The sequence below is a fragment of the Paracoccus amoyensis genome, from assembly GCF_014490725.1.
In the GTDB taxonomy this organism is placed as follows: domain Bacteria; phylum Pseudomonadota; class Alphaproteobacteria; order Rhodobacterales; family Rhodobacteraceae; genus Paracoccus; species Paracoccus amoyensis.
This window is the reverse complement of the sequence record NZ_JACOQL010000002.1, coordinates 737,028-850,992: the sequence shown is the minus strand read 5'-3', so window position 1 is coordinate 850,992 and position 113,965 is coordinate 737,028. Positions and strand designations below refer to the sequence as shown.

104 protein-coding genes and 1 pseudogene (1 of these 105 running past the window's edge) are annotated in these 113,965 nt (G+C 58.9%); 39 read left to right on the top strand and 66 right to left on the bottom strand.

Translation table 11 applies throughout. The annotated features are described in order from the left end of the window. A partial coding sequence (locus tag H4P12_RS09070; RefSeq protein ID WP_187793303.1) for a GTP-binding protein occupies positions 1-535 on the bottom strand: 535 nt, incomplete at its 3' end. A 229-nt stretch (positions 536-764) separates the two neighbouring features. On the opposite strand from H4P12_RS09070, the gene H4P12_RS09065 reads away from it, so the two are divergent. The 3 genes from H4P12_RS09065 (at position 765) to H4P12_RS09055 (ending at position 2,948) form a co-directional block, all read left to right on the top strand. Next, entirely contained in the window at positions 765-1,724 is a 960-nt protein-coding gene (locus H4P12_RS09065) for a tellurite resistance TerB family protein (RefSeq protein WP_187793302.1), read from the top strand. Between the two features lie 179 nt (positions 1,725-1,903). Beyond that, entirely contained in the window at positions 1,904-2,362 is a 459-nt protein-coding gene (locus tag H4P12_RS09060) for a c-type cytochrome (RefSeq protein ID WP_187793301.1), read from the top strand. Then, the gene (locus H4P12_RS09055; RefSeq protein WP_246449076.1) at positions 2,337-2,948 is read left to right on the top strand and encodes a cytochrome b/b6 domain-containing protein; all 612 of its coding nucleotides are present in this window, start codon (positions 2,337-2,339) and stop codon (positions 2,946-2,948) included. Before H4P12_RS09060 ends, H4P12_RS09055 begins: the two co-directional genes overlap by 26 nt. A gap of 175 nt (positions 2,949-3,123) precedes the next feature. On the opposite strand, the gene parC is transcribed toward H4P12_RS09055, so the two are convergent. Further along, on the bottom strand, positions 3,124-5,367 hold the full coding sequence (parC, locus tag H4P12_RS09050; RefSeq protein WP_187793300.1) for a DNA topoisomerase IV subunit A: 2,244 nt from the start codon (positions 5,365-5,367) through the stop codon (positions 3,124-3,126). A gap of 147 nt (positions 5,368-5,514) precedes the next feature. Here parC and H4P12_RS09045 point away from each other — a divergent pair, with 147 nt between their 5' ends. The 9 genes from H4P12_RS09045 (at position 5,515) to betC (ending at position 13,051) form a co-directional block, all read left to right on the top strand. Further along, positions 5,515-6,066, top strand: a complete 552-nt coding sequence (locus H4P12_RS09045) for an SH3 domain-containing protein (protein WP_187793299.1) — start codon at positions 5,515-5,517, stop codon at positions 6,064-6,066. Beyond that, on the top strand, positions 6,063-6,881 hold the full coding sequence (locus tag H4P12_RS09040; RefSeq protein WP_187793298.1) for an SDR family NAD(P)-dependent oxidoreductase: 819 nt from the start codon (positions 6,063-6,065) through the stop codon (positions 6,879-6,881). Before H4P12_RS09045 ends, H4P12_RS09040 begins: the two co-directional genes overlap by 4 nt. Before the next feature lie 24 nt (positions 6,882-6,905). Then, entirely contained in the window at positions 6,906-7,106 is a 201-nt protein-coding gene (locus tag H4P12_RS09035; RefSeq protein ID WP_187793297.1) for a twin transmembrane helix small protein, read from the top strand. Continuing rightward, the gene (locus tag H4P12_RS09030; RefSeq protein ID WP_187793296.1) at positions 7,106-7,678 is read left to right on the top strand and encodes a cob(I)yrinic acid a,c-diamide adenosyltransferase; all 573 of its coding nucleotides are present in this window, start codon (positions 7,106-7,108) and stop codon (positions 7,676-7,678) included. The genes H4P12_RS09035 and H4P12_RS09030 overlap by 1 nt, the downstream gene beginning before the upstream one ends. A 136-nt stretch (positions 7,679-7,814) precedes the next feature. Beyond that, entirely contained in the window at positions 7,815-8,573 is a 759-nt protein-coding gene (locus H4P12_RS09025) for an electron transfer flavoprotein subunit beta/FixA family protein (protein ID WP_187793295.1), read from the top strand. Beyond that, positions 8,573-9,499 (top strand): electron transfer flavoprotein subunit alpha/FixB family protein, encoded by a 927-nt coding sequence (locus tag H4P12_RS09020; protein WP_187793294.1) that lies wholly within the window; start codon positions 8,573-8,575, stop codon positions 9,497-9,499. Before H4P12_RS09025 ends, H4P12_RS09020 begins: the two co-directional genes overlap by 1 nt. A 155-nt stretch (positions 9,500-9,654) precedes the next feature. Beyond that, complete coding sequence (locus H4P12_RS09015) at positions 9,655-10,530, top strand: 3-hydroxybutyryl-CoA dehydrogenase (RefSeq protein ID WP_187793293.1); 876 nt, start codon at positions 9,655-9,657, stop codon at positions 10,528-10,530. Between the two features lie 81 nt (positions 10,531-10,611). Continuing rightward, on the top strand, positions 10,612-11,553 hold the full coding sequence (gene choX / locus H4P12_RS09010) for a choline ABC transporter substrate-binding protein (protein WP_187793292.1): 942 nt from the start codon (positions 10,612-10,614) through the stop codon (positions 11,551-11,553). Continuing rightward, positions 11,507-13,051, top strand: coding sequence for a choline-sulfatase (gene betC, locus H4P12_RS09005; RefSeq protein ID WP_187793291.1), 1,545 nt, complete (start codon positions 11,507-11,509; stop codon positions 13,049-13,051). Before choX ends, betC begins: the two co-directional genes overlap by 47 nt. A 43-nt stretch (positions 13,052-13,094) precedes the next feature. On the opposite strand, the gene H4P12_RS09000 is transcribed toward betC, so the two are convergent. The 6 genes from H4P12_RS09000 to H4P12_RS08975 all read right to left on the bottom strand — a co-directional run bounded on the left by H4P12_RS09000 (position 13,095) and on the right by H4P12_RS08975 (position 16,363). Next, complete coding sequence (locus H4P12_RS09000) at positions 13,095-13,505, bottom strand: DUF2852 domain-containing protein (protein ID WP_187793290.1); 411 nt, start codon at positions 13,503-13,505, stop codon at positions 13,095-13,097. Positions 13,506-13,587: 82 nt separating this feature from the next. Continuing rightward, entirely contained in the window at positions 13,588-14,202 is a 615-nt protein-coding gene (locus H4P12_RS08995) for a TetR/AcrR family transcriptional regulator (protein ID WP_343069791.1), read from the bottom strand. A gap of 5 nt (positions 14,203-14,207) precedes the next feature. Continuing rightward, positions 14,208-14,486, bottom strand: a complete 279-nt coding sequence (locus H4P12_RS08990; RefSeq protein WP_187793289.1) for an HPr family phosphocarrier protein — start codon at positions 14,484-14,486, stop codon at positions 14,208-14,210. Further along, on the bottom strand, positions 14,483-14,905 hold the full coding sequence (locus H4P12_RS08985) for a PTS sugar transporter subunit IIA (protein ID WP_187793288.1): 423 nt from the start codon (positions 14,903-14,905) through the stop codon (positions 14,483-14,485). Before H4P12_RS08985 ends, H4P12_RS08990 begins: the two co-directional genes overlap by 4 nt. Beyond that, positions 14,902-15,906, bottom strand: coding sequence for an RNase adapter RapZ (gene rapZ, locus H4P12_RS08980; RefSeq protein ID WP_187793377.1), 1,005 nt, complete (start codon positions 15,904-15,906; stop codon positions 14,902-14,904). Before rapZ ends, H4P12_RS08985 begins: the two co-directional genes overlap by 4 nt. 40 nt (positions 15,907-15,946) lie before the next feature. Beyond that, the gene (locus H4P12_RS08975; RefSeq protein WP_187793287.1) at positions 15,947-16,363 is read right to left on the bottom strand and encodes an HPr kinase/phosphorylase; all 417 of its coding nucleotides are present in this window, start codon (positions 16,361-16,363) and stop codon (positions 15,947-15,949) included. Positions 16,364-16,569: 206 nt separating this feature from the next. Between H4P12_RS08975 and H4P12_RS08970 the strand changes: the two genes are divergently transcribed. Further along, positions 16,570-18,162, top strand: a complete 1,593-nt coding sequence (locus tag H4P12_RS08970) for a phosphoenolpyruvate carboxykinase (RefSeq protein WP_187793286.1) — start codon at positions 16,570-16,572, stop codon at positions 18,160-18,162. Between the two features lie 52 nt (positions 18,163-18,214). On the opposite strand, the gene H4P12_RS08965 is transcribed toward H4P12_RS08970, so the two are convergent. Continuing rightward, positions 18,215-18,676, bottom strand: coding sequence for an Lrp/AsnC family transcriptional regulator (locus tag H4P12_RS08965; RefSeq protein WP_223115743.1), 462 nt, complete (start codon positions 18,674-18,676; stop codon positions 18,215-18,217). A gap of 115 nt (positions 18,677-18,791) precedes the next feature. On the opposite strand from H4P12_RS08965, the gene H4P12_RS08960 reads away from it, so the two are divergent. Then, positions 18,792-19,733: a nucleoside recognition domain-containing protein gene (locus H4P12_RS08960; protein ID WP_187793285.1), complete on the top strand. Its 942-nt coding sequence runs from the start codon at positions 18,792-18,794 to the stop codon at positions 19,731-19,733. 12 nt (positions 19,734-19,745) lie between these two features. Here the strand turns inward: H4P12_RS08960 and argF are convergent, their stop codons facing one another. From argF to H4P12_RS08945, 3 genes are all read right to left on the bottom strand, one after another. After that, on the bottom strand, positions 19,746-20,672 hold the full coding sequence (gene argF / locus H4P12_RS08955) for an ornithine carbamoyltransferase (RefSeq protein WP_187793284.1): 927 nt from the start codon (positions 20,670-20,672) through the stop codon (positions 19,746-19,748). Between the two features lie 167 nt (positions 20,673-20,839). Continuing rightward, on the bottom strand, positions 20,840-22,015 hold the full coding sequence (locus tag H4P12_RS08950; RefSeq protein WP_187793283.1) for an aspartate aminotransferase family protein: 1,176 nt from the start codon (positions 22,013-22,015) through the stop codon (positions 20,840-20,842). A gap of 142 nt (positions 22,016-22,157) precedes the next feature. Then, positions 22,158-22,976: an ABC transporter permease gene (locus H4P12_RS08945; RefSeq protein ID WP_246449070.1), complete on the bottom strand. Its 819-nt coding sequence runs from the start codon at positions 22,974-22,976 to the stop codon at positions 22,158-22,160. 116 nt (positions 22,977-23,092) lie between these two features. Between H4P12_RS08945 and H4P12_RS08940 the strand changes: the two genes are divergently transcribed. Then, positions 23,093-23,710: a GcrA family cell cycle regulator gene (locus tag H4P12_RS08940; RefSeq protein ID WP_187793282.1), complete on the top strand. Its 618-nt coding sequence runs from the start codon at positions 23,093-23,095 to the stop codon at positions 23,708-23,710. 264 nt (positions 23,711-23,974) lie between these two features. Here the strand turns inward: H4P12_RS08940 and H4P12_RS19270 are convergent, their stop codons facing one another. The 15 genes from H4P12_RS19270 to H4P12_RS08865 all read right to left on the bottom strand — a co-directional run bounded on the left by H4P12_RS19270 (position 23,975) and on the right by H4P12_RS08865 (position 52,598). Further along, complete coding sequence (locus H4P12_RS19270; protein WP_187793374.1) at positions 23,975-24,217, bottom strand: CPCC family cysteine-rich protein; 243 nt, start codon at positions 24,215-24,217, stop codon at positions 23,975-23,977. Further along, positions 24,214-28,701, bottom strand: coding sequence for an RHS repeat-associated core domain-containing protein (locus H4P12_RS08930; RefSeq protein ID WP_187793281.1), 4,488 nt, complete (start codon positions 28,699-28,701; stop codon positions 24,214-24,216). Before H4P12_RS08930 ends, H4P12_RS19270 begins: the two co-directional genes overlap by 4 nt. A gap of 4 nt (positions 28,702-28,705) precedes the next feature. Further along, a complete protein-coding gene (locus H4P12_RS08925) occupies positions 28,706-29,128 on the bottom strand; it encodes a DcrB-related protein (protein ID WP_187793280.1) in 423 nt (140 codons plus the stop codon). Next, positions 29,128-31,119 carry a type VI secretion system Vgr family protein gene (locus H4P12_RS08920; RefSeq protein ID WP_187793279.1) on the bottom strand — a complete coding sequence of 664 codons (1,992 nt, stop codon included), beginning with the start codon at positions 31,117-31,119 and terminating at the stop codon, positions 29,128-29,130. Before H4P12_RS08920 ends, H4P12_RS08925 begins: the two co-directional genes overlap by 1 nt. An 86-nt stretch (positions 31,120-31,205) precedes the next feature. Then, positions 31,206-31,976, bottom strand: coding sequence for a hypothetical protein (locus H4P12_RS08915; protein ID WP_187793278.1), 771 nt, complete (start codon positions 31,974-31,976; stop codon positions 31,206-31,208). Next, positions 31,973-33,334, bottom strand: coding sequence for a serine/threonine-protein kinase (locus H4P12_RS08910; RefSeq protein ID WP_187793277.1), 1,362 nt, complete (start codon positions 33,332-33,334; stop codon positions 31,973-31,975). Before H4P12_RS08910 ends, H4P12_RS08915 begins: the two co-directional genes overlap by 4 nt. Then, on the bottom strand, positions 33,331-34,092 hold the full coding sequence (locus H4P12_RS08905) for a PP2C family protein-serine/threonine phosphatase (protein WP_187793276.1): 762 nt from the start codon (positions 34,090-34,092) through the stop codon (positions 33,331-33,333). The genes H4P12_RS08910 and H4P12_RS08905 overlap by 4 nt, the downstream gene beginning before the upstream one ends. Beyond that, positions 34,079-34,771 (bottom strand): type VI secretion system-associated protein TagF, encoded by a 693-nt coding sequence (gene tagF, locus H4P12_RS08900; RefSeq protein ID WP_187793275.1) that lies wholly within the window; start codon positions 34,769-34,771, stop codon positions 34,079-34,081. Before tagF ends, H4P12_RS08905 begins: the two co-directional genes overlap by 14 nt. Further along, entirely contained in the window at positions 34,771-38,421 is a 3,651-nt protein-coding gene (gene tssM / locus H4P12_RS08895; protein ID WP_187793274.1) for a type VI secretion system membrane subunit TssM, read from the bottom strand. Before tssM ends, tagF begins: the two co-directional genes overlap by 1 nt. Next, positions 38,418-40,235 (bottom strand): type IVB secretion system protein IcmH/DotU, encoded by a 1,818-nt coding sequence (gene icmH / locus H4P12_RS08890; RefSeq protein WP_187793273.1) that lies wholly within the window; start codon positions 40,233-40,235, stop codon positions 38,418-38,420. Before icmH ends, tssM begins: the two co-directional genes overlap by 4 nt. Next, positions 40,235-41,569: a type VI secretion system baseplate subunit TssK gene (tssK, locus tag H4P12_RS08885; protein WP_187793272.1), complete on the bottom strand. Its 1,335-nt coding sequence runs from the start codon at positions 41,567-41,569 to the stop codon at positions 40,235-40,237. The genes icmH and tssK overlap by 1 nt, the downstream gene beginning before the upstream one ends. 135 nt (positions 41,570-41,704) lie before the next feature. Next, positions 41,705-48,655: a hypothetical protein gene (locus H4P12_RS08880; RefSeq protein ID WP_187793271.1), complete on the bottom strand. Its 6,951-nt coding sequence runs from the start codon at positions 48,653-48,655 to the stop codon at positions 41,705-41,707. A gap of 138 nt (positions 48,656-48,793) precedes the next feature. Beyond that, complete coding sequence (locus H4P12_RS08875) at positions 48,794-50,989, bottom strand: peptidoglycan DD-metalloendopeptidase family protein (protein WP_187793270.1); 2,196 nt, start codon at positions 50,987-50,989, stop codon at positions 48,794-48,796. After that, entirely contained in the window at positions 50,989-52,236 is a 1,248-nt protein-coding gene (locus H4P12_RS08870; protein WP_187793269.1) for a hypothetical protein, read from the bottom strand. Before H4P12_RS08870 ends, H4P12_RS08875 begins: the two co-directional genes overlap by 1 nt. Next, positions 52,233-52,598, bottom strand: a complete 366-nt coding sequence (locus H4P12_RS08865; RefSeq protein ID WP_343069790.1) for a DUF1036 domain-containing protein — start codon at positions 52,596-52,598, stop codon at positions 52,233-52,235. The genes H4P12_RS08870 and H4P12_RS08865 overlap by 4 nt, the downstream gene beginning before the upstream one ends. Positions 52,599-52,732: 134 nt before the next feature. Between H4P12_RS08865 and H4P12_RS08860 the strand changes: the two genes are divergently transcribed. The 6 genes from H4P12_RS08860 to H4P12_RS08835 are packed head-to-tail and all read left to right on the top strand — an operon-like array spanning position 52,733 to position 56,180. Continuing rightward, positions 52,733-53,170, top strand: a complete 438-nt coding sequence (locus tag H4P12_RS08860; protein WP_187793267.1) for a hypothetical protein — start codon at positions 52,733-52,735, stop codon at positions 53,168-53,170. Between the two features lie 18 nt (positions 53,171-53,188). Beyond that, the gene (locus tag H4P12_RS08855) at positions 53,189-53,641 is read left to right on the top strand and encodes a hypothetical protein (protein ID WP_246449061.1); all 453 of its coding nucleotides are present in this window, start codon (positions 53,189-53,191) and stop codon (positions 53,639-53,641) included. A 3-nt stretch (positions 53,642-53,644) separates the two neighbouring features. Then, positions 53,645-54,286 (top strand): MotA/TolQ/ExbB proton channel family protein, encoded by a 642-nt coding sequence (locus tag H4P12_RS08850; RefSeq protein ID WP_187793266.1) that lies wholly within the window; start codon positions 53,645-53,647, stop codon positions 54,284-54,286. A 3-nt stretch (positions 54,287-54,289) separates the two neighbouring features. Further along, a complete protein-coding gene (locus H4P12_RS08845; protein ID WP_343069789.1) occupies positions 54,290-54,766 on the top strand; it encodes an ExbD/TolR family protein in 477 nt (158 codons plus the stop codon). Then, positions 54,763-55,158, top strand: coding sequence for an ExbD/TolR family protein (locus H4P12_RS08840; protein WP_187793264.1), 396 nt, complete (start codon positions 54,763-54,765; stop codon positions 55,156-55,158). The genes H4P12_RS08845 and H4P12_RS08840 overlap by 4 nt, the downstream gene beginning before the upstream one ends. Further along, positions 55,155-56,180 (top strand): hypothetical protein, encoded by a 1,026-nt coding sequence (locus tag H4P12_RS08835; protein WP_187793263.1) that lies wholly within the window; start codon positions 55,155-55,157, stop codon positions 56,178-56,180. Before H4P12_RS08840 ends, H4P12_RS08835 begins: the two co-directional genes overlap by 4 nt. Before the next feature lie 12 nt (positions 56,181-56,192). Here the strand turns inward: H4P12_RS08835 and tssH are convergent, their stop codons facing one another. The 10 genes and pseudogenes from tssH to H4P12_RS08785 all read right to left on the bottom strand — a co-directional run bounded on the left by tssH (position 56,193) and on the right by H4P12_RS08785 (position 68,223). After that, a complete protein-coding gene (gene tssH, locus H4P12_RS08830) occupies positions 56,193-58,826 on the bottom strand; it encodes a type VI secretion system ATPase TssH (RefSeq protein WP_187793262.1) in 2,634 nt (877 codons plus the stop codon). Then, positions 58,823-59,797 carry a type VI secretion system baseplate subunit TssG gene (tssG, locus tag H4P12_RS08825; protein ID WP_187793261.1) on the bottom strand — a complete coding sequence of 325 codons (975 nt, stop codon included), beginning with the start codon at positions 59,795-59,797 and terminating at the stop codon, positions 58,823-58,825. The genes tssH and tssG overlap by 4 nt, the downstream gene beginning before the upstream one ends. Next, positions 59,794-61,704, bottom strand: a complete 1,911-nt coding sequence (gene tssF / locus H4P12_RS08820; RefSeq protein ID WP_187793260.1) for a type VI secretion system baseplate subunit TssF — start codon at positions 61,702-61,704, stop codon at positions 59,794-59,796. Before tssF ends, tssG begins: the two co-directional genes overlap by 4 nt. After that, positions 61,701-62,225 carry a GPW/gp25 family protein gene (locus H4P12_RS08815; protein ID WP_187793259.1) on the bottom strand — a complete coding sequence of 175 codons (525 nt, stop codon included), beginning with the start codon at positions 62,223-62,225 and terminating at the stop codon, positions 61,701-61,703. The genes tssF and H4P12_RS08815 overlap by 4 nt, the downstream gene beginning before the upstream one ends. A 201-nt stretch (positions 62,226-62,426) precedes the next feature. Continuing rightward, positions 62,427-62,924 (bottom strand): Hcp family type VI secretion system effector, encoded by a 498-nt coding sequence (locus H4P12_RS08810; RefSeq protein WP_187793258.1) that lies wholly within the window; start codon positions 62,922-62,924, stop codon positions 62,427-62,429. A 35-nt stretch (positions 62,925-62,959) separates the two neighbouring features. Continuing rightward, positions 62,960-64,450 carry a type VI secretion system contractile sheath large subunit gene (gene tssC, locus H4P12_RS08805; protein ID WP_187793257.1) on the bottom strand — a complete coding sequence of 497 codons (1,491 nt, stop codon included), beginning with the start codon at positions 64,448-64,450 and terminating at the stop codon, positions 62,960-62,962. Between the two features lie 2 nt (positions 64,451-64,452). Further along, a pseudogene (gene tssB, locus H4P12_RS08800) lies at positions 64,453-64,880 on the bottom strand (type VI secretion system contractile sheath small subunit). 164 nt (positions 64,881-65,044) lie between these two features. Next, complete coding sequence (locus tag H4P12_RS08795) at positions 65,045-66,391, bottom strand: type VI secretion system protein TssA (protein WP_187793256.1); 1,347 nt, start codon at positions 66,389-66,391, stop codon at positions 65,045-65,047. Next, a complete protein-coding gene (gene tagH / locus H4P12_RS08790) occupies positions 66,391-67,632 on the bottom strand; it encodes a type VI secretion system-associated FHA domain protein TagH (RefSeq protein ID WP_187793255.1) in 1,242 nt (413 codons plus the stop codon). The genes H4P12_RS08795 and tagH overlap by 1 nt, the downstream gene beginning before the upstream one ends. A 9-nt stretch (positions 67,633-67,641) precedes the next feature. Then, positions 67,642-68,223: a DUF6931 family protein gene (locus tag H4P12_RS08785; RefSeq protein ID WP_246449059.1), complete on the bottom strand. Its 582-nt coding sequence runs from the start codon at positions 68,221-68,223 to the stop codon at positions 67,642-67,644. Between the two features lie 173 nt (positions 68,224-68,396). On the opposite strand from H4P12_RS08785, the gene H4P12_RS08780 reads away from it, so the two are divergent. The 3 genes from H4P12_RS08780 to H4P12_RS08770 all read left to right on the top strand — a co-directional run bounded on the left by H4P12_RS08780 (position 68,397) and on the right by H4P12_RS08770 (position 71,593). Next, the gene (locus tag H4P12_RS08780; RefSeq protein WP_187793254.1) at positions 68,397-69,260 is read left to right on the top strand and encodes a hypothetical protein; all 864 of its coding nucleotides are present in this window, start codon (positions 68,397-68,399) and stop codon (positions 69,258-69,260) included. Between the two features lie 162 nt (positions 69,261-69,422). After that, a complete protein-coding gene (locus tag H4P12_RS08775) occupies positions 69,423-71,219 on the top strand; it encodes a monovalent cation:proton antiporter-2 (CPA2) family protein (RefSeq protein WP_187793253.1) in 1,797 nt (598 codons plus the stop codon). A 98-nt stretch (positions 71,220-71,317) separates the two neighbouring features. Then, positions 71,318-71,593, top strand: a complete 276-nt coding sequence (locus tag H4P12_RS08770; protein ID WP_187793252.1) for a hypothetical protein — start codon at positions 71,318-71,320, stop codon at positions 71,591-71,593. A gap of 47 nt (positions 71,594-71,640) precedes the next feature. Here the strand turns inward: H4P12_RS08770 and H4P12_RS08765 are convergent, their stop codons facing one another. Further along, the gene (locus H4P12_RS08765; RefSeq protein WP_187793251.1) at positions 71,641-71,997 is read right to left on the bottom strand and encodes a DCC1-like thiol-disulfide oxidoreductase family protein; all 357 of its coding nucleotides are present in this window, start codon (positions 71,995-71,997) and stop codon (positions 71,641-71,643) included. Positions 71,998-72,089: 92 nt separating this feature from the next. Between H4P12_RS08765 and H4P12_RS08760 the strand changes: the two genes are divergently transcribed. Continuing rightward, entirely contained in the window at positions 72,090-73,442 is a 1,353-nt protein-coding gene (locus H4P12_RS08760) for an HTTM domain-containing protein (protein WP_187793250.1), read from the top strand. A gap of 2 nt (positions 73,443-73,444) precedes the next feature. Here H4P12_RS08760 and H4P12_RS08755 read toward each other — a convergent pair whose 3' ends face one another. Together H4P12_RS08755 and ggt (H4P12_RS08750) are read right to left on the bottom strand one after the other, a co-directional pair. Further along, positions 73,445-74,404, bottom strand: coding sequence for a 2-hydroxyacid dehydrogenase (locus H4P12_RS08755; RefSeq protein ID WP_223115741.1), 960 nt, complete (start codon positions 74,402-74,404; stop codon positions 73,445-73,447). Between the two features lie 10 nt (positions 74,405-74,414). Beyond that, positions 74,415-76,070, bottom strand: coding sequence for a gamma-glutamyltransferase (gene ggt / locus H4P12_RS08750; protein ID WP_187793249.1), 1,656 nt, complete (start codon positions 76,068-76,070; stop codon positions 74,415-74,417). Between the two features lie 143 nt (positions 76,071-76,213). Between ggt (H4P12_RS08750) and ggt (H4P12_RS08745) the strand changes: the two genes are divergently transcribed. Beyond that, the gene (gene ggt / locus H4P12_RS08745) at positions 76,214-77,791 is read left to right on the top strand and encodes a gamma-glutamyltransferase (protein ID WP_187793248.1); all 1,578 of its coding nucleotides are present in this window, start codon (positions 76,214-76,216) and stop codon (positions 77,789-77,791) included. 29 nt (positions 77,792-77,820) lie between these two features. Continuing rightward, positions 77,821-78,795 carry a bile acid:sodium symporter family protein gene (locus tag H4P12_RS08740; protein WP_187793247.1) on the top strand — a complete coding sequence of 325 codons (975 nt, stop codon included), beginning with the start codon at positions 77,821-77,823 and terminating at the stop codon, positions 78,793-78,795. A 51-nt stretch (positions 78,796-78,846) separates the two neighbouring features. On the opposite strand, the gene H4P12_RS08735 is transcribed toward H4P12_RS08740, so the two are convergent. From H4P12_RS08735 to kynU, 4 genes are all read right to left on the bottom strand, one after another. Next, positions 78,847-81,927, bottom strand: coding sequence for an efflux RND transporter permease subunit (locus tag H4P12_RS08735; protein ID WP_187793246.1), 3,081 nt, complete (start codon positions 81,925-81,927; stop codon positions 78,847-78,849). Then, complete coding sequence (locus tag H4P12_RS08730; protein WP_187793245.1) at positions 81,924-83,030, bottom strand: efflux RND transporter periplasmic adaptor subunit; 1,107 nt, start codon at positions 83,028-83,030, stop codon at positions 81,924-81,926. The genes H4P12_RS08735 and H4P12_RS08730 overlap by 4 nt, the downstream gene beginning before the upstream one ends. Next, complete coding sequence (locus tag H4P12_RS08725) at positions 83,027-84,109, bottom strand: efflux RND transporter periplasmic adaptor subunit (protein ID WP_187793244.1); 1,083 nt, start codon at positions 84,107-84,109, stop codon at positions 83,027-83,029. The genes H4P12_RS08730 and H4P12_RS08725 overlap by 4 nt, the downstream gene beginning before the upstream one ends. 63 nt (positions 84,110-84,172) lie before the next feature. After that, positions 84,173-85,363, bottom strand: coding sequence for a kynureninase (kynU, locus tag H4P12_RS08720; RefSeq protein ID WP_187793243.1), 1,191 nt, complete (start codon positions 85,361-85,363; stop codon positions 84,173-84,175). A 59-nt stretch (positions 85,364-85,422) separates the two neighbouring features. Here kynU and H4P12_RS08715 point away from each other — a divergent pair, with 59 nt between their 5' ends. Continuing rightward, positions 85,423-86,208, top strand: coding sequence for an alpha/beta hydrolase (locus H4P12_RS08715; protein ID WP_187793242.1), 786 nt, complete (start codon positions 85,423-85,425; stop codon positions 86,206-86,208). On the opposite strand, the gene H4P12_RS08710 is transcribed toward H4P12_RS08715, so the two are convergent. Both H4P12_RS08710 and wrbA read right to left on the bottom strand, forming a co-directional pair. Then, positions 86,209-86,679, bottom strand: a complete 471-nt coding sequence (locus tag H4P12_RS08710; RefSeq protein WP_187793241.1) for a YbaK/EbsC family protein — start codon at positions 86,677-86,679, stop codon at positions 86,209-86,211. 128 nt (positions 86,680-86,807) lie between these two features. Next, complete coding sequence (gene wrbA / locus H4P12_RS08705; protein WP_187793240.1) at positions 86,808-87,407, bottom strand: NAD(P)H:quinone oxidoreductase; 600 nt, start codon at positions 87,405-87,407, stop codon at positions 86,808-86,810. A gap of 601 nt (positions 87,408-88,008) precedes the next feature. On the opposite strand from wrbA, the gene H4P12_RS08700 reads away from it, so the two are divergent. The 4 genes from H4P12_RS08700 to H4P12_RS08685 all read left to right on the top strand — a co-directional run bounded on the left by H4P12_RS08700 (position 88,009) and on the right by H4P12_RS08685 (position 90,166). Beyond that, on the top strand, positions 88,009-88,350 hold the full coding sequence (locus H4P12_RS08700) for a hypothetical protein (protein WP_187793239.1): 342 nt from the start codon (positions 88,009-88,011) through the stop codon (positions 88,348-88,350). Further along, positions 88,347-88,496, top strand: coding sequence for a hypothetical protein (locus H4P12_RS08695; RefSeq protein ID WP_187793238.1), 150 nt, complete (start codon positions 88,347-88,349; stop codon positions 88,494-88,496). Before H4P12_RS08700 ends, H4P12_RS08695 begins: the two co-directional genes overlap by 4 nt. A 30-nt stretch (positions 88,497-88,526) precedes the next feature. Beyond that, complete coding sequence (locus H4P12_RS08690) at positions 88,527-89,789, top strand: lytic murein transglycosylase (protein WP_187793237.1); 1,263 nt, start codon at positions 88,527-88,529, stop codon at positions 89,787-89,789. Between the two features lie 140 nt (positions 89,790-89,929). Beyond that, complete coding sequence (locus H4P12_RS08685) at positions 89,930-90,166, top strand: hypothetical protein (RefSeq protein WP_187793236.1); 237 nt, start codon at positions 89,930-89,932, stop codon at positions 90,164-90,166. Positions 90,167-90,211: 45 nt separating this feature from the next. Here H4P12_RS08685 and H4P12_RS08680 read toward each other — a convergent pair whose 3' ends face one another. From H4P12_RS08680 to H4P12_RS08650, 7 genes are all read right to left on the bottom strand, one after another. Further along, on the bottom strand, positions 90,212-90,709 hold the full coding sequence (locus H4P12_RS08680; protein ID WP_187793235.1) for an RNA pyrophosphohydrolase: 498 nt from the start codon (positions 90,707-90,709) through the stop codon (positions 90,212-90,214). After that, complete coding sequence (locus H4P12_RS08675; RefSeq protein ID WP_187793234.1) at positions 90,702-92,156, bottom strand: S41 family peptidase; 1,455 nt, start codon at positions 92,154-92,156, stop codon at positions 90,702-90,704. Before H4P12_RS08675 ends, H4P12_RS08680 begins: the two co-directional genes overlap by 8 nt. A gap of 17 nt (positions 92,157-92,173) precedes the next feature. Next, complete coding sequence (locus tag H4P12_RS08670) at positions 92,174-93,367, bottom strand: murein hydrolase activator EnvC family protein (protein WP_187793233.1); 1,194 nt, start codon at positions 93,365-93,367, stop codon at positions 92,174-92,176. Then, complete coding sequence (gpmI, locus tag H4P12_RS08665; RefSeq protein ID WP_187793232.1) at positions 93,364-94,881, bottom strand: 2,3-bisphosphoglycerate-independent phosphoglycerate mutase; 1,518 nt, start codon at positions 94,879-94,881, stop codon at positions 93,364-93,366. Before gpmI ends, H4P12_RS08670 begins: the two co-directional genes overlap by 4 nt. A gap of 114 nt (positions 94,882-94,995) precedes the next feature. Further along, positions 94,996-95,463 (bottom strand): 23S rRNA (pseudouridine(1915)-N(3))-methyltransferase RlmH, encoded by a 468-nt coding sequence (rlmH, locus tag H4P12_RS08660; protein WP_187793231.1) that lies wholly within the window; start codon positions 95,461-95,463, stop codon positions 94,996-94,998. A gap of 16 nt (positions 95,464-95,479) precedes the next feature. Then, complete coding sequence (gene rsfS, locus H4P12_RS08655; protein ID WP_187793370.1) at positions 95,480-95,905, bottom strand: ribosome silencing factor; 426 nt, start codon at positions 95,903-95,905, stop codon at positions 95,480-95,482. A gap of 76 nt (positions 95,906-95,981) precedes the next feature. Beyond that, a complete protein-coding gene (locus H4P12_RS08650; protein WP_187793230.1) occupies positions 95,982-97,349 on the bottom strand; it encodes a mechanosensitive ion channel family protein in 1,368 nt (455 codons plus the stop codon). Between the two features lie 259 nt (positions 97,350-97,608). Here H4P12_RS08650 and leuC point away from each other — a divergent pair, with 259 nt between their 5' ends. From leuC to H4P12_RS08635, 3 genes are read left to right on the top strand one after another with little or no spacing between them, the layout of a single operon-like run. Beyond that, positions 97,609-99,036: a 3-isopropylmalate dehydratase large subunit gene (gene leuC / locus H4P12_RS08645; RefSeq protein WP_187793229.1), complete on the top strand. Its 1,428-nt coding sequence runs from the start codon at positions 97,609-97,611 to the stop codon at positions 99,034-99,036. A 12-nt stretch (positions 99,037-99,048) separates the two neighbouring features. Continuing rightward, a complete protein-coding gene (gene leuD / locus H4P12_RS08640) occupies positions 99,049-99,654 on the top strand; it encodes a 3-isopropylmalate dehydratase small subunit (protein WP_187793228.1) in 606 nt (201 codons plus the stop codon). Positions 99,655-99,674: 20 nt separating this feature from the next. Beyond that, a complete protein-coding gene (locus tag H4P12_RS08635; RefSeq protein WP_246449058.1) occupies positions 99,675-100,691 on the top strand; it encodes an endonuclease/exonuclease/phosphatase family protein in 1,017 nt (338 codons plus the stop codon). Positions 100,692-100,715: 24 nt separating this feature from the next. Here H4P12_RS08635 and H4P12_RS08630 read toward each other — a convergent pair whose 3' ends face one another. The 9 genes from H4P12_RS08630 to H4P12_RS08590 are packed head-to-tail and all read right to left on the bottom strand — an operon-like array spanning position 100,716 to position 107,451. Next, positions 100,716-101,084: a hypothetical protein gene (locus H4P12_RS08630; protein WP_187793227.1), complete on the bottom strand. Its 369-nt coding sequence runs from the start codon at positions 101,082-101,084 to the stop codon at positions 100,716-100,718. Then, positions 101,081-102,142: a flagellar type III secretion system protein FlhB gene (gene flhB, locus H4P12_RS08625; protein WP_187793226.1), complete on the bottom strand. Its 1,062-nt coding sequence runs from the start codon at positions 102,140-102,142 to the stop codon at positions 101,081-101,083. Before flhB ends, H4P12_RS08630 begins: the two co-directional genes overlap by 4 nt. Next, positions 102,139-102,897, bottom strand: a complete 759-nt coding sequence (locus H4P12_RS08620; RefSeq protein WP_187793225.1) for a flagellar biosynthetic protein FliR — start codon at positions 102,895-102,897, stop codon at positions 102,139-102,141. Before H4P12_RS08620 ends, flhB begins: the two co-directional genes overlap by 4 nt. After that, positions 102,894-104,993, bottom strand: a complete 2,100-nt coding sequence (locus H4P12_RS08615) for a flagellar biosynthesis protein FlhA (RefSeq protein ID WP_187793224.1) — start codon at positions 104,991-104,993, stop codon at positions 102,894-102,896. Before H4P12_RS08615 ends, H4P12_RS08620 begins: the two co-directional genes overlap by 4 nt. Continuing rightward, positions 104,990-105,271, bottom strand: coding sequence for a hypothetical protein (locus H4P12_RS08610; protein WP_187793223.1), 282 nt, complete (start codon positions 105,269-105,271; stop codon positions 104,990-104,992). The genes H4P12_RS08615 and H4P12_RS08610 overlap by 4 nt, the downstream gene beginning before the upstream one ends. Further along, the gene (gene motA, locus H4P12_RS08605; protein WP_187793222.1) at positions 105,268-106,134 is read right to left on the bottom strand and encodes a flagellar motor stator protein MotA; all 867 of its coding nucleotides are present in this window, start codon (positions 106,132-106,134) and stop codon (positions 105,268-105,270) included. Before motA ends, H4P12_RS08610 begins: the two co-directional genes overlap by 4 nt. A 12-nt stretch (positions 106,135-106,146) precedes the next feature. Next, positions 106,147-106,689 (bottom strand): MotE family protein, encoded by a 543-nt coding sequence (locus H4P12_RS08600; protein WP_187793221.1) that lies wholly within the window; start codon positions 106,687-106,689, stop codon positions 106,147-106,149. Continuing rightward, the gene (locus H4P12_RS08595) at positions 106,682-107,032 is read right to left on the bottom strand and encodes a hypothetical protein (protein ID WP_187793220.1); all 351 of its coding nucleotides are present in this window, start codon (positions 107,030-107,032) and stop codon (positions 106,682-106,684) included. Before H4P12_RS08595 ends, H4P12_RS08600 begins: the two co-directional genes overlap by 8 nt. Beyond that, positions 107,029-107,451, bottom strand: coding sequence for a flagellar basal body-associated FliL family protein (locus tag H4P12_RS08590; protein ID WP_187793219.1), 423 nt, complete (start codon positions 107,449-107,451; stop codon positions 107,029-107,031). The genes H4P12_RS08595 and H4P12_RS08590 overlap by 4 nt, the downstream gene beginning before the upstream one ends. Positions 107,452-107,613: 162 nt before the next feature. Between H4P12_RS08590 and fliF the strand changes: the two genes are divergently transcribed. The 4 genes from fliF to fliP are packed head-to-tail and all read left to right on the top strand — an operon-like array spanning position 107,614 to position 110,709. Further along, positions 107,614-109,185 carry a flagellar basal-body MS-ring/collar protein FliF gene (gene fliF, locus H4P12_RS08585; RefSeq protein ID WP_187793218.1) on the top strand — a complete coding sequence of 524 codons (1,572 nt, stop codon included), beginning with the start codon at positions 107,614-107,616 and terminating at the stop codon, positions 109,183-109,185. 8 nt (positions 109,186-109,193) lie between these two features. Further along, positions 109,194-109,757, top strand: coding sequence for a hypothetical protein (locus H4P12_RS08580; RefSeq protein ID WP_187793217.1), 564 nt, complete (start codon positions 109,194-109,196; stop codon positions 109,755-109,757). Next, entirely contained in the window at positions 109,745-110,002 is a 258-nt protein-coding gene (locus tag H4P12_RS08575; RefSeq protein WP_187793216.1) for a FliM/FliN family flagellar motor switch protein, read from the top strand. Before H4P12_RS08580 ends, H4P12_RS08575 begins: the two co-directional genes overlap by 13 nt. Next, positions 109,999-110,709: a flagellar type III secretion system pore protein FliP gene (gene fliP / locus H4P12_RS08570; protein WP_187793215.1), complete on the top strand. Its 711-nt coding sequence runs from the start codon at positions 109,999-110,001 to the stop codon at positions 110,707-110,709. Before H4P12_RS08575 ends, fliP begins: the two co-directional genes overlap by 4 nt. 44 nt (positions 110,710-110,753) lie before the next feature. Here fliP and dxs read toward each other — a convergent pair whose 3' ends face one another. From dxs to mtaB, 4 genes are all read right to left on the bottom strand, one after another. Next, positions 110,754-112,670: a 1-deoxy-D-xylulose-5-phosphate synthase gene (dxs, locus tag H4P12_RS08565; RefSeq protein ID WP_187793214.1), complete on the bottom strand. Its 1,917-nt coding sequence runs from the start codon at positions 112,668-112,670 to the stop codon at positions 110,754-110,756. Positions 112,671-112,696: 26 nt separating this feature from the next. Then, a complete protein-coding gene (locus H4P12_RS08560) occupies positions 112,697-113,560 on the bottom strand; it encodes a polyprenyl synthetase family protein (protein WP_187793213.1) in 864 nt (287 codons plus the stop codon). Further along, a complete protein-coding gene (locus H4P12_RS08555; RefSeq protein ID WP_187793212.1) occupies positions 113,560-113,796 on the bottom strand; it encodes an exodeoxyribonuclease VII small subunit in 237 nt (78 codons plus the stop codon). The genes H4P12_RS08560 and H4P12_RS08555 overlap by 1 nt, the downstream gene beginning before the upstream one ends. Before the next feature lie 69 nt (positions 113,797-113,865). Then, positions 113,866-113,965, bottom strand: partial view of a tRNA (N(6)-L-threonylcarbamoyladenosine(37)-C(2))-methylthiotransferase MtaB gene (gene mtaB / locus H4P12_RS08550; protein WP_187793211.1) — the final stretch only. The gene runs 1,154 nt beyond the window's last position; only the last 100 of its 1,254 coding nucleotides appear in the window; its start codon lies beyond the right edge, outside the window; it ends in the stop codon at positions 113,866-113,868.

The following is a 113,965-nucleotide window of genomic DNA, read 5'->3' as shown; positions in this document are numbered from 1 at the left end:
GATCACGGCCTTCCATCGCGGCCAGAGCCGAACCCTTGATGATCGGAATGTCATCGCCCGGGTAGTCGTAGGACGACAGCAATTCGCGGACTTCCATCTCGACCAGTTCCAGCAGCTCTTCGTCATCCACCTGGTCGACCTTGTTCAGGTAGACGACCATGTAGGGAATGCCGACCTGACGGCCCAGCAGGATGTGCTCGCGCGTCTGCGGCATCGGGCCGTCAGCGGCGTTCACAACCAGGATCGCGCCGTCCATCTGCGCCGCACCGGTGATCATGTTCTTCACATAGTCAGCGTGGCCGGGGCAATCGACGTGGGCATAGTGACGGTCGGCCGACTCGTATTCAACGTGAGCGGTCGAGATCGTGATGCCACGGGCTTTCTCTTCCGGTGCGCCGTCAATCTGGTCGTAAGCCTTGAAGTCACCGAAATACTTCGTGATCGCAGCCGTCAGCGTCGTCTTGCCATGGTCAACGTGACCAATCGTGCCGATGTTGACGTGCGGTTTCGTACGTTCAAACTTTGCCTTTGCCATCTGGGCCTCCTGATCGCGGGGCGGCGTGAAGGCCCCGATGAATGTGGGCGCGATTTATAAGCGGATTGGGAAAAAATCAAGGGCAGCAAACACCAATTGCAACAGGCTCTTGGCGGTTCACGTATAATGAAGTCATGGTTTTGTCACGGAACCCTGCGGCAGGCCGAGTCGTTCAACATCGAATGCAGGGACCGCGCCGGAATTTCGGCGTCCCAACGGAGGAAGAATTATGAGTTTGATGAAAAGCCTGGCCCGAGTTGCCGCGGGTGTAATGCTGGCCAAAGGTGTCGGCGCAGTCATGAAGCAGCATCAGCAAAAATCCGGCCAGCCCACCACGGGGACCACACAGTCACGCAGTGGCGGCGGCGGATTGCTGAACGACCTGTTGGGCAACAATACCAGCGGCACCTCGGGCGGCAGCCTGTCGGACATGCTGGGTCAGGTGCTGGGCGGCAAGACCGGCCGATCCGGCTCCGGCGCTGGCACGGGCCGCCCCTATGGCGGCCCGAATTCGACTGGGGCATCCGGCGGTCTGGGCGGCATTCTGGACAGCCTGACCAACAGCGCACGTAGCAAGGGCGGCAGTGGCGGCCTGGGCGATCTGTTGGGTCAACTGTCCGGCGGAGCCAAGCAATCGCGCACCGGCTCGGCGTCGGGATCGGGTGGATTGGGCGACCTTTTGGGCGGTCTTCTGGGCGGCGCAGCTGGAGGCGCAGCGGCCGGCGGTCTGGCGCGCAAAGGGTCGCAAGACAGCAATGACGCCAGCTTTGGTGAGCTGTTCAACGACGCCGTATCGAACAATGGAGAGCCGGAAATCGCGCCGACGCCGGAACAGAACGCCGTTGCCGGTCTTATGCTGAAGGCGATGATCCAGGCTGCAAAATCGGACGGCAAGATTGACGATGCTGAAAAACAACGCCTGCTGGGTCATCTGGGCGACGAGCTGGATGAGGACGAGCGGAATTTCATCCGCGAACAAATGGCCGCACCGGTCGACGCGCAGGCCCTCGCACGCGAAGTTCCAAGCGGTCTGGAAGCTCAGGTCTATCTCATGTCGCTGCTGGCCATTGATCTGGATAGTCAGGCCGAGGCGCAATACCTGAACGATCTGGCCAAGGCGCTTGGCGTTGATCAGGGCACGGTCAATCAGATCCACAACGAGGCGGGCGTAAAGCCACTTTACTCGTAAATTGACCGCTCCTGCCCGGCTAACCTTCTGCCGGGCAGGACTGTTTATCGCAACGACGTGACAATCTGCCGATTTGATTGATCTGATTGACGCTCTCTGGCAATGTTTTGAAGCTGCCAAACGGATTTGAGGCGGCGCCGCAGTATCGAATGACACAGCCAGCCCGACAGGAGTCAGCAATGCAAGTTTTGAAATACGCAGCCCTTGCCGCCGCCATCGCCATGCCAGCAACGATCTTTGCCCAGGACGCCGAAGATGTAATCGAGGCGCGTCAGGGCTATATGGAATTGATTTCGATTGAAATGGGCAAGCTGGCTGGAATGGCCAAGGGCGAGATTGCCTATGACGAAGCCGTCGCCTCTGCTGCCGCTAGCAATCTGGTTGCGCTGACGGAATATAACGCAGCACCCTTGTTCGCGGTCGAAGGAACATCTTCGGACGATGTGGACGATTCTTCTCTGCTGCCCGCAGCCTTTGAAAATAGCGCGGATTTGGGAACCAAGCTGGCCGCGCTGAAAGAAGCCGCCGCAGGCTCGCCCGAAGCGGTGATGGGCGGTCAACAAAATGTTGGCGCTGTCGTCCAGAAACTTGGCGGGGCCTGCAAGGCCTGTCATGACGATTACCGCAAACCGCGTTGACATGGTTCAGGACAGCACAAAGCGGGTCAGGGTCTGGGACCTTGCCCTGCGTATTTATCACTGGTCGCTGGCAACGCTGGTCATCGCAAACTGGCTACTGGGCAAATTTGGCCCGGATGTGATGACGCTGCACTTCTGGTTCGGCTATGCGATCATCGCGCTTCTGGCGTTCAGGTTGGTCTGGGGGTTTATCGGGCCGGAATCGGCGCGTTTTTCCAGCTTCCTGCCCAGTCCTTCGGCAATCGCGACCTATCTGAAAACCATGTTCCGACGAGAGCCAAGCCATTGGCCCGGGCATAATCCGATCGGGGCGCTGGCAGTTTTCGCGATGCTGGCTGCGCTGATCTGGCAGACCTGGACCGGCATGATTTCTGACCCCGACGATTTCATCAATGTCGGCCCCCTGGCAGACAAGGTCAGCAGCGCGACAGCCGGGAAAGCGGTTGGTTGGCACGAACTGGGCGCGAATATCATCCTGATCCTTGTGATCCCGCACATTTCTGCAATCGCGTTCTATCGATTGTGGAAGCGTGAAGATCTTATCCAGCCGATGATCACGGGCTGGAAATGGGTGCGGCGGCGTTAATCGCGCCGTCTGATTTTCAGAATTTTCTTGCCTCCGGCGGGGATATTTTAACCAAGCTGAAAGCAATTCGCGTTACGCAGGCCTTGCGGGACAGGCGGGGACGCCGATGACCGTCCAAGGTGAAAGCGCCCTGTCCGATGTCCTTGGATCATCTGGGCAGGGCGTGACCGTTCAATCAGCCAAACTTGTTGTCGCGCGGAAAACCACGCGGCGCCATTCTGCCAGCGCTGGCGCGTTTTCCCATCCATTCGGTCAGGTCGCTTTGGGTGCGGGTTTTGCCGCCACCCATAGGCCAGCTTAAACCGTCGGCCAGCGTGACAAAGGTTGCATCTGTCAGCGTATCGGCCTCCACCAATCCGCCGCCGCTGCCGAATTTCTGCAGCCGGACGCCCTTGCCCCGCGCCATTTCGGGCAATTCGGTGAGCGGGAAGACCAGCATCTTGCGATTGGATCCGACCAGCGCGACATGATCGCCGCTGACGGGTCGGCACAGCAGCGCTTCACCATTCAACACCTGCTTGCCGGATTTCGTCTGCGCAAGGATATCATTGGCCGCAACGATGAACCCATCACCTGCCTTGGACGCAACAAGGTATTTGTCACCATCACGCCAAGGGAACATGGCGATCACCTTTGCCTCGTTTGGCAGGTCGACCATCAGACGCAGCGGTTCGCCCATTCCACGACCACCCGGCAGATTATTGGCGGGCAGCGTATAGAAGCGGCCGTTTGACGCGAAGACCATCAGCTTGTCGGTCGTCTCGGCATGCAGGGCCATGAATGGACCATCGCCGTCCTTGAATTTCAGTTCGGTATCCAGCGGCTGAAGACCCTTCATCGCCCTGATCCAACCCATTTTGGACAGGATCACGGTTAGCGGCTCACGCTCGATCATGGCGTCCATGTCGATGGGCGCGACCTCTTGTGCTTCGGCGATATCGGTGCGGCGCTTGCCATCGGCCCAGGATTTGCCAAACTGGTTACGCACTTCTTTCAACTGATCCGAAATGCGTGCCCACTGCTGACCATCGTCAGCCAACATGGCCAGCAAGCCTTCGCGTTCTTCCAAAAGCTTGTCGCGTTCTGTGCGAAGCTCGATCTCCTCGAGCTTGCGCAACGCACGCAGGCGCATGTTCAGGATAGCTTCGACCTGAACATCAGACAGGTTGAATTCGGCGATCATGACCGCTTTCGGATCATCCTCGTAGCGGATGATTTCGATCACGCGGTCAAGGTTGAGATAGGCGATCAAATAGCCTTCCAGAACCTCTAGCCGGGCAGCGATCTTTTCCAACCGATAGTTGGTGCGGCGCAGCAGAACGTCACGGCGGTGGTCGAGAAACGCACGCAAGACCTCTTTCAGGCTGCAAACCTTGGGGACGCGACCGTCGATCAGCACATTCATGTTCATGCTGAAACGCAGTTCCAGATCGCTGACCCGGAACAGCGCGGCCATCATTTGTTCGGGATCGACGGCGCGGGTTTTCGGTTCAAGCACGATGCGGATATCTTCGGCGGATTCGTCGCGCACATCGGCAAGAATTGGGATTCTTTTTGTCTGGATCAGCTCAGCCAGACGTTCGATCAATTTGGATTTCTGAACCTGATACGGGATCTCGGTCACCACGATCTGCCATTGGCTGCGCCCCAGATCCTCGATCGCCCAGCGTGCACGGACACGGAAAGCGCCGCGACCGGTGCGATAGTTTTCGGCAATGGTTTCGCGGTTTTCAACGATCACCCCGCCCGTGGGGAAATCCGGTCCCTGAATGATCCCCGCCAGCGTGTCATCACGCGCATCGGGTGTTTTGATCAGATGCAGACAGGCGTCGATCACCTCATGCAGGTTATGGGGCGGCACATTCGTCGCCATACCAACCGCAATCCCCGATGCGCCATTCGCCAACAGATTCGGAAACGCAGCGGGCAGAACGACAGGCTCGGTCAGGGTGCCGTCATAGTTCGGGCGAAAGTCAACCGAATCCTCGGCCAGACCGTCCATCAACGCCTCGGAGGTGCCCGCCAGACGCGCTTCGGTATAGCGGGCCGCAGCGGGGTTGTCGCCGTCGATATTGCCAAAGTTCCCCTGCCCGTCCACCAGCGGATAGCGCATGGCGAAATCCTGGGCCAAACGCGCCATCGCGTCATAGATCGCGGCATCGCCATGCGGGTGATAGTTGCCCATCACATCGCCGGTGATCTTGGCGGATTTGCGGAACGGCCCGGTGGGCGACAGCCGCAATTCGCGCATCGCAAACAGAATACGGCGATGCACGGGCTTTAACCCGTCGCGCGCATCAGGCAGCGCACGATTCATGATCGTGGACAGCGCATAGGTCAGATATCGTTCGCCGATGGCGCGGCTTAGCGGCTCGGGAACGGTGTTATCTTCGGGATCAATAGGCAAATCATCAGACATGCCGCCTTGGATAGGCTTCGGCGCGGCGTCGGTCCAGACGGAAATTGCGTCAAGCACGGAACCTTGCGGCAAGCCGCAGGCTTGGTGTTCACGGTTAAGATCGGTTAAAGAGCGCGCCAAGATGACAAAAACAACGGGAATGACAGCATGATTCGACTGGGCGCTTTGGTGCTGGCTTTGTTGGCTGTCATTGGGGTGGCGCTGATCGCCCTTGGCTCGGGCGGCGAACGTTCGGAGCGTGCGGCTCGGGCGGATGATGTGCGTCCCACATCAGAAGACCCGGAGGCTGCAAAGCTGATCGAACAGATCAAAACCACGATCGCGCCGAATGAGGATGTTACCGAACAGGCAGAGGTGCCGGCCTCTGCCCTTGTGCAGGCAGAAACGCAGACCCCTCAACGGGTTGAGAAATTTCCCGGCCCGCCTTTGCGCCCATCGCCTGAACATGAAGGCCGCGACAGTGCTGCCGATCAGGCCAGTGATCTGCGCGCCAATGCCCAAGGCCCGATTCTGTATGTCACCGGCAATCGGGTGAACTTTCGCTCTGGTCCGACGACAAACGATCGTGTCGTTGGTGCGCTGACAGAGGGCGCGCCGGTTGAGGCGCTTGGCCCGACCGATGGTGAGTGGGTGCATATCCGCGACGGGGATGGCCGTGAAGGTTACATGTCGGGACAGTTTCTTTCAGCCGCGCAATGAGTGGGCGGGTTCTGATCACGGGTTGCTCGTCGGGTATCGGGCTTGACGCCGCACGCCGCCTGCAGGCCGAAGGCTGGCAAGTCGTAGCGACCTGTCGAAAGCCAGAAGATATCGCAGCACGTCAGGCCGAGGGCATGTCGTGCCTGCACCTTGAATTGTCCGATCCCGCCAGCGTGGCAGAGTTGTCGGAACAGGTGCTGGCCGATGGTCCGCTGGATGCGCTTATCAACAACGCCGCCTTCGCCCTGCCCGGCGCGGTCGAGGATATTCCTCGCGGCGCGTTGCGCGAGATATTCGAGGCGAACCTGTTCGGCACGCATGACCTGACCGTCCGCCTGATCCCGCATTTCCGCCAGCGCGGCGGCCGAATCATCAACATCAGTTCGGTCCTTGGTCTGGTGGGCATTCCGTGGCGCGGTCCCTATGTCGCGACGAAATTTGCGCTTGAGGGCTTGACCGATGTTCTGCGGATCGAGATGCAGGACAGCCCCGTCAAAGTCATTCTGATCGAACCGGGGCCGATCACCAGCCGCATTCGCGCAAATTCCATTCCCCATTTCGAAAAATGGGTGAACTGGCAAATCAGCCCAAGGATCGACCAGTATCGCAACAGCTTGCTGAAACGGCTTTATGAGCCGACGGGCAATGACCGTTTCGAACTGTCGCCGTCAGCCGTCAGTGACAAGATCATCCACGCGCTGACAGCAAAGCAGCCCAAGGCGCGCTATTATGTCACGACGCCGACCTATATCTCGGGGTTCGGGCGGCGCATTCTGTCGACCCGTGCACTGGACTGGTTCGCGCGCCGCAATTAATCTGCCCGCGAAAGGCGGTTCCGAATGCAAGATAACTCTATGTTCTATCTGACCGCTCTGGCCGTCTTGGTAGTGTTTGCCATTCTGCTGACGGGGATCGGCGGATTCGCCAAAGGCGGCGAGTTCAATCGCCGCAACGCAAATCGGCTTATGCGCTGGCGGATCATCGCACAGGCAGTTGCGGTCGCGCTGATGATGTTACTGCTTTGGCTAAGAGGGCGCTGATGGTTGTTCTGAACAAAATTTACACCCGCACAGGCGACAAGGGCGATACCGCGCTGTCGGACGGCAGCCGGGTTGCGAAACATGATGCCCGCGTCGAAGCCTATGGCACCGTGGATGAATTGAATGCGACGCTTGGACTGTGCCGTCTGCATGCCGCCGGCATCTTGTCGGATCGCATCTCGGTTATTCAGAACGATCTGTTCGATCTGGGGGCCGACCTGTCACGACCGAATATGACCGACGACGACAAGGCTGGCTATCCGGTGCTGCGCATCATCGACGATCAGGTGGCGCGGCTAGAAACCGAAATTGACGAAATGAACGCCGACCTGAAGCCGCTGCGCAGCTTTATCCTGCCGGGGGGAACGGCGCTTGCCTCTTACCTGCACCTGTCGCGCACCGTTGCACGCCGTGCCGAACGTCGGGCGACGGAACTTGCCGTGAACGGCGATGTGAACGGGGCTGCAATCCGCTATCTGAATCGGCTGTCCGATTGGCTGTTTGTCGCGGCCCGGCAGGCCAATGGCAGTGGCACAGAAGATATTCTATGGGTTCCAGGGGCCAGCCGTTAGCGCCAGCACCTTTCGCGCGGCGCAGAAACCACGCCGCAAACGCTACGTCGTGGGGCGTTTTTATGTTGCACATGCAGAAAATCAGCCAGTAACACTGTCCCTCGACAGATGACGCAAACCAAGGGGAGAGAGGCCAATGAAGGTTCTCGTGCCAGTCAAGCGCGTGATCGACTACAACGTGAAGGCCCGCGTGAAGGCGGACGGATCGGGTGTTGATCTTGCCAATGTGAAGATGTCGATGAACCCGTTCGATGAGATCGCGGTGGAAGAGGCGATCCGGCTGAAGGAAGCGGGCAAAGCCGAAGAAGTCGTGGCCGTGTCGATCGGCGTCAAGCAGGCACAGGAAACGCTGCGCACGGCGCTGGCCATGGGGGCCGACCGCGCGATTCTGGTGGTTGCCGCCGATGATGTCGGCACCGATATCGAGCCGCTGGCCGTCGCCAAGATTCTCAAGGCTGTGGTCGATGCCGAGCAGCCCGGGCTGGTCATCGCGGGCAAGCAGGCGATCGACAACGACATGAACGCGACCGGCCAGATGCTGGCCGCGCTGCTGGGCTGGAGCCAGGCGACCTTTGCCAGCAAGCTGGACATCGACGGCGACACGGCCAAGGTCACGCGCGAAGTCGATGGCGGTCTGCAGACCATCGAGGTGAAGCTGCCGACCATCGTCACCGCAGATTTGCGCTTGAACGAGCCGCGCTATGCGTCGCTGCCCAATATCATGAAGGCCAAGAAAAAGCCGCTGGAGGAAAAAACCGCTGCCGATTACGGCGTCGATGTCAGCCCGCGCCTTGAAGTCGTGAAAACCCGCGAACCCGAGGGCCGCAAGGCCGGGATCAAGGTCGGCTCGGTCGATGAGCTGGTGTCGAAACTGAAAGAAGCGGGGGTAATCTGATGGCTGTTCTTCTGCTGGGTGAAGTCACCAATGGCGAGTTGAGCGTGGACGCGACGGCCAAGGCCGTGAACGCGGTCAAGGGTTTGGGCGATGTGACGGTGCTGTGCGCCGGCTCCTCGGCCAAAGCTGCCGCCGAGGACGCCGCCAAGATCGCAGGCGTGGCCAAGGTTCTGGTCGCCGAGGATGCGCGCTATGGCCACCGTCTGGCCGAACCTGCCGCCGCGCTGCTGGTCAGCCTGGCTGGTGACTATGACCACATCGCCGCCCCCGCCACGACGGACGCCAAAAACATCATGCCGCGCGTCGCCGCGCTTCTGGATGTCATGGTGATTTCGGACGTGTCGGCGGTGATCGACGCGGAGACGTTTGAACGCCCGGTCTATGCCGGCAACGCCATCCAGACGGTGAAATCGAAGGACGCCAAGAAGGTCTTTACCGTCCGCACCGCCAGCTTCGATGCTGCGGGCGATGGCGGATCGGCCCCGGTCGCGGATGCAACCCTGGCTGACGATCCGGGCTTGTCGACCTGGGTGTCCGATCAGGTTGCCGAAAGCGACCGCCCCGAGCTGACCTCGGCCGGTCGCGTCGTGTCAGGCGGTCGCGGCGTCGGCTCGAAAGAGCAGTTCGAAATCATCGAGGCGCTGGCCGACAAGCTGGGTGCCGCCGTCGGCGCATCCCGCGCAGCGGTCGATAGCGGCTATGCGCCGAACGACTGGCAGGTTGGCCAGACCGGTAAGGTCGTGGCCCCCGAGCTTTACGTCGCCGTCGGCATCTCGGGCGCGATCCAGCACCTTGCAGGCATGAAGGATTCGAAGGTCATCGTCGCCATCAACAAGGACGAAGAGGCCCCGATCTTCCAGATCGCCGATTACGGGCTGGTCGCAGACTTGTTCCAGGCCGTCCCGGAACTGACACAGAAGCTGTGATTTGGCATATTGCGAATTGAAAACGCCCCGGCATCGTCCGGGGCGTTTTTGTGTGCGGCCGCGCCTGCCTGCCCATCCCCCCACGTCGTTTTCGCATTGAAACCCCCCCCTTTCGCGCCCTATCGTCGCCGCAACTCAGGATAGGATGCGGACAGATGGCGATAGAAACGGTTGGTGTGATCGGTGCAGGTCAGATGGGCAACGGCATTGCCCATGTCTTTGCATTGGCTGGCTATGATGTCCTGATGACCGACATCAGTCAGGACGCGCTGGATAAGGCACTGGTTCTGATCGACAAGAATCTGGAACGTCAGGTCAGCCGCGAGAAAATCAGCGAAGCCGAAAAAAAGGCCGCGATGGGCCGGATCAAAACCACGCTGCAACTGGCAGATCTGGGCAAGACCGACCTTGTGATCGAGGCCGCGACCGAGCGTGAGACGGTCAAGCAAGCCATCTTTGAAGATCTGGTTCCGCATCTGAAGCCTGACACGATCCTGACCTCCAACACCTCGTCCATCTCGATCACGCGCCTTGCCAGCCGCACCGACCGTCCCGAGAAATTCATGGGATTCCACTTCATGAACCCCGTTCCGGTCATGCAACTGGTCGAATTGATCCGTGGCATCGCCACCGATCAGGCGACCTATGACCTGATGCATGACGTCGTCGACAGGCTGGGCAAAACCGCCGCCAGCGCCGAGGATTTCCCGGCTTTCATCGTGAACCGCATTCTGATGCCGATGATCAACGAAGCGGTCTATACGCTTTATGAAGGGGTCGGATCCGTCAACTCCATCGACCAGTCGATGAAGCTGGGGGCGAACTGGCCCATGGGTCCGCTGGAACTGGCTGATTTCATCGGCTTGGATACCTGTCTGGCGATCATGAACGTGCTGCATGAAGGGCTGGCCGATACCAAATACCGCCCTTGCCCTCTGTTGACGAAATATGTCGAGGCTGGATGGCTGGGCCGCAAGACCGGTCGTGGTTTCTATGACTATCGTGGCGAAACACCGGTTCCGACACGCTGATTGCGACGAATGTCGCTGTCAGACGTGACCAAAACCCGAAAAATCGCTGGGCTGCAGAAAAACATGAACAGGGAAAAACGCATGAACCGCATCCAAATTTCCACCGCTGCATTGCTGCTGTCAGCGATATCTTTGCCCGCTTTTGCGCAGGACGCCGAAACTTGCGCCACTGTCCGCTATTCCGATCCCGGCTGGTCTGACATCACGGCAACCAACGGTGTGGCTGCGGTCCTGCTGGAGGGGCTGGGCTACACACCGGACATCGCAACGCTGTCCGTCCCGGTCGGATATGAGGCCCTGAAAAACAGCCAGACCGACCTGTTTCTTGGGAACTGGATGCCCGCTCAGCAGAAGTTTCGTGACGATCTGGACGCGGCAGGCACGATCGAAGAACTGGTTCAGAACCTTGAAGGCGCCAAATTCACTTTGGCAGTCAACAAGGCCGGTGCCGATGCCGGTGTCGTAGATTTCTCCGATCTGGACGCTCGGAAGGACGCCTTTGGGGGCAAGATTTATGGGATCGAGCCGGGCGCGCCCGCAAACCAATCCATTCAGGCGATGATCGAGGCTGATGAATTCGGACTGGGTGATTGGGAACTGGTCGAAAGCGGCGAACAGGCCATGCTGGCGCAGGTCAGCCGCAATCAGGCAGCGGGCACCCCGACCGTGTTCCTTGCATGGGCCCCGCACCCCATGAACGAAGCCATCGAGATCACCTATCTGTCGGGCGGCGATGCGCAGTTCGGACCGGATTATGGCGGGGCGACGGTGCATACTCTGGCCCGCAAGGAATGGGTCGAGGGTTGTCCGAACGTGGCAAAGCTATTCAGCCAGTTGACCTTTGATGTGCCGACGGAAAACGTTCTGATGGGCAAGATTCTGGATGACGGAATGACGGGCCCGGAAGCGGCAAAGGAATGGCTGTCGGAAAATCCCGATGTACTGACGAAATGGCTGGACGGCGTGACGACCCTTGATGGGCAGCCCGGTCTTGCGGCTGTGGAGGCCGCTGTCAAAGGATAACAAGTTGCGGCCCAATATTCTGATCTTGATGGCAGACCAGTTGACCGGGACATTGTTCCCCGACGGCCCGGCCGATTTTCTGCATGCGCCCAACCTGAAACGTCTGGCTGAACGGTCCACCCGTTTTGCCAATGCCTATACCGGCAGCCCGCTTTGTGCGCCCGGCCGGGCCAGTTTCATGTCCGGTCAACTTCCGCGCCGCACGCGCGTCTATGACAACGCGGCGGAATTCGCGTCGGACATCCCGACCTATGCGCATCACCTGCGTCGGGCGGGTTATCAGACCTGCCTGTCCGGCAAGATGCATTTCGTCGGCCCCGATCAGATGCACGGGTTCGAGGAACGGCTGACCACCGACATCTATCCTGCCGATTTCGGCTGGACCCCGGATTACCGCAAACCCGGTGAGCGGATTGATTGGTGGTATCACAATCTGGGTTCGGTGACAGGCGCTGGCGTGGCCGAGATCACCAACCAGTATGAATATGATGATGAGGTTGCCTATAACGCCTGTCGCAAGCTTTACGATCTTGCGCGCGGCGGTGATGAACGCCCGTGGTGCCTGACCGTCAGCTTCACCCATCCCCACGATCCCTTCGTCGCACGGCGCAAATACTGGGATCTTTATAACGACGCAGCCCAACTAGAGCCGCCAGCGGCGATTGCCCATGACGACCAGGACCCCCATTCCAAGCGATTGATGGATGCCTGCGACTGGCGGAATTTTGATATCACGGATCGCGATATCCGCCGCTCTCGTCAGGGCTATTTCGCCAATATCAGCTATATCGACGACAAGGTTGGCGAAATCCTGCAAGTGCTGGAGGACACCAGGCAAGAGGCGATCATCCTGTTCCTGTCGGATCACGGCGAAATGCTGGGCCGTCGCGGATTGTGGTTCAAGATGAGCTTCTTTGAGGGTTCGGCGCGGGTGCCTCTGATGATCGCGGCACCGTCGATGCCAGCGGGACGTGTCGATACCCCCGTCAGCACCATCGATGTGCTGCCGACGCTATGCGATCTGGCCGGCCTTTCCATGGATGATATCGCGCCGTGGACCGATGGTCGCTCGCTTGCGAACGGCGCAGCTGGCCGTGGCCCGGTCGCCATGGAATACGCCGCTGAAGGTAGCATTGCCCCGATGGTCGCCCTTTGCGATGGGCCGTGGAAATACATCGCTTGCGAGGCGGACCCCGAAATCCTGTTCAACCTGGAGATCGATCCGGATGAACTGACCAATCTGGCAGGCGACGCCCAATATGCCACACAATTGGCCTTGATGCGGGCAATGGCGGCTGACCGGTGGGACCTTGCCGCCTATGATGCCGAAGTGCGCCAATCACAGGCGCGCCGCTGGATCGTTTATGAAGCCCTGAGGAACGGTGCCTATTTCCCCTGGGATTATCAGCCGCTGATGCGGGCGTCGGAACGCTATATGCGCAATCACATGGACCTGAACGTGCTGGAAGAAAACAAACGCTTCCCACGCGCAGAATAATTCAATGCGCGAGGGCCGGTTTCCCGGCCCTCGGTCGTTCTGATCAGCCTTCGACTTTTTCCTTGTCGCGCTGATTCATGAATTGATCGAACTCTGCCTTGTCCTTGGCTTCGCGCAGTTTCTGCAAGAAGCTCATGAATTCGGTATGTTCATCCTCAAGACGCTTCAGCGTTTCATCGCGATAGGCGTCAAAGGCTGTGTTGCCCGTAGGGGCGGCGTATTGGTGCGCGCGGTAGCTGCGCATCTTGCGGCATCCAACCATTCGTTTGCTCCAGATCATATATCCAAGAATGCCCAGGCCGACCGGCCAGAAGGCGATGAAGCCAAGGATCATTGCAGCGATCCATGCGGCGCGCCCCCTTTCATCCAGCCAGTCACGCACGCGGCCCAAAGGTCCAGAGACACGCGAAGCGGTCGGTAGATAGGCGGGCATTCGATACGATGCGCTTTGCATCTTGGTGATCCCTTCATGTTAATGTTAATCACATTTACATAGATAAGAATTACCAGACGTCCGTCAAGTATTTGGTTGAAATTTATTCGGGGATCAGGCCCAGACCACGCATATAGATGATGGCGGCGCTTTCCAGCATCTCGGACGGGCCGACCGGGCTGCGCCCGCCCGGCTTGCCCCGCGAGAACAGTTCAACCACGCCATGGCTAAGCGCCCAGACGTGATTTGCCACCATTCGCGCGGGCGGGCGCTTTTCCGGGGGCAGCGGCGCCGTCAGCGCCTCGGCGGCGCGAAGCATCACGCCGATGGCACGATCACCCGCAGCCGAAAGTTCGGCATTGCCCGTGATCGAGATGCCGGATTCAAACATTGCCATGTAATAGCCGGGGCGTTCGCGGGCGAAATCCAGATAGGCCTGCCCTAGCCGCTGAAATGCCGCGATGGCGTTGGGTCGTCCGTCGTCGAAGGCCCTTTCCAGACGTCCTGCAAATTCCAGAAAGCCTTGTCGGGCAACCTCTTCGACCAGTTCTTCGCGGCCTTTGAAATGACGATAGGGTGCGGCGGGGCTGACGCCAGCGCGGCGAGCGGCTTCGGTCAAGGTAAAGGCCAGCGGTCCCATTTCTTCGATCAGGGCAGCCGTCGCCTCAACCAGCGCCTCACGCAGGTTGCCGTGGTGATAGGATTTACGACCCTCCACGGCCTTTACATGCCTTCGCCGAAATAATCTCCGACCAACGCCTCCAGCGCATCCGCCAGTTCGGCTGCTTGTGTGCCGGACGTTGTCACCGTGATGCTGCTGCCCCGCGGTGCGGTCAGCATCAGCAAACCCATGATGGAATCGCCCGAAACACGCATTCCGTCTTTCTCGACCTGCACCTGGGCATCAAAACGCTCGACCACGTCAACGAACTTGGCGCTGGCGCGGGCATGAAGGCCTTTGACGTTGATGATTGCCAGCTGGCGCGTAATTCCGTCACTCATCCAGCGTGAGACCTGACGTTTACGGCGACTTCTTCCGGAACGTTGTAAGAGTTGATGTATTTCCGGCCCGCTTCTTTGGCAAAGGCCACAGCGTCGGAGACGGGTAAGTGGCGCGACTTGGCCAGCTTGACCAGCATCGGCAGGTTTGCGCCATATAGAATAGTTCGGTTCCGCATGGCGCAAGCAGGTAGCGACAGATTGGATGGCGAACCGCCAAACAAATCCGTCACGACCACGACACCGTCGCCGCTATCAACCGCATTTGCTGCGGTTTGTATTTCAGCCGTTTTGGCAGCCCGGTCGTGATCATCCTCGATCGCGACGGCAGCGATGCCTTTTTGCGGACCCACTACATGTTCAACAGCCGCAAGATACTCTCGGGCCAATCCGCCATGTGCGACGATCACAATTCCAATCAACGCGCTTCACCACGTCCAATAGAGGGCGTCCGCGCATTCTCGCCTTCGGCCATTGCCGGTTGACGCTGTGCGCCATGGTGCAAAAAGCCCGAGGATGAAAATGTCGGTACGCGCCGTTCAAGTTCCCTGTGTCTTATTGACACTGGCCAGCCTGCATTCGCAAGCTCAACTGCCATCTTTTCGGCCATTGTGACCGAACGATGTTGTCCTCCGGTGCAGCCAAACCCAATGGCAAGGTGTGACTTCCCCTCTTCGATATGTGCCGGAAGTTGAAACTGGATCAACCCGGACACGCGATCGAAGAATTCAGCGAATCGATCATCCGATTCGACATAGGCCTGCACATCGGCGTCCTGCCCCGTTTTTGCACGCAATTCGGGCCGCCAATGCGGGTTCGACAAAAAGCGACAATCGAACATCATGTCGACACCGCGTGGCACCCCGCGTTTATAGCTGAATGAATGCAGCGAAAGGCTGAGCCTGCGATCCGGCCGGATATCGAACCATCGCGTGAGTTCGGCCTTCAGATCATGCGGCGACAGTTCAGAGGTATCGACCAGCACGTCAGCTCGCGTTCTGATCGGACCCAACATGTCGATTTCAGCCTGCACACCGGATAACGGCGAACTGTTCGGGGCCAACGGGTGCCGACGCCGCGTTTCATTATAACGGTTGACCAGCACATCCGATGCACAATCAAGAAACAAGACTTCGGGGGTATAGCGCGGATCGCGGGTCAAACGGTCGATCAGCTCAATCACATTCGTGGCTGAAAAATCGCGGTTCCGAACATCCAGCCCAAGCGCAAGCGGCGTCGGACGTGCGGGACCATCCAGAAGCCTGGGAATCAGCGACAGAGGCAGGTTGTCTATGGCTTCGAACCCAAGATCTTCCAGCACGTTGATGGCAGTCGAACGCCCGGCCCCTGACGGACCGGTCACCAGCACCAAGCGCTGCACCGTTGCGGGTGCCTCGACTTCACGATGATTTTCCGGGGTCATGGCCACCTAGAGATTTCCCTTTATCGCTGGCTTGCGCTGACTATCGTTGCGTGATCAGCCCACCGACCAGAAACTGCCGCAATGCAGCATAAAGATGCGGTCGATACGGCCCCAAAACAAGTGGTAACGCCACCCCTAGGACCTCATGAAACTGTGACCGTGGCAAACGGTCCACGGATTCGCGTTCCAAATCCACAACAGCGGCCAGTTCTACCGGTCCGTAGGGGGCGGCGAGCAAGATGCCCAGCCCCCTTGCCTCGATCTGCCCAAGAATCGGTTCGGGGCAATTTGCGACAACCACATCGCCCGCTTTTGACAGGTCGGTTCTGTCATCAGCGACCAATTGTGCTCCCACCGCCATCAATTGCAGGGCCAAAGTTGACTTCCCTGATCCTGACGGCCCCAGGATCAGGAGGCCCTTTCCCTCCAGTGCCACTGTCGTGCCGTGAACTTGCATCATCCGAATCACTTCCCTTCCCCATCCTGCACAATTTCAGTTAATTTTCCGCCCATACACGCACAGTTTTACCCCCTGCTTGCGTTAACATTTCCTGTTTGCGCTAACCGTTTGCGCTCCCGTCTTTCCCCCCTCTCGCGTCATGCTATAGGCCGCAATACTATCGTTACAAACCATCGCAGCCCCCAATCAGGAGCCTCGACATAATGACCCGCGTAAATCCGAACTGCCGCTTGGAAGACCAAGGAATCGAGGGCCTTGGCCGGGTCTATTATAACCTGCTGGAGCCAGCGATCATCAACGAGGCGATTGCCCGTGGCGAAGGCCGTCTGGGATTAGGCGGAACCTTCCTTGCCACAACAGGTGCGCATACCGGCCGCTCGCCCAAGGATAAGCATGTTGTTCGCACTGCCGATGTGGAAAATAGCATCTGGTGGGAAAACAACCGACCGATGGCCCCTGACGCCTTTGATCGCCTGCATGCCGATATGCTGGAGCATATGAAGGGCAAAGACTACTTTGTGCAGGATCTGTTCGGCGGCGCCGACGCCGATAACCGTCTGGACGTGCGCATCGTGACGGAATTGGCCTGGCACAACCTGTTCATCCGTCACCTGCTGCGCCGCCCCGAGGCGGAAGAGCTGGCGACGTTCATGCCGGAATTCACCATCATCAACTGCCCCAGCTTCAAGGCTGACCCAGAACGTCACGGCTGCCGCAGCGAGACGGTGATTGCGCTGAATTTCCAGAAGAAGCTGATCCTGATCGGCAATACCGCATATGCGGGCGAAAACAAGAAATCGGTCTTTACGCTACTGAACTACATCCTGCCGGGCAAAGGCATCATGCCGATGCATTGCAGCGCAAACCACGCAATCGGCAATCCCGATGACGCAGCGGTTTTCTTTGGTCTTTCCGGCACCGGCAAGACCACATTGTCGCAGGATCCCTCGCGTATTCTGATTGGTGATGACGAACATGGCTGGTCGGATAAAGGCATCTTCAACTTTGAAGGCGGTTGCTACGCCAAGACGATCAATCTGTCGCCCAAGGCCGAGCCGGAAATTTATGCGACGACCAAGCGCTTCGGCACCGTGATCGAAAATATGGTCTATGACGAAGACACGCTGGAGCTGGATTTCGAGGACAACTCGATCACCGACAACATGCGCTGCGCCTATCCGCTGGATGCCATCAGCAATGCGTCGGAAACCAGCCTTGGCGGACACCCGAAAAACGTCATCATGCTGACCTGTGATGCTTATGGCGTGCTGCCGCCCATTTCTCGGCTGACGCCTGCGCAGGCAATGTATCACTTCCTGTCGGGCTTTACGTCAAAGACCCCCGGCACCGAGGTTGGCGTGACCGAGCCGATCCCGACCTTCTCGACCTGCTTTGGCGCACCCTTCATGCCCCGCCGCCCAGAGGTCTATGGCAAGCTGTTGCAAGCCAAGATCGCCCAGCACGGCGCATCCTGCTGGTTGGTCAATACCGGTTGGACCGGTGGTGCTTTTGGCACGGGATCCCGGATGCCGATCAAGGCAACGCGCGCGCTGCTGGCTGCGGCATTGGATGGCAGTTTGAACGACGTGCAGTTCCGCAAGGATCCGAATTTCGGTTTCGACGTTCCTGTGTCGGTGCCGGGCGTATCGGACGTATTGCTGGACCCGCGCCAGACCTGGGCCGATCCTGCAGCCTATGATCAACAAGCTGCCAAACTGGTTCAGATGTTCAGCGACAACTTCGCACAATATCTGGACGCAATTGACGATGAAGTTCGCGCCGCAGCCATCGGTTGAGACGTATTGCCCTTATGGCAGACGGGCCGCCTTTCGGGGCGGCCCTTTGCATTCAGACCTCCAGCGGGATCGCGGTTTCCTCACGCGCGGTGCGGATCACCATCATGGTAAAGAACCGCGCGACGCCCGATCCTTCGCGAAACAGCCGCTCGCAAAGCTGGTCGAGTTCCTCCATGTCGCGCAGCCGCAGCATCAGAACGACATCGGTCTGCCCCGTCACCGCATAGGCCTGCACCACGGCGGTCTGCGCGCAGGCAAGCTCTAGAAAGCGCCGCTGCTCATGCGCGCCGTGTCTGTCAAGCTCGACCGTGACAATCGCCTTCAGCCCCCGCCCCGCCCGCGCCGGATCAAGGATCGCGATGATCCGGTCGATGAACCCGCCACGCTGCAGCCGCCGCACCCGGCGCAGGCAAGTCGACGGCGACAGGCCCACCTCATCCGCCATCTGCGCATTGGTGCGCCCGGCATCGCGCTGCATTAGGTTCAGGATTTTGCGGTCGATCTTATCCAGCATGGCACGGCCTTTCAGCGCAAGTCTTGCAATAATATTGCATAAATGTGCAATCTTTGACCACACCGCGGCATGGCTTTCCGTTAGCTATGGGGCCAGCAGACATACGAGAGTGCCCATGCCCCACTGGACTGCCCCCATACGCCGCAGCACGGCCGAGATCTTTTCCATCTGGTGGGAACTGGCCCGCATTATCGCGCCGGTGGCCATCACGGTCGAATTTCTGATGCGGACCGGCGTCATTGCCGCGATTGCGCCGGCTTTCGCGCCACTAATGGGCTTCTATGGCTTGCCACCTGAACTGGCGCTGGCGCTGCTGGCGGGCGTGCTGATCGGCATCTGGAACGCCGCAGTGCTGTTGTTCCTGCTGGTCCCCATGGACTATCTCAGCGTGGCGGATGTGACGGTCTTTTCGGCGCTGATCCTGTTCGTCCATGCACTGCCCATCGAACAGCAGATCATCCGCCGAACCGGGACCGGGATGCTGGCCTCGACCCTGCTGCGCATCGCGGGCGGACTGATCTATGCGGCGATTCTGCGCGTGCTGTTCGATGCGACCGGCTGGCTGTCGCAACCCGTGGCTCCCGCCTGGCAGCCGGTGGCCGACAGCAGCGGCTGGGCCGGTTTTCTGATCGGATTGGCCGAGACCTTGGCAATGATGTTCGTCATTCTGGTCGCGCTGATGCTTCTGATGGCGCTACTGCAACGGCTGGGCATCATGGCCCTGATCCACCGCCTGCTGACCCCGCTGATGCGGTTAGTGGGCATCCGGGGCAAGGCTGTTAATCTGACCGTGATCGGCCTGCTGCTGGGTATCAGCTATGGCGGCGGATTATTGATCCGCGAGGCGCGCAGCGGCCAAATCGCCCCGCGTCAGGTGTTTCTGTCCTGCACCTTCATGGGATTCGCGCATAGCATGATCGAGGACACGCTGGTCGTCATGGCCCTTGGCGCCGATGCGTTCAGCGTGCTGGCCGGGCGGATGGTCTTTGCCATGATCGCTACGGCACTGGTCGCGGCGGTGTTGACAAAACTGCCGGAACGCGCGCCCCAGTCATAGGGGCGCGGCAACTTATAAACCCAGACAATAGCGCATGATCGCCTTTTGCGCATGCAAACGATTTTCTGCCTCGTCAAAAATGACCGAATGTGGGCCGTCCATCACCTCGCTTGTCGCCTCATCATCACGATGAGCGGGCAGGCAATGCATGAACAACGCGTCAGGCTTGGCATGCGCCATCAATGCGGCGTTCACCTGATAGCCGCGCAACTGATTGTGCCTGCGCTCTTTGGCCGACTGCGGGTCATGCATACTGACCCATGTATCGGTCACGACCAGATCAGCGCCTTCGACAGCCCGCATCGGATCGCGTTCGATCGTCACCGGATGACCTTTGGACGCGGCAAATTCCAGCGCATCACGTTCGGGGTCCAGCGGCGGAGGACCGGTAAAGGTCAGATCGAACCCGAACTGCCCGGCGGCGTGGGCGAAGCTGGCAAAGACATTGTTACCATCGCCCGACCAGACCACTTTTCGGCCCGTAATCGGGCCGCGATGTTCCTCAAACGTCATCACATCCGCCATGATCTGACAGGGATGCGTCCGATTGGTCAGGCCGTTTATCACCGGCACGGTGGCATATTCGGCCATCTCCAGCAGCGTCGCCTCCTCAAAGGTGCGGATCATGATCAGATCGACATAGCGCGACAGCACCCGTGCGGTGTCAGCAATGGTTTCGCCATGGCCCAACTGCATCTCGGACCCCGACAGCACCATCGTCTGGCCACCCATCTGACGCACGCCAACGTCAAAACTGACGCGGGTGCGGGTCGAGGGCTTTTCAAAAATCAGCGCAACCATGCGACCGTCCAGCGGCATATCGTCGTCGGGGGTGCCCTTGGGGCGGCCATTCCGCGCGGTTTTCATGGCCTGGGCCTGATCGATGATAGATCTCAGGTGCTCTTTGCTGGTCGTGCTGATGTCGAGGAAGTTGTTCATGCGCAAGTCTTTCGGAATTTTCGGTCAAGCAAGCCGCGTCGCCGGGATAAGGTCAAGCCTCCGGGGTTCGGGGCAAAGAAAATTTCAGCAACGCCGCTTCATCGGAAGCGGATTTTCTTCGCTCGCAAAGCACTTGCCCCGAAAATTCCGATCAACATCCCAAGACCTCAGCTTCCGTCAAAATGCGCCGCGACCCGGTCCAACCGCGCCACGGCTTCGGTGATGTCCTCATCCGTGATATTCAGCGGCGGCAGCAGGCGCAGCGTGTTGTCGGCAGCCGCAACGGTCAGGATATGTTCGTCATAGCCCGCCTTGACCAGGTCGGTCGGCGCGACCTTTGCTTTCAGGCCCAGCATCAGCCCCTGCCCGCGCACACCCTCGAACACGTCGGGATGCGCTGCCACAAGCCCTTCCAGCTTCTGCCGGAACAGCGACGCCTTGCGATTCACCTCGGCCAGAAATCCGTCGCTGGACACGATCTCCATGACCTTCGTCCCGACAGCACAGCCCAAAGGGTTGCCGCCATAGGTCGATCCATGCGTGCCCGCGCCCATACCCGCAGCGGCCCTTTCTGTCGCCAGAACCGCGCCCAGCGGAAAGCCACCGCCAATACCCTTGGCGACCATCATGATGTCCGGCGTGATACCAGCATATTCATGCGCGAACAGACGCCCGGTCCGGCCCATGCCGCACTGAACCTCGTCCAGAATCAGCAGCGCGCCGACCTGATCGCACAGCGCCCGGATGTCGTGCAGATCTGCATCTGCGATCGGACGAATGCCGCCTTCGCCCTGAATAGGCTCGACCATCACGGCCGCCGTCTTGTCGCTGATGGCGGCCCGCAGGGCGTCCATATCGCCCCAAGGCAGTTGCTTGAAACCCGGCATCAGCGGGCCGAAGCCCTTGACCATCTTTTCCGACCCCGCAGCTGCAATAGCCCCGGTCGAGCGGCCGTGGAACGCGCCGTCAAATGTCAGAATTTCGATACGGTCTGGCTGACCTTCATGATCCCAGTATTTCCGGGTCATCTTGATTGCCAGTTCAGCGGCCTCGGTCCCGGAGTTGGTAAAGAAAACCGTATCGGCAAAGGTATTTTCCACCAGCAGATCGGCCAGCTTTTCCTGTTGGGGAATCTGGTAGACGTTCGACACATGCCAGATCTTGCCCGCCTGTTCGGTCAGCACCGCCACCAGTTCAGGGTTGGCATGGCCCAGCACATTTACGGCGATGCCTGATCCAAGGTCCAGATATCGGTCGCCGTTGGTGGCAATGGCCCAGCTTCCCTCACCCCGCTCGAACGAGATGGGTGCCCGGTTATAGGTCGGTAAAACATGCGAAATCATGGCGGATTCCCCGAATGGCATGACGGATTGTGCGGATAAACAAGATCGGATGCTGACGAAAGCGTCAACGTCGGAAGCGTGCGGTATGTACGGTCCATGCGATCATGCATCAGGGCATAGCGCGGTTTTTTGCACCGCGCAATCACGGTTTCATCCGATAGCCCGTTTTCAACCACCGCCATGCGATGAACAGCACAAGCGCCACAACGGCGGCACAAATCACCAACCCACGCAACGGCGGCGCATCGCTGACGCCCGTGACGCCATAGCGTGCGCCGTCGATCAGATAAAAGATCGGGTTCCAGTGCGACAGCGTGTCGAATGGCGCGGGCAGGTTCTGGACCGAGTAGAACGTCCCCGACAGAAAGCTGAGCGGCGTTATGATGAAATTCGTGATCGCTGCCATCTGATCGAACTTTTGCGCCATGATCCCGGCCAGAATGCCCAGCCCACCCAGTAACAGCGCCGCCATCAGCACGAAAGCCAGCGTCCATAGGGGGTGGACGATCCCCACACCGGTGACAAGCACCATCCCGGTTCCGATCACCAGCGCCACCAGACCCGCGCGCACGACCGATCCCGCCAGATAACCAGCCAGCAATTCCCCAGCCGACAGAGGCGGCATCAGCGTGTCGACGATATTTCCCTGGACCTTGGCGGCGGTGATCGAAGATGAAGTATTGGCAAAAGAGTTCTGAATGACCGTCATCATCAGGATGCCCGGCCCCAAAAACACCAGATAGGGCAGTCCCATGACTTCGCCTCTGCCTTGCCCAAGCGCTAGCGCAAAAACCAACACGAACAAGGCCGCCGTCATCAACGGAGCAAAGATCGTCTGCTGCCAGACGGCCGTGAAGCGCATGACCTCTCGCACCGCCAGGGTGCGCAGCCCCAGCCAGTTGACGCGCCCGAAACGGCGCACGCCCATTGCGCCGCTTTCAACGATTGTATCACGAGCCATGCTGCAGTCCTTGAATTCTTGCGTTACGGGCGCTAAATCTCAGCATCCCGTTTGTGACGGGACTATTCACAGGTTTCAAGATGGACGGCGGGGCGGACCCGCCAGGAAAGGCAGCTATGTCCTGGACGGATGAACGTGTCGAGACGCTCAAGCGTATGTGGGGCGAAGGTCAGTCGGCCAGCGCCATCGCCAAAGAACTGGGCGGCGTAACCCGCAATGCCGTCATCGGCAAGGTCCATCGCCTTGGCTTGTCCAACCGGACCGATGACAGCGGCACTGAGTCTGCAGCAGCAGCACCCACCCCCAAGGCCGAACAGCCCACGCCCGAAAAAAAGGCCGAGAAAAAGCCTGCCGCGCCAAAGCCCGAGGCAGAGCCGATTGCAGCCAAGCCCGAACGGGCCGCAGAAAAACCCACGATCGTCGCGCCGCAGCCCAATTTTACCCCAGCGCCGCGCCGCCCGATCGTTCCCGCAGGCCAACCGCTACCGCCGCAGCCTTCGGCCAATGAAATCAGCCCCGAAGCCCTGGCAAGCGTCCGCGAGGTCGAGAAAAAGGCCCGCAAGCTGTCGCTGATGGAACTGACCGAGCGCACCTGCAAATGGCCTATCGGCGATCCGGCAACCGACAAGTTCTGGTTCTGCGGCCTGCCCAGTCAGGCGGGCAAACCCTATTGCGAAGCTCATGTTGGCGTGGCCTTCCAGCCGATGAGCTCACGTCGCGACCGCCGCCGTTGAGATTGCGGCGATGTTTCGAATGAAAGGCCGCCTTCGGGCGGTTTTTTGTTTGTGATTTAAGACCGCTTGACTGGGACGATCCCGTTACCGAAGTCCTGAGCCTAAGCTGCAGAAATTCATAGTATCAAAAACCGAATTTCATAAGATCTGCACAACGGGTCCGTTCATTTAAATAAAGCCCCATGACAATGCCTATACTGTGAGGGAACATCCCCCGGAATATCGCATCATTCATCAAACAAATCCCTGTTCTTTCACACGACGTCAAATAATCTCATCATCCTTTGGTGGACGAACACGGCCTATCCATCGTTCATCAGACGCGTGGAAGATTATAAAGTTCAATCTTGCCTGATTTAAACTCACCAGATTCGCACCCCCCGCTCTATCTGGATTGTTAAACTGCGCAATATCATCCTCCCACCCACAAACCGGGCATATTTCGAACGATCCCGGCGGAGGCTCCTCCAGTGTCAGATAGCCACAGCAGGCACATGCATATCTCATTGATCGTTCCAATATAACATACCGTCCTTTGGTCTGAACATTGTTTTGGGGGCACCTGCTGCATTCATTGCGCCAAAAGTGTTTGTATGTGGATCATATCTCAGCACATCGCCATTTGGCCGTATCTTGGTCAACGTACTGGTCGGCGGATTGCTGACAAAATTCCTTGCCGCGTTAACATATTGAAGTGAGTTCTCGAGCTCTGGAAACTCGGACTTATGGCTGTTCCAGTGGCTAAACGCGTTCTCTACTGGCGACTTTTGACTGGTCTGGGACCAGATAGGTTTACAACACGCCAACCCCAGCGGATCTACCCACCCGTTCGGGTCAGCTACATATGCCTGCGGTCGCAGACCACCTTCCAATCCGATCGGATCGGGAGACAAATATTGCGTCGCCTCGGCATCATAGTAACGGAAGCGGTTGTAATGCAGGCCGCTTTCGGGATCATACCATTGTCCCTGGAAGCGGATTGGACAGTTGATTGGAGGAATGTCGTCATTCGCCGCTTTCGGCTGGCGATGACCCGCCATTTCGCCCCAAAGAGACCACTCAGCCCGCCAGCTTATCTGCTCACCATCTTCGGAAAACAACTCTCGCGGTGTTCCGATGTGATCGGTCACAATGTAATGCAGCGTGCCGTTTTCGATTTGCGCCAAGGGGCGAAAGCTATTGGATTCATAGACCCAATACCGGGCGCTGCCCCAGCATACCTCGCCCGAGGCGGTCATCGGAGCCTCGGCGATCAGGCGGTCACCTTCCCATTGATAAGCAACCCCGCCATTTCCGTCCAACAATCGTGCGACCCTGCGGCCAAGCGGATCGTAGGCATAGTGCCAGATTTCGCCCTCTGGTGTTTCCAGCGCGGCAAGTTGGCTTAGGCCATCCCATGCCATGCGCCAGACGCGCGGACGAAATCCGTTCTCTTCCACGCGCTTCTCGACAACTCGGCCACATGCATCATGACGATAGCTGACGGCACCGCGGCGCCTGACCCTTCCGGCCGAGGTCTCAACCGCCTGCTCTCGTCCGGACTGGATAACAGCGGCGATATTACGTGCAGGATCATATTCGAAATGCGACAGGGCCGAGCGACCATCGGGCCTGTCCACCCGTGTCGTGATCACCTGTCCGCGCAAGTCATAATCGAAACGCGTCTGCCCTGCCCTGTAGTCATTCACCGCGATCGCGCGACCAACACGGTCCCATTCATAACTGCGCTGAACACCGACCGCCGTTCCTGCGCCGTATCCCCGATAAGATCCGGCGCTGAGCCCGCCAATTCGCACGTCATCCGGCATATGCGCCATCGGGCCTGCAAGCTGTTCAGCAAGTGTGCCCATGACGTTGTGGCTTTGCGCAAGCGTGAACCCGGCCTGCGACTGGCGCATCTGTTCCAGGCCGCGCGGATCGTGGCGGAACTTCAGCGGGGCGTGGTTCCCAATCTTCATCTCGACCGGCAGTCCCGCGCGCGTCCACCCGGAAGTCAGATGCAGAACGTCACCTGAACGCGCAATCCGCTGGCCCGCGACGGAATATTCAGACGAAATCTGACGCCCGTTAAGTCGCTCGGAAATGATGCGCCCAATTGCGTCGTATTCATATTCAACCGTCGCAACCTTATTTCTAGCTTTGATCAGCAGACCTCGCGGGTCATATTCGAAGTGTGTCTCGCCCTGTTCTGGTGCCTCTTCTACCGACTGCGACAAAAGGCGACCGGCAGGCGAGTAGGCATAGTTGGTGCGAACACCATCTGCCGCAATGCGCTGAATGACGCGACCGGCCGGATCATGGTTGTAGCGTGTGACCTGCCCCGAATAGTCCTTTTCTGCGATAAGCTGGCCGACGGCATCATACAGAAATTCGTAACGCTGCCCCATCTCGTTTATGACAGCGGTCAGGCGCAGTTCCCGATCATATTCCAAACGCAGCCGATGACCGCTGGCATCCACGGTATTCAGCGGCAGATCAAAAGCTCCAAACCGAAAATACCGCGTGCTGCCAGATGGATCCGTGATTGCGGACAACTGTCCCTCACTGTCCCATGAAACAGTCGACAACGCCAGATCCTCGGTCTCGATCTGACGAATGGCGCCGCGCGGGTTATCCGGCCCGCGCATCATATCGTAACGGGTCGTCGCCCCAACCTCATCCGTGAACCAGCGCATGCGGCCTTCGGTATCGTAACCCATCCGGATTTCATTTCCGTCCGGGTCGCGTTGTTTGCTGGGCCGCAGCAAGGGGTCATAATAGATACGTTGCTGCGCCCCGCCCGGCAGGTCTATGCGCAGCACCTCGCCCTTCTGGCCCAGTCCCAGGGAAGATATGCGACCAAGCGGATCGGTGCTGCCGACGAGGTTGCCGTTTTCGTCGTGCCGGAATTCCGTCCTGTTGCCAGCGGCGTCAATGGAGGCGGCCAGTTGCCCCCCCAGATCGTATTCCCACCGTGCTTCATGGCCATCAGCGTCGATACGCGCGATCAGGTTCCCAAGGCGGTCAAACCTGAACCCTGTCCGATGCCCCAACGGATCGACACGGGCCACAACATGATAGGCGTCATCCCATTCGGTTTCCCAGACCTGCCCAAGCGCGTCTTGCATTCGCCAGACGGTGCCGTCGTCTTTCCAATGCCAGATTGTGACGGCGCCGGTTTCGGTGCGCATGGCTGTGCGCTTACGGGCGATATCATAGTCAATCGTTCCACCAAGGTGACCGCTGTTTGACCATGTCTTACAGATCCGATTATTTTGATCATATTCGTAGTGAACGAAGGTATCTTTGGCATCGCGCCAGCTTATGATCCTGCCTTGCGCATCATATTGATAGGCGATGAAGCCGGTCTGGGACGATCGTATCTCGCTCAGCTGCCCGGCGCGGTTATACCCCCAGGTAAAGACGCATTCATCCGCATCCGCGGCATCCAGCACGGCATGACGGATCACGCCGTTTTCGCTGTGAACCTGCAGCGAGAACCCGTCCGAATGATCAACCCGCCGCAGACCATCCATCCCGTATCGGAAGGTGATGGCATTTTTGTTGCGATCTTCAATTCGGGCCAGCCGCCGCACCCCATTGCCCTCATCGGCAAAGATATAAAACAGCCGTGCCTTGCGATCATGGATGAACAGATCGGCCGAACGCCTGCCCAGCAACTCAAGATGAGGGAAGCGCAAATTATACGCCAATACATCGTCAAGGGGCGCATGAAAGACGATCAGCGTGCCTTCGGGGTTCTGAAAGGTGATCGTCTCACGCTCGATCCGCAGATGCTGCGCCCATGTGCCCGCCCAGCACGCCCCCTGAATGCCAAAGGATTGCGGCGCATAAACACGGTCCAGCCGCAAGGGTATGGTTCCCGGAATGACAATATCCGTCCGAGCCTCCAGCAATTGACCGGTCGCGACATCGATGGGGTCGTTGCAGCCGGTGCGGCTGCTAAGGGGGGCGTTGCCAGCATTGCCATGCGCCGAAGTACCCGGCCTTTGGCTACGCCCGCCGATGGGCAGAATATCCATGGCAATCGCAAGCAGATTGACGGCGCGGTTTTCATTTCCAACGTCCACGGGCAGCGCAATCGGACTCGTATCCATGTCGATTGCGATATCTGGAACGCCATCATTGATTGTGCCGTCACAGGTTGTCTTGTGCCCGATCCGCGCGATCGGCCAGTTATTGGCAAAGACGGTTTCCGCGCCCTGTGCCACCTTGGACTCGGCATGTTCCGAACAATCCACGATATCGGTGACACGGGCGACTGGCTTGTTTCTGAAATAGACATTGGGTGAGCCCGTCTTGATCGTGCCCTTATTTGTTCCGTATTGCCCCGCCGCCGAGGCAAAGCCCGCGGCAAGGCTGCCAACCGCGACCGCAGCAACAATGACGACGGCTGCAACGCCAAATGTAAAGATCACAGCTGCAGCGGCCAACGCACCGACGACCATCACCCCCAACGACCAGCCGCTGACATGGGCAATCGGATGTCCAACGGTTGCGGGCATTTCGCCTGCATCTGAAATCCGCTCGTATCCCATGGCGTTCATGGACCAATGACCGATCCATTCACCGCCCTTGAAGCCGACGAAGCCCACTGCTGCCGCAACGGCAACCGTGGCCGCAACGGGAGCGGCGGCCGTTACTGCCGCCCCGATCATGCCCGCCGCCCCCGTTCCCGCCGCTGACATGGCACCATAAGCGGCTGCCGCAACGATAGGTCCGTAGGTCAGACTGTCCTGAACGGCATCCGAATTATACAGCGCGATTCCGTCATCAATCGTGCTTTCAACCTGATTGGAAGCGGCTTTCGCACCAGCCTGCGCCAGCCCCTGTTGGTGAAAGTCGCTTATCGCGGCGGTGCCATCGGACGAAGCCGCGTCGGGATGCAAGCTTGGGGAGGTATCATCAGGGCTGTCATCCACATCAACATGACGGCTTCCGGATACCGACGAAGCACCAGCCGTCATACCGCTAAGCCAACCACCGCTCATTCGATCAAGCCTCTGCCTGATCCAGCTTCAGTGTAGAGGTAATACGCCTCATTTCGGCCATCTGGCTATTGCTCATCTTGCCGCCGACCGAAGCGGTCAACACCAAAGCGCGCTGACCGCTCTGAACCGTAGTGATGATCTGATGGATCGGCCCTTGCTTGGCGACCCAACGGCATTCAACTTCGACCGCTTCGTGGCCATTCACCGTCAGTTCGCGCCGCTCCACGACCTTGAAATCCTTCAACGCCTGAGCGGCCTGGCGTGCCTGATCATCGACATATTCGGCAAAGGCCATTCCCCATGGTATGTCATCGCGGGTGATCGTCATGGTAATGCCCGGCCCGGATATGTTTGAGCCGATCACATTGATGGATCGGTCTTGCCAATCATTGGGCAGATCAATCGAGCCCTCGTTAATCCGATACATTAGCCCGAAGCACCTTCTGTGGAGTCCTTGTTCAGATGGATCATCGTCGCGACCTGATCCAATACTTCAGCCGTCAGCGTGACCTTGGTGCCGCCAAATTGCAGCACTATGCCGGTCTTCGTCATCGATATCTTGCCGTCACCGACCTGCAACGTGATGCTGTCCTGACCTATCGCAGTGATCGCCTTGGATCCCAGATGCATCGTTTCCGCCGCAGTATGTTGCATGGCAGTATCAGAGTTTACCATGACCTTCTTTTTCGCGGTCATCTGAATATCGTCGTCGGCGGAATATGAGACAACGCCCGGACCGCCGCGTCCGGCAACGGCTTCTTCTTCGATCCGGTTGGCTTTCGCGTGCCGTGTCAAAGCCACGGTTTCGCTAAGATTACCGTTTGAAATGGCCTTGGTTTCGTCGCCAATCTGAACGATTACGTTCCGGTTTCCGCCCTCGACAAACGTCGAATCGTTGTCCTTGATAAACCGCTCTACGTCCTTTTGCGCGTGTAGGAATATCTTCTCGGCACCATTGGCATCCTCGAAGCTGAGTTCGTTGAAGCCCGCGCCTTCGTGTGTTTTTGTCTTGAAGCCGCTTTTGGTCTTGCCGGCGGGCAGCCCATAGATATTGCCATTGCTGCCGTTGACCACGCAGCCTGTCACGATGGGCTTATCCGGGCTGCCGTCAATGAAATCAACGACCACCTCCATCCCGATCCGCGGAATGACGACCCCGCCCAATCCATTGCCCGCCCAGTTCTGGGCAACGCGACAGCGCATCGAACGCGCATCCTCCAGATCCCAATGGAACCTGACCAGAATCCGGCCGAATTCGTCGCAGTCGATTTCGCCATCACCAACCACAACAGCCGTTTGCGGCCCCTCGACGACAGGCGCGGGGATACGCTTGGGCGCAGCCATCGGCGCTGTATCCGGCATCAGCGTATAGCTGCCGCTGAAGCTATAGCCGTCACTTTCTGCCCCGCCTGAACCATAGGCCTCACTGACGAAGTTATAGTTGGCCGACAGGCACAGATAGCGCTGGCCTGTGCCGGGCACCGGATCGCCGGTCAGCTCGAACACCATTCCCGCCCCAAGAGACAGGACATCGCCCACGGCACGGTTCCGGCGGTCGCCCCCACGTTCCTGATTGACGCGCAACCTGGCCGAATTGCGCCCCGCACTTTCGTCCGCGTAATCCCCCGGATACTCGTAGCTCTCCAACTGGCCAAGCGCATATCCCGCATCGCCCATGCGGTTCACTTCCATGACTGCCGAAGGCGATTTGAAGTTATAGTCGATCAGACGCACGGCACCTGTCGTCAGGTTCCGTTCCGGCGACCATTCCCAAAAATGTTCTTCGCTGGCCTGATGATGACCGTCATAGGTCCTGAAGGGCCGCTGTCCTATTGTCTCATGTGACAGCACATCATCTGTCAGAACCAGCGTATGACTGCCTTTGTCATGGCGGAAGTGGAAACTGATGCCATGCCGCTCCATCTGGCGCCGGACAAAGTTCAGATCGCTTTCGCGATATTGCACCGTATATTCCAGAACCGGATAGTCTTCCGAAAGTTTGATTTCGAGGGTCGGATCGCCCAAAGCCGAATATTCAGCGAAAATCTGCTGCAGAATCTGCACAACCGTTTTCTCATGGAATATTTTCTGGTTCTTGCGTCGACCCGCCAGCCATAGCCATGGGCGCAGCACCAGATCATAACGATGGCCATTTTCGCTGGCACCTGCCCAGCGGGCCTGCGTCACGATCCCGTCGAAAACACGCGTCCCTTCGCGCCCCTCAATTTCAACCGTGGCGTGCGTTCCGATCAGCTTGTCAAAGTCTATGGCACCGTCAATCGCCAGCGCGGCAACACGAAACTCGAACAGGTCGTTCAGGTGATCGGCACCATCGAAGCGGAGCAAAGCAAGTGCGTCTGGACCAACGGAGGTGGTTAATTTTCCAACCCTGTCGGACTGGCCGAAACGCAAATTCATCGGGACGCCCCCGCAGTGAAATAACTACTATCTACAAATGCCAGCTTGCCAGCATAGAGCCAACATTGCCAGTGTCGACCACATTTTCACTCGCGTGGGGCGGATGCGTCATTTTTTGTAGAGAACGCCAAGACGTCCAGCGCGGGATTATCCCCGTTTTCCTGCAATTCCACCAGAACGCGCGGCAATAGCTGATCGGCGGCCGCGCCCGCTGTCGCCGCCGAGACGCTGGCAAGCGGATGGGCAGAGGTCATTGCGACCAGAATATAGCTTGCTTGCTGCGCCGCATCGTCGGCTTCTGCCTGAACCGATATCCCAAAATTGCGCGGACCGCCTCCCTCTCCCTGAAGTTGATTCGTCAGATCGTAAACTCCTCCGTTTGGCGAAACGAGGAACAGCCACAAGTTGCGCGCGCCGGAGGGATCACCACTTTGAACAGTTCCCTGAACCTGAAAGCTGGTGGCGTCGACAGCGACCCCGGCCGATAGGGTCGGGCTGGGCGCGGGCCGCCCCGCAATGTCGCGTAGGAAGTTCAGCACGGCACATTGGGAGGGACTGACGGTTTCCTGCACAACTGCGGGCCTGACCCCAAAGGTGTTATCATAGGCGGCAACGACGCCATTCATATCAACCGCGGATTGTCCGAATGCCACAATCTGGCCTGAATGTGCGCCATGGTTCATCCGCGTGGCAAATGAGCAATCGGGCAGAGGCTGTTGGGCCAGAAACCCTTCACGCGTCGACAGATCGCGTGGCACCATGTCCGTCTGTGCAACCACTTCTGGTTCGACGGGCGCGACAGCAACCTGATCCCGCGCTGCCCACCAAACACCGCCGACAGCCAGAATGGCTGTCAAAGTCGTGCCAGCCAGCAATATAATCCTGCGTGGAAACGGTTCACGGCCTCGGCGGGTTGCGCCTGCACGGTGGGTTCCGGGCCGGACAATGCGCCAAACGGGCTGTGCGAGCTGGTCAGTTCGCTAAGATCGTTGCTGGTCAGACTGCCGGTCTGCCGCCCGCCCGAGCCTCTCGTATCAAGGCCGGATGCACCTGCATCGCCTTGCAGATCGGTTGCGCTGCCTGATGACCACAGCGGCAATCGATATTGCGCCGGCAACTGCTGCGGATCGTCCAGTATCTGCAGAACGGCATTCATATCGGTGGGCCGCTTCGCAGGGTCCGGCTCCAGCATATGCTGCAATAGCGGGAACAAGCGATGCGACAGCCCATCAAGCGATGGAATGGTTTGCCGTGCGGCGGATGCCGATACGACGCTGTCACCCATGTCCAATGGCGTGCCCCGCGCGACCATCGCCGCCAGCAGGCCCAGCCCGTAAACATCCGTTTGCGGACCGATAACCCCGTCCCAATGACCCAGCTGCTCTGGCGCGATATATTTGAACTTGCCCGCAAAGCGGCCAGCCAATCCATCGCCCAATTCGGTCGAGCGCGCGATACCGAAGTCGATCAGCACGGCTTCTTCAACGCGGTCATCCCGCAGGATAACATTGTCAGGTGACAAATCCCGGTGCGTCACACCGCTGGCATGCGCCCGCGCCAAACCAGACGCCAACCGCCTGATCAATGCAAGGATCGCCTGATCCGGCAGCGGCCCATAATTCTTGACGCGCGTCCCAAGGTGCCGCCCCTCGACATATTCCATGATCAGGCAATAGCGTTGCAGACCGCCATCCAGAACAAAATTGTGATAACGCACAATGGCATCATGACGCAGCTGGACCAGAACCCGTGCCTCGCGCCGGAACATGTTCAGCACCGTTTCGTCATTGGCCAGATTGCCAAGAATGACCTTCACAGCAACGAAATCACCGGTAAAGACATTCGCCGCGCGATAGACTTCGCCCATGCCACCGGCGCTGATCAGCTCGATGATCCGGTAGTTGTTGTTGATCAGCGTACCGGGTTCGACAAGCCGCACAGGGGCAGATGCCGCATTTGGCTGTTCCGACACGACAGTCGGGTCCGCCACAGGCAGCGGTGTGCGTTCGCCATCCAACGCGATAACCGTGCGTTCCGCGCCCTCCATATCAGATGCGGAAACGAGCGCCTCAGCGGCGTCATCTTCGATCTCGGCAATCACCGTTCTATCGGGGGCTTCCTGCGCGGAACCGTCAGGCGGGGTTGTCAGCGGGTTCGGTTTCTTGTCCCGCCCTACTGCGGGCTTACCTTCGTCACCGTCTTCGGGATCGCTCATTCCTCGATTCCAGCATCCGGCAACGCTGCGACATCCAACACAATAACGCTGACATTGTCGCGTGCACCACGTGCCAATGTTTCTTCGACCAGCGCCTCGGACAGCAGTTCCGCAGGTTGTGCTTGGGCCAGCGCCTCGGCCAGATCATCTTCGTTCAGATGTTCAGTCAATCCGTCCGAGCACAGCAGCAGCCGATCACCGTGACGCAAAGCACCGCTGACCATTTCGGGGCGCGGCTCTGGCCCGATCCCGATGGCCCGGGTAATCACGTTCCGGCGGGGCGAGGTTCGCGCCTCAGCCTCGGTCATCGTGCCTGCGGCAATCATCTGGGCGACTTCGCTGTGGTCGGTGGTCAGGGGCGTCAACGCACCTTTACGCCACAAATAAACGCGACTGTCTCCGGCCCAGATACACGTAAGCTCTCCACCATAAATCAGCAAAGCCGCAACCGTCGCACCAACCGTCTTCAGATCATTTTCCAGCGCATAAAACGAAATGCGCTTATGCGCCCGCTCAAGCCGTTCCATCACCCGCGCACGCTGGTCCTGCGCACTGACAGGCACACCAAGCGAGGCCAATTCCTCGACAATGATCCGACTCGCGACATCGCCAGCAGAATGGCCGCCCATGCCATCAGCAACAGCCCAGACGCCAAGATCGGGTAGGGCTGCGACATTGTCTTCATTCAACTTTCTGACCCGGCCGGTATCGGTGCGCGCGCCGGTACGAATATCGAACAATACGTCAAGCGCAGTCATGCGGCCCCTCCCCCGTGTCGTCGTCCTGCTGCGGCACGCCACCTGTCAGCAGCCAGCCCAATTCGGACGGGCCGGGCAACCCCTGACAAGCCAACAGGCCCGAACCCGCGCCTTCGTTCGCAGAGAACCACCAATAGCTGCGCGACGCCATGGCATGCGCATGGTCCGCCGAAGCAAGTCCCGCCATCAAAGCCGACGCATCCATGGACGAATTGACAGCCCAGAATGTCGGCCAATCCGGCTGCTTGTCCTCGTGCGTATTTGGCAATTCAGCCCGAAGCCTGTCGGCGGCATCGCGCGGTTCGAATTGCGCGGTCCCCAACAGGTTTTGGACGCCAAGCCCCGCGATCATGTAAAATCGTTGATCGGTTTCAATCAGCGGAGACGCACCACCCGATTGCAACGCGATAAATGGAAAACGCCGGCCACTTCGATCGCGCGATGGCGACCAGACCCCGCGCAGTGGGCTGCCATCCATAAGCGCCGGACCAATCCAGAAGCAAAGCCGCGGCGAGACATCGAACAGCGACTGCCAGCGTTCACCCAGCTCGGCCCGCCATGCCCCAAGTGCTGCTTGCGACCAATCAGCAAAAGGTCGCAAAACCGCATCCGACAAACCAGCCGAGATGAAATCCCCGAAGCCCGGATGTTTGCCATAGATACCGGTATCACCGGCCATCAGTCGACGCTCTGCGGACACTGGAACTGTCGCAGCTCGGGCATGGTGAATGGATTTGTGACGGCATTGATTGTAAAATCATAGGTTATATTGCGTCCTCCCACGACAAAGGTCGTGCGCAAGGTATCCCCGCGCTGGTCCCTGTAGCTGGCCGCGTTCAAAAATTCGATGAACGTCCAGGGACTGCCTTCAAATTTCATAATCGATGGACGCTGCAAATGGGGCAGCATTTCCAGAATGGTTGATTGTCCATCACCAGGCCAGACAACGGTCTGCGACAACGATCCGGTCGCCGTATGCACAACCGTGCCATTAAATAGCAACGCGGCACTTTCGATGCTTGGATGCGCATCGACCTGTGCCACATTGATTTCAACCGATGGCTGCTGTCCCCCGCCGGCAAAGAACGCGCGCCGAATTGCCTCAGCCCGTTCGAACTGTTTCAGCGATCCTGCGGACAGGCGCTTGGCGGTTTCGTTATCCTCGCGCCATTTCATCCCATTTTCGGTCCGCTCGACGAATGGTTCCAAATTCTCGGTAAAGAACTTGTCCATTGCGCCCCCCGGCCCGAAGAAGCCCGCAAATTCATTGATTGACAGGCTGCGTGACGAATCCGCGAAGGGGAAGCGGCTGACGATCGAGTTGCGGCAGACCATGGTGATGCTGTCAGTCAACCTGCGGTTCATCACCTCGATGCTGGCTTCTGATGCGCCCAGCCGGAAATCACTTTCCGCCTTGCTCATCATCTGCCCAAGCTGATCGGGAAGTTGGGAATTATATTGCGTCAGCTTGTTCAGCAGTGTCGGCATCGCGGCTTCGGCCTGATCAGGATTATGAACCGCCAACCGCAGATTATCATAAACCGACCCAAGATCGCCAAGAAGGGTGTCGATCGGGCGCTGGTTTGGCTCTCCCTCGACCAGCAATTGCCAGTTTTCAAACTCATCCGCGATGGCTTCGATAGGCGCGGTAATGCTGGTCGGCGATCCCCCGCCACCCGCACCGCCGCCAGAACCGCCGCCTTGCCCACCGGTTTTCGCTTCGGCCTGCGCGGCATCAATAATGATGCGCTGAACGCCCGAAGAACGGGATTCGATGCGATTGCCGATCTGACGCGCAATAGAACTTGCGGCGCCGCTACCCGCGGCAGCATCTTCGCCCTCGCCGGGAGGAGGGGCCACCGCGCCTTCGCCCTCGAACTGTTCATATTCGCGCGGCAGGTTGGTTTCCTTGGCCACCGCGTTGACCAGTTCCAAGATCGGCGACCCTGATGCCGATGCCGCGCTGGCAAGCACCGTATACTGTGGCTTGTCGGCCACCAGCGAAGCCAGTGTCAGGTTGTCCAGAACGCCATTCCAGGCTGCAATGAAATCGCGGCGATAGCGATCCATCAGATCACGGTCCAAACGCGCAAGTCGTCCTTCGATTTCATTCGAGCTGCCAAGATCGCCAAGCACCCATTGATCGCGGCGAAGCTCATCACCCACGACGCCAAGCTGATCGTAGAAATAGCCCCAGAACCCTTCATAGGTATAGATCGAGGGCACAACGGCATTGGTCAGATCGCTGCCATCACGCGTTGCAAAGACCTGTGCCGCGACATTGCCGCCAACAGCTTCGGCCAGACGCCAGTCTTTCAGGCTGGTCGCGGATACGCCGTCCATGATGATCGCATATGCCTGCTCATCCAGCGGAAGCTGTGCGATTGCGGCGCGCGCACGGTCCACCGTCGATTGATCCAGATCAATCAGCAGATCACGAGTATCGTCCAGATCCAGCATGGCGGTCAGATGCAGCTTAAGCTGGTCGATCATGTCCAGCCCCGAAAGCCCCGGATATTCCTCGCGCCAGCTTTGTTCGAACCATGACATGATCGCCGGGTCGTCGGTCGTCTCGCCCTGCTTGCCCAACAACAGATAGACCTTCAGGGCGCGATAAATTTCGGTCATTTCGCCCGAGGCGATGATCTGCGGGATACGCCGTTCAAGGTCCAGGATCAGACGCGGGCGCAGCATCCGCTCCAACGCATCCGAGTAGCTTTCGGTCGCAACGCGGTTAAGCCGGTCACGTTGACCCAGACCAAAGCCTTCCCACATGCTGGGCTCTTCGCTGTCGCCATAGCCTGCTGGAATGGTTGCAATGTCGTTCAACAACGGGACGATTGGCCGCAAATCGGTATCGTCGATCACCTCGCGGTTCAGTTCCGGTCCGGCGGCCACGGTATAGGCCGTCATTTCCTGCTCGGCCGTGCGCACCAGTCGCTGGTTCAGCCAATAGCTGTATCCAAGGGCTGCGACCCCACCAACAACGCCAATTCCGATGATCGAAAGCGCCGCAGTCCGCACAGCAAACGCCCGCCTCACAGCTTTCTGATCGAATGAGACCCACCCCTGTTCAGGGAAAATCACCCGTCGCAGCAAATCATGGATGAAGAAGCTTTTTCCACGCCCCGACATGAAGCCGGCGCTGAAACTCCCTGTCGAACCGGGCTGCTGGATCGCACCAAGCACCTGATCGACCGGCGTGCCCTCTTGCGTGCCCGACGTGAAATAGAAGCCGCGCAGAATGGCATTGGTCTTATATCGCGTCGGCTCGAACACGCGGCGCAGAAAACCAGATACGTTGTCACGCAACAGTGCCATCTGCCCCGGCAGGCCAAAGATTGCGATGCGTGCGACACCATCGGGTTCTTCGGACAAGCGGTCGATGATTTCGTCCGACAAGCGCGCGACAAGGCGATCAAACTCCGCTGGAACCGCCTCGTGCGTGATGGCCTTGCGATCCTTGGTCTGAAAGGTGACGCCCCAGACCAACTTGCGGCGGTTCAGGCTGAAGCTGGCGAAATATTCACGGAAGCCAGCAATCAGGTCTGCCTTGGTGAACATGACGTAGACTGGAAAATCAATCTTCAGCTGTTCATGTAGTTCGGCCAGACGGGCCCGGACGGTTTCGGCATGACGGGTCAGTGTCACCCCGTCATCCTTCATCATGTCTTCGACCGAGAAGGACAGGATCACGCCATTGATCGGACGGTTCGGGCGCGTGCGCTTTAACAGCCCAAGGAACGAATCCCAGCTTGCCTTATCCGCCACTGAATCGCTGTCTTGCGTTGTGTAACGGCCGGCGGTGTCGATCAGGACCGAATCTTCGGCAAACCAGAAATCCATGTTACGCGTGCCGCCAAAGCCCGAGACGGCGTTGTTCTGCGCCAAGGGGAATTCCAGCCCGGAATTGGCAAGCGCGGTGGTCTTGCCAGCACCCGGCGGCCCGATGATGACATACCATGGCAGATCGTAAAGCGACGCGGCCCCGCCTGATTTTTTCAGGACAGCCAGCGCCTCTTGCATCTTTTCAGCCAACACCTTGCCGTCACCCTCGGGTTCGACAGGCAGTAGCGCGGCTTCGATCTCGCGGGCTGCGCGCACACGGCGGCGCCAGCGAATGATTGCAAAACTCGCAAAGATCGCAAGGACCAAGATAATGATGATCAGGCGCCACTTGATGGTAGTCAGCGGCCCCCACCCGGTCATCGGTCCACCGATCCAGATAGCAAGGCACAATAGCAGCAAGCCGATCAGCGACACGGTCCAGCGCCACCAGCCATGGTCGCGCCAACGCGGAGCGCGCAGGTTAAGGCCGAATAGTCTCAATTCTCAGTCTCCGTTCCAGCCTCGGCTGCTGGTGCATTTGCCGTGGCGGCGTCGGTATTTGCGTCGGCGGGCGCATCATAGGTGCCCTCACGCGCCAACAGGATTTCGACGCGGCGATTGGACGATTGCCCCTCGGGCGTTGCGTTGTCACCAACCGGCTGGTCTTCACCCTTGCCAACCACCTCGACCCGACCGGGGTCATTCAACAGCGGTTTCAGGACGGTCGAGACACCTTCTGCGCGGGCGGTAGAAAGTTGGTAATTATCCTTGAACCGTCCGGTGCCGGACAAAGGCAGATTATCGGTATGCCCCTCGATCACAAGGGGACCACTCTCCTGGTTCAAAACCTCGGCGATGCGCCCTGCCAGATCGGCAAAGCCAGGCTTCACCTCGACCTTGCCCAGATCGAACAGTTGCAGGTTTCCAACCCGGATGGCGATATAGTCGCCTTTGGCATCCACACCGACGCGGCCGTCCGAAATCTCGGACGCAAAGGCATCGCGAATACGGTCCAGTTGCGGCACCTCTGCGACATAGGCCGGTCCCGGTGTGCTACGGTCGATCTGGATGACCGGTGACGCGGAATAGACGCCGCGCACGACCTCGGCCGCTTTCGCACCATCGCGATTTATCAAGGTGCCAAAAACAGCGAACGCCGCCACCAAGGCCGCCAACCCGCCCCCAAGGACAGCCGGAATCGGGATCGACGCAAAACGTCGCCCGCGATCCTGAATGACGGGCGTCCATGTGACGGAAATATCCTCATCCGGGCGGGGCTGAACCCGGCGCAGGCTTTCATAAATTGCGCTGCGGATACGGGCCAGATCGGCCGCCCCATTCGGCATGGTCCGAAATTGCCCCTCGAAGCCCAGCGACAGGCAGACCAGCATCAATTCCAGCAGATTGTAGTTCTGACCGGGTGCCTGCATGGCTTTTTCAGCTTCCTGAAAGAAACCAACACCGGAATCGCGCTTGTGGAAAAAGCGGGCGACCATCGAATATTGCTGCCAATTCCCGCGATCGCCACCGGGCAGGTTCTGCACGATATCGTCAGCGGTCCCCGATAGCGCATATTTGGCAACCAGCACTTCATGCGGGTTCAGGCCGGCGGTCAGGGCATTCCGCTCGAACCGATCGATCTCTCGGGTCACATGTTCCATCAACGGGGCGACCTGCAATTCGACCATGCCCGTGCGCAAGCGGCCCAGCAAAATCAACAGGCTGGCCGCCGCCGCAAGAAGCGGGTTCGAGGAGGAACCATTCCCCAACTCTCGGACCTGCAGGGCTTCGTGCAGGGGAATACGCGGGCCATGTGCCTGCGTCGGCGCAGCCTGGCGCGCACCGATATCTGGAAAGAAGCCGCGATCGGATTGCCCGGCACGGCCAATCTGGTTTGGATCATAGTTTGATGCCGGGGCCCGCGCGGGTCGTCCCAGCCACGTTTGTCCGCCACCGGCATCATATCCTCCCGCGCCCGGCGACGGCGAACCGGGCGAGCCAAAGGGCGAGCTACCGGGCGAATTGGATCCGGGATTTCCGAATGGCGAACCCGAAGGCGATTGATTTTGTGGGGGCGGCGGGTTGCCGTAGCCCTGATTTCCGTAGCCGGGATTTCCCCAGCCAGGATTGCTGCTACCAGAGCCCTGCCCCGGACGCCCAATCTGGGTGCGACTATCGTCGTTGGGTCGCGACGAAGGCGGCTGGCCCCAGATGTCGGTATTTGGCCGCTGTTGATTTCCACCCTGTCCGAAGGGATTGCCGCTTGGCAGCGGCCCCCCGAATACGGTCTTTTCGTCGTCGTCCTTGCCTGCCATCAGCCTCGCTCCGGCACAGCCCACAATTCAAGTTTCAGATGCGGCCATTCGCCGGCAAAGTGCATGCCAATGGCGGGCGCATTGGAAAACTCGCGCCATAGCGGCGAGTTCTTTTCCAGCCTGAAATAAACATTCGATGACAGCACTCTGATTTGCCGTGGCGGGTTCGGCAGATGCTGCAACATAATGCCCGGCAGGTTGTTGTTCACAATCTCGGACATGCGCGTATTCGGGCCGACTTTGCACAGTTCGGGGAACTGGCTTTGAACCTGCGTCAGCGGCTTGGCGCTTTCCACCTCGATCACAAAGGTTGCGTCGCGGAACAGGTTGCGGTCGCGAACCTCAGCCAGATACGAGTTCTGACGAACTTCGCGCAGCGGCAGGCGAATGGCACGGCCCACGTCGCGCGACAGAAGGCGCTGAATATCCGCCACAATCTGCGAAAACGCTTCTTTCGGGTCCTCATGATCATAGGCTGGATAATCGGGCGCATGGCGATTGCCGGTATCAAAGGTTGCCAACTCACCCGCCAAACCGATCAATTCACGATACAAAACCTCGGGGTGGATTGCGAATGTCCGCGTCAGGTGGCGCAGTTGCCCGATGTTCCGGTTCAAGGTCAGTAACATCAGATAATCCGATGCCTGCAAGCCGCCGCCTGCCGATGGATCGGTGGCGTAGCGCGACAGACTTTCCAACCGCGCCTCGATCCAGCCGATCACGCGGGTCAGATAGCCCAGAATCTGCGGATGTGCGCCAATGACCAACGCAGGCGGCGGAAAGGTTTCGTCCAGCGTGACAACGCCGTCACGCACTTCGGTAATCCGGGCCAGACGAATATTCTGATAGCCCGGACGCGGCGTCTTGCGGACGGCCAGTTCCAACCGCGGCACAGCCAGTTCAAGCACCTGTTCGGTCCGCATGGATGATGCCGAGTCGCTGACCGTTTCCGTGATAATGCCCCAACGTGTGGTCGCGCCTTCGTCTTCATAAGGGGATGCGTCACGCATGTTGGGCGAGCTGTCGGGCAGAGTCAGCCAAACGAACTGTCCCGCCGCATCCTCGGGCACGGCAACCGGCACAGGCAAAGGTCCGGTGCCCGGCGCGTCAAATGGGGTGCCGTCCGGCATGATCCCGGACACCGCCCGCAGCGACAACATGCCCTGCTGTGCCTGATCGCGATCAACGGTCAGCTCTGCAACGCCCCATGGATACGGGGTTATCAGCTTGGTACGGGCAGTGATAAGATGCTCGTGGTAGCGATCCGCCTGTTGCAGATGCTGGGGCTGCATGAACAGCCCCTCTTTCCAGGCGACTTTGCTGAACCAGGACATGCGGCTGTAATCCTTCCGCCTTTAAATCAATTCAGGGCACGTGCCCGATGATGGGCTAACCCGGCAACATGTGCCGGGTCTTACCCTGTTACTTCGGCATCAAACTAGGCCGATATGCGCGTCAAGCCAAGCCGGTCAGAATTGCCAACGGATTTGCCCTGTCACGCCAACGCTGTCCAGACCATCACCGAAACGGGCGTCAATCCGCGCACTGGTGCTGAACTGGCGCGCAAAAGAGCCTTCATCCAGAACCTTGATGTAGTTGGCGCCAAGGCTGATCTCACCGAACGTGCCAAGGTTATCCGCCTCGATCCGTTCGATATCGGTTCTGCCCCCGTCTACGCGGGTATAGATGGACACCGTCGGGTCCGCGAAGTCGTGATAGACCGTGCTGGTTGCAAAGGCGTAAAGTGCCGAATTGCGCGCCTCGTCAACGAAGGTTTTGGCGACCGTTGCACCAACGTGTCCGATGACCCGGTTGCTATCCTCGAAGCTCAGCGTTTCGGTAGCACCCTCCTCTTCGGTCGTAAATTTGATCGAATCCGTTTTGATGCTGGACCACGCAAAGCCGGCGGTGGGCATCACGCTCCAACCTTTTTTACCGATCGGGAAAGCATAGCCCAATGAGCCGCTGATCGTGGTGCTGTCACTTGTGAAGTCCTGCTTATCCAGCCCCAAACCACTGCCACTGACTGCGATGTTTTCGATTGTGAAGTCAGTCTTTTCGGCGCGGATCTGCAAATCAGCCTGGAAGCGATCTTTGGTCGCGGTCCCATAGATGCCGCCATAGACTTGGGTAAAGTCAGTTTTGGTATAGCTTTGCAGTTCGGACGTGACTTGGCCGACATTGTCGGTGTCCGGGGCATAGACCGGCTGATTGGTATCGCCTTGGTTGACCCCACCAAGGACGCCAACGGTCAAGTCCCAGCCAGCAAAGCGATCATCGAAACATGCCAGATCGCTACCGACCTGCATCCCGTAATAGCTGCCGGTCACGGTGCTGTCTGCATTTTCATAGCCGCTACTGGACCGGGACGACCCTGTCGCGTCGACCGTACCACCAGTGGCACGACCCCAGGCACCCACACCACACGGCTTTTCAGCATCTTCAAAGGCAAGGCCCGTCACGAAGGGGCTGGTCGGACGGTTGACGATTGATCCGATCAGGGTCTGCGTCAGCGTAACGTTCCCGATCAGCGACCCGATGGCAGGGTTCAGCATCGTGACCATTTTCAGGTCACCGCTTTCGCCCGCCCGTTGAACGGCATAAACGATACGCTCATTGCCCGATGCCAGGCCAGTCGTCGTGCCAAGGTTATAGCTGTTTGCATCGCCCAGACTGTCATCCACATCAATCAGGGTAATTTGCGTGCCCAGCCGGGGGCGATTGGCACCGGTCGTCGCCAGATCGATATTGTAAGTGCCGGTCGCAGCGCCGCCATCCACCACGATCGTATCAGACTGCCCTGTGCTAAGGTCGAGATCGAACTTATACGTCCCGGTGCCCGACAGCCCACCGACCTTGAATGTCGTATAGGCAGGGCTGTCTTCGGTCATCGAAACCGTATTGTCGTTGTGCAGCTTACCCGAAATGCTTCCCGCATTCCCCGCTGCCTGAATCGTTCCCTGGTTGTTCACTGCACCGTCCAGCCCGCCTGCCAATGTCAGAATGCTGTCTTTGGCAATTCGGGTCGTATCAGCCCTGACAGACTGTCCCGCGTCAATCTTGTAATCCGTATTGAGGTTCAGTTGCTGGATGCTGGCATTTTCCCTGAACACGATGGCACTTGAATTGGCATGCACCGTTCCATTGACGCGACCATTAATGGTCGCCTCGCCGTTGTCGATCAGATCACCTCGCAACGTGCCGTTCTGGTTGTAGACACCATCATTCGTAATATCACCGATGATGCGGCCGTTATTGGCCAGCGTCGCACCGGACTGGTTGGCGATCCCCTCATTCGCGGTCAGGGTCGACCCGGCCTTGACCGTCATCAATATCTTTGGCGTGGCAGCCGCGCGCAGGTTGTTGGTTGGCTGTTCGCTGCCATTGGTCACCTTGCCGCCGACATACAAATCATCCGACACATCAAGAATCGCGGCATTCCACAGATCGCCTTCGATCCTGTTCGAAATATCCGCCTGAGCACCCGTGTTGGTCAGATCCCCTTGGATAATTCCGTTCCAGCTCAGCGTGCCAGCGTTTTTGACATCTCCGGTAATCTTGCCGCCACCTTTCAGCGTGCCACCGTCTTGGTTGGTCACGGCACCAATGAAGTTCCCCGCAACGGTCATCGTGCCGCTATTGCGTGCGCCCTGCGTGACTTCCAACGTCTGTCGCCGCGCAACATTGGCGATACCAGAAGTGTTCAACACGCCGGTGATCTTGCCACTGCCGACCACACGGCCTGCGTTATCGACATTGCCGACAATATTGCCGCCCGTCAGACGCAATGTTCCCCTGGCGGTATTGTTGACAGACGGCGCACGCAACTGCCCCGCAACGGTCATTGAGCCGCTGTTGTTAACCTCGTCTGCGGTGACACGCCCGTTATCCGCGATGACGAAAGTATCGCCACGGTTGGTCAGGACATTGACGTTTACAAGTGCCCCGGCACCCGCCTCACCGCCAACATAGAATTTGCCACCATTCGTGACATTGAATTTCGTGCCATCATTCTGGGCATCAACCCGCGCGTTGATCCTGACGATGCCACTGCTGTTGTTCAGATTTCCGGTCAGACGCGTATTCTTGGAATAGCTCAGCGTGCCGGAATTGCTGATTGAACCAATAAGGGCAACCTTGGAGGCATCTATTTCGGACGTGGCTGTCAGTTCGATATCGTCAGCCATGATCGTCATTCTTCCGCCACCAGTGACGCCGACAATACCAGAGTTGGTGAACGTCCCATCCTCGACAGTCAGAACGACATTGCCATTGTTGCTGGTATTATCCATCGTGCCGGTATTGGTCAGATTTCCGACAACGGTGCTGCTGTTAAGAATATCCAGCAACGCGCCTTGCTTGTTTTCAACATTCCCGGTCAGCGTGGCGCCATCCAGATTCAACTTTGCGCCTGAATTGTTGACCAGTGCGCTGTCGTTCCCTGTCACTGTGACGCTGCCAGCAACATTCATCGTCTTGTTGTTGGTAATATCACCCGTGCTGGTCAGTGTATGCCGATCACGGACATTCACGACACCATCATTCGTCAGGCTATCCGTCGACAGATTGCCCGTTGTGGAAAGCCTACCAGTGTCCGTATTGGCAATCGTGCCAACCTCACCGTTGATCCGTGCGGTGCCAGTATTGGTCAGTTCGCGCGAAATATCGACATTGCCAGTGATGGTGCCGTCATTTTTTGCCGTGCCGTCGATTTTGCTGTCAGCGCCAAACCTGGTTGTCGCACCGGCTTCGTTGCGCAGCCGCCCTTGCAATGTGCCGTTCAGATTAAGCTGGTTGCGGTTTGTCACGCCATTGGCGGATACCAAGGTCGTATCTGCCGCGATATCAACACGCCCTTCGTTTATCAGGCGATCCGTTGCCAAACGCCCCGTCGTTGTAAATCGCGCGTTGGCATTGTTGCGAATGACTCCGTCAACCTGACCGCGGCCGTTGACGGTGCCGGAATTGGTCAGGTCGGCCGCTATCCGCCCGCCCGTCAGGTTAACGGTGTGGCCAGAGAGGTTGTTCAATCCGCCGGCCAACCGCCCCGCGATCGTCATGGTGCCGGCGTTTTCGACAGTCGCACCAGCGTTCAGAACTCCGTTTCGCTCAATCGAGACTTCGTTCTGGTTATCCAGCGACCCAAGCGTCATCGCCCCGGTCACAACGACAGAACCGGTATTCGTAACGGTTCCGTCCACGGTGCCGGCGCCCGTCAATTCGCCCTGGTTCGTTATACCGGACAGAACCCTGCCGCCGGCAAGGGTTACGGTTGCATCGGCTGTGTTCAACAATGCGGTCGTCGTGCTGTCCAGCGTGCCCGCAACAACAATAGTCGCATTACCGTTGTTCTGGACAACATTTGCGGAAGCCGAGGTCCCTGCGGCAATTCTGATCCGCCCTTCGCCTTGGTTCAGTAACTCATTAAGGTTATGCAGCCTGCCGACATCATCATCTTGCGGGTCAAGCTCTACGGAAACCAAGCCTTGGTTATAGATTGAATGGCCATCGCCATCCACATCCGCCCAAACATAGATTTCCCCTTGCGGGCGGTTGGTAATGCTTCCCGGCAGGGTCATCGCGCGGCGATAATATTCAGCATCGTCATTCTCGACCGACACATTACCGTTCAGCGTGACCCAGCTTTCCAGAATGGCAGTGCGCAAAATGATATTTGCCGCATCGATGGTCAGTGTGCCGTTCCCACCGATAAAGTTGCCATCATGAATAAACTCGCCGCCGTCGGCGATGGTCAGGGTATAGTCCTGGCCGGCCTGATCGTGTTTTATCGTGCCAAGATTTTCAAAATTACCATCGATGGTCGAATCACCCGTTATGTTGACAATCCCACCGGATTCATTCGTCAGGTCAGAATTCAGCGTGCCGCCTGAAAACCTCAACGTCCCCCCTGATTCATTCAAGAATTCAGAATTCGCGCCGGTGACGTTTATAACACCCGATCCGATCAGGTGAATTCTTCCGGAATTGCTGATATTCTCATCAGAATTCAGCACATCACCACCGCCGACATGGACATCGCCAGAATTCTCAAGACGATCCACATCCAGGCGTCCAAGCAACGTAAGTTGGCGCTCATTGATAAGGTCGCCATCGACGGTCCCGGTCGCATTGAATGCGCCACGGTTGGTCACTTTGGCAGTTATGGTGCCGCCATCAAGTTTCAATTCGTCGGCGCTATCGGTGCCGCGCAGGTTGATAACCTCATCCGCCTCGATTTCGGCACCAGCTTCGACGGCCAGGATACCCTCATTCCTGACGATCCCGGCATCGGTAATGTTGCCAGTCGCGCCCGTGGTGGTCGACAATACCATGCGTGCTTCATTGGTAATGTCATTGCCGTTCGCATCAAGTGATCTGGAAATCACGACATTACCGGCACCGGTATTTGTCAGCCCACCATTCAACTGAGCTGCAGTCGAATACAGCAGCGTCGCTTGGTTAATAATATCGCCTATAAAATCGATACCGGCGATATTAACCGCGCCCTCTTCAAGACGAATCTCATCGGCAATGATGGAAGTCGTCCCACCCGTGCCAGAGTTCTTTATTTCCCCACGGTTGGCGAATGTATTTCCAGAGATATCCAGTTCGATATCATTGCCGGTAACGTTATCCAAAGAGCCTGCATTTTCAAAACCGGCATCGATCCGGGTATCGGCCCGCAGAATGACCTGACCACCCGCATCGTTCTGCACGTCGGCCGATATCATGCCCCCTCGCAAGACCAACTGTCCGCCAGACATGTTGGTAACGGTAGCCGAGCTGTTTCCGGATCGACTGATATTGCCATTGACCCGAACAATACCACCTGCCTCGTTCACGAAATCGCCGCTGGTCAAGACCAGGTTTCCGCCATTCCCAGCAATATCGACCACCCCGGCATTTTTCAGATCCGCGATCTCAAGTTCACCATTAACCCGAACCTGATTCGCGTTGGTCAACGTGCCATCGATTACGCCACTGCCTTCAAGCGTTCCTTCATTCAGAATATCGCCAAATATCTCACTACCACTTGAAAGTGTGGTCGTGCCATACCGTCGGTTATTCAAATCACCGCTGAAGCGTCCCGACAAATTAAACCGCGCATTTCGACCAGCAACACCCCGATTTTCAATCAAATCCGCACTAAGATCATCCCCATTGCCGCTTCCTGCGGCGACGGTAAGTGTGCCGCTGTTATCCAGCTGAACGAGATCGCGAAGACTGCCATTTGACAGAACATTAATCGTTCCAGAATTGGAAATACTGTCATCTGATCCGTCTATCGCGGCAGACACGTCGACAATGCCGCTCTCATTATTCGTCAATTGACCATAAAGATCTGATGCTCTGGTCAATGCCAACGTAACATTATTTACGATATCGCCGACCAGCGTCACATTTCGGTTATCGACATCTGTTTGCTGTAAAACAATACGATCGGCCAAAATTCGAATCTGATCAAAATCGGACTCTGTCTCAATGACGCCTGTATTTGTGAACTGATGGCCGGTCAAATCCAGATCGACTGTGCCCGAAGCATCGGAATAGATGCGCCCGTTATTGACGATATCAGTTGCAACCACCGAATCTGAAATGACATTGATGGTTCCCCCGGCGTCGTTGATGATCTGTTCAACGGCTGTTGTATCTGCATCGTCAGCAACAAGCGGGTCAGAGGCATCATCTCCATCCAGCTCAAGCACGCCGTCCTCTTGGACTCTGATGGCACCCACGTGGGTCGCAAAATCATCATTACCATTATCGCGAAGAACGACGGTGCCTCCGCCCTGCACGGTCATCAGGCCTTTGGTAATACCTCTGTTCCGGAAAGTGGCTCCATCCTCTACCGCAACACTTTGGATCAACCCCCGGTTGCCAGTATAGTCATAGGCAACCGTGCCCTGACCTGCGATTGTAATCGCGCCACCCAGTGCAACCCCGATGTTCAGCGTTGTATCTTGGTTTTCGACGTCAAATCTGACGGCATCGACGGTATCGGCATCTGCAAAGCCGAGGCGTCCAGTGCCATCTCCGGTGATGCTGTAATCGTCGTCACCCCGAACGATCAGCCCGGCAAGACGTGCCTGTCCGCTCAGCGTGATATCCACCTTGTCCTGGAACAGGCCTGTGTCTTCGGTCAGTATCCCGGTATCGGCAGCACCCAGAACGGTGTGGTTCTCGCCGTTCTCATCACTCCAATATTCATCGGCATTGCCATTAGTGTTGTCGGCATTCCAGGTGTAGCCGCTTCGGGGGTCCACACCGCCAAATGGGGTATCCCGCGGATCATAATAGCGTTCTTCCTGTGCCGACACCTTCGTTGGAATCAAGACCATCGGCATGACGCCGATCAGCGCTGTAGTCAGGAAAAGACGTGCATTGGACATGCGTGCGGCGGGACGAAGTGGGGTGATCATCATTACCAATATCTTCAAATTTCACTACAGCAGGAGCGCCATCCGGATAATTGCGCCAAAAAATGAATAGCCCGCCTGTCCAATGTAAAACAAGCTTTCAGTTCGCGATTCAGCTAGAAATCCAGCATATGCTGCGCTTTAGCCGTTTTCGGCCTGTCGCAGGCGGTCAACCGCCTCGACATAGGCGCGGATCTCGGCGGGGATGCTGATTTCGGTCGGAATATGCGGTGCTGCGGAGGCGCCACTCATCTTACGCTCGGCCCAGTTGCGCAAATCGGCGATCGAAAATCCCCGCAAGAAGGGATTGGCCGAGACCACCGCCGGCCCCATCACCTGCAAGACCGATGCCGACGGATCGGCGCGCAAGGTCACATCGGCACCTGCGGGGCCAAGGAAATGCGCCAGATAAAGCCTGCCCGGTGTAATGGCATGGCCACGCACCCGCAAATAGGCTTCGTTTTCCTGTGCCAGATGCCTGACCATCTGCCGCGACAAATCCGGATCAAACCGCAGATCAAGCTGCGCACGTCGGTCCAGACTGCCCGCCAGCTCGGGACGATAGCTGCGGATCATACGCAGCCATGTGGATTCGATGAATTGCCCCAAACCTGTCGCTGACGACAGTGGGTTTTGCGCGCGTGCATTGCCAGCGCTTTCGACAGTGATGATCCGGCCAATCAAGGATTCAACGGCATCCGACGCCAGTACCTCTCCCGCGCCGCTTAGATACGGCATCGGATCGACGGGATTGCCGTCAGACAGAAGCTGGAAGATCAGCTTGGCCTCACCATTCTTGACCGCTCCGACGGTGCCAAGCGCCATTCCCTTGGCGATATCGGCACCGTCAACCGCACCATCTGACAAGGTGGCCAGCCCCGTGTATCGTGATACCATTCCATTGGCATGCGTGATCTCGACACTGGCACCGCCAACGCCCTTGGTCTGCCGCGCGGTGATCTTGCCATCTCCGGCGGCTGCTACCCTTGTTCCAGCGGGCGCAGACCACGAAACCCGACCACGCGAGGGATCGTCATCCTTGCCGCCAGGTGCAGGCGGAACGAAGCGCTGCGACAGCACACCTGCGATCGGGGATTGCAGGCTAAGCCCACCCGCCGGTCGTGCGATACGCGCCGACGGGGCGTAGCATTCAAAACCCTCCTCGCTTTCGGCGGGCACCACATAGCAGGGCTTATCACCGCCCGGCCCGCTGATCCCAACGAACAGGACGGCACCCGGCCTCGCGGTGTTTTCATTGGCAAGGATCATGGTCAGGCGGTCATTCTCATCCGCCATGCTGTCCAGATCATAGACGCGTGCCATCATCGAGATGGCTTCGCCGACGACTTCGGGCTTGATGTCGTTACGCAGCGCAACGGAATAGATCAGGTCCAACAACCGCTGCTGCCCTGCCCTTTTCTGGCCGCTCTCACCCCGTGAAAGCACTGTTTCCAGCAAATCCTGATCGGCCCAGGCATCCGCCGAAGGCACCAGTTGACCAGCCGGAGAAAGCGCCAAAGAGCCGACATAGCCTTCGGGATTGATCAAGGTTACCTGAATGACCTGCCGCGATGCGCCGCTCAACCGATAGCGCAAGGCCAGAACGGACCCTGTCGACAGCGGGCCTTCCAGCCCAAGCTGCGTCTCGATCCGCTGGGCAAGCTGTTCGGCCTGGGGCAGCTCAAAACCGTTCTGCGCCAGCAAATCCCTGATCGAGACGTCACGCGCTGCCTCCAGCAGCAATTCCCGCCACAGCCCGGTGCGCAAAACTGCATCGCGCAAAAAACTGATACTGCTGGTCGCCCGCTGTTCCTCTGGGACGATGGCCACGCCGGTTTCCAGCTGCGTGGCAGGGGCAAACCGTCCGCGACTGCGTTCTGCCTGAAACAGGGCAAATTCCTCTCGGGTCGAGGGCAGGTTGGCGACCAGTTGCATCCCGCGTGGCATCAGCTCGCTGTCCAGCACAGTCAGGGTCGGCCCTATCCCCGCAAGACGAGGCGTGCCGGCAAGCGCCGCCGGGATCGGAGCCTGTGCAACATCACGTGCCGCCCCCTCATCAAGCGCGGGAATGATCAGCGGATCACCGGGCAGATCGGTAAAGGTATCGGCGCGGACAACCGGCGCGATGTCAAACTGGGATTCGACCTGCACCAACTCCTGGTCGTCAGTGCGCCAGAAAAACCCAAGGTCAGGCTGAAACTGATACCACAGCATACCACCGGCCAGACTGGCGAATACCGTGCCTGCCCCCCATCTCAGCGCGGTCCATTTTCGACGCCTTCGTCGCGCACTTCGCCCCATCTGGCGAAAGCGGGGGTCAACCTCGGTCGGTGCCATCAGCGGATATTCCCAAGCCCAAGGATACCGGGGTTAATCTGGCGCCTGCCGGTCGATTGCTGCTGTGCCGGGGCAGTCGAGGTGGTTGCGGCCGGACGACGGGTCGTGGTCGCACCGCTGCCGCCGTTGCGTCGCGGGGTCGTATTAGAGGTGCTGCGGCTGCTGGTGTTACTGCGGACATCGCGCGGCGGATCAGCCGCCGCAACAGGGGCCACTTCGGGGCATGTGATATCTTCGGCGCTGATCAGGGCGCGAAACATCTGCACATCCGGTGATTGCGCGGCAATACCGGCAGGACCGCCTGCCTCGATATAGCGGTCCACCGCACGCGATGAACCGCCGCCCCATTGCCCATCAACGCTGCCGACATAACAGTGCATCCGTGCCAGTTCGGTCTGAATTGCCTGCGTCGTCTGCGTGTCTTCGGGATCAAAGGCGCCTTGCGCCACCAACCGGGCGAACATCGCCGGATCGCGTTGACGAACAGCCTCTCGCGCGGCGAATGGCATGCCCAACGGGCCAGGATCACCTGCGGCCATCAGCACCGCCATATCGCCGATGATGATGGAGGGTTCCGGCAAACCAGCACGCGGCTGAGCCTCATCCACGGCGGCAAATGGTGCGGGGTCGGCGAATTGCGAGGTGGACCCCAGACTGACCAGAACCACCTCTTCTGACGATGCGGCGGCGACTGTTTCCATCGGCAACGCCGAAATAACCAATCCACCTGCAGATGCAGCGCCAGAGATACGGACAGGGGCACCGCGCCCAATCACCTGATAGCCACCACTTTCCAGCAACTCGGTCCGTCCGTCGGCATCGCCCGACAACGTCGCGGCATTCACAAATGCATCGGCCAAGGCCGCTGCGTCACAGTCTTCACTGGCGTTTGGAACGGCAATTTGTGCCGCGACGGGGCCAATCCCTTCCAATTGCAGACCAGCCGCACAATCGCCGACGACCAGCAGCGCATTCGCAGGCAGCGCGGCGACCAGCCCCCTTGGATCATCGCCCAGATCTTGCGCATAGATCAGCAGATGCCCCGTAGAGGGTATGTCCGCAGGGTCTGAGATCACACGCTCACCGCCCAGCCGTTCGGATAAAGCCTGTGGTAACGGCACCCGCAGCGCCAGAATATTCTGCGCCTGTGCTGCACCACCGCAAATCGCCAGCGCCCCTGCCAGAATCAGCGCCTTGCCAAACGCCCTCTTTCCGGGATCGACGTGAACTGGTTTCGCTGTGGTCATGATCCCGGTCGCGGCGTTACAAAAATCGTCCAGCTTGGCTGGCCTTGCGTATCAACGTCTACAAAACGCGCGTCCAGAAATCCACGCAACAGGCAATCCTGCTGCCCTTTGATTTCAAATCTGCGCGGGGCGACACATAATGGCGTAGCGCCCGATAGCACTTCATTACCAAAAACATCCGCCGCAAAAATATAATAAAGCTGTGATTGCAGCGTTTCCCGCAAAAGATTCGCGCATTGATTAGGCGCAACACGCCACCAGCCCCGCGTCGTCACCAGCCCTTCATCAGGCTCGCCCAAGGCGACATTCAACACATCAAAGGATTGATTGCACAGCCGCAGCCCCGCCGCAGATGCCGCCACGGGCAGCGAAGCTATAAAAAATGCTGCAATAATGGCGCGAATCAAATACATATCTGGGGGCAATGCCTCAAAGACGAATTGAGCGAATGATCAAGCAATGCTAGCCTGCAAGCGGTTATTATATGGACGGCCCTATGAAACCAATTCTGCTTGCCGCCGCAAGTCTGGTGACTGCCGGAGCGGCCTTTGGCTTTGCCAAAGGTGTCGATCTGCTTTTGTCAGAGCCCGTGGCACGGCAGCGATCCGCGCCCATCATAACCGAACGTGTGTCGCCACGCACTGTTATGCCCCCGACAGCGGCCCCCACCGCAGCCCCCGGCTCAATCGATCTTGCGCCCGCCATCAAGCCAGAAATCGCCGTCCGGGAAGTCACCATGATGGCAGGTGCCAGCGATGCACTATCCCCGGCCGCACAGGATACGGGCAAGCGTTCGACGCATTTCCCGGATGACAGGCCCGCCATGTTCTTGCTACCCCAGACCGACCCGTTGTCATCAAGAAGAGATGATCTTGGAAGACAGCCTCGGGCTTACAACTTTTCGAGCGTTCCCCTGATCGGGGTTTATCGCTGAACTTGAAGGAATTTTTCAATGAAATTTCTGGCTAATGCCGTTGCTATCGCGGCGATGTCGGCTTGTATTCCTGCGGCGTCATTCGCGCAGGATGTGGCGGTGCCCATCGTCGATCGCGCAATTCAGATCGAACTGAACAGCGCGGCCGCCACCGAAGACGGCGGCTGCCGCTTGACGATGGTAACAACCAATCGCACGGAAACCGCTCTCAGCCGCGCGGCATGGCAGGTCGCAATTTTTGATGGCGCGGGTATTGTTCAGGCATTGTCGGTGCTGGACTTCGGAGATCTGAATGCGGGCAAAACCAAGATTGGCCTGTTCGAACTGCCTGGTCGCGCCTGCACCGATATCAGCCGGATCGTTGTTAATGACGTGGCCGAATGCCGTGGTGCCGATAACAGCGACCAACGTGATGTCTGCCTTGGCGGTTTAGCCACCCTGACCAAAACCGACATCGATTTTGGCGTCTAAGACATGCTGTCCAGCGTTTTCGGTGACCTACCGGCCGTCAGCATCCTCGTCTTCATCGCCCTGGCCGCGCTGTCTGTCCTGACCCTGACCGTTGCGATCTTCAAGATCACGCAATTTTCGCGTCTGGGCGTTGGCAAGCACAAGGCCGCCGAAACAATGCTGGACGACTGGTTGAACGGCCGCCCGGACGAGGCGCAGCGGAAAGCCAGCGTCGGAAATTCGGTTCAGGCCCGCGTCCTGTCGGCGGTCATGTCCGGGCTGCGCGCCCGCCCGTCCGAGCCGGCCTATGGCGAGGAACTGGCCCGTCAGGTCGCCCTGTCCGAATTGGTTCAGATGGGATCGCGGATGCGCTTGCTGGAAGCCGTGGTGCAGATGGCGCCGATGCTGGGACTTTTGGGCACCGTCATCGGGATGATCGACGCTTTCGGCAACCTTGCCCTTAGCCAAGAGATCGGCGACCCTCGCATCCTTGCAGGCGGAATCTGGACCGCGCTGACTACGACGGCAGCGGGCCTTGCCATCGCCTTGGTTGCCTATTTCGTTGCAGCATGGCTGGAAGGCCGGATCGAGGAAGAGCGTCAGACCATCGAACTGGTCGTCTCATCTGCCATTCACGGGCGCATCGCAAAGCCCCATCAGGCCTGACGGGTGGCAGAACCAAGATTGCATATCCCTTCGCAATCGCGCGGATTGCAACTGCCACGACGGCAGCGGCATTACGGTTTTTCCATGACCGCGATGGCGGACATGCTGTTTCAACTGCTGATTTTCTTCATGTTATCCGCCAATCTGACCGCGTTTTCCATGCTGAATATCCGCACCGGTGCGTTGGCGGGCACAAATGCAGCACCCGGATCGCAGCCCGGAGCGGTAACGTCTGGCATCAGCGCGGCCAGCACCACAGCGGTCTGGACCTTGGGGCGTGACGGGTTGATCGCGGGCGGTCAACGCTTTGCCTTGGAACAGTTGAAAGTGCTTGCCCAGGCTTTGGCTGACCAAGGCACCGCCAACGTCCTGATCGTTCTGCGCCCCGATGTTCCGGTCGAAGACGTCATTGCCGTGCTGGAAGTGTTGCACGCCCGCGGGATCGACGCCGTGCAACTGGCAGATGGGGGCGCAAGATGAGCCTGCGTCTGCCACAACGCACGGGCCGGATGCGCATCGACCCTGCCTATGCAATCGTCAATATCGTCCTGCTGCTGATCTTTTTCTTCCTTGTTTCGGGGCGCGAGCAAGAGATTGAAAGCCAATTGCAGCTGGCTGAAACCACCGAGCTTCCGGCGGGGAATGCACCGCCGCCGACGCTGGAAATCATATCGGCGAACAACTGGATATTGAACGGGCAACCGGTCAGGCCCGAACTTCTTGCTGCGGCATTACCGGCGGATGATCAGCCCATCCATCTGCTGATCGATCGCGGCGCCAATAGCGGTTTGCTGCTGCAGGTGCTGAACCGCCCCGAACTGGCGGATCGCCCAATCCGCCTTGTCACGCGTCGTGCGGGGGCCAGTGAATGATCGGCGCACGGGATTGGCGACGAGGCTGGACGCAAGCCACCGGGGCATCGGTCTTCGTCCATATTGCTGTCGCCGCGGCCTTGATATGGCAGCCCGATTTTTCCCGGAATGTGCCTCCCGTCAACCCGCTGGGCGAGCTGCGCATTGATATGGCCAATCTGAACCCAACCGCAACGGTGACCGAGACCCTGACCTCGATCGTTACCCCCGAAATTTCAGACGATCCCGACTCGAAAATCGATACGATCAGAGGCAATTTGGCTGAAGATGTGCTGACCTCGGTGCAGCCGGACGAGCTGACGATTTCCGGCAATCTGCCGATGTCGACCCTGCCCGATACGAGCCGCGCAAGCGGTGAAGGCGGTGCCGCCGCCCTGTCGGCGACACAGACCGAAGCACCCCCCACCGATCCACGCATCACCGAACTTTTTGATCGTATCAGGCAGCGCCTGACCGAGCCGTGCCTGCTGGCATTACCCGCCTTGCTGGGGGACGATCAAATTCAATTGGGAATACTTGCGGCCGATGATCGCCAGATTTCCGACCTGATGCAGGATTTGACCTCTGATCTGGATACACAAATTCAGGAGCGGGCGGTTCTTCTGGATCGCCGTCAATGTGCCGGCCTGACTTTTGCCCGCCGCGACCCGAGCTATCCGGTGCCCAGCCTGTCGCTGCAACTGGACGCGCAAGAGGTGGACAGCGGCGGAAATCTTAGCGGGCGCATATCCGGCAGTGCCGGTCTTTACACGACGCTGCTGCTGATCGACGATAACGGAGTCGTCCACGATCTGCGCCGCTTCCTGGTCGGCTCTGCCACCGGTAGCCGCTTTCAGATCCCTGTCGCGCGCTCTGGCCAGCCCCGCGACACGCATCAACTGATCCTTGCCATCGCAACGGCGCAACGCCCCGGCTCGGTCGCGTCGACCGCAGGCGAAATGGCCGACGACTTCTTTGCCGCGCTTAGCCGCGACGTTGGCCAGCGCCCAAGGATTGGGGTGGCCAGCATCTATATCCGTTAAGCGCGCTGCGCCTTAGGCAAAATCATATACGAACGCGCCGTCCTGAACCCGAATCGTCACGTCCGACATCGGCTCTCCTGACACCATTCGGCCCAGAACCTGCCGCGACAGATCAGGCAGGATGGAATTGGTAATGATGTTGTCAATCATCCGCCCGCCACTATCGGGATCGCGACATTGATCCACGATTTGCGCGATGACACCCTCATCCCAGGACAGCGTGGCATTCTGGGAATCCCGCATCCGACGTGCGACCGAGCCCAGCTTCAGCCTGGTGATTCCGCCCAGAACCCCAGCCGACAACGGCACATAGGGAATCGTCACGATCCGGCCCAGCAGCGCGGGCGGGAACGTGCCCAGCAATTCCTCTTTCAAGGACGCTTCCAAAGTCTCTTCGTCCTCGATCTGACCCTCGGGTGCCAGATGCATGATCGTGCCTGTCCCCACGTTCGAGGTCATAAGGATGAGCGTGTTGCGGAAGTTGATCGGGCGGCCATTGCCATCTTCCATCCGGCCCTTGTCAAAGACCTGAAAGAACAGCTCATGCACGTCTGGATGGGCCTTTTCCATCTCGTCCAGCAACACAACCGAATAGGGTTTGCGACGCACCGCTTCGGTCAGCCGCCCCCCCTCGCCATAGCCGACATAGCCGGGGGGGGCGCCCTTCAGCAGGCTGACGGAATGCGCCTCTTGGAATTCGGACATGTTGATGGTGATGACGTTCTGTTCGCCGCCATAAAGCACCTCGGCCAAAGCCAGGGCCGTTTCCGTTTTCCCGACACCCGAAGGCCCGCACAACATGAAGACGCCAATCGGTTTTTCGGGATTTCCCAATCCTGCTCGCGCTGTCTCGACCCGTTTTGAGATCATGTGCAGCCCCTGATCCTGACCGATCACACGCTCTTTCAGATGGTCCGCAAGGCCCAGAACGGCCTGCAATTCATCGGCCACCATGCGGCCTGCGGGAATCCCCGTCCAGTCACTGATCACCGTCGCAACCGCCTGTTCATCGACATGCGGCCAGATCATCCGGTCATCAGCGTGGATCAGGCCCAACTGATCCATCGCGCCGGTCAGTTCGGCGCGAACGGCATCAGCATCGAAATCTTCGCCCGCGTCCTCGGCCAGCTTTTGACGCAGCGACAAAATCTGTTCGACCAGCCCTTTTTCATCCGCAAAGGCCTTTTCCAGATCGGCCAGCTTTTCGCGGCTTTCGGCGACGCGCTTGCGGATCTCGTCAAGCCGCGCCTCATCCGCCTCGCCCAGATCGCGCTCGGCCTCGCGGGCCGCAATTTCGCTGTCATACGAGGCGATGTCGGCCCGTAGATCAGCGATCCGGGCCGGCACCGAGGACTGGCTGACCGCCACCCGCGCGCAAGCTGTGTCCAGCAGCGACACGGCCTTGTCAGGCAATTGTCGCGCCGGAAGATAGCGGGCAGACAGCTTCACCGCAGCCTCGACCGCCGCATCGGAAATGCGCACCTTGTGATGCTTTTCCATCGGCCCCAGCAGCCCGCGCATCATGTAGCAGGCAACTTCGATCGCGGGTTCATCAACCGAGATCGGCTGGAATCGCCGGGTCAAGGCCGGGTCTTTTTCGAAGTAATTGCGATATTCGGCCCAAGTGGTCGCACCAATGGTGCGCAGCGTGCCACGCGCCAATGCGGGTTTCAGCAGATTGGCCGCGTCGCCCGTGCCAGCGGAACCACCGGCACCGATCAGGGTATGCGCCTCATCAATGAACAGGATGATCGGGGTCGGGCTGGACTGCACCTCGTCGATGACCGACCGCAATCGCTGTTCAAATTCGCCCTTCATGCTGGCACCGGCCTGCATCGCGCCAATATCCAGCATGTGCAGACGCATACCTTGCAAGGCGGGTGGCACCTCGCCTGCGGCCAGTTTTTGGGCAAAGCCTTCGACGACGGCCGTTTTCCCCACGCCCGCCTCGCCCGTCAGGATCGGGTTGTTCTGGCGACGACGCATCAGCACATCGACAATCTGGCGGATCTCATCGTCGCGGCCAACGACAGGGTCCATCCCCCCTTCGGCAGCCTGCGCCGTCATATCGACGGAAAAGCGCCCAAGAGCGGTCGAAGCGCCCTGCCCTTCGCGCCCCGACGAACCACCCGTCCGCAGGCCCGAACCATCCATCGGGCGCATATCCTCTTCTTCCGAATCCGCCCACATGGTCCGGGCCTCGCGCCCGATATGATCCGGTGAAAGTTCGTCAAAGATCGGAGAGTATTGCAGAATGGTATGCCGCAACGCGGAATCGTTCAACAACGCGACCAGCAAATGGCCGGTTCTGATCTGCGCCTCGCCAAAAAACAACGACGCATAGGTCCAGGCATGGTTCAGCGCGTCCGCCAGACGTTCAGAAATACCCGGCGTTTCGGTGACGTTTTTCTGCAGGACGGACATGGCCCGATCCAGATCCTTCAAGACCTGTCCACGATCCAGCTTCGCCTCGCGCAGTGTCAGCGAGATATCGCAATTCTGGTTCGATATCGCGTGAAACAGAAGATGGCACAGCTCGACATTGCGATTGCCGTCACCGCGTGCCTGTCGCATCGCCGACAGAAAGGCATCATAGCCAACACGGTTCATCTTGCCGGCGAATTTTTCGATCGTAATGGCGGTCATGCGGCCTCGTTCAGGTTGTCCTGCCCGAAAGACAGGGAAAATCTTGCGACTTCGATAAAGGGCTTATCTCCCTTTAGCGCATCGGGTTTGAGGGATGCCAGCCAACCAAGCGAAACCGTCTGGCCCAGTTGTGCAGCAGGAATTTCAGGTTTGGGCAGGGTCAGCGCCAGATCGACGTCGTAAGTCCGGCCCAGATACCAGAACACCAGATCGGACAGCCGCCGATGCCTGGCCTGACCGGGCAGAAAGCCGTTATAGGCTTCCGAATTGGGCAGATGCAGGTGAATGCAGATCTTGTCGCTGATCGAGCGCAGCCGCGATCCCAGATACATATCGCGCCCAAGCGATCCGCCCGCGCCGAGGCCCCGGATCTCATCAGCTTCGAATTCCAGCCAGGATGGAACATGTTCTTCCACCTCAACCGCAAATTCAAAATAACTTTCCAGCATTTGCTGCAGACGAACCGCGCTGCGCACACGCCCGCCAAAAATGGATACAAGCGGCAAGCGCGCAATGTCGGGAAAGGTGTCGTGATCCCGATAGGCGGGTGTGCCGATACCTGCCACTGACGCGACATAGGTCCCAAAGCGGTCCTCATTGGGGCGGTCGTGCTGCGAAATTGCGTGGCTGTCTGACCATGCGCGGAAAAACAACTGATAGAAGCGGCTGGCAAAAATATCGGCAAAGTGGACGAAAGCGTCTTCGCCTTCCTGCTGCCAGCGCAAAACCTCTTCTGTCGTATTCAGCGGCAAGGCGCCTTGTGGCCCAAAATAGCCCATGAATTGCGCCCGGATACGTCGACGCGGACCATTCTGATCGGTCGGCACCAATTCCTCGGCCGGAAAGGCAAGATGGGGATCCTGGCCGATATCCACGATTTCTTCGCCTAGCCGAATGGATCGCCCGATGCGGGGGCGGTCCTCGGCCTCGCGCTCCAACCGGCGCAGAAGGGCCAGAAACCCCTCGCTCATATCAGCGGCCCCAGACCGGTGCGCGGCTGGAATTTCTTGACCACACCACGCTGCTTACTGATGATGACCGTCTGGCTGAAACTGTTGATGCTGACATATTCGGCGAAAAAGCGGTCCAGCACAGCCGCCAACAGAATGATCCCGCTGCCCTCGAACGCGGTTTCATCAAATGTCACTGAAATTTCCAGCCCGCGGGCCGGGAAAAACCCTTCCGGTCGCCGGATCGAGCGGGTGACAGGGCGCACCGACAGTTTTTCAATGCCGGGAATTTGCGCCTCGGTAATGTGGTCCGACATATCAGAGAACAGCGTCAGGATTTCGCGCAGACTGGCCGCAGAATCGCGACCGAACCGGTCATCCAGACCGAAATGGTTCAGCGACAGATAAGAAATCAGCCGCCAGTAAACATCGCCCTGCACCGTCCGGTGCGGGCCGGAACGCTCGGTTTCCGTCATGGCTTCGCGCGGCGCGGTTGGTCCGTTCACGCAGCTTAGCATCAACGCCTGATCCGAAACCATGTTGAAGTCATCGGATCGCGCCAATGGCAGGGCTGCAGGCAGGTGCCGGTTGGAACACAGCGCCCGGATATGCAGACGCTGGGCTTTGCGCCCGACGATGCTTTCCGGCGGTTCATAAATCGCCAAAAATGTCTCGGTCCCGCGATAATCGGTGCGGGTGCCGTTGCGACGTTCATTTTCTGTCAAACGGCGCTGCTTACGCTGCGTCGTATAATAATAGGTCGAACGAGGAGAGGTCGCAGCTTGCGGCAGCGCGTAAAGCGGCACGACCTCTACCCGGTCATGGGCCGTGCCATAGCTGGCATGAACGCGCAGAATACGCTGAATTTCATAATGTGTGATCGGACTGGAATCCGGGGTGACGACGTATTCGTGACGCCGATCATCAAGCCTGACCTGATTCGAAGTTTCCTCGAACAAATTGATCGCAGGCGCACAGTTCACACGAATATCGCGGAGGCCGGCCTGACGGGCCAGATCTTCGTTCACGCGGTCGAATTCGAAGATCAACTGACACTGTTCAGCCCTGATCCGTCGGAATTGCTTATCCAGATCGGCAATGCGAAAGCCCAGAAACTTCCGCGGGAACGCAAAAAATTCACGCAGCAGCGCGAAACCTTCAAACAGGTTGCTGTTCCGGTCAAACAAAGCTTCATTCTTGTCAAAGCCGATCTGTTCAATCTGATCGGGGCGCAATCGAATGAAAGCTGGATCACCGTTTTTCTGCAGGTATCGCAGCGAAACCCGCGTCGCGTTGCAGTGGACCTGTTCGTAAAAATTCAGCCCCCGCAACATATCCGCCGTGATCCGGAACGTCAGACTGCCCGTTCCCAGGCTGGCCAGCGGTTGACCGTCGGTCGTCGTCAGGTCCAGCACCAGTCCCGCCTTGGTATTCTTATCGGGATCTTGTCCCAACCCACCCAAGGTCGTCGTTCGGTCGTGATAGCTGATGCCGGTGATCTTCAGCGGCAAAACCTCTAGCGGAGAGGTCAGGCTGAAACGACATGTCACCCGCTTGTCGGCGTCGCGAAAGCGCGCGTCCAGATATTCGCCACGATCAAAGAAGGCAGGCGTGCCATCATTGGGGGGAACCGTGGGCGGTGGTGCCTCGACGATAATGCAGCTGGGAATAGGCGCCAGCGCGTCAGGGAAAATCTGCTCCAGCAGCTCCATCGTGAAGCCCCGGAATTCCTCATCCAGCTTTAACTGCACCCGCGCAGCCAGAAAGGCGGCGCCTTCCAGCAGGCCGGCAATCGTGGGATCGATACTTTCTCGAAGCACGCCCCCAAGCCGATCAGCCAGACCGGGAAATTCCTCCGCAAACTCGGCCGAGCGTTCGTAAAGGATATCAAGCTCACGTTCGTAAGCGTCGCGGAATGCCTTTTTCATGCTATACCCTGCATCCGACACATGGCGATCTTGCCTGCGGCCGGGTCGATTTCTGCCACAAATTGCAACGGAATATCGTTCGGATTGCAAATCATCTCGGCAATTATCTCAAAGGACAGGCGCTGATCCACGGTCGGGTCCTTATCTTCCAACCGAACCTCGATGCTATCGGGGCGCAATCTTGGTTCTGACCGGATCAGCGCGTCGCGGATCGCAAGGGCCAGCGCGCCGGGCGTCCGGTTCTGACGCCACAATGAATCCATATCCTGAAATCCATGATTGATGATCGACCGCGCGATCCGGGGATAATCGTCCAGTTCGACGATCACATCCAGTCGGATGGTATTCATCAGGCTTGCAATGTCATGCGCAAGATTGCGGCGAAGGGATTCTTCGCTGGCCCCCTCGCGTCGTTTCTGGCTGACAATGGTCAGATCGCGTTCACCATCGGTATATTGCCGCTCTCGGTCGCGGGCGTCGCGACGCGATGCCGAGTCGCGAAAGATGTGCAGCAACGACATCTCACGCAGACCACCTCGGGCGGCATCTCCGGCAGAAGTTCGACGTGTGGGGTGTGAGCGAGGAGGCATGAAACGTTTCCGATAGGCCAGACAGATGTTCAGGGTCTATCCGGCTAAAAAACAGGGCCGGCACCGATGTGCCGACCCTGCCTGTTCGCTGATCCATGATCCAACAGACAGGACCGGATCTGGCTGAACCGCTTACGCAGTCCACTCTTTGTTTTCGGCGATGTCCCAACCGGCCATCGTTTCTGCACCGGCAGCGCCCGACTCTTCCTGCAGGGTGTACAGGACTTCGAACTTGCGGAAGTTCAGGGTCAGGGTTTCCTGAATACGGTCCAGACCGTCTTTCTGACCACCGGTCGAATAGCTGGTGATCATGATGTTTTCCAGCTTGATGCGGAAATACTCGACAGGAGCGCCGCCACCAGCTTTGCGGACGATCAGTTCGCCGCCTTCGATGTGCTCACCCGAAGTACAACGCTTGATCAGGTCGTTCGAGGCCAGGTCAACATATTTGGTCAGGGTCAGATCCTGAACGTTGACTTTGCCGCCGCCGCCGCCTTTGCCGATATGCGTCGTGCCCGACTGGGTCAAACCCCAGTTCCAAGCCAGCACATCGATTTCATCGCGGTGCTTGTCGTCCTGCGACTCACCTTTGATGTTATTAGAAAGTTTCAGAAAGATATCGACAGCCATGGGGGTCCTCCGTTTAGGCAGTCATTAGAAAAATCTTATTTGCCCTTTGGCAATTTGGATACCAGGGACATCCCGACATCCATGCCTTCAAGCTGAAAATGCGGTTTCAGATAGAATTTCCCCATATAGTAGCCGGGATTTTCTTCGTCCTCCACAACTTCAACTTTCGCACCAGCAAGCGGTTTTTTTGCTTTTTCCCGCTCAGTAGCGCTTTCTGGGTTTCCGGACACATATTTATTTACCCAGGTCTGCAATTGCGTCTGCAATTGCTGTCGGTCAGGGCTTTGACCAATCTTGTCGCGGACCATACACTTCAAATAATGACTGAAGCGTGACACCGCAAAAATATAGGGCAAACGCGCGGACATATTATCCGAGGCCGTCGCTTGTTCGTCGACGTATTTCTTCGGACGATACAAGGATTGCGCCCCGATAAAGGCCGCCTTGTCCGTGTGCTTGCGATGAATCAGACCAATCAGACCGGCCTTTGAAAGTTCGGCCTCACGGCGGTCCGTAATCGACACTTCGGTGGGACATTTAAGATCTTTATTCCCCTCACCCGTATCGAAATTATGCGTCGGAAGGTTCAAAACTTCGCCGCCCGACTGGACACCGCGGATCTGGACAGTCCATCCATGCTCTTTATGAGCCCGGTTGATATTGACCGCCATGGCATGAGCCGCGTTCATCCAGGCATATTTGGTGCCTGCATGTCCGTCGGTCTCTTCCTCAAAATTGAACTCTTCAACGACTGAATTAGACCCTTGGCCATAGGGCTCACGAGACAGAACCTTGGGCAAGGTCAGTGCGATATACCGTGAATTTTCGGAATCCCGCAGACCATTCCACGCCGCATAATCCGGCGTGTCGAAAATTTCTGATACATCCGGGGGCGTCGACAATTCCGTCCAGCTGTCCAAGCCCAACAAGGTCGGAGAAGCCGATGACAGGAAAGGCGCATGCGCCGCAGCCGCGATTTTGCCCATATCCCGAAGGAAGGCGACATCAGCGGTTCCGTGATCGAAATAATAGTCACCGATCATCGCACCGAATGGCTTGCCGCCCAACGTGCCGAATTCGGCCTCGTAGACGATTTTATTCAGCGGAGATTTGTCCCACTTCGCGCCCGGATAGCGGCGGAACATTTGCTGAAGTTCTTTTTTTGACGCGTTCATCACCTTGACGCGAAGCGAAGCGTCCGTCTCGGAGTTGTTCACGGTATAGGCCAGGCCGCGCCACGACGCTTCCAATTGTTGAAAGTCTTCGTGGTGAATGACTTCGTTCAACTGCTCGGTCAGCTTCTGATCCAGCTTCGACAGCATCGCATCGATGGTGTCGATCACATCGTCGGCGATCAGCGTCTGATCATCCATGGCCTCGCGCACCAGCGCGACGACGGCGTTATCGACTTCTTTCGCGGCGACATCGGTGCGTGGCTTGATTGTCTGACGCAGGATGTCCGAGAATTCGTCAAGCTCGGTCAGCGCACCTGTGTCTGCGACCTGTGCCTGATTTTCTTGCGCCATAATCAGCTATCCTCTTCGGGTTTGGCCTTGGAATCTTCGCGCTCGGCCAAGGCGGCCATCAGTTCGGGATCGTTCAGCAACTTGCGAATCTGATCCTGCGCCTTGGGCTTGGAATTCATGTAACGCTGCAGGTTGGCCAGATGTTGCCGCGCCTCCAACAGCTTTTTCAGGGCCGGGATCTGCGCTGCAACAGCAGCCGGATTGAAATCATCCATGCTTTCGAAATGCAGGGAAACGCCCATGCGGCCATCGCCGCCCATCTTGTTTTCGACGTTGAAGCTGACGCCGGGCGCCACGCTTTTCATATAGTCGTCCAGCGTCGCCGCGTGACATCTACGAAATCACGCTCTTCCATGTCCGGCTTCTCGACTTCCGAGGCATTCCCCGAAAGATCCGACATCACCCCCATGACGAAGGGCAGTTCGACCATCTTTTCGGATTCGTAGGGATCCTCATACGAAATATTCACGCGCGGCGGGCGATTGCGCTTCAGGAAATCGGTTGACTTGTCAGATGCCATAGTTCCAATCCTCTACTCAGCACATACGAGAACGCGCTTATTCGGTCGAGTCAATCCAAATCACGCAACAAAAATCAAACTGACGCCACTGGAGGAACAAATAGTTCTGCCATAATTGCGTCAAAACGCTTATCCAACATATTGCGCGCTTTTGCCAGTAGCAAAGGAACCGGACTGGCGGGTTCTTGCGTAGTAAAATAGCCTTCGACGCCGATCAATTGTGCAATCAAATCACTGCGCTGCAGAATCGGTTTCGGCTGAACAGTCGGGCTTTCGGGATTTTGACTGTTCTCCAACCCCGACTTGGTCAATTCGCGAAGCTTGTTCATATCCAGTGCGAAGCCGCTGCCCTGCCCGATGTTCAGGACGGCGTTATTGGCGCGGTCGGGCATCAACACCTGTATCGCCTCGACCAACGGCGCGCCGACCAACTGTCGCGCCTGAGCCACAAGGATCAGTGCAGGCGATGAGGGTTCATTCAAAGCCAGCCAGGTTTGCGCAACGTCCAGCGCGACTGCCGCGGTCGCACGGTTCGGCACTCCGCGCGGAGGAACTGTGGTCGCAGCCGTCGTCGCAGGCACCTCTGATCCGCCACCCGCGACGGTCTCGGCCGGTGGCAGTTCGATTTCCGGCGGCGATGCGGGCACATTACTTTCGGACCAGCCGCGCACGTCGGGGCGGGCCGTCGAAATCATCGACTGAATATCCGCTATGGTGCCACGCACGGCACCCAGATCGGCGTTAAAGGCACCCCCATCCTTTTCAAACGAAATCCGCTGAATGCGGAACAGCGCGTCAGCGGCGCGGGTCAGCAAATCCTGTGTCACGCGAACATGGCGCAGATTGGCGTCCGAGCGCAGCGGTTCTGTCTGATCCGATCCCGCCAGGCCATCTTCCGACAATCGCGGCTCGACGCTGCCCGACGCAACCAGATAGCGGCGCAGCGAAACATCAGCATTTGGCAGCAACGCCAGATGCATCAGCGGCGCAACAACCGCAGGCTGACTGTTCAACGCCTCGATTGCGCTGCGACGCTCGGCCGTGCCACCGGACAGCGGCGGTATGATCTGCTGAGGCCACTGTGCCAGCATACTGGCCATCACCTCAAGCGAAGCGACGAAATCCGGCAAACGCCCCGCCAAAATCTGAAATCGCGCCAATAGGCTGATCAGACGCAGGTCGCGGCTGCGTTGCAGCAATGCGGAAATCGCCGACTGCTCGGCCCGTAAATCAATCGAGCGGGGATCGAACAGGCGATCCTCTCGACCGTCGCCAACCGATCCCGGAACAAAATACCGTTCTGGCAGGCGCGATTCTGCCTCGTAGTAATATTCGACGAACGCGCTATCATCGATGGCCTCAAGGTCCGGACCTACCGGCTGATCTTCCGAAACTGGTTTCAGCAGGTCTTCGTTGGCCATCATCTGTCTCCTGATACGCCCGAACCGCCCTGCTCATCCGCCTTGCGATAGGCGGCGGCAAACAGGCGGATAAATTCATCCAGAATACCATTCTCACTGGCGGTCTTCGCATCCCACCGGGCAACAAAGCCGTCCCAGGCCTTTGCCTTGCGGTTTCCGACCAGTCCGCCGCCTTTTATGTCGGCCTCGATCTTGTCGGGGTCCAGATCTTCCAGCAACGCGATCAGCGCGGGCTGCAAGGCCGCGAACAACGCGCCCTGATGGCGGCGCAAATCACCCAATGCTTCATCAAAGCCAGCCGCGCCAGTCAGAAACCCCGCACGCGGGCGCAGGAACAGCGCATCCAGCGCCTGCGGGCCGTCCGGCATAAACTTCAACGGATTGTTGTCCGTCGCCCCCCGCATCGTCCGCTCGCCCGAGCGGGTGAAGTGCCGTGCGGCTGCCCGGTCATGCAAGGCAGCCATCAACTGATGCGACACGACCCGCAGCGTTTCACCCACTGCGCGGCCGAATTGTTCAGGATCGACCGTCGCGGCGGCGCCTGGCTCTAATCCGATGCCTGCGCAAAAGCCCAGCAAGAATGGCTCTGCCTTGTCCGGCGCGGCAATGGGTTCCTTTGCCTTACCCGGAATATTTTGCGGGGAAACCTGCGGGCCGCCCAATTGTTGCAACGGACCGGTCCCAGCCTGCGGCGCCAGCGACGCGTCACGCGGGTCGGGTTCGGCCACAGGCGGCGGTTGCGGCAAGTCAATGAAATCATCAGAAAAATCAGGCATCCGGGCAGCGCGGTCAACGGGCGACACATCAATTGGCGGCGATGCGCCCCCCTCGACAGCCCAGGGATCGTCGCCTGATACCTCATCGACCACACGGTCGACGCGGTGTTCGGGCAGCGATGCGGGCGACATCACCGCGCCGCCCTGAGGCATGTCGAAAATGGCGACGATCAGATATTGCCCGACCTGAAAGCGATCCCCGTGCGACAGGGCATGCGGACCATCCAACCGGTGCCGGTGCCCCTGCAAAAAAGTGCCATTGGTGGACACATCGCGCAGCCACCATCTCTTGCCATCAAAAGCCACGTCCAGATGATGACCCGAGATATAGCGGCTGGCATCGGGCAGCACCCATCCCATCCCGGACCTGCGCCCAATCTGCAAGCCGGTTTCCGGCACCAGAACGCTGACGGGGCCGCCATCGTCCAGCACGTGGAAATTCTCGATTTGCAGTGTCAAACTCATATCGGGCTATTATGTCCTGAACAGTGTCTCGGCCATGTCCAGAATACGCGCCAGATACAGTGAACGCTGACCCAGCTGGACTCTTGCAAGACAGGACAGCACTGCCGCATTGATGGCAACAGGCGTCTTGTGCAGCGGCACGGGTTCGGGATCATTCGGCGCCGGACCGCCGGTCGACCAGCCGACCGCCAACCCCAGCAACACCGAAGGACCACGCGCGGGTGCCCAGAGCGCCTCTCGCATGATGTCGTGCCGCTGGCGCGTCGTGGGATTGGCCAGCCATGCCGCAATCAACTCCATCATATAGCGTTCCTGCGGCTGCAGGTAATCAGCCATCAGGCGCAGACATTCATATCCCCATCCGGCCGCATCGGTCGGCACCGTCGCAAAGGCGGTATAGGTCACAGCCTCTTCCGGCGTGGTCGATGAACGCAGCCGCGACAGAAACCGCAGTCCGCTCTCTTCTTCTTGCGGGCGCAATTTGACCAGCTCGGGCAGGTGGGGCAGATTTCTGAAATGCTCGACAGGCGCACCAGCCCGCAGGCTGCTTCTTGGCCGTCTGGTGATCTCATCGGCCTCGACAGGCATCATGAAAATTAAACATCCCAATCAATCTCGCCGCGGATTATGGGAAAACCCGTCCGCAGGCGCAACCCGGAACTGGCAAGACACGATACCACATGCGCAATTGCGCTTTTGCGGGAATATCGCCGTCTCGACATGGTTTGCCAGTGTGGCTAGCATCGCCACCAAGGAGATTGCTCATGTCCAGTGTTGTGCCCATCATCCGACCACTTCGGCGCGATCCGCGCAAAACGCCTATTTCCTTTGCCGACAGCGCCCGTCGCAATCGCATCCTGACGCCGCAGCAATGCCTGGATACACGGGCAAAGTTGCAAAACATCCGCAACCTCGCGTCGGCCGCCGATCGTGAATACCGCACCTTGCTGAATGAGCTTGATAAGCTGGATCGGGAAGGACGTGCCTGGTTGGTTGTCGATCTTATCCATAAAACCTCATTGGCATCACTTGATCTGGCCGCCGATTTTCTTGGCGTCCTGAACCAGAAGAACGGCGAAGTTGCCCGCAAACTGGCAGATGGAACTCAGACGATCAGCGACGGTATTACCGTGGCTGATGCAGTAATACGCGAACGGGGCGTTTCGTCAGACACGGTGCGAACCGTTCTGGATCGCCTGTTGACACATAGCAAAGCCGAAAGCGTCGGGGCTGCCTATGGAAAGGGCAAGGCCGACACCATCCTTTCGCTGTGGAACGGTTACGAAAACACGACCTCGGCGCAAGGTCATGGTGAACGCAGCAGCCGGTCGATCGAAGCGACCGTCGACACAATCGCCTCGGTCGTCCAGGCGAATGCCGATGCAATCGACGCTTCCGAAAAGGCAGGCAATCCGGTCGCGAAACGCATCAGCGCAGCGGCAGGAATATCTCGGTCAATGGCATCCTACCGACGCGAGGTTGAGGGCGCCTTTAACCGCCGGCTGGAAATTCGCAACGGGTTGCAGCACTCACGCGCCCAGTTAGAGGCCAGCTTGCGTCCTCATATGGATCGCTTTCACAAGGATGCCGCCGCATTGATGAAACTGCTGGAAGGTTGTCAGCCCTGACAGTTGCAAACCCGCATCATAACCCGCTGTTAAGATTGGCATGAAGCAAGGTGGTTACCCGGCAATTTGGCAATCGCTGACGGCGCAGATCAGCTTGGCCGCGATATTTGGCCACCTTAACCAGTTTGGCCTTCAGGCGCCTTAAGACAAGGAGACGGAAGCATGGCGACGGAAGTAACGGAAGCCGCGCATGCGGCAGAAAGTGTTGCACAACATGCGGGCGGCGCTGATTTCACCGCTGTCGCCATCCTGCTGGCCGCCGCAGTCATTGCGGTTCCGCTGTTTCGACGTATCGGCCTGGGATCGGTTCTGGGCTATCTGGCAGCGGGCCTTGCCATCGGCCCCTCTGGCTTTGGCTTTTTCGACGATCCGCAATCCGTCATCCATGTCGCCGAACTGGGTGTTGTGCTGTTTCTGTTCATCATCGGCCTTGAAATGCAGCCATCACGGCTTTGGGCCATGCGGGGCGAGATTTTTGGTCTGGGCCTGATGCAGGTCGGACTGGCCATGGCCACCTTGGTCTGGGTCGGCATTTTGCTGGGCTATCCGACTTCGGCTAGCTTTGTCGCAGGCGCCGGCTTTGTGCTGACATCAACAGCCATCGTCATGCAGATATTGGATGAACGGGGGGAATTGGCGCAGCCAAAAGGCCGGCGTATGGTTGCCATCCTGCTGTTCGAGGATCTGGCGATCGTGCCGCTGCTGGCTTTGGTCGCATTTCTGGCGCCGGGCGGGGAAGAAGCCACTTTGGCCGACCGGTTCATCAGCGTTGGCATCGGCATTGCGGCAATCGTCACCTTGGTCCTGATCGGCCGCTATCTGCTTGATCCGATGTTCCGCATTCTTGCCCGCTTCGGCGCACGCGAAGTCATGACCGCAGCGGCGCTGCTGGTGGTGCTGGGCGCCGCTCTGCTGATGCAGGCGGGCGGCATGTCGATGGCGATGGGCGCATTTCTGGCTGGCGTGTTGCTGTCGGAATCGTCGTTCCGCCATCAGCTGGAAGCCGATGTCGAACCGTTCCGTGGATTGCTGCTGGGCCTTTTCTTCCTGGGCGTCGGCATGGCGCTGGATCTGAATGTCATCGCAGCGAACTGGGACATCGTCCTGATCAGCGTCCTGGCCTATATGCTGTTGAAGATGCTGGTCATCTATCTTGTGGCGCGCTTTACCCACGCGTCTCGATCCGAGGCGATTGAACGTGCGATCATGATGGCGCAGGGCGGTGAATTTGCCTTCGTCCTGTATTCAACCGCCACGCAATTCGGCATCCTGACCCCTGAATGGAATGCGACCCTGACCGCGATCATCATCGTCTCGATGGTCCTGACGCCGTTCATGATCATGCTGTTGGATCGCGTCATGCCGAAGGGCGCGGTCAGCATGGACGGGGTCGAGGTCGCGCATGACCTTGAGGCAAGCGTTCTTCTGATCGGCTTTGGTCGCGTGGGCCAAATTGTCAGTCAACCGCTGCTGGCCCGTGGGCACAGCATTTCGCTGATCGATTCCGATCCGGAAGTGATCCGAGAGGCTGAAAATTTTGGTTTCAAGGTCTGGTATGGGGACGGGTCGCGGCTGGATATCCTGCACGCCGCTGGCGCCGCCAAGGCAAGCCTGATCGTTGTTGCAATCGACAACAAGGAAGCCACGACCAAGATCGTCGAGCTGGTCAAAGAGGAATTTCCATTGGTGCCGGTCATCGTCCGTGCCTTTGACCGCGAGCACGCGTTAGAACTTACGGCATTGAACGTCGATTATCAGATGCGTGAAACCTTGATGAGTTCGTTCGAAATTGGCCGAGAGGCGCTGCTGCGACTTGGTGAGGACCCGGAGGACGCCGATGACCTGATAAAGGACATGCAGTCGCGCGATGCAGACCGCTTTGCCCTTGAATGCGTATCGGGGCTGCAGGCAGGGGTGACCATGCTGATCGGCAACAAGGATATAAAAAACCATCCTTGACCCTCTGGTGAATTTTGCGGGCCGGCCGGAATAACTCGACGTCCGGCCCGTATCTCCTGTGCGGTGGAATTGCGCCGCGACAATTGCAGGAGAACGCCATGAAGCCGATCCATCTTCTGACTGCAGTGGGATTTATGGGCATCGCCCTGCCCGCTTCGGTGAATGCCGATCCATTCTTTACGGATCAGGTCATTCGGGACATCATCAGCCAAAGCACAGCCCGGCACCTTATGGGCGATGGTGATGATCGACGGCCCTACTTCCATCGCTATGACGACCGGCACAAAGCACATCCCTTTTCGCGCGATGATGACGACGATGACGATGACGATGATGATCGCCGTTGGCATCAGGAGCACGATGACGACGACTGAGCGGCCAGATACGAAAGCGTCAATCCGAAAGGTTGGCGCTTTTTCAATCAGGTGATCTGCTTTCGCCCCAACAGGCGCAGCGCGCCATTCCGACATGCGCGCAAGACCGGATAGATGATCGCGGCCCTGTGGGGCGATCGCATCAGCCAGGTAAACGCGCCGCCATTCTGTGACAGGATTGACAATATGCGAACCGCCTCGGCGCCCACATAGTTCGTCTGGCCATAGCGGACAACCATCCCGGCATTCGGGTTCAGACCGTCATCGACCAGCGCCCGGAACCGGGGATCATTCGCGCGCATGTCGATCAGATCAACCTGACCGACATTCCGTTGCAGGTTCAGCATCCTGACATAGGCGCTGCAGAACGGGCATTCGCCGTCGTAAAAGATTTCAATGCTCATCCTGCGACACCTTGGATAGGGGACCGTCGTCGGGAATAACACCCGCGGCGCGACGTATTTCCATCATAACGCAGCTTGTGTCAGGGTGAACCATGTCAATCGCCGCACCATTTTTGCCACGTCTGGTTCCGGCCTATTCGCTGGCGGTGTTTCGGATTTTTCTGGGCGGATTGATATTGTGGGATTGTGGCCGCTTTATCCGGCATGACCGGATATGGCGCTATTGGGTGCAGCCGGATTTTCATTTCAGCTATCCGGGCTTCACGTGGGTAAAACCGCTGCCCGAACCGTGGATACACGTCGCATGGCTGGGTGTCGGGGTGGCGGCAATGCTGGTCATGCTGGGGCTGTTCTATCGCATGGCGATTATCGCCCTGACGCTGTTGTTCAGCTATTTCTTCCTGCTGGATGCAGCGGAATACCTGAACCATTTCTATCTGGTGATCCTGTATCTGGTGCTGTTGTGCTTCATGCCCGCTGCCCGTGTCTGGTCGCTGGATGCATGGCGACGACGGCACAACGACACCGTCCCCTATGCCGCAATCTTCATGCTGCGCCTGCAGACCGAAATCGTCCTGATTTATGCAGGTTTGGTCAAGCTGACCCCCGACTGGCTGGCGGGCGAACCTCTGGGCCTGTGGCTTCGCGACCGCTCGCAGGGGCATTGGGCCGAGCCGCTGTTTCAGCACGATTGGCTTATTCTTGCCGCCAGCTGGGGTGTGATTGCATTGCATGTGATCGGTGCGCCATTATTGCTGAACCCGCGCACGCGGTTGCCGGTTTTTATCACCTACTGCGCCTTTCATGCGGCCAATGCGTTTTTCTTTAACATCGGAATTTTTCCCTGGCTGACCATCGCCGCCTCGACGATTTTCTTCGCACCAGACTGGCCCTTAAGATTTATTTCCAAAAACAGAAAATCATTCCAGACCATTCAACCAACCACGCGAACCCCGCTGCCCTCGCTGGTTTTGGCGGCAATGGCCTTGTGGATCATCCTGCAACTGTTCCTGCCACTCCGGGGGCTATTCTTCGCCTCGGACACCCGCTGGAGCGGCGACGGGCATCGCTTTTCATGGCGCATGCGGATCTATGACCGTTGGGCCGAAGGAGCTTTCATCGTCACCGACCGAAACACGCATCAGGAATGGATTGTCGATCCCCATGCGGTGCTGACGGAACGGCAGGTCAGCAAGATGATGGTCCGGGCCGATCTGATTCATCAGTTCGCAAATCATCTTGCTGCGGAATGGCGCGACCATGGTTACGATGTCGCTGTCAGCGCCGAGATCTGCAAATCCCTGAATGGTCGTCCCTGCCAGCCGTTCATCGACCCGATGACCGATCTGACACAGGTGCAGATCAACCGCTTCGCGGCCGATTCCTGGGTGCTGCCATTGCAGATCCCTGTTTGGGGCGTCGCGGATAACCGTAGAAAGGACTGACGTCAGACCAGAATATCAATCGCCTGCGGTTGATCGCCACGCTGGACCGCCTGAAAATTTTTCATGATTCGGATCAGTCCGGCGGCAAAGCCATCGGCCGCCAGCGCCGCCAGATGGGGGGTTATCACCACGCGATCCAGCCCGATCAGCGGATTGTCGGGCAGGATCGGCTCGATCGAGAACACATCGACGCCCGCCCCGCGCAGACGTCCCTGCCTGATCGCCATGGCCAGATCGGCCTCGACCAGCACGCCTCCCCTTGCTGCGTTCACCAGAATGGCGTCGGGCTTCATCAGCGCCAGCCGATCGCGGTCGATCAGATTGCGGGTCGATGCGTTCAGTTCGCAATTCAGCGTCACCACATCGGATCCTGACAGCAAATCTTCCAGCGACGCAAAGCTGATCCCGATTTCGGCTTCCTCGGCCATGCCCAATGGGGTCCGCTTGTTATAGATCACCTTGCAGCCAAACCCTTGCAGGAAACGCGCCAGCGCCTTGCCGATATAGCCCATGCCAATGATCCCCACCGTTCGCCCCGACAGCGTGACCGAGGTAGGACCGACCGCCGATTTCAGCCATTCCCCACGAGAGATGCCCATATGCCCGCGGACGATGTTGCGATTCACCGCCAAAATCAGCGCCAAAGTCGTTTCGGCAACCGCCACGGCATTTGATCCGGTCGTGCGCAGCACACGCACGCCGTTCAGTCGCGCGGCCCCCAGATCGATCCCGTCATAACCAACGCCCCACTTATGGATCGCCCGCAGCCCCGGCACGGCCATCATCGCTGCTGTCACCGGCACATCGCCGGTAATGGCAAAGCTGGCCCCTTGCAGCGCGGCCAGTTGATCCGCCTCGTCATTCGAATGTGCAGTCGTCAGCCGCCAGCCTTCGGGCAGAAAGGGCCTGATTCGGTCCAGCCGCGCTTCATTCGCCATATCCAGCAAGACAATCTTGGTCATTCGCCCCCCTTCATATCCTGAAGCGCACACCGGGACGCGCCAGACCACCACTTTGCGCCATCACCACCCCATCGGCACGCCAGCAGGCGGCCCCGGTCAGCATCCCGTCACCGCCGAAACCGATCGCATTCATGCCGCCGCCGATTGTTTTGACCAGCCGCACATCATAGCCCATCGCCTGCAAAGCATCCTTCATCGGGGCATAGGCGGGTTCCAGTTCGACATGCGGCCCATCGGTCCAGATGCGGGGCGCCTCGACCGCCTGTTGCAGGGTCATCCCATGGTCGATCAGATTGACGATGGCCTGCATCGCGGACGGAAATATCCGCACCGCCCCCGGCAGGCCTAGCGCAAAGCAGGGCTTGCCATCACGCAACACGATCATTGGCGCCATCGAGGTCGGAACGCGCTTGCCCGGCCTGATCGACAGCGCCCGGCCCGGATGCGGATCATAGTTCAGCATATAATTGTTGGGGATAATCCCCGTCCCCGGAACCATGATACAGGCGCCGAACAGCCCGTTGATCGTATGTGTGGCCGACACGATGTTCCCATCGGCATCGGCAATCGTCAGATGCGTCGTGTCATGGCTTTCATGCCCCATCCACGGGATTGCATCTTCGGTTCGCCGCAGCCGCGATAAACATTTCTGCGCATAGGTCTTGGACGTAAACTTCTTGACCGGGACATCGACGAAATCGGGGTCGCCAGAGGCTGCATTGCGATCTTCGAACGCCACGCGGATCACCCCGGCCAGCAGGTTCAGGCTTTCGGGACTGCCAAAGCCCATCGCGCGAATATCGAAATGCTCCAGCATGTTCAGCATCTGCGTCACATGCACGCCCGCACTGGCCGGCGGTGGCGGACCCGTGACCGTGTAACCGCGATAGTCACCAAAGATCGCCTCGCGTTCTATGGCGCGATATGCACCCAGATCATTCAGCGTCACATGCCCCGCATCAGACCGGCCCGTTGCCAATCGCTGAACCAACGCGCGGCCCAGTTGCCCTTCATGCAGGGCTGCCGCACCCTGTTCCCGGATCAGGCGCAGGCTTTCGGCATAATCACCCATGACAAGGCGGCTGCCTGCAGCAATGGGCTTTCCATCCGGCATGAACATTCGTGCCATTTCGGGATCGGCCAGCAAATCGGTCTCGTGTTCGCGCACGGCGCCAACAAGATAGTTGCTCACGGTAAAGCCACGCTGGGCGACGCGGATTGCAGGCTCGATCACGTCGGCAAATGGCAAGCGTCCGTATTTTTCCTGCATCAGGCACCACCCGCGCAAATTTCCGGGCACAGCAACCGCAGATGCGCCGACCCGGTTCCGGCGTCCGTGGGTTTCCATGTAATCGGGCGGGCTGTCGGAAATGGGGGTGAACATATCCGGCCGCGCGTCCTGGCCCGCGACGGAAAGCGCGTCGATCACAATATGCTGCCCATCCGCCAGACGGATATGCGATATCCCGCCCCCCGCGATTCCGACCATCATCGGCTCGACCACCGTCAACGTCAGCAGCGCCGCCACGGCTGCGTCTATTGCATTGCCGCCGCAAGCCAGCATTTCGTTGCCCGCCGCCGTGCCAAGGGGGGAGTTCGTGACCACCACTCCCAGACTGCCCAGGGCCGGTCGCTTCTCGCAGGTGAACGGCAATTGCTTGGTCACGCGTTATTCCCGGTTTGTCGCAATCAACCGGATGTTAGGCGTCCATGATCGCCCGCGAAAGCCCCCGATGATGCATCAACGGGGTTGTCATCTGCGCAAAGGCTGGCATTGATCGCATGACGGATCATGAACGGAGGAGCGGCATGTTTGATTTCCTTTCTGGGCACCGCCCCCCAACACTGACCGGGCGCGCAATGATTGCGACCTCGCACCCGCTGGCAACCAGTGCCGGGTTGGAGATCTTGTCCAGCGGCGGCAATGCCGTCGATGCGGCGATTGCGGCAGCCGCTGTTCAGGCGGTCGTTGATCCGTTGATGACCGGAATCGGCGGGGACTGTTTCGTTCTGTATGCGCCGAAAGATGGCAGGGTTAAGGCGCTGAACGGTTCTGGTCGCGCGCCGGCCGCCGCCACCCTTGATGCCCTGAGGCAGGCCGGTCTGTCAGACGAAATCCCACACCAAAGCCCTCATGCCGTCACCGTGCCCGGTGCCGTTTCGGCATGGAGCCGCCTGCATGGCGATCACGGCAGCCTGCCCCTGCCGCGGATTTTCCGACGCGCGATTGACTATGCTCAGGACGGTTTCCGCGTCACCCCGCGCGTTGCACAGGACTGGGCCGGATCAGCGCACGTTCTGTCACCCGAAGCCGCCGCCGCGATGACCCCTGACGGCCACCCGCCACAACCGGGCGATCAGGTCGCGCAGCCCCTGCTGGCGCAACGGTTCCAGCAGATCGCGGAATTTGGCCCCTCCGCCTTTTACGAAGGCGATACCGCGGCAAGCATGGTCGCCTTTCTGCGCGACCTTGGCGGGTTGCATACGCTTCAGGATTTCGCCGACGGCAAGGACGGTGCAACCTGGCACGACCCGATCAGCGCCACCTATCGCGGGTATGAGGTGCATGAATGCCCGCCGAACGGCCAGGGCGTAGCCGCGCTGCTGATCCTGAAACTGCTGGAAGGCTTTGACTTGGCGACCCTGTCCGAAGCCGACAGGATCCACGTTCTGGCCGAAGCAACCAAACTGGCCTACCACCACCGCGATGCGTTGGTCGGTGATCCCGAAGATTGTGCAGATGTGGTCGAAACGCTGCTGGCCGAGCAGACCATTGCCACCTTGCGCGCGCGCATCCACATGGACCGCGCCATGCCCCCGGTCCTGTGGGACGAACCTGAACACAAGGACACGATCTATCTGTGCGTCGTCGACGATCAGGGCAATGCCGTGTCCTTTATCAACTCGATCTTTCAAGGCTTCGGGTCTGGGCTGCGCGACCCCGGCACCGGGGTGCTGTTCCAAAGTCGTGGCGCGTCCTTCCGCCTGATCGACGGGCATCCGAACGCCATCGGCCCGCGCAAACGCCCCCTGCATACGATCATTCCGGGCATGGTCACGCAAAACGGGCGGACCGTGATGCCGTTCGGGGTCATGGGCGGGCAGTATCAGGCCACGGGCCATGCACAGTTCCTGTCTGGCGTCATTGATCGCGGACTGTCCCTGCAAGCCGCGATTGACGAACCACGCAGTTTCGCCACCGCAGGCAGGCTGGACATCGAACCCACCGTATCGCAAGACGTGCGAACCGATCTGGAACGCCGGGGGCACAAGCTTAACGTCCTGAAAAGCCCGATGGGCGGCGGTCAGGCAATCCGCATTCGCGATGACGGGCTGCTTGAAGGCGGGTCGGACAGCCGCAAAGACGGCATGGCCCTGGGATTCTGATGCGGGCTTCAAAGCCCGAGGAGAAATGAATGAAATTCCTCAGACGATTTGGCATCGACACCTATATGTTTCTGCTGATCGGCGTGGTGGCACTTGGAGTGATCCTGCCCGCCCAGGGCATCGGTGCGAAAATCCTTGGGCAGATCACCTTTTGGGCCGTCGCGCTGCTGTTCTTTCTGTATGGCGCCAAGCTGGATACCGCATCCGTGCGGGCGGGGTTCATGAATCTGCGCCTGCAATCCCTGTCGTTTCTGGCGACTTACGTGATGTTTCCCGTTCTTGGCCTGCTGATCGCGTGGACAATGGGGGACCAGCTTGGACCAGAGTTGACCTTGGGCATCCTGTTTCTGTCAGTGCTGCCTTCAACCATCCAATCCTCGATTGCGTTTACGGCGATGGCGGGCGGCAACGTGCCCGCCGCAATCTGTTCGGCATCCCTGTCCAATCTGGTCGCGGTTGTGCTGACCCCTACCCTGATGGCGCTGATATTGCATCAAAGCGGCGGGATCAGCACCGATGCCATCAGCAAGATTGCCTTGCAGATCCTGTTGCCCTTTGTCCTTGGCCAGTTGCTGCGCCGCTGGATCGGCGGCTTTATTCTGCGCCATAAGTTTCTGACCATGATTGTTGATCGCGGATCGATCCTGCTGATCGTCTATTCGGCCTTCAGTGCGGGAACCGTGGCAGGTATCTGGTCCGCGATCCCGCTGAACCGGCTGCTGCTGCTGGGCGCGGTAATCTGCGTCTTTCTGGCAATCAGCATGTGGCTGATGGTGCTGACAGGGCGCTTTTTTAATCTGCCCGCGCCGGATCGCACGACGCTGCTGTTTTGCGGATCGACCAAAAGCCTTGCCAGCGGACTGCCAATTGCAACAGCGATCTTTCCGGCGTCACAGGTCGGAGCGATTATTCTGCCGCTGATGCTGTTCCACATGATCCAGCTTTTGGTCTGTGCGGTCATTGCGCAAAGGAAAGCTGCCCAGAATGTCGCTGCTCTGACCTGAAGCAAAAGGGATCGCGTGACTAGCGACGCGACCCCTTTTCGTTGTGTTGGATCAGGCTGGCTGAGCTGCCTGTTTCGTCGACGGCTCCGGCGCATCTGTTGGCGGCGAGACGCGCATCACAACGCAATACAGCGCCGGCACAAAGACCAGCGTGATCAGCGTGCCCGCGATAATCCCGCCCATCATGGCATAGGCCATCGGTCCCCAGAACACCTGTCGCGCAATCGGGATCAACGCCAGCGAGGCCGCCGCCGCCGTCAGCAGAATCGGACGCGCCCGACTGTCTGATGCCTCGAACACGGCATCCCATTGAGATCGGCCCTTGTGCAGCAATTCCTGAATTTCATGCACCAGAATGACCGAGTTTCGGATCAGGATCCCGATCAGCGCCAGAATGCCCAGAATTGCCACAAAGCCCATCGGCACGCGGAACGGCACCAGGACTGCAACGACACCGATCAAGCCCAGGGGGGCCGCGGCGAATACGATCAGCGACAACCGGAAGCTTTGCATCTGCATCATGACCAGAACGGCCATGATCAACAACATGACGGGCACGACAGCCGCGATAGGTGCCTGACTATCGGCTGATGACTCGACCGTGCCACCAATCTCGATCTTGACCGAAGCCGGCAAGCTGCCCTGATATTCGGCAACGCGGTCTGTCAGCGCGGTCACCATGGTTGCGGGCTGGTCGTCGGTTGCGATGGCCGCCTTGACCGTCACGGTCGGCAGGCCGTCGCGCTGCATGATCAAGGGCTGTTCGGTGCCATAATCCAGCGCGACCAGTGCAGACAGTGGCACGCTGCTGCCATCTGCCAGGCTCAACTGCAGATCGCGGATCGAATCCAGCGATTCACGGTCCAATTCCGTTCCGCGTGCGACCACATCGACCAGAAAGATATCATCCCGCAACTGCGTGACCGTCTTGCCGGAATACAGCGCCGACAGTGCATCGGCGATATCCGCGCTGGTCACGCCCAACTGGCGGGCCTGATCCTGATCCACCGCCAGACGGACGACCCGCGCCGGTTCGTTCCAGTCCATGGCGATATCGCGCAGGCGCGGCTCGCCCGCCAGAACGGTTTCCAGCCCACGGGCGGCATCCCGCGCCTCATCCACGCTGGGCGCGCTGACACGGTATTGGACCGGCTTGCCCACAGGCGGGCCGATTTCAAGGTTCTTCACATAGATATCGACGCCCGCAAATTCACGCGCGGCCAGATCATTCAACTTGGCCTTCACACGGTCGCGCGCCTCAAGATCAGGCGTCTGGATGATGATCTGACCCATCTGCGGACCAGCCGTCGGCACATCCATCGACAGCACAAAGCGCGGCGCCCCCTGCCCCACATAAGAGGTCCAGAACGACACATCATCATCGCCTTTCAGCGCCGCTTCCAGCTTGTCCATATCGGCGCGTGTTTTGGTGATCGATGAATTCTGACGTTCGTTGATATCGACAATCACCTCGGTCCGGTCGGATGTCGGGAAGAACTGCTGTTCCACAAAGCGCATCGCGAAAACCGAAAACCCGAACAGTGCAAAGGTCACAAGCACCGTCACCCACTTGAAACGCATCGCGGTCAGCAAAAGATCGTGGAAACGGCGGCGCAGCCAGCCCGCTTTCTGTTCGTGATGCCCCATGTTTTCCTTCAGGAACGTGACGCCCAGAAGCGGCGCGAACAACACGGCAACGATCCACGAAATCACCAGTGACACTGCGATCACGACGAATAGCGAGAATGTAAATTCACCCGCGGCAGAGTTGTTCAGGCCGATCGGAATGAAACCGGCCACCGTGACCAGCGTGCCTGTCAGCATCGGGAATGCAATCGAAGTCCACGCATAGCTGGCCGAGGCTTCCAGCGTCTCACCTATTTCCAGGCGCGATATCATCGTCTCGATTGCGATCATGGCGTCATCAACCAACAGCCCAAGCGCAATGATCAGCGCGCCCAGCGAGATACGTTGCAACGTGATCCCGTAAAGGTCCAGAATGACAAATGTAATCGCCAGAACCAGTGGGATCGTCAGAGTCACCACGAAGCCTGCACGGAAACCCAGGCTGACAAAGCTGACGATCAGCACGATGATGACAGCCTCGGCCAGCGCCTGCACGAAGTGGCCCACGGCCTCGTCAACGACATGCGGCTGATCGGCGACCTTGGCCATGTCGATGCCGACCGGCAAATCGGCCGCGACCTGCGCCATCAGCGCATCCAAAGCCTCGCCGAATTCCAGAATGTTTTCACCATCGCGCATGCCGATTTGCAGGCCGATCGCGGGCTTTCCCCCATAGCGGAACAGGGCTTCCGGCGGGTCTTGATAACCGCGCGTGACCGTGGCCACATCGGCCAGATTGAAGAAACGCTCGCCCACACGCAGGTTCACCGCGGCGATGGCAGAGGCGTCGTCGAACTGACCATCGACACGAACCAGAACACGTTCAGGCCCAGCCTCGATCACACCCGAGGGGGAAATCGCGTTCTGCTGGGCCAGCGTATTCATCACCTGCTGCTGGTTCAGACCAAGCGCCGCCAGCCGGGCGGCCGAAAATTCCAGAAATATCTGCTCTTCCTGCTCGCCCAACAACTCTGTCTTGCCGGCGGTATCCAACGCGCTGACCTGTTTGCGAATGTCTTCGACCCGGTCACGCAATTCGCGGGGCGTAAATCCATCGGCGGTGAAAGCGTAGATATTGCCGTAGACATCGCCGAAATCATCGTTGAAGGCGAAGCCGGAAAATTCGCTTGGGAAATCGGCACGGATGTCAGACATCATCTCGCGCACGCGCTGCCAGATTCTGCTGACTTCCGAAGCAGGCGTGGTGGGCAAAAGCTCGACATAAACGACGGCTTGTCCGGGCATGGTGACGGAGCGGGTAAAGTCCAGCTCGTCCAGTTCTTCCAGCTTGGTTTCGATCCGCGTCGTGACCTGCTTGACCGTTTCTTCGATACTCGCGCCGGGCAACGCTGCGCCGATCACCATGGTCTTGATGGTGAAATTCGGGTCTTCCTCGCGCCCGAGGTTCAGATAGGCCAGCGTTCCGGCGATCAGAGAGATAATCAGCAGGAACCAGACAAAGCTGCGGTGATGCAGCGCCCAATCGGACAGGTTAAAACGCTTCAAGGTTCAACCCTCCGGCCGACTTGCTGCCCTTCGGACAGGGAATGAATTCCCCGGACGACGATCTCATCGCCGGGTTCGATGCCGCTTTCCACGGACAGACGTCCCTGAAAGGAAGGGGTATGGGCAATCTGGACCTTTTCGACGCTGGCTCCATCCTGATGACGCTGGACACGCCAGACGAATGAGCCGCCGTCCTGTTCCAACACGGCGGCGGCGGGCAGTGTGATCACCGGCTGGGATTCCGTGCCAAGCCGCGCACGCACCAAAGCCCCTAACCGGAAAGGAGCATCGGTCGGCAAGGTCAGATACAGGCGTCGCGTCCGGGTGGCGGAATCGGCCATCGGATCGATGCGATCCAATCTGGCCGGGACGATGTTCTGCGGGTCCGTCCGCTGCCAGACCGTGAATGACGCATTCTGCGGCAGGCTGACCAGCGCCGATTCCGGCAGATCAATCACCGCTTCGCGACGATCGTCCGCGGACAGTTTCAGCACCGGCGCACCGGCACTGACGACGGCACCGGGTGCTTCATAGACGGCACTGACCACGCCGGAAAACGGTGCGATCATCGTGGCATAGCTTTCGGCATCCTGCGCCTGCACCAGTTCAGAGCGCGCTTGCTGCAGCCCCGCCGCGGCAGATGCGGCGGCGTTTTGCGCCTGCTCCAGCTGGGCGGTCGAGGCGACATTGCGCTGCGCCAGTGCCTGCGTCCGTTCCAGCGTCAGCTGCGCGGTTTCATTCTGCACCTGGGCCGCGTCGACGGCGGCACGGGCGGCACGGGTCGATGCGGTCAGATCTTCGCTGGCCAGTTCGGCCAGGACATCGCCCTGTTCGACGCGGTCGCCCAAATCGACATTGCGTGCCACCATCCGGCCTAGCGTCTGAAAGGCCATCTCGACCTGCGTTCGCGATTGCACCGATCCCGGCACAGAGCGCGCATCCTCACCATGACCTTCGACGATTTCGCTGACAATCGGGCGTGGCGGGCCGCTGTCTTGCGCCTTGGAACTGAAGTCCAGCCATTCTGGCAGGCCAAGCGCCGAAGCGGGGGCGGTCAAAGCGATACCGATGATCGCGGCGGCGAGTGCGCGGGCAATCATCATGGCAGCACCTCGGCTTTCTGGACCTGACGGCCGGGATAAAGCAGTTGCGATCCCGCGCCGACAACGATCTGCCCCGGCTGGATGCCGTCGGACAGAAGCACCATCCCGTCAACAAAGTTATTGATCGTGACGGGCGTCAAAGAGACGGTATTGTCCTTGTCTACGATCCACACCGCAGCACCATCACCTTGACGCATCAGCGCGGTCCACGGCACGGAAATCCCTCGATCCACGGCAATGTCGACATTTCCCCGGATCGCCGCGCCAAGAAGCGCCGTATCCGAACGTGCGCCTTCAATCGCGACGCGCAGCGTCACTGTTCCATTGTCAGGATCGACCAAGGGAGAGATTTCAGTAACCTTCCCCGACATGGGCGGACGATCGATGTCCAGCGTGGTCAACCGAACGTCCGAGCCTAATGCATCATCAAGCCGTGGATGATCGGCAGCCTCGAAAACAGCCTCAAGCCCGTCAAGCGTCGCCATGGAAAAGGCCGGCTGTGCCGCGCCGACGATCTGCCCGGGCGCAATATCGCGGGCCGTGATAACCACTTCCTGAGGGGCGCGCAGCACCGTATCTTCGACGGCGCGCTGCGCCTGATCCAGATTGCTTTCCGCACTTTCCAGCGCACCATTCGCTTCGGATTCAGCCTGAACAGCAGCGTCGCGCGCAGCGCGGGTGCCGACACCACGGGCCAACAATGCCTTGGCACGATCGCTTGCCTGCGTCGCCTGCTCGGCCGAGGCGCGGGCGGCGGCCAGACTGGCCCTTGCCACTTGCAACGCCTGATCCTGCTGAACCGATTCCAACCGGGCCAAAGCCTGTCCCGGCTGAACATAGTCGCCTTCGTCGACCAGAACCTCGATGACGCGGCCACTTTGCTTGAAGCCAAGCTCGATACTGTCCTTGGCCTCGATCGTGCCGGAAAGCTGAAAGTCGACCAGAATCGGTTCGTCCGTCGCCTCGACCATTTCGACGCGCAACAGATTGTCCTGGGCGAACGCATTGGCCCCGACGACCGCAAGAGGGAAAGCCAGTGCCATCGCGGCAAGCGGTCTCCTCAGCCGAAAATCACTCATGGCATGCCCTGTTGTTTTTTCACAATCTGTCAGCGGCGGCGGCTTTTACAAGCCCCCCTGCCCCTACGTCACAGCGGCTTTTTGATGAAAATCAGGTCTGTCCCAACTTCCACTACGCAGGATTTTGCCTAAAATATCGACCGCCCGCGCAACATCGCTTGGATCGTTATACAGCGGCGCAAATCCAAAGCGTAGAACATCGGGGGCGCGGAAATCGCCAACGACACCCTGTGCGATCAGCGCCTGCATGACCGCGTAGGCATGCGGATGTCGGAAACTGACCTGAGAGCCACGCAATGACGGATCGCGGGGCGAGTTCAGTGTCACATCAGGGCAATTCGCCTCGACCCCGGCAATAAAAGCCTCGGTCAGTTCAATTGATCGGGCGCGAAGCTCTGCCATATCCACGCCGTCCCAAACGTCCAGCGCCGCATCCAACGCCGTCATGGCAATCACCGGTGGGGTTCCGACCCGCATCCTCTCGATCCCCGGTGCCGGACGATATTCCATATCGAACGCAAAAGGGGCGGCGTGGCCCATCCAACCCTGCAAGATCGGCTCTGCCTGTTCAGCCAGCCGTGGATTGGTCCAGATAAAAGCAGGCGCACCCGGCCCGCCATTCAGATATTTATAGGTGCAGCCAACCGCAAAATCCGCGTCCGCGCCCAACAGGTCGACATCCACGGCACCGGCCGAATGGGCCAGATCCCAAACTGTCAGCGCCCCATGCTGATGCGCCGTCGCCGTCAGGGCCTTCATGTCGTGGCGACGCCCGGTGCGGTAATCCACCTCGGTAATCATTAGGACCGCCAGATCATCATTGATTGCGGCTTCGACATCTTCAGGGGCAACGACGCGCAATTCCGCGCCAACGGCCTTGGCCAAACCCTGAGCGACGTAAAGGTCAGAAGGGAAATTACCGCTGTCCGACAGGATGACCCGGCGGTCCGGTCGTAGGACACGGGCAGCGCTGACGGCCTGAAAAACCTTGATGGAGAGCGTATCGCCCATCACCACCTGCCCCGCCCCCGCCCCGATCAGCCGTGCGATGCGATCACCAACCAGGCGCGGCTGCACATACCAGCCTGCCTTGTTCCAACCGGTAATCAGCATCTGCGACCATTCATCGGCCATCATATCGGCCACGCGCTGTCTGGCGGCCAAGGGCATGGGGCCAAGCGAGTTTCCATCAAGATAGGTGACACCATCTGGCAAATAGAATGCCCGGCGCGTAGTGGTAAAATCGGTCGACATATCCCCTCCTTCGGCAGAACAAACCACCACATTCCCGGAAATGAAAAGAGAACCAAGCCATGCCCTATCACGTGACAGACTGGGATGACGCTTATTCCAACTTTGCCTATATCCCCGATGCCGAACGGATCGTCCAGCGCATGCAGCAGGCGGCCAGCGCTTTCTGCGACGCGCATCCGTCCCGGCCATTGGGTGCGGGCAGGCTGTTTGTACCGGATCGCGGGCCCAAAGGCTTGGCCGTTTTTATCCATGGCGGCTATTGGTCCGAGCCTTATCCCGACCTGTGGTCGCATCTGGCGGCTGGACCGTTTGCACATGATTGGGCCGTCGCCATGCCGACCTACAGATTGGCACCAGAAGCGACATTGGCAGATATGGCGATCGAGGTTGCGCAGGCAGTATCCGTTGCCGCCAGCCAGACCAACGGCCCGATTGCGCTGACGGGTCATTCCGCCGGTGGCCAACTGGCGGCGCGTCTGATCTGTGGTGATCTGTTATCCGACGATGTTGCGAGCCGCATCCGGGCCTGCGTGCCAATATCGCCCATCGCCGATCTGCGTCCGATCATGCGCACCAAAATGAATGGCCTCATAGGACTGAACGAACAGCAAGCCCGACAGGAAAGCCCGATCTTCCTGACCCCTCGCAAAGGCATTGCCGTGACCTGCTGGGTGGGCGGCGATGAACGGCCCGAATTTCTGCGTCAGGCCCGTTTGCTTGCAGATGTCTGGGCAGGTCTGGGCAGCGCGACCGATTATGTTGTGGAACCGCGCCTGAACCATATGACCGTGCTCGACAGCCTGACCCGCGCCGACAGCCCATTGACCCGCAGATTGGTGGCGTGACTACGCGGTAAAATCGGCCTCGGTCGCGCCGGTAATGGCAAGCAAACGGTCCGGCGCGATGGCAAAGATATGTCGCGGCGTGCCGGCGGCGGCCCAGACCTGCTGAAAATCCCGCAATCGCGGATCGAAATAGGCCGTCACCGGATTCAGGTGACCAACGGGGGCGACGCCACCAATCGCGAACCCGGTTTCTTCGCGAATCAGATCGGCATCGGCCTTGCCCAGCGGTTGCCCGGCGACCGCCGTCGCCTTGGCTGCGTCGACACGATTGCCGCCCGCGGTCAGGAACAAAACAACATGCCCGGTATCTTCGCCGCGAAAGATAATGGATTTGGCGATCTGATCGACCATGCATCCCGCGGCGCGGGCAGCGTCTTCGGCGGTGCGGGTGCTTTCAGACATTTCCAGCACCTCGACAGGTTCATTCGCGGCCTCCAGTGCGGCTTTCACTCGTTTCAGACTTTTGCTCATTTTGCCCCCATCCATCGATGAGCCCAGCGTAATCGGGCGGCGCGACGGGTGAAAGCCTGTCAGCCGACACACCAGCAAACGAAAAGGGCGCCGCAATCCCGACGCCCTTCCCAAGATTTCCGATCAGCTCAGCCGAACAGTTTCGCCGCCGTATTCGCCACGCGGCGGCCCAGATAGCGGGCGCCGTCCAACTCTTCCTGGCCGGGCTGACGGCTGCCGTCGCCATTGGCAATGGTCGTCGCCCCATAGGGCGCACCGCCGACGATCTTGGAATTGTCCATCTGGCCTTGGAAACCATAGTCCAGACCAACGATGGTCATGCCAAAATGCAGCAGGTTGGTGATGATCGAGAACAGCGTGGTTTCCTGACCGCCATGCTGGGTCGCGGTCGAGGTAAAGGCCGCGCCCACTTTGCCATTCAGCGCACCACGCATCCAAAGGCCACCAGCCTGATCAAGGAAGTTCGACATCTGACCGGTCATGCGGCCAAAACGCGTTCCGGTGCCCACGATGATCGCGTCATAATTTTCCAGATCGGCAATCTGCGCGATCGGTGCAGCCTGGTCCATCTTATAATGAGAATTCTTGGCGACCTCTTCCGGCACCAGTTCGGGAACGCGTTTGATATCGACGGTTGCACCCGCTTCACGCGCACCTTCTGCGACGGCTTCCGCCATCTGCTCGATATGTCCGTAAGCCGAATAATAAAGAACGAGTACCTTGGTCATCTGTTTGTTCCTTCACAGTCCGAGAATCTTTTCCCGTTTCTATGCTGCATCGGAACCCTGTGTAGAGTCCCTGTTTTTGAAACCCGGCGTTCGATGCTTCCGATCCGCGCCCTGTCGCTTTGCAACGAAATATACATTCTGTGGATCATGGACCCTTTACGCTGGCAAATTCGTGTATACAATTGAAACTGTCCATCAGGCACTCCGAGCCGCGATCATTGTAAAGCCTATTATGTTCATTTCAGAAGCCCATTCGGCCCTAAAGCTTGTTGTTCCGCCGATTGTCGCGTTCCGTTGTCAGTCATGCTGGTTGCGGAAAACGTAATCGGACTTTGATACGCAAGGACCGCATCCTGCTCGGATGGTATCGAAATCTGCCAAGAGGCCGGGGGGGTCGCCTCGGCAGGTTTCGAAACCAGGACGGTCGCTTCTGCTTTGGCCGCACAGGCAAAGACAGGGCGACAACAGGGAGACGCTCCGCACCTCCTCCCGCGGGGCGTCTCTTTTTTGCTATGCTCTTTCGCCAGCCCCCCGGTTCCACCCGCCCGCTGTTGCGGTTAAAACAAGGGCCGACGCACAGCGCGTCCTGAAAGGAACGGTCATGAACGTCTATACTTTGCTCGTGCAGGTCGGCCGCACCAAAGGTGACGGTTTACCCGATGGAGCGACAGGAGCCGCACTGATCTGTTACGCCTCGGGCAAGGACGAGGCAGAGGCCGTTCGTGAAACCGTCGCCATTCTGAAGCAAGCCGATCTGGCCCCGCTGGATGTCACAGGCTATGGCACGCTGGACGAACGACTGACCGAAGGGCATGAAATTGATGACGATGAACGCGCACTGATGCAACGCGCATGGGATGAAAACTCGGTCATCATCGCCCATATGCAGCCCTTCTTTAAGGGCTGTGAAGGGTCACAAGGGGACGACGACATTCTGCATTGACGGTCTTTGAACCGACCTTTGAACCGACGCCGGACATCGTCACCGAACTGCGCAAAGTCAGCGTGAATCTCTTGGGCATCATCGCGCCACAGGCCGATGTTGCTCTATTCAACCAGTATCGCTTTCGTTACACTGCTTCACAATAATAACCGAAGCAGTCACAAACAGGCGATCCCATGAAATTATCCCGCATCATTCTGACCACCGCGCTGGTGGGCGCGCTGGCCGCTTGCGCAAGCCCGATGAACCGCAGCCCGGGAGGCATGTCCTCGGGCGGAAGCATCGAGCCCACCCCGATCCCGGCCGCTTCAGCGGGGGATGAGGCTGGCCTGCAGCGATTTGTTCAGACCTTCCGCGCGCGCGCATTGGCGTCGGGTGTGTCGGCCGGGACCTATGACCGCGCGATGCGGCTTGCCCGTTATAATCCCGATGTGATCCGTCTGGATCGCAAGCAGGCCGAATTTTCGCGCCCCGTCTGGCTGTATCTGGACAGCGCCGTGTCAGATTCGCGTATCAACACCGGTCGCGAAAAAGCATCGCAGCTGAATCGCACCATGTCCGCCATCGAAAGCCGGTATGGCGTGCCGCGTGAAATCGTGCTGGCCGTCTGGGGGATGGAATCAAACTTCGGCGCAAACCGTGGCAAGATGCAGATCATCCCGTCGCTTACCACGCTGGCCTATGACGGCCGCCGCGGTGAGATGTTCCAGAACCAGCTGATCGCGGCGCTTCGCATCCTGCAAGCCGGCGATACAGACCCGGAACACATGCTGGGTAGCTGGGCCGGGGCAATGGGCCACACCCAATTCATGCCGACGTCCTATCTGGAATACGCCGTCGACTTCACCGGCGATGGTCGTCGCGACATCTGGTCCGACGATCCGACCGACGCCTTGGCCTCGACCGCAGCCTATCTGGCCCGCAATGGCTGGCGTCGCGGGGAAGCGTGGGGGGCCGAGGTTCGCCTGCCCTCGGGCTTCAACATGGGCCAGGTCGGCAAGGGCACCCGCAAACCAAGCGGCACCTGGGCATCGCAAGGCGTGACCCGGATCGGTGGCGGCGCATTGCCGGGCGGCAACGGCTCGATCATCATGCCTGCGGGCGCGAACGGTCCGGCCTTCCTGATCCTGGACAACTTCCGCTCGCTGCTGCGCTACAACAACTCTGACAACTACGCGCTTGGCGTGTCCTTCCTGGGCGAGCGGATCGCCGGACGCGCCGGCATTCAGGGGTCGTGGCCACGCAATGACCGTCCGCTATCCACGTCCGAGCGTCAGGAAATCCAGCAGCGCCTGCGGGCCAAGGGCTTCTATCAGGGTGAAATCGACGGTCTGTTCGGTTCGGCCACGATGGAATCGGTTGCCGCCTATCAGCGATCCATCGGCGTCACACCCGACGGCTACCCGACCTCGATCCTGCTGGGTCAGCTGCGCCGTTAAAAGCGTTTACAATACAATCAAAGGCGGCCATCTGGCCGCCTTTTTTTAACGAAACCCCTCAACTGCCCAAGATTTTTTCATTTACTTAAAACGCTTTGTGGCATACGCGCGAATAGTTCATCCGTATCGGAGATAATCCAATGACCAAGTTTTTCGCATTGGCAGGTGCCGCCGTTCTGGCGCTGTCCGCCTGCACCCCAAAAGATTACGAATCTGCACCCGTGACGCTGGACACGCCGCAGGGGCCGGTTGTTTGTCAGCTTTACACCAAAAACATGCTTGATTGGGATCGTTCGATCACACGGCCAGATACGATGAACGTCGAGACCGCAGACAAACTTTGCGAGGCCGAGGGGCGTCGCCAGCAACAGGGCTGATCACCGAACCGCATGGCCGACGCAGATCGGCCATGCGCGCCATGTTCACCGCAAACGATTGCGAAAGGCGGCGATGACCTTGGCATAAACATCGCGCTTGAACGGCACGATGCTGTGCAACAGGTCGTCTGCCTTGATCCAACACCATTCGTTGAATTCTGGATGTTCGGTTTCGATCTGAACATCTGAATCACGCCCCAGAAAACGCATCAGCACCCATTTTTGCCGCTGCCCACCGTATTTGCCCTTCCAGATCTTGCCGACCATGTCTTCGGGCAGATCATAGTAAAGCCAATTCGGCGTTTCCCCCAGCACCTGAACCTTATCCTGCGAGACGCCGGTTTCTTCGACCAGTTCGCGCAGCGCCGCTTGCTGCACGGTTTCGCCCTTGTCGATCCCGCCCTGTGGCATCTGCCACGCGCCCGGCATCTGGATCCGCTGACCGGCAAAAACGCGGCCATCATCGTTGATCAGCACAACGCCCGCGCAGGGCCGGTAGGGCAAGCCGCCCGGCCCCGTTCTTTCATCAATCTGATCAGCCATCGTTGCCCGAGGCGTCGGCCCCACCTTCGCCGGTGCCGCCTTCGGTCCCGGACCCTTCGCCGGTCACGGCGGGGGTCGAAGCACTGGATACCTGATCCGCACGGAAATCGACCGCGGCCAGACCTTTCAGAACATCAACGGCATAGGCCAATTGATAATCTTCCTCGCGCAGTTTCGCGGTTGCCTCGACTTCGGCAGCTTCCTCCTCGATCTGCTTACGCTCTTCGTCGCTGATCGCATCATTGTTCAGCGCGCCGCGCAGATCCGCCTCGGACCGGCCGAAATTCGACTGGCTGCGGGGCGATTTCGCACCGTCCTCACCCTCTTCTTCCGGTGGGCGCGGCGGCTGTGCCACTATAATATCGGGCTGAATGCCCAAGGACTGGATCGAGCGGCCCGATGGCGTGTAATAACGCGCCGTGGTCAAACGGATCGCGCTTTCCGCAGTCACCGGCATGACCGTCTGGACCGAGCCTTTGCCAAAGCTTTTCTCACCCACGACAATGGCACGGCGATGATCCTGCAACGCGCCGGTCACAATTTCGGACGCGCTGGCCGAACCGCCGTTGATCAGTGCAACGATGGGCTTGCCCTGCGCCAGATCGCCGTCTTCGGCGTTCCATCGTTCGCTTTCTTCGGGATTACGGCCACGGGTGGACACGATTTCGCCTGCGTCAAGGAAGGCATCGGATACGCTAATCGCCTGATTCAACAAGCCGCCCGGATTGTTGCGCAGGTCCAGAACGAAACCCGTCACCTTGTCGATGCCACCAACTTCGGCAACAGCCTTTTCAAGTTCGGCCTTCAAGGTGTCATATGTTGCGTCGTTGAAGGTCGAAATGCGCAGAACGATGGCGTGACCTTCGATCCGGGTCTTGACCACGGTCAGCTTGATCGTGTCGCGGGTCATGGTCAGGTCGAACGGCTCATTTTCGCCTTCGCGCAGGATCGTCACGGTGATTTCGCTGCCGACCGGACCGCGCATCATGTCCACGGCCTGATCCAGCGTCAGCCCCATCAGCGATTCACCATTCACATGGGTGATGAAATCGCCGGTTTTCACACCAGCCTGCGCGGCCGGAGTGTCGTCGATGGGCGAAACCACCTTGACCAGACCGTCTTCCTGACTGACCTCGATCCCAAGGCCGCCAAAACTGCCACGGGTCTGGGTCTGCATGTCTTCGTAATCATTGGCCGACAGGAAAGAGCTGTGCGGATCAAGCGATGTCAGCATGCCGTTGATGGCCGCCTCGATCAGTTTCTTGTCGTCGGGTGCTTCGACATAATCGGCGCGCACACGTTCGAACACGTTTCCGAACAGCTCCAGCTGTTCATAAATCGATGCGTTTTTCCCGGCCTCTTGCGCGACCAGCGGCCCTGCAACCTGCGTCGTCAGAACCGCCCCTGCGATAATGCCGCCAACACCCGCGATCAGGTAATTTTTCATATCGGCCTTTCCTGCCTTCAGTCCTGTTCAGGCTCCACGACGGGATTCAGCACGAACCAATCCGCCGGGTCCAGTGTTTCCTGTCCCTTGCGCAATTCCAGATACAGCGTTTCCGAACGTCCTGCATCCCCGCCGCGCGCCGCATCGGCCACGAATTGCGCCCCAAATTCCTGCGCAGGAGCCTCTTCACCGCCCATCAGGCCGATCGGCTCACCTGCATTCAACACATCGCCGACTTCACCGAACACCTGCGACATTCCCGCAAATATCAGAAGATAGTCCCGCGCGGGTTCCAAAATCATCACATTGCCGTAATCCAGCAAAGGACCGCGATAGCGGATTGTCGCGGGCCAGGGCGTTGTCACCAAGGCGGCAGGCGGGGTTGCAATCACCCAACCGGGCCTGCGCACGCCTGCCCCGTCAGCTTCGTCATAGGGGCGCAGAACCGTGCCCACGACGGGCATGGGCAGGCTGCTTTGGGCGCCCTCGAAATCCTCCCTCGGGGGGCCGATATCGGATTGCATCTTGCTGACGCCATTGGCGAATTCGTCCAGGCTTTGCGCAGCGTCACGCAGTTTCTGCAACTCTGCCGGGGCCTCGGCAAAGCGCACGGGCATGGTCGAGCGGTCGGTGACTGCGCTTGCCAGCAGCCGCCGCGCTTCTTGCACGGCCGCAAGGCCTTCGCCCAACATGTCGGCGGCACTGGTCTGCAACTCTCGCACGGTAGCGATTTCGTCCAGCGCCAGTTGCAATTCCTCGGCCTCGGCCCGCAGGCCCGGCGTGACATCGGACAGGATCATGCCCGAACGCGCATTGGACAATGCCCCCGCAGGATGCAGCAGCATCGCCGATTCGGGTGATTGTTGAAGCGAGGTCATCGCGCCCAGCACGCTTGCCAGCCGGGTGCGCTGCTGCTCAAACTGACCACGCAGTTCTGTCTCTCGGGCACTGGCTTCCCGCAGACCGGCACGCAAGGCGGCCAGACCTTGTTCATACCCCCGGATCACCTCGGTCAGGGCGACGACCTGATCATCCTCGCTCAGGGCGCCTGACAGCTTGGACACGGCCGCACGCAGCTGCGCGGCAGCGGCCTGTGCATCAACAACCGCCTGACTGGCAGGCGACAATTCGGCGTCCTGCGCCAGCGAACAAACCGGCGCAGCTGCAAGCAGGCCGCCAAGCAGCAAGGGAAACAGAAATCTGGGCGTCATTCGGTCACAATCAGGCTTTCACCGGTCATTTCCGCCGGGGGCTGAATGCCCATCAGTTGCAGAACGGTCGGCGCCAGATCAGCTAATCGGCCATTGCGCAGATGCGCACCTTTGGGGCCGTTAAAGACGATGACCGGAACCGGGTTGATCGTATGTGCCGTATGTGGGCCGCCGGTTACGGGGTCGATCATGGTTTCGCAATTTCCGTGATCTGCGCAGATGACAGCCGCGCCACCAGTCTGTTCCAACGCCGCGATCATCCGGCCCAGCCCCTTGTCCACAGCCTCGCAGGCCCGAACCGCTGCAGGCAGGCTGCCAGTATGACCGACCATGTCGGGGTTGGCGAAGTTGACGACGATCAGGTCGTAGCCCGCCTCGATCGCCTCGACCAATTTACTGCTGACCTCGGCCGCAGCCATTTCCGGGGCCAGATCATAGGTTGCGACCTTTGGGCTTTGCGGCATGAAACGATCTTCGCCCGGCTCTGGCGTTTCCTTACCGCCGTTCAGGAAGAAGGTGACATGCGGATATTTTTCGGTCTCGGCCAGACGAAATTGGCGCAGACCGTGCTGCGCCACCCATGCCCCCAACGTATTGACGACCTGACGCTTGGGATAGGCAGCGGTCATAAAGGCATTATGACGTTCGCTGTAATCGACCATGCCCAGCACAGCACCCCATTCCGGGCGGTCGCTGACGTCGAAATCAGTGAAATCGCTGTCACCGACCGCCGACAGAATTTCACGGGCACGGTCCGCACGGAAGTTCAGAGAGAAGAAGCCATCGCCATCCATCGCACCATTATATCCGTCGATGACATAGGGCTGGATGAACTCATCCGTCTCGCCCTTGGCATAGGAATCGGCCACCGCAGCATCCGCGGATTCGGCTGGCTGACCCTGCCCTGCGACAATTGCGCGATAGGCGCGTTCAACCCGTTCCCACCGATTGTCGCGGTCCATGGCGAAGTAACGGCCAATGACGGTGCCGATCCGCGCCCCTTCGGAAAGATTGCCCTGCAATTCGGTGACAAAACCCTGTGCGGATCTCGGCGGCACATCGCGCCCATCGGTAATCGCATGAACGACAACCGGCACGCCCGCATCGGTTACCGCTTTCACGGCGGCCAGCACATGCATGATATGCCCATGCACGCCACCATCGGACACAACACCCATCAGGTGCGCCGTGCCGCCGGTTTTTTTCATCCGGGCGATAAAGTCACCCAAGGCCCGATTCAGAAGAAAGCTGCCATCCTCGATCGCAAGGTCTATCTGACCCAGATCCATCGCCACCACGCGACCAGCGCCGATATTGGTATGACCCACTTCCGAGTTGCCCATTTGCCCGCGCGGCAGCCCCACGTCAGGGCCGAAAGTCGTCAGCGTCGCATGCGGGCATTCCGCCATCAGCCGGTCAAAATTCGGGGTCTTTGCCTGCGCCGGCGCACTTTGTTCGGGCCGGTCCGAGATGCCCCAGCCGTCAAGGATGCAAAGGATCACCGGTTTCGTCATGTTGGCCTCGTGCTGATTTGTGTCTTTGTTACGCTTGTCAGCGGAAGGCGACAACCGGGGACGGGTAGTGTTGGGCCTTATTCCGCTGGAAATCCGCCATCGGACGGCAGAAAATCAGGCCCGGTGATAAGGCGATCCGGCCAGAATGGTCGCGGCACGGTAAAGCTGCTCGGCCAGCATGACCCGCACCAGCATATGCGGCCAGACCATGCGGCCAAAGCTGATCTGCCAATCCGCGCGCTGCCGCAGGGTCGGATCAATTCCGTCAGCACCGCCGATCACAAAGCACAGGTCACGCGCCTGATCGCGATACCCCGCCAACTTGTCTGCAAATTCCGGTGAGGTTGGTTGCTGGCCACGCTCATCCAACATGACAAGCGTCGCGCCAGAGGGGATCGCCCGTGCCAACAATTCGGCTTCGGCGGTCGAACCGCCGCCGCGCTTATCCTCGACCTCGATCACATTGACCGAGGGCAGGCCAAGCGAACGGCCGGTGCGGGCAAAGCGGTCCAGATAATCCGAAACAAGTTCGGCCTCGGGGCCGTTACGAAGCCGCCCGACCGCAGCAATATCAATCCGCATCAGCCGTGCCTGGTCGTTAGTGTTCGGGCCGCACGCCTTCACGGACGCGGCTCAGCGCGTCGGCAGGAAGCCACATCTTTTCCAACTGGTAGAATTCGCGGACTTCGGGCCGGAACACATGGACGATCACATCGTCTGTATCGATCAGCACCCAATCTCCGGCATCCTTGCCCTCGATTCGCGCGGTGCGACCAGTTTGGCCCTTATAGCGGTCAGCCAGCTTTTCGGCGATTGCGGCCACCTGGCGGGTGCTGCGGCCGGATGCGATCACCATGTGATCCGCCATCGACGACCGACCACGCAAGTCGATGGTCACAATATCCTCGGCCTTGTCATCCTCTAACGAGGCCAAGATACTGGCAAGCAACTGATCGCTGGTCAGATTTTCGCCAGTGGCGGCGGCCGCAGCAGCGCTGGCGGCCGGCGAGACGTCATTTGACAGGGTTCCATCCTCCGGTCAGCGCATCGTTCGTCCCCGATGCTGGGATGATATAAAGATAGCATCTTTTCGCGCCGTCTCAATCGTCGGTCACGGTTTTGGCACCAATATCTTGTGTATCCGGCAAGGTTTCACCCTTTTGGATGATGAATGTGTCGTTCATGACGCGCACTTCGCGCTGCGGGAACGGGATCGAGATGCCGTTTTCCTTGAACGCATCCCACAAGGCCAGAAACACCTGACCCCGCACATTGGTCAGCCCTGTCGACGCGTCCCTGATCCAGAAGCGCAGGACGTAATCCACTGAATTCTCGCCAAAACCCGTAATCCAGCAGACCGGGCGCCGATGTGACAGAACGCGGTCAACGGTCACTGCGGCGGCTATGGCAATCTCACTGACCTGATGGGGATCATCGTCGTAAGAGGCGCCGAAGTTCAGATCCAGACGCACGAAATCATTCGTGTGCGACCAGTTGACCACCTGCCCTGTCACCAGATCTTCGTTCGGGATCAGGTATTCCTTGCCATCCCGTGTTACGACGCTGACATACCGTGCGCCCAGTTCCTCGATCCAGCCAAAGGTATCGCCAAGGCTGATCACATCACCCGGCTTGACCGATTTATCCAGCAGGATGATCACGCCGGAAACAAGGTTCGAGACAACCTTTTGCAGGCCAAAGCCCAGCCCGACGCCGACTGCCCCGGAAAATACCGCAAGCCCGGTCAGATCAAAACCCACGGCCTTCAGCCCCACGACGACGGCAAGACTGAACAGCACCACCTGCAACAACTTGGCCGTCAACACCCGCATGGTCGGTGAGATATCTTCGTTCTTTGCCAACCGCCCCGTAATCAACCGCGACAGCGCCCTGGCCCCTGCCAACATCAGGCCGGTGATCGCCAAAGCCTTGAGAACCGTCAGCAATGACAAACGAAAATCCCCGACGCTTAACGCGACGCTGTCCAGAAATTCGGCAAAAGGATCGGTCAGCAACAGCAGATGCAATGTTACCCAGATCCACGCCACCCACGTGACGATACGACGCAAAAAGCGGTTCGTGATGATGCGGGCCAGAAATGAAATGACCCCCCATGCGGTTGCGATGGTCGCGGCCAGCGCGATGACCTGACTGCGAAACGGAAACGTGATCTGCTGCATGACCAGCACAACAGTCCAGCTGAGCAGCACGAAAAAGATCAGCGTCAGGCGCTGGTCGATCAGCAACCCAAGCCTGAGACGCCATTTCGGCCAGTTCTCTCTGCCACGCAGCCAGCTGGTCAGACGCGGTGACATGACGCGCGCCAATAACCAGGAAAGCAGCAGCAGCCCAACGATCGCGGGTAGTTGGTAGATTCGCGACGGGATCAGCAATGTGTCGATGAACAGACGGATCCGATACCACAGCCCCTGTGCGGCATCTATGACCTGAGGATCCAGTTGTTCCATCGGCACCCCCTCCCTAACTTATAAAAACCAACCATGCGTAGTTGCGCAATATTGCGTCAACGCAGAAAGACCCGTAAAAGATTACCCATGTCTGGATTCATTTATTTCGACATACACGACCGCGCGCGCCTGCCTTCACGGTTCTTTGGCGAGGCGCTGTGCGTGACAGCTCGGGGCTGACTCGGGCTGAATCGTTGCGGCCATGCCGCAGCCACCGACATTTCACACCCCATTCGCATCACAGCCGAAAGCTACAGCCATGACGAATATCGCCGCCGCACGCACATTGTATGACAAGATCTGGGATGCCCATGTGGTCGACCAGTCGGAAGATGGAACCTGCCTGCTTTATATCGATCGCCATCTGGTTCACGAAGTCACCAGCCCGCAGGCGTTCGAAGGGCTGCGCATGGCCGGACGCAAAGTTCATGCCCCTGATCGCACCATCGCCGTACCGGACCATAACGTGCCGACCACGCTGGACCGTCAAAAGGGCATCGACAACGAAGAAAGCCGTATTCAGATCGACGCGCTGGACCACAATGCCCGCGAATTCGGGGTCCATTATTATCCCGTGAACGACATCCGACAGGGGATTGTCCATATCGTTGGCCCCGAACAGGGCTGGACCCTGCCCGGCATGACAGTGGTGTGCGGCGATAGCCACACCGCCACGCATGGCGCATTCGGCGCACTGGCCCACGGCATCGGCACGTCCGAAGTGGAACATGTTCTTGCCACGCAAACGCTGATCCAGAAGAAGTCCAAGAACATGAAGGTCGAGATTACCGGCCGCCTGGCCCCCGGTGTCACGGCCAAGGATGTCGTCTTGGCCATCATCGGTCATACAGGCACCGCAGGCGGCACCGGCTATGTCATCGAATATTGCGGCGAAGCGATCCGCGGCCTGTCGATGGAAGGCCGCATGACCATCTGCAACATGGCAATCGAAGGCGGCGCCCGCGCTGGCCTGATCGCGCCGGATGAAACCACCTTTGACTATGCCAAAGGCCGCCCTCACGCCCCCAAAGGTGCCCAGTGGGAAGCCGCGCTGAACTGGTGGCGCACGCTTTACAGCGATGCCGATGCGCATTGGGACAAGGTCGTGACGTTGCGCGCCGAAGATATCGCCCCAACCGTAACCTGGGGCACCAGCCCGGAAGATGCCCTGCCCATTACCGCCGTTGTCCCCGCACCGGAAAGCTTTTCAGACGGCAAGATCGACGCGGCCCGCCGGTCGCTGGACTATATGGGCCTGACGGCAGGCACCAAGCTGACTGACATTGCCATCGATGCGGTCTTCATCGGATCTTGCACCAATGGCCGGATCGAGGATCTTCGCGCCGCAGCCGACGTGTTGCGCGGTCGAAAGCTGGCCGACGGCGTGCGCGGCATGGTCGTTCCCGGCTCGGGTCTGGTCCGCGCGCAGGCCGAGGAAGAAGGTCTGGACCTGATTTTCAAGGAGGCCGGTTTCGAATGGCGTCTGGCGGGATGTTCGATGTGCCTGGGGATGAACCCCGACCAGCTTGTGCCCGGCGAACGCTGTGCGGCGACCAGTAACCGTAACTTCGAAGGGCGTCAGGGCTACAAGGGCCGCACCCACCTGATGTCCCCGGCCATGGCGGCAGCCGCCGGTGTTGCAGGGCATCTGGTCGACATTCGCGAATTTACGGTGCAGCCGGCATAAGGAAAGCAGATCATGGATAAGTTCACCACCCTGACCGGGATCGCCGCGCCCATGCCGTTGGTCAATATCGACACCGACATGATCATCCCCAAACAGTTTCTGAAAACCATCAAGCGCTCCGGCCTTGGCGTGAACCTGTTTGATGAAATGCGCTATGATCGTGACGGCAACGAAATCGCCGATTTCGTGCTGAACCAACCCGCCTATCGCCAGACGCAAATCCTTGTCGCCGGTGATAATTTCGGCTGCGGATCATCGCGCGAACACGCGCCCTGGGCATTGCTGGATTTCGGCATCCGCTGCGTTATCTCGACCAGCTTTGCCGATATTTTCTTCAACAACTGCTTCAAGAACGGCATTCTGCCCATCGCCCTGCCGCAAGAGGCTGTCGATATCCTGATGGAGGATGCCCGCAAAGGCGCGAATGCCCGTATGACAGTCGATCTGGAAAACCAGACCGTGAGCACCTCGGACGGACAAGAGTTTCATTTCGACATTGATCCGTTCCGCAAACATTGCCTGCAGAACGGTCTGGACGATATCGGCCTGACGATTGAAAAAGCGTCGTCGATCCAGTCCTACGAGGATCAGATGGCGCAGGCCCGCCCTTGGATCTAAGGCATTTTGCCTTTCTTCTGTTGATCGGCCTGCCAGCCACGGCCGATCAAATCCGTGTTGCAACCTATGACCCCGGTCTTTCACGCGAAGGGCCGGGGCTTTTGTTGCGAGACATCGAAAGGGACGATCCGCAGGTTCTGGCGGCGGCAAAGGTTATCGCCTCGGCCGCACCCGATGTGATCCTGCTGACCGGGCTTGACTGGGATCTTGACGGCCGTGCGCTGTCCGCCTTTGCCGCCAAGCTGACGGCTGCAGGCTATGATATGCCACACCGGTTTGCAGCGCGCCCCAACAGCGGCTTGGCGACGGGTTTGGATATGAACGGTGATGGTCGGACAGGACGGGCCGATGACGCCCAGGGGTTCGGTCAGTTCGCCGGGCAAAATGGGATGGCGGTCCTGTCACGCTTGCCGATTGGTCAGACGATTGATTATTCGACGGAGCTTTGGAAAAATATTCCAGACAACATCATGCCTGCAACCAAGCCAGAGATTGCTGCAATCCAGCGACTGTCCTCGAGCGGGCATTGGGATGTCCAGATCACGACACCCGATGGCCCGCTGCATCTTTTGGCATGGTCAGCCACGCCTCCGGTTTTCGACGGCAAAGAAGATCGCAATGGTCGACGCAACCATGATGAAGCGGCCTTCTGGCTTGACCATCTGCCTGATGCGGCCTTCGTTCTGTTGGGCAAGATAAATCTTGACCCCGTCGATGGCGAAGGGCGACCAGAGGCGCTGGCTGCGTTACTGAACCATGCGCAGGACACGGCACCAAAGGGCGCGTATCAACCCACCAGCACCGGGGCGAATGCCACGCATCAAGGGGACCCCGAACTGGATACAGCCGCATTCGATGTCACTGGCCCGGGCAATCTGCGTGTCGATTACGTCCTGCCCGACAACGGATTGACCGTGCTGGCAAGCGGAGTCCTCTGGCCCAGCCCGGATACCGATTTGGGCAAAGCAGTGGCGCTGGCCTCAGACCATCGGCTGATTTGGGTGGATCTGAACTTGGCAGACAGTAAACTAGATTGATTCCTGCCACATTTGGAACCGGCTCTAGGCGCTGTCACCACTGCCCTTCCGCCGGTTCTGCGCGGCCAGTGACAAAAGCACCTCTGCCCGGCCGAACTCTTTTGCCGCGTCCTTTCTCGCGGCTTCAAACTTGGGTTGCAGGCGTAAAATATCACGCTCGGCCTGTTTCAATTCCCGGGCGCTACGCCCGGCTTGTGCATTCGCCATCCGCGCTTCTGACAGGCTCAGCGGCGCGGTGCCGCGATAGCTTTGCATCAGGGCCATCTGCAAAGCCTCGGCCTTGCGTTGCGCCTGCGTCATATGCTGGCTGAAGGCCGCGAATTTCTTCAGCTCAAGATCCGCCTTGATCCGTGCAATCCGTTCCAGCGCGCGTAGCTGTTCCAGTTTTTTCACCACCCTGCCTTTGCTTTCTGTCGCATCTGTTCTGCAAAGCGAATGGCCGCCGCAACCGCTGCGAAATGTTCGCGCTTGATCTCTCGCCCAACCTCGACCGTCGCGTGGATTGCACGCGCACTGGGCGGGTCGGACCAGATCGGAACCTTGTGCTCTCTCGCCCGTTCACGAATGCGCGCCGCGACGTCGTGAACACCCTTGGCCAGACAAACCGGCGCCTTGCCACTGCCGCGCTTCCATTCCAGGGCGACCGCGTAATGGGTCGGGTTGACGATAATCACATCCGCTTTGGCAACATCCGCCAGCATCTGCTTGGTCGCGATATCAACCGCCTTCCGTCGCCGGGCAGCTTTCAGATGGGGATCGCCTTCGGATTCCTTATATTCATCTTCCATCTCCTTCCGGGACATGCGGTTCTTGCGCCGGTGATCGAACCACCGCCACCCCATATCCAAGGCACCGATGACAATGGAAACCGCCAGCGCCAGTAACAAGGCCCGGCCAAGCAGAAACCCCAGATCCGCAACCCATCGGCCGTGGCCCATCGCGCTGCCAGCCAGACGATCCAGCAAAGCCCGAAACATCATCCAGCCGCCGATACAGACAAGGACGACTTTCCCCAGGGATATGCCAAAGGTGATCAACCCGGACAGTCCGAACTTCTGCTTGGCATTGGCAATGGGATTGATCCGCTTGATATCTGGTGCCAGTTTTTGCGGCGTGAACACCAATCCTTTTTGCAAGATCAGGATAACAAGAATGGCGACAGCAGGAACCATGGCAAGCCCAAGGGTCGCCCAACCCGCATAGCGTCCAACAGCGCTTGCCGTCGCAAAGGTTGCCTCTAGCGGCCAGCCTTCGACGCCCATCGCGCGACTGGCCATCGACAGCCAATGATTGACGGCGAAACCTGCGCCAATCCCGAATGCCAGAAAAGCACCAAGATACATCGCCGCCACGTTCAACTCGGTCGAACGAGCCACATCTCCTTTTTCGCGTGCCTTTTGCAGCTTCTGGTCAGAGGCCTCGAACGGTTTATCGTCATTCTCGTCGCTCATCCGGACCTCGGTAAAGTGAAATCAAGAACCGCATCGCTCCAGATACCGATCAACATCGGAGCGAGGATCGCCAATGCCGCCAATGCCATCAAAATCGCAATCGGTGATCCGATAAAAATGACCGGCAAGGCGGGCATCACGCGGTTTATGACACCTGACAGCGCCTGAAACAGGAATCCGCCCAGCGTAAATGGCGCCGCCAGCAGCATCGCCAAACCGAAGCTATAGCCGATCACGCGAACAGCTTCGGATAAGAATATATTCACATCCGGCAATCCTCCGACCGGCCAGATCGCAAAGCTGTCGGCCATCAGTTGCACCATCATCACCGGTGCGCCCAGCACCATGAGGACAGCCAAGCCAGCCAGATGCAGCATATTTCCGATAGGATGCGGGGCAGCCTCATTCTGGCCTCCGACGATTTGGGACAGGGATGCCGTTGCCGCGATCGCCGAGCTGGCAATGTCAATCGACATTGCCAGCAGCCTCAGCAACATGCCGGCAGATAGCCCAATAACCAACTCACAGAGCGCCTGCGACAGTACGGTCAGCGCGTTGTCCGGCATCGCGACATGCGTCGCAAGCGCCGCCAATAACGGTGACAATGACATGGCAATGGCCGCGCGTACACGGACCGGGATCGTGCGCTCCCCCAAGCCCGGCAACGCAAGAATAAATGCCTGCACACGCAGATAAACCAGAAGCAAGCTCCAGTCCAAACCCGGTATCATGGTGGCAAGCTGGCCTGCGGTCATGCGGCCTCGACCGTGCCGATGAACTGCAATTCCATCGCCGGGTCAATTTCCTCGAACCCGACGACCGGGACAGCGATGCCGTTCACACCAAGCATGGTGCGGATCATTCTGCGGCGGTGATCTGGTGTCACAAGAATGGGCCTGGCCATCGGATCAGCCTTGACCAGTGCGCGTCTGGTTTGTTCCAGCAGCTTTTGCGACAGTTGTGGTGTCATTGCCCCGGCGCCAGGACGACCGATTTCCGTATCAGACCTGATAAAATCTGCCTCCCATGCGGGGTGTAGCTGCAGGGCGCGGATATGGCCGGTGTCATCAGCATATTGCTGCGAAATCTGCCCGCGCAGGCGTTTGCGGACCAGCTCGTATTGGGTTTCCAACGAGTCGATCCCACGAAGTTCGGCCATCGCGTCCAGAATCAAAGGCAGATTGCGGATCGACACACGCTCATCCAGCAATGCGCGCAGCACGGTCAGCAAGGCCTCGGGGGTGACCTTGTCCGGTATGATACCCTCGAAATAGCGACAATTACGTTCTGCCCGTGCGGGATCCGACAGCGATTTCAGTTCGTCTATCTGCCGCTGCATCGCGTTCAAAGTCATCAATGACGACAGATTGGCCTTCACCACTTCCATCAGATGTGTCGACAGCACCTCCATCGGACTGACCACCGTGGCACCACAGGTTGCAGCGTCGTCCTGATGGTCTGGCATGATCCAGCGTGCGGGACTGTTATAGACAGGCTCTTTCACTGGCGTCCCGATCAACGACTGCAGAACGCTATCGGGACCAAGCGCCAGAACCTCTTTCGCGCGCAGCGAACCCCGCCCCCGAACAACGCCATGAATGCGGATCAGGTAGCTGCCCGACGGCAGATCATCCGTATCCGCGATCCGAACGTCGGGCAAAATCAGCCCATAGCTGCGGGCGATATGAATGCGCAGATTGGCGATCCGACTGCCAAGTCCACGCGCCTGATCCAATGCGATAAGAACCAGATCAGGTCCGATCTCGACGCTGATTTCATCTGTATCCAGTACATCCCCGATGCGGGCCGCAGGGCGCGGCTTCTTATCTTCAACCGGAATATCTGGCAATGCCGCGTCGTTTCGGCGCTGTCGTCTTGCGACATGGAGGGCCAAAAATCCCATCACCAGCCCTATGCAAAGAAAAAGCGGTTTCGGCATTCCGGGGATCAGCGACATGGTCACCATCGCGGCTGCAACAACGGCGGCAGGTTGCCAGCTTTGCAAAAGCTGCCCTGACATCAATTGCGCGGTCGTATCCGTTGCTCCGCCTCGGGAAAGAAGCAGTGCCGCCGCCATCGAGGTTATCAAGGCCGGAATTTGGGTAACCAGCCCGTCACCGATGGTCAGATGCGAGTATGTTGATACCGCTTCTGACACCGGCAAGCCGTGAACGATAACGCCGACGCTGAGTCCAACCAACAGATTGATGATCGTGATGACGATTCCAGCAATGGCGTCGCCCTTGACGAATTTCGATGCACCATCGAGAGAGCCGAAAAAGCCGATCTCTCGTTGTTCCTGCGCACGCCGACGCTTGGCTTCCTGGTGATCGATCGCACCGGCATTAAGATCGCCGTCAATCGCAAGTTGCTTTCCGGGTAAAGAATCCAAGGCAAAGCGCGCCGCCACCTCGGCCATCCTGCCCGAACCTTTGGTGATCACCATGAAATTCACCACCGAAATGACGGCAAACACCGTCAAGCCGACCAGCAATGATCCGCCCGCAACGAAATCGGCAAAGCCGTTGATGACATGGCCTGCTGCTTCGGGCCCATTATGGCCTTCGGTCAGGATCAATCGCGTGGAGGAGACATTCAGCGACAGTCGGATCACCAGACTGACCAGCAAAAGAACGGGAAATGCCTGAAAATCGGTTGGCTTTTCAACCAGGGACGCCATGACCAGAACCAACGTTGCGGTCGCGATGGACAATGCGATTCCGAAATCCAGAAATGCGGGCGGCAGGGGAATGACCAGTGATATGACGATCAGGACCAGCGCCCCGGTGACCATCAGCGAGGCGTCCAGCCTCCGCGAAGATTTCGCGGCAATCGCACCGATTGCGTTCATTCCGGCACCTCGGTGACATTGGCAGGTCGCATAATATCCTGCAGCGACCAGGCGTCAGCCCGAAGCAATCCTGCACGACGGAGAAAGATCAATGTCTGCATCCGCGCTTCGGGCGACATTTCCAAAAGCCTGATCCGATAATCAGGGGGCAGGGTGCGACCATCCAGCAGCCATTCAGTGGCCATCTCGGAATAGGCCGCAGCATCAGGAAGCAGGGGCATATCATCTGCTGTCGAACTTAGCAGACCGGCGGCCAGGATCACGACATTGACCATCACGCGGCCTTCTTCAATTCGCGAAGCGCGGTTTCAAGGGTATCAAAGCTTGGCCGAACATGTTCAGGAATGGTCTGACGCCCGACCTCGACACACAGGTTCGTCGCATGCTGATGCAGCCCTGCGATCAGAACCGATTTGATCACCTCATAAAAACCCAGATCCTGCTTCACCACGACGCCAAGACGATTTGCCAGCGGCGCGACAAAGCCATAAGCGAGGAAAACACCAAGGAACGTTCCGACCAAAGCCCCGCCGATCATCTTGCCCAACACCTCTGGCGGTTGGTCGATCGAACTCATCGTCTTGATCACGCCCAGCACGGCGGCGACGATTCCCAATGCAGGAAGAGCGTCGGCCATGGTCTGCAGGGCATTGGGGACGTGCATCCGCTCTTCTCGCATGATTGCAAGACGGCGAGAGATCATCTCTTCGACCTGATACGGGTCGTCATAATTCAGACTGATCGAGCGCAGCGTATCTGAAATCAACGACACCACGTCATGATCCGCCAACAATCTTGGGTAGGCCGCGAAAATTATCGACGCTTCCGGATGTTCGATATGCTGTTCCAGCGCGACGGGATTTTCACGGGCAATGCGCAAAAGCTGATACATCAGGCACAGCACATCTTGATGGTCGCTTTCCTTCCATTTCGGCCCCTTGAAAGCTTGCACCAGACCGCCAACCGTATGCTTCAGCACATGGCTGTCGTTCGACAGAAGATACGATCCGATGGCCGCACCCATGATCATCATCATTTCGAACGGCAATGCATGGGTGATCACCGCCATCTTGCCGCCGGCCAGGATATAGCCGCCAAAGACCATGGCCATGGTCACGAACATACCTACAAAACCGAACATGCAATGTTCTCCTTATCTGTTACGAACATTGCGAGCGCCCATCTGTGCGGTCAGCATGGCGGCCTGTCGCGGCTCGACCGATGCGATGATTTTTGCTCCGGTCTCGGGTTGGACGCGCATCAAAATCTCGGCCGCGAAATCAGCCGGCAGATTGGTCAGAACCGCCGCCGCTTCCACAGGTTTCATCTGGTCGTAGACCGCTACCAGCCTGTCGATATCGCTGCGAACTGCGGCGGTATCGGTGTCGCGGCGGGTTTCCAGCCCATTTTTTTGCGCACGCAATTCGGTCAATTTAACGACCAACGCACGCTCAGCTGCGGCCAGTTCAGCCTTCTTTTCGTCAATCGACTGCATGTAGCGTTCGACGCGCAGCGCACGATCACGAAGTTCGGTGGCAAGAGCCATGGCCTCGGGCACGTCGGTGCAACCACGTAGCAGATCTGGCGGCTCGGCGAACGCGGCAAAGAAGCGCGAAGTGTCTTGCGAAGTCCAAATGACAGCAATCGCGGGCAATGCGAAGCCCAGGGTCAGTAAAGAAAGCCATGATTTACGCATGCGGACCCTCCACCCGTTTGCGCAGGCGGCGCGTCGCAATAATCGTGGTTTCGGGCGTGACGGCATGGTCAATTTTTTGACGCAAGTCCCACAACGCGCGTTCTTTGCGTGCGGTGCCAATATTTTGCAGCAGGGCCTCACTTGCGGCCGTCGCATCGTCGCGCGCCATGCGCATAGCGACCTCCAGCCGATCTACCTCGGCCGCCATGACCGCAATCGCGCCGCCCAGGCCGGTTTCCAGATCGTTCAACCGGCGCAAACGCCGCGACAGCGTCAGACAGAACACCGCCAAACCAACAGAGGCCACGATCAGCACGGCCTGAAAAAAGTATTCTGCATTCATTGTATACGAAACTCCGTAATCAGCAGATCTTTCACCGCGTCTTCGCCAAGAACCTGCCTGGTGCGCGACAGAAGTTCAGCGCGAATGATTTCCACGACGCCACGCTTGTCATAGGCGGCCGCGTCGATATTCGAGAGAAAGACCGCAAAGGTATCCAGGACGCGCGGCATCTGATGCGCGATATCCTTTTTGTGGGCTTCATCCGTCTCTAGACTGACGGACAGCGACAGCATCAGCCGCGATCCCGGAATACTCATCTCGACCGGGGGGACATCCACGAATGCCGTCTGTGGATCATGCTTTTTTTCGCCGCTGAAAGAAGCGATCAGCGCCGAGGGGCTCCACAGCCCCATATAGGTCGAACCAAACCCCGCCCCTGCCAGCGCGAACGCCACAAGAATGGGGACAAGCTTCCGCATCTTGGGCGGGCGTTGCTCCCCAGGGTCAAGGGCTGCTTCAGTCATGGTGATTCTCCGTCCTGATAAGACGGAATTAGCACCCTGCGACTAACCAATTCTTAATGTGCATCATGCCATCACCATTGAACGAAAGAACCTGACGGCGATTCGAAAGGAACGGTTTTGCAAAAACTGCAGGACTATTGGAGGGAGCGAAGCTCTCAGCAGAAAGCGATCCTGATTGGGGCGTTTCTGGCAGCATTTCTGGCCATTTTCAGCTTTGCATGGCTTGCCAACCGACCCAACATGTCAATGATTTATGGCGGATTGGATGGCGCACAGGCTGGCGAGGTTGTGGCGGGCCTGGAGCGCAGCGGCGCCGTTTACGAAGTTCGCGGAGATACCATCTGGGTCGAGGCATCGCAGCGCGACCGCCTGCGTATGGAATTGGCCGCAGAAGGGCTGCCAGCTGCCGGTAGCGCGGGATATGAACTTCTTGACGGCATGTCGGGCTTTGGAACCACGTCGCAGATGTTCGACGCCGCCTATTGGCGTGCGAAAGAGGGTGAGCTTGCCCGCACAATCCTGGCCCTGCCGAATGTGAAATCTGCCCGCGTACATCTCGCCGTGGAAAATGGCCGTGGTTATCGGCGGGACATGACCGGCAATGCCTCCGTCACGCTGTCCACCAATGGCCAGGCAGTCACACGAGAACAAGCCGCGGCGTTGAAATATCTGGTTTCCTCTGGCGTTTCAGGCATGAAGCCTGAGAGCGTCACGGTGATCGATACGCAACGAGGCATCATCGCGGCGTCAGAAGACGAAACCGGTGCAGATCGCGCGGCCGATATGAAGCGCAATGTCGAACGTATTCTTGAGCCGCATGTCGGCATAGGGAACGCCATTGTCGAACTGAACCTGGATCTGGTCACCGAAACCGAGCTGTTGACCGAACAACGGTTCGATCCCGATCAACGCGCCTTGATTTCACAGGTCACCGAAGAGACCTCGGATCAAAGCAATTCCTCCGGTTCGGGGGCCGTCACGGCTGCATCAAATCTGCCGGATCGGCAGGATGCGCAAGGTGACAAGACAGAAACTGCCCGTTCGGAAAATCGCCAGCAAGCCAATTACGAAGTCAGCCACGTGACACGCGAAGTATCGCGCCAACCCGGAACGACACGCCGTCTGACGGTGGCAGTGCTGTTGAACGGCGTCTCACAAACCAATGCCAATGGCGACACAGAAATTGTGCCGCGATCTGACGCGGAACTGCAAATCCTGCGGGAGCTTGTGGCGTCATCGGTGGGTTATGACGAAAATCGCGGCGATCAAATCACGGTAAAGTCGCTGCCCTTCGCCGCATTTGGTGAAAACGGCACTGCGGCCAATCCCGGCTGGCTGGACCGACTGGAGTTGAACGGCTTGCTGCGCATCCTGCTGATCGGCTTCTTTGCATTGGCGGTCATTTTCCTGGTTCTGCGCCCGGTGCTGAAAGCGCGCAATACGACGCCAAAGGCGCTGTTGGACAATTCGAGCCCGTCAGAGCCTGCTTTGACCGGGGTGATCGAACCGGCAGGCACGCCAGAAAACCCTGCCGCCCGCATCATCCCATCAGAACCAATCAAGCCCGAAACACTGGCCCTTCCCTCTGCCGATCCCGTCGCAAGATTGCGCAACATGATGAAGGAGCGTCACGAAGAAAGCGTCAAGGTCCTGTCAGGCTGGATCGACAACAAAGAGAGTGCCCAATGAGCGTTGCCATGTTCAAACTGGAATCTTTTACCACCGCGCTGACGCATCAAGGAACGGTTGTCTCATTCAGTCGTGATGACGTTGATCAGGCTTATGCTGACGGCCTTGCTGCCGGGCTTTCGCGCAAAGAAGATGCGGATATCCGCAGCCTGTCTGCCGGTCTTGAGCAGTTGCAGCGCTGTTTGCAGGACGATCAGGCGCGCCGTGCCAAGCTGCGGCAGGAAGCCATTGACGCGCTGGCGCCCATTCTGGAGCAAATTCTTGAATGCCTGCTGCCCTGTGAAACATCACAGCGTCTGGAAGATGCACTGAAGGACGAACTGTTGCGGCTGTCCCATTCAGCAACTCCGCTTCGTGCGGTGATTTCGTGCAACACGCGCCTGCGCGAAACGGTCGAGCATTGTCTGGCGGATGCCGGCATCAATGATGTCGAACCGGTCGAAGTGGATTCCGACAAAATCACGCTGTCGCTGCAAGGGGGCCGGATCGAATTGTCCCCCGAGAACATCGCCACCGACATTCGTCGCATGATTTCTGAATTGAAGGCAGAGGATTCAACATGGACACACTGAAACATCTGATCGACACCGACAATATTCAGGTCGAAGTCACCATCCGCTTGGGCAAGACGCGCCGCACTGTCGCGCAACTGTCAGCCCTCGGCGCCGACGATGTTCTGCTATTGGATCAAAGCATCGATGATGGTGTCGAGATCTGCGTGGGCGACAAAGTTATCGCACGGGGCGAGTTGACTGGCGACGGATCACCGGAACAACGCCTTTGCGTGCGCATCCTGGGGGCATCGGAAGTCGCGTGAGCCGTTGGTTTCTTTTGCCGCTGCTGCTTGCGCCCTCATCGGCCTTTGCACAAAGTCTGGCCGGGTTGGATCAGGCTGCGGGTACAGGGCTGGGCCAGAACGCAGTCCTGCTGGTCGCCGCGCTGACCGCGCTGTCGCTTGCGCCCGGTATCGCAATCATGGTGACCTGTTTTCCATTTATCGTGACGGTGCTGTCAATCCTGCGCCAATCCATTGGCCTGCAACAGTCCCCGCCCAACATGCTGATCGTCAGTCTGGCGATGTTTCTGACATGGTTCATCATGGACCCGGTTCTGCAAGAGGCATGGCAGGTTGCTGGTGCGCCTTTGCGTGATGGGAAAATCGATATCGGGCAAGCGATCCAGCTTGGCATCCGACCGTTTCAGGCCTTCATGATTGCACGCACCGATCCGGCGACATTGCAAAGCCTTGCGGAAATCGCGCCGGGCGCGGGCGATCCGACTGAACGCCTGTCGGTCATTGTTCCATCTTTCATGCTGTCCGAAATTCAGCGCGCCTTCGAAATCGGCTTTCTGATCGCCCTGCCGTTTCTGATCATCGATCTGGTCGTATCGGCAGTTCTGATGTCCATGGGGATGATGATGGTGCCGCCGGTCGTGGTCTCATTGCCGTTCAAGCTGGCATTCTTCGTTGTGGTCGACGGCTGGGGGATGATCGCAGGTGCGCTGGTACGAAGTTATCAATAGGATCAAGCAGGTTTAAGGCCGGCCTGATCCTCCCGCGAACCCGATCAGGCGCGGCGATCAGCCAACTTCTCGACCCCCATCACCTCCAGCACTTTGGTCTCGATATGTTCCGCGTTCAAGGCCGAACTGTCATACATCGCAAAGGGCGCATCGTGATCGACAAAGCGATCGGGCAGCACCATCGAACGGAACTTCAACCCCTGGTCAAAAACGCCCTCATCGCCCAGAAGCTGGGCGACATGACTGCCAAAGCCACCGATGGCGCCCTCCTCGATCGTGATCAGCGCATCATGGCTGGCTGCAAGAGTCAGGATCAGGTCGCGGTCCAGCGGCTTGGCAAAGCGGGCATCGGCAATGGTCGGGGTGATGCCCCGTGCCGCAAGAACCTCAGCAGCTTTGAATATTTCGGAAAGGCGTGTGCCAAAGGACAAGATCGCAACACCCTTGCCTTTGCTGACGATGCGACCCTTGCCAATGGGCAGAATCTGCCCCCGTTCGGGCAGGTCGACGCCTGTGCCCTCGCCGCGCGGAAAACGGAAGCTGATCGGCCCGTCATCATATGCAGCCGCCGTGGCGACCATATGCATGAGTTCAGCTTCATCCGCTGCAGCCATAACAACCATGCCTGGCAAATTGGCCAGAAACGCGGTGTCATATGCACCGGCATGGGTCGGCCCGTCCTGCCCCACCAACCCGGCACGGTCGATGGCGAAACGCACCGGCAGGCCCTGAACGGCCACATCGTGCACGATCTGGTCATAGCCGCGCTGCAAGAAAGTCGAATAGATCGCGCAGAAGGGCTTCATCCCGCCAGCCGCCAGCCCTGCGGAAAACGTCACGGCATGCTGTTCGGCAATGCCGACATCAAAACTGCGACGCGGGAATCGCTCGGCAAACTGCTTCAAACCGGTGCCGTCAGGCATTGCGGCAGTAATGCCGACGATCTTGTGGTCACGACCCGCCTCATCAATCAAGGCCTTGGCGAAAACCGCAGTATAGCTGGGCGCATTCGATTTTGCCTTGGCCTGCTGGCCGGTGATGACGTCGAATTTTCCCGTTGCATGACCTTTGTCAGCCGCGTTTTCAGCAGGCGCGTATCCCTTGCCCTTCTTGGTCACGGCATGGATCAGAACGGGGCCGGTCGCGCGGGACTTCACAGTGCGCAGCAATGGCAGAAGCTGATCAAGATCGTGGCCGTCGACCGGGCCGATATAGGAAAAGCCCAACTCCTCGAACAGGGTGCCGCCGACGGCCATGCCTTTCAGCATTTCCTTGGCGCGGCGAGCGCCCTCCTTGAACGGTTCGGGCAACAGATCAACTGCGCCTTTGGCCGTTGCCTTCAATTCCTGAAACGGGCCGCCGGTGTAAAGCCGGGTCAGATAGGACGACATCGCCCCGACAGGCGGCGCGATGGACATTTCATTGTCGTTCAGAATGACAATCAGGCGTTTGCCCAGATGCCCCGCATTGTTCAGCGCCTCGTAGGCCATGCCCGCGCTCATCGAGCCATCACCGATCACGGCAATCGCATCGCCCGGATCGCCGCCAAGATCGCGGGCCACGGCAAAGCCCAGACCTGCCGAAATCGAGGTTGAACTGTGGCCCGCGCCGAAAGGATCATACGGGCTTTCCGCGCGCTTGGTGAAACCAGCCAGACCGCCGCCCATCCGCAAGGTGCGGATACGATCACGGCGACCGGTCAGGATCTTGTGCGGATAACACTGGTGGCCGACGTCCCAGATGATCTTGTCGCGGGGTGTGTCAAAGACCGCGTGCAGCGCAACCGTCAGTTCAACCACGCCCAGACCCGCCCCCAAATGTCCGCCTGTGACACTGACGGCGCTGATGGTTTCGGCGCGCAATTCATCTGCCAGTTGACGAAGTTCCCGATCTGTCAGCGCCTTCATATCCGAGGGCAGGTTGACGCGATCAAGAGTTGGCGTTTTGGGGCGGTCATTCATTCGGCTGGCCCTCCGGGCGGGCAGTATCAGGTGTCGCGTTCGATAACGAAACGCGCAAGTTCGCGCAAGTTTCCTGCGTTCTCGCCATAGGGCGACAATCCGCCTTCGGCCTGCTGAACCAAGGACCGCGCCCGCGCGCGCGCCTGATCCAGACCAAGCAGGGATACGAAAGTCGCTTTGCCGGCCGCATCATCCTTGCGCACGCGCTTGCCGGTCACATCTTCGTTGCCGGTCACATCAAGGATGTCATCCGCGATCTGGAAGGCCAGCCCAAGCGCACCCGCATATTGGTCCAGCGGCCCGCTATCCGCATTGGCGATCAACGGCCCGGCTGTTGCCGCAAAACGGATCAGGGCGCCCGTCTTGCCATCCTGCAATTCGGTGATCGCGCCCAGATCCAGCGGTTCAGCAGCCGCTTCCGCCGCGATATCCAGCGCCTGACCCCAGACCATGCCCTGTGCGCCTACGGCCTGCGCGAAGGCGGCAATCAGCCGGATGCGCGCAGCAGGATCGCCGATCTGGTCAGCGCTCAGCAGTTCAAAAGCCAAGGATTGCAGCGCATCGCCCGCCAGAATGGCTGTCGCCTCATCCCATTTGACATGGACGGTCGGTTGACCACGGCGCAGATCATCGTCATCCATCGCGGGCAGATCGTCATGGACCAGCGAATAGGCGTGCAAAGCCTCGACCGCCGCAGCAACCGGCAGCGCGGCCTGATCGGAAATTCCATGCAAGCGGGCCGATTCCATAACCAGAAAGGCCCGGATACGCTTGCCGCCTGTCACAGCATAGGCCATTGCGTCGCGCAGATCACCTGCCGGCAACCCGGCCATAGCCTGATCCAGCGCCTGCTGAACCAGCGCTTTGACCTCGGAAAGTCGCGCGTCCATTACAATCCCTCGGCCGGTTCCGTTCCGGTGGGCTGGCCATTGGCGGACAGCGTGATCTTTTCAACGCGCTCTTCGGCCTCACGCAGACGGCTTTCGCAATGCTTGCGCAGCTCTGCACCTCGTTCGTAAAGCTTGATGGATTCTTCCAGCGTCGCCTCGCCGGTTTCAAGTTTGCCGACAGTCGCTTCCAACTCACGCATTGCTTCTTCGAAGGACAGTTTTTCGATCTCGCTCATATCTCGGCTCCTTGGTGTTGCCGGATCATAGCCAGCTTCAAGAGGGGATTCCACCGCATCAGCGGTGGGTCAGGCAACCAGACGCTGCCCGTCATGACCGCCGATGCGCAGAACCATCAGTGAGCCTTCGGGTTGATCGATGTCAAAAGCCACTTCGGTGAATTGTTCG

What these genes read in the sequence shown, in the direction of transcription:
- H4P12_RS09065 (WP_187793302.1), top strand. Translation starts at nt 765, where the DNA reads ATGAGTTTGATGAAAAGCCTGGCCCGAGTTGCCGCGGGTGTAATGCTG.
- H4P12_RS09060 (WP_187793301.1), top strand. Translation starts at nt 1,904, where the DNA reads ATGCAAGTTTTGAAATACGCAGCCCTTGCCGCCGCCATCGCCATGCCA.
- H4P12_RS09055 (WP_246449076.1), top strand. Translation starts at nt 2,337, where the DNA reads ATGACGATTACCGCAAACCGCGTTGACATGGTTCAGGACAGCACAAAG.
- parC (WP_187793300.1), bottom strand. Translation starts at nt 5,367, where the DNA reads ATGTCTGATGATTTGCCTATTGATCCCGAAGATAACACCGTTCCCGAG.
- H4P12_RS09045 (WP_187793299.1), top strand. Translation starts at nt 5,515, where the DNA reads ATGATTCGACTGGGCGCTTTGGTGCTGGCTTTGTTGGCTGTCATTGGG.
- H4P12_RS09040 (WP_187793298.1), top strand. Translation starts at nt 6,063, where the DNA reads ATGAGTGGGCGGGTTCTGATCACGGGTTGCTCGTCGGGTATCGGGCTT.
- H4P12_RS09035 (WP_187793297.1), top strand. Translation starts at nt 6,906, where the DNA reads ATGCAAGATAACTCTATGTTCTATCTGACCGCTCTGGCCGTCTTGGTA.
- H4P12_RS09030 (WP_187793296.1), top strand. Translation starts at nt 7,106, where the DNA reads ATGGTTGTTCTGAACAAAATTTACACCCGCACAGGCGACAAGGGCGAT.
- H4P12_RS09025 (WP_187793295.1), top strand. Translation starts at nt 7,815, where the DNA reads ATGAAGGTTCTCGTGCCAGTCAAGCGCGTGATCGACTACAACGTGAAG.
- H4P12_RS09020 (WP_187793294.1), top strand. Translation starts at nt 8,573, where the DNA reads ATGGCTGTTCTTCTGCTGGGTGAAGTCACCAATGGCGAGTTGAGCGTG.
- H4P12_RS09015 (WP_187793293.1), top strand. Translation starts at nt 9,655, where the DNA reads ATGGCGATAGAAACGGTTGGTGTGATCGGTGCAGGTCAGATGGGCAAC.
- choX (WP_187793292.1), top strand. Translation starts at nt 10,612, where the DNA reads ATGAACCGCATCCAAATTTCCACCGCTGCATTGCTGCTGTCAGCGATA.
- betC (WP_187793291.1), top strand. Translation starts at nt 11,507, where the DNA reads ATGGGCAGCCCGGTCTTGCGGCTGTGGAGGCCGCTGTCAAAGGATAAC.
- H4P12_RS09000 (WP_187793290.1), bottom strand. Translation starts at nt 13,505, where the DNA reads ATGCAAAGCGCATCGTATCGAATGCCCGCCTATCTACCGACCGCTTCG.
- H4P12_RS08990 (WP_187793289.1), bottom strand. Translation starts at nt 14,486, where the DNA reads ATGAGTGACGGAATTACGCGCCAGCTGGCAATCATCAACGTCAAAGGC.
- rapZ (WP_187793377.1), bottom strand. Translation starts at nt 15,906, where the DNA reads ATGACCCCGGAAAATCATCGTGAAGTCGAGGCACCCGCAACGGTGCAG.
- H4P12_RS08975 (WP_187793287.1), bottom strand. Translation starts at nt 16,363, where the DNA reads ATGCAAGTTCACGGCACGACAGTGGCACTGGAGGGAAAGGGCCTCCTG.
- H4P12_RS08970 (WP_187793286.1), top strand. Translation starts at nt 16,570, where the DNA reads ATGACCCGCGTAAATCCGAACTGCCGCTTGGAAGACCAAGGAATCGAG.
- H4P12_RS08965 (WP_223115743.1), bottom strand. Translation starts at nt 18,676, where the DNA reads ATGCTGGATAAGATCGACCGCAAAATCCTGAACCTAATGCAGCGCGAT.
- H4P12_RS08960 (WP_187793285.1), top strand. Translation starts at nt 18,792, where the DNA reads ATGCCCCACTGGACTGCCCCCATACGCCGCAGCACGGCCGAGATCTTT.
- argF (WP_187793284.1), bottom strand. Translation starts at nt 20,672, where the DNA reads ATGAACAACTTCCTCGACATCAGCACGACCAGCAAAGAGCACCTGAGA.
- H4P12_RS08950 (WP_187793283.1), bottom strand. Translation starts at nt 22,015, where the DNA reads ATGATTTCGCATGTTTTACCGACCTATAACCGGGCACCCATCTCGTTC.
- H4P12_RS08945 (WP_246449070.1), bottom strand. Translation starts at nt 22,976, where the DNA reads ATGGCTCGTGATACAATCGTTGAAAGCGGCGCAATGGGCGTGCGCCGT.
- H4P12_RS08940 (WP_187793282.1), top strand. Translation starts at nt 23,093, where the DNA reads ATGTCCTGGACGGATGAACGTGTCGAGACGCTCAAGCGTATGTGGGGC.
- H4P12_RS19270 (WP_187793374.1), bottom strand. Translation starts at nt 24,217, where the DNA reads ATGAGATATGCATGTGCCTGCTGTGGCTATCTGACACTGGAGGAGCCT.
- H4P12_RS08930 (WP_187793281.1), bottom strand. Translation starts at nt 28,701, where the DNA reads ATGAGCGGTGGTTGGCTTAGCGGTATGACGGCTGGTGCTTCGTCGGTA.
- H4P12_RS08925 (WP_187793280.1), bottom strand. Translation starts at nt 29,128, where the DNA reads ATGTATCGGATTAACGAGGGCTCGATTGATCTGCCCAATGATTGGCAA.
- H4P12_RS08920 (WP_187793279.1), bottom strand. Translation starts at nt 31,119, where the DNA reads ATGAATTTGCGTTTCGGCCAGTCCGACAGGGTTGGAAAATTAACCACC.
- H4P12_RS08910 (WP_187793277.1), bottom strand. Translation starts at nt 33,334, where the DNA reads ATGAGCGATCCCGAAGACGGTGACGAAGGTAAGCCCGCAGTAGGGCGG.
- H4P12_RS08905 (WP_187793276.1), bottom strand. Translation starts at nt 34,092, where the DNA reads ATGACTGCGCTTGACGTATTGTTCGATATTCGTACCGGCGCGCGCACC.
- tagF (WP_187793275.1), bottom strand. Translation starts at nt 34,771, where the DNA reads ATGGCCGGTGATACCGGTATCTATGGCAAACATCCGGGCTTCGGGGAT.
- icmH (WP_187793273.1), bottom strand. Translation starts at nt 40,235, where the DNA reads ATGGCAGGCAAGGACGACGACGAAAAGACCGTATTCGGGGGGCCGCTG.
- tssK (WP_187793272.1), bottom strand. Translation starts at nt 41,569, where the DNA reads ATGTCCTGGTTCAGCAAAGTCGCCTGGAAAGAGGGGCTGTTCATGCAG.
- H4P12_RS08880 (WP_187793271.1), bottom strand. Translation starts at nt 48,655, where the DNA reads ATGATCACCCCACTTCGTCCCGCCGCACGCATGTCCAATGCACGTCTT.
- H4P12_RS08875 (WP_187793270.1), bottom strand. Translation starts at nt 50,989, where the DNA reads ATGGCACCGACCGAGGTTGACCCCCGCTTTCGCCAGATGGGGCGAAGT.
- H4P12_RS08870 (WP_187793269.1), bottom strand. Translation starts at nt 52,236, where the DNA reads ATGACCACAGCGAAACCAGTTCACGTCGATCCCGGAAAGAGGGCGTTT.
- H4P12_RS08860 (WP_187793267.1), top strand. Translation starts at nt 52,733, where the DNA reads ATGAAACCAATTCTGCTTGCCGCCGCAAGTCTGGTGACTGCCGGAGCG.
- H4P12_RS08855 (WP_246449061.1), top strand. Translation starts at nt 53,189, where the DNA reads ATGAAATTTCTGGCTAATGCCGTTGCTATCGCGGCGATGTCGGCTTGT.
- H4P12_RS08850 (WP_187793266.1), top strand. Translation starts at nt 53,645, where the DNA reads ATGCTGTCCAGCGTTTTCGGTGACCTACCGGCCGTCAGCATCCTCGTC.
- H4P12_RS08840 (WP_187793264.1), top strand. Translation starts at nt 54,763, where the DNA reads ATGAGCCTGCGTCTGCCACAACGCACGGGCCGGATGCGCATCGACCCT.
- H4P12_RS08835 (WP_187793263.1), top strand. Translation starts at nt 55,155, where the DNA reads ATGATCGGCGCACGGGATTGGCGACGAGGCTGGACGCAAGCCACCGGG.
- tssH (WP_187793262.1), bottom strand. Translation starts at nt 58,826, where the DNA reads ATGACCGCCATTACGATCGAAAAATTCGCCGGCAAGATGAACCGTGTT.
- tssG (WP_187793261.1), bottom strand. Translation starts at nt 59,797, where the DNA reads ATGAGCGAGGGGTTTCTGGCCCTTCTGCGCCGGTTGGAGCGCGAGGCC.
- tssF (WP_187793260.1), bottom strand. Translation starts at nt 61,704, where the DNA reads ATGAAAAAGGCATTCCGCGACGCTTACGAACGTGAGCTTGATATCCTT.
- H4P12_RS08815 (WP_187793259.1), bottom strand. Translation starts at nt 62,225, where the DNA reads ATGTCGTTGCTGCACATCTTTCGCGACTCGGCATCGCGTCGCGACGCC.
- H4P12_RS08810 (WP_187793258.1), bottom strand. Translation starts at nt 62,924, where the DNA reads ATGGCTGTCGATATCTTTCTGAAACTTTCTAATAACATCAAAGGTGAG.
- tssC (WP_187793257.1), bottom strand. Translation starts at nt 64,450, where the DNA reads ATGGCGCAAGAAAATCAGGCACAGGTCGCAGACACAGGTGCGCTGACC.
- H4P12_RS08795 (WP_187793256.1), bottom strand. Translation starts at nt 66,391, where the DNA reads ATGGCCAACGAAGACCTGCTGAAACCAGTTTCGGAAGATCAGCCGGTA.
- tagH (WP_187793255.1), bottom strand. Translation starts at nt 67,632, where the DNA reads ATGAGTTTGACACTGCAAATCGAGAATTTCCACGTGCTGGACGATGGC.
- H4P12_RS08785 (WP_246449059.1), bottom strand. Translation starts at nt 68,223, where the DNA reads ATGATGCCTGTCGAGGCCGATGAGATCACCAGACGGCCAAGAAGCAGC.
- H4P12_RS08780 (WP_187793254.1), top strand. Translation starts at nt 68,397, where the DNA reads ATGTCCAGTGTTGTGCCCATCATCCGACCACTTCGGCGCGATCCGCGC.
- H4P12_RS08775 (WP_187793253.1), top strand. Translation starts at nt 69,423, where the DNA reads ATGGCGACGGAAGTAACGGAAGCCGCGCATGCGGCAGAAAGTGTTGCA.
- H4P12_RS08770 (WP_187793252.1), top strand. Translation starts at nt 71,318, where the DNA reads ATGAAGCCGATCCATCTTCTGACTGCAGTGGGATTTATGGGCATCGCC.
- H4P12_RS08765 (WP_187793251.1), bottom strand. Translation starts at nt 71,997, where the DNA reads ATGAGCATTGAAATCTTTTACGACGGCGAATGCCCGTTCTGCAGCGCC.
- H4P12_RS08760 (WP_187793250.1), top strand. Translation starts at nt 72,090, where the DNA reads ATGTCAATCGCCGCACCATTTTTGCCACGTCTGGTTCCGGCCTATTCG.
- H4P12_RS08755 (WP_223115741.1), bottom strand. Translation starts at nt 74,404, where the DNA reads ATGACCAAGATTGTCTTGCTGGATATGGCGAATGAAGCGCGGCTGGAC.
- ggt (WP_187793248.1), top strand. Translation starts at nt 76,214, where the DNA reads ATGTTTGATTTCCTTTCTGGGCACCGCCCCCCAACACTGACCGGGCGC.
- H4P12_RS08740 (WP_187793247.1), top strand. Translation starts at nt 77,821, where the DNA reads ATGAAATTCCTCAGACGATTTGGCATCGACACCTATATGTTTCTGCTG.
- H4P12_RS08730 (WP_187793245.1), bottom strand. Translation starts at nt 83,030, where the DNA reads ATGATGATTGCCCGCGCACTCGCCGCCGCGATCATCGGTATCGCTTTG.
- H4P12_RS08725 (WP_187793244.1), bottom strand. Translation starts at nt 84,109, where the DNA reads ATGAGTGATTTTCGGCTGAGGAGACCGCTTGCCGCGATGGCACTGGCT.
- kynU (WP_187793243.1), bottom strand. Translation starts at nt 85,363, where the DNA reads ATGTCGACCGATTTTACCACTACGCGCCGGGCATTCTATTTGCCAGAT.
- H4P12_RS08715 (WP_187793242.1), top strand. Translation starts at nt 85,423, where the DNA reads ATGCCCTATCACGTGACAGACTGGGATGACGCTTATTCCAACTTTGCC.
- H4P12_RS08710 (WP_187793241.1), bottom strand. Translation starts at nt 86,679, where the DNA reads ATGAGCAAAAGTCTGAAACGAGTGAAAGCCGCACTGGAGGCCGCGAAT.
- wrbA (WP_187793240.1), bottom strand. Translation starts at nt 87,407, where the DNA reads ATGACCAAGGTACTCGTTCTTTATTATTCGGCTTACGGACATATCGAG.
- H4P12_RS08700 (WP_187793239.1), top strand. Translation starts at nt 88,009, where the DNA reads ATGAACGTCTATACTTTGCTCGTGCAGGTCGGCCGCACCAAAGGTGAC.
- H4P12_RS08690 (WP_187793237.1), top strand. Translation starts at nt 88,527, where the DNA reads ATGAAATTATCCCGCATCATTCTGACCACCGCGCTGGTGGGCGCGCTG.
- H4P12_RS08685 (WP_187793236.1), top strand. Translation starts at nt 89,930, where the DNA reads ATGACCAAGTTTTTCGCATTGGCAGGTGCCGCCGTTCTGGCGCTGTCC.
- H4P12_RS08680 (WP_187793235.1), bottom strand. Translation starts at nt 90,709, where the DNA reads ATGGCTGATCAGATTGATGAAAGAACGGGGCCGGGCGGCTTGCCCTAC.
- H4P12_RS08675 (WP_187793234.1), bottom strand. Translation starts at nt 92,156, where the DNA reads ATGAAAAATTACCTGATCGCGGGTGTTGGCGGCATTATCGCAGGGGCG.
- H4P12_RS08670 (WP_187793233.1), bottom strand. Translation starts at nt 93,367, where the DNA reads ATGACGCCCAGATTTCTGTTTCCCTTGCTGCTTGGCGGCCTGCTTGCA.
- gpmI (WP_187793232.1), bottom strand. Translation starts at nt 94,881, where the DNA reads ATGACGAAACCGGTGATCCTTTGCATCCTTGACGGCTGGGGCATCTCG.
- rlmH (WP_187793231.1), bottom strand. Translation starts at nt 95,463, where the DNA reads ATGCGGATTGATATTGCTGCGGTCGGGCGGCTTCGTAACGGCCCCGAG.
- H4P12_RS08650 (WP_187793230.1), bottom strand. Translation starts at nt 97,349, where the DNA reads ATGGAACAACTGGATCCTCAGGTCATAGATGCCGCACAGGGGCTGTGG.
- leuC (WP_187793229.1), top strand. Translation starts at nt 97,609, where the DNA reads ATGACGAATATCGCCGCCGCACGCACATTGTATGACAAGATCTGGGAT.
- leuD (WP_187793228.1), top strand. Translation starts at nt 99,049, where the DNA reads ATGGATAAGTTCACCACCCTGACCGGGATCGCCGCGCCCATGCCGTTG.
- flhB (WP_187793226.1), bottom strand. Translation starts at nt 102,142, where the DNA reads ATGAGCGACGAGAATGACGATAAACCGTTCGAGGCCTCTGACCAGAAG.
- H4P12_RS08620 (WP_187793225.1), bottom strand. Translation starts at nt 102,897, where the DNA reads ATGACCGCAGGCCAGCTTGCCACCATGATACCGGGTTTGGACTGGAGC.
- H4P12_RS08615 (WP_187793224.1), bottom strand. Translation starts at nt 104,993, where the DNA reads ATGAACGCAATCGGTGCGATTGCCGCGAAATCTTCGCGGAGGCTGGAC.
- motA (WP_187793222.1), bottom strand. Translation starts at nt 106,134, where the DNA reads ATGTTCGGTTTTGTAGGTATGTTCGTGACCATGGCCATGGTCTTTGGC.
- H4P12_RS08600 (WP_187793221.1), bottom strand. Translation starts at nt 106,689, where the DNA reads ATGCGTAAATCATGGCTTTCTTTACTGACCCTGGGCTTCGCATTGCCC.
- H4P12_RS08595 (WP_187793220.1), bottom strand. Translation starts at nt 107,032, where the DNA reads ATGAATGCAGAATACTTTTTTCAGGCCGTGCTGATCGTGGCCTCTGTT.
- H4P12_RS08590 (WP_187793219.1), bottom strand. Translation starts at nt 107,451, where the DNA reads ATGCGGAAGCTTGTCCCCATTCTTGTGGCGTTCGCGCTGGCAGGGGCG.
- H4P12_RS08580 (WP_187793217.1), top strand. Translation starts at nt 109,194, where the DNA reads ATGTTCAAACTGGAATCTTTTACCACCGCGCTGACGCATCAAGGAACG.
- H4P12_RS08575 (WP_187793216.1), top strand. Translation starts at nt 109,745, where the DNA reads ATGGACACACTGAAACATCTGATCGACACCGACAATATTCAGGTCGAA.
- dxs (WP_187793214.1), bottom strand. Translation starts at nt 112,670, where the DNA reads ATGAATGACCGCCCCAAAACGCCAACTCTTGATCGCGTCAACCTGCCC.
- H4P12_RS08560 (WP_187793213.1), bottom strand. Translation starts at nt 113,560, where the DNA reads ATGGACGCGCGACTTTCCGAGGTCAAAGCGCTGGTTCAGCAGGCGCTG.
- H4P12_RS08555 (WP_187793212.1), bottom strand. Translation starts at nt 113,796, where the DNA reads ATGAGCGAGATCGAAAAACTGTCCTTCGAAGAAGCAATGCGTGAGTTG.